Below are 88,713 nucleotides of genomic sequence, written 5' to 3' on the forward strand. Positions count from 1 at the left end.
CCAAACCCTCGGCTGGGACACCCCAGCCGAACGCCTCGCCCAGTTCCTCACCACCAACTGAAACGCCGTGTTGCAACGACCCCTGGAAACCACCGCCGGGGTATAAGTCCGAAAAATCCTGAAACCGCCAGGTTTCGGGATTTTCCGCGGCCGGGAGGCATCCGCCTACTTGCCGTGCTGCAGGATGTAGTCGATGAATGCGGCCCGGACCAAGGGCTCGGCGTCGCCGTAGTGGTGCCCGGTGGCCTCCCGCCACAGCGCTACCGCGTCGTCGATGGTCGCGTCCAGCGAGCCGATCCAGCCGTCCTGGGTGTCGTTGTCGCTCGCCGTGACGTGCGTGAACAGGTCCCAGAAAAACTTGATGTCGTGCCGCTGGCGGGCCAGGGCGAAGGCGCGCTCCCGGAGCTCCTCGGTGGGCAACGCGTCGAGCTGGTCCAGCGTGACATCGGTCATGGAGAAGATTTTATCGGGTGTCCCAGCGTTGTTCGACGCCCCAGTCCTGGGTGGCGCCGGTCGCGGGCCAGCTGTCGGTCCGGCTGGAGGGCGGCGACCAGGAGTCCTCGGGCTCCGGCTGCGGCGTGATGATCGACGGCGGGGTCCAGCTGTCCTCGCCGCCCACGGGCTCGGTGCGCGGCCGGCCGAAGGTCTCGACCAGGCGGGTCACCACCAGGCCGACCCCGATGGCCCCGGCGGCCAGCGCGAACGGGGAGAGGCTCCAGCCCTCGGCCGCGGTGTAGCGCAGCAACAGCGTGATCCCGGCGGCGGCGAGGACGGTGCCGAGGACCCCGCCGCGGCGGCCGAAGGCGGAGGTGCCGCCGGCCAGCGCGGCGCCGAGGGCCAGGCCGGTGTAGGCGAGGCCGTCGATCGCGGCGGCGCTGCCGGAGGCGGCGACCGTGCGGGTGTGCAGCGCGATCAGCACCCCGGCGACGGCGCACAGCAGGGCCGACCCGGCGATGGCCAGGCCGGTGAAGGCGGCCGCGCCGCCGCCGCGCCGGTCGGCCGGGTCGCGGACCGGGCGGAACCGGCCGAGGCCGCGGCGCACCGGGCGGATCAGGCCGAGGACCGCGCCGCCGACGCCGAGCGCGGCCACCCCGACGGCCCACCACAGGGCGTGGTGGTGTGGGTCGTACGCCCCGGTCGCCACCTTCTCGTCGGGCTGGGCGGCGATCCAGGCGACCAGGGCGAAGGCGACGCCGAGGCTGGCCGCCCAGCCGGGCACGTGGAAGGCGACCACCAGCACGGCGATCACCACGCCCACGCCGAGCGCGATCAGGCCGGTGATGCCGGCCGTCGTGGCCAGGCTGCGGTCGGAGTTGTTGGCGAAGAACAGCGCGGCGGCGAAGGCGATCGGGCCGGCGGCCAGGTTGACCGCGCCGGCCCGCAGGGTGAGCCCGACGGCCACGGCGACCAGGCCGAGTTCGGCGCCGGAGAGCAGCAGCGACTGCAGGTCGGCGCCGCGCAGTGCGGCCGGGCGGGCGTCGTGCAGCAGGTAGAACAGCGCGCCCGCGGCCAGCAGCAGGACCATCTCCCACAGCACGTGCACGGCCAGCCGGTCGCGGCCGGGCTCGCCGTGCTCGGGGTCGTCGAAGACGTCGCCGAGCTGCTGGGCGGTGGGCGTGGCGCGCCGGTTCAGCCCGAGGGTGGTGACGTCGCTGGACGGCGCGCCGTAAGCGGGCGAGACGGGATAGGTGCCCGGGGTGTACACGGACTGGCCGCCCAGCGTCGGTGCGTCCTCGGGGCGGAAGTCGGGCTCCTCCCGGAACCCTGGTTCGCCGCGGAACCGCGAGTCGTCGTAGGCCATGGCGCGCGCCTCCTGCCAACGGACGGATACGCGTCGCACAGTAACCGCGGATTGTGACCTGCGACAGACCCCGGCGCGCTCTTTGTATCTTCCTTGCGACAGCTTCCCAGCACGCTGCGTGAAGGCGGTCAGGCGATCTGGTCGTCCGGCGCCCGGTCCGCCCCGTCCTGGCGGTTCTGCCTGGGCAGATCCTTGTCCCGGCCGTTCGGCGGGACCCGGCAGGCGCGCTCCAGCCAGAGCGCGGCGGCGATGAGCACGATCGAGCCGGCCACGCCGAGGAGGGCCTGGGGCAGGTTCTCGGAAACCTTGGCCAGCACGCCACGCTGCGTGAGCAGCCAGGTGGAAAGGCCGACGTACATCCCGCCGAACAGGGCGGCGACCAGCGCCGAGGCCTTGCCGAGCACCGCGTACCGCGCGATGACCAGCGGCTGGAGCGGGCCGGCGCCCTCCTTGCGCAGGATGCGGTTGCGGGTGGAGTACGCCTCGATGCCCTCGAAGATGGCGAGGCCGATGAGCGTCAGCGGCGGCAGCCAGGGAAGCGTCGGCAGGCTGTTCCAGAAGTTGCTGATCACGATCCAGGCCAGCGCGGTGGTGGCGAGCGCCGCGACGACCAGCGTGGCCGGGCTGGTCGGCTCCATGCGGTTCTTCTGGCCGTTCGGGCCGTTCGGTCCGCTCGTGCGGGGGTCTTCAGGTGACGGCGTGGCCATCGCTTCGGCTCCAGATCACGAATCGAGGTGGACGTCAACTCTTGGGCGCAGGTCGGCGAGGTCACCGACGACCTGCTCCGTTCGGAGCAGGTCGTTGACCCAGCCATGGCCCGGTAGCTGGGCGTACGGCTGAATGTCGAGCCACGGCCGGAGCACGAACGCCCGCAGGTGGGCGCGCGGGTGCGGCAGCGTCAAGTCCGGATCGTCGGAGGTCACCGGCTCCCCGTCGTCGGTCCAAACGGCAATCACATCAACGTCAAGGGTACGCGGGCCGAAGCGGCGCGCAGGGTCACGCACGCGGCCGGCCGCCTCCTCCAGCCGCCGGGCGACCGCCAGCCAGTCCGCGGCCGCGGCCCCCGGATCGCGTGCCAGCAGCACCGCGTTGAGGTAGTGCGGCTGGTCGGCATCGCCCCAGGGTGGGGTCTCGTAGACCCCTGAGACGACCAGCAAGGCGGCGCCGAGCCCGGCCACCGCGCCGCGCAGGTGCGCCTCCCGGTCCCCGAGGTTGCTGCCCAGGGACAGCACCGCCACGGTCACGCCCGCTCCCGGCGGATCACCACGGCGACGTCGGCGAAGTCCAGCGGGATCGGGGCCTGCGGCTTGTGCACGCTCACGGTGGCCGCCGCCACCCGGCCGTCGGCGAGGCAGACGTCGGCCAGGCGCGCGGCGAGCGTCTCGATGAGGTTCACCGGCTCGCCGGCCACCACCGCGGCCAGCCCCTGCGCCAGTTCGCCGTAGTGCACCGTGTCGGCGACGTCGTCGGAGGCCGCGGCCGGGCGCAGGTCGAGTTCGAGCACCACGTCGATCACGAAGTCCTGGCCGTCGCGGCGCTCGAAGTCGAACACCCCGTGGTGGCCGCGGACCCGAAGCCCCCGCAGCTCGATCCGATCCGATCCCGAGATCATTTCGCCGCCTTCGTCGCCTGCCACACCTTGATCGCATCCACGTTGCCACGGACCTCGTGCACGCGCACACCCCAGGCGCCGGCGGCGACGGAGAGCACGGTCGTGGCGATGGTCGCGGCCTCCCGCTCGGCGGTCGGGCGGTCGTGGCCGTCCGCGTCGGCCAGCAGCCGGCCCAGGTGGGACTTGCGGCTGGAGCCGACCAGCACCGGGTGCCCGAGGCCGATCAGGTCGGGCAGGTGGGCGGCCAGCCGCCAGGTGTGCTCCGGCTTCTTGGCGAAGCCCAGGCCCGGGTCGAGGATGAGCCGGTCGGGGGCCACGCCGGCGGCGACGGCCGCGTCGACCCGCTCCAGCAGCTCGGCCGCGACCTCCTTGACCACGTCCTCGTAGACGGCCAGGTCGGCCATCCGGCGGGAGTGGCCGCGCCAGTGCATGAGCACCCAGGGACAGCCGGCGTCGGCCACCACCCGGGCCATGTCGGGATCGGCGAGCCCGCCGGAGACGTCGTTGACCAGCTCGACGCCGGCCTCCAGCGCGGCAGCGGCGACGGCGGCGCGGGTCGTGTCGATGCTCATCGACACGCCCTCGGCGGCCAGCGCCCGGATCACCGGCAGCACCCGGGCCAGCTCGATCGGCGCGTCGACCCGGTCCGCCCCCGGCCGGGTGCTCTCCCCGCCCACGTCGATGACGTCGGCGCCCTCGTCGCGCATCTGCCGCGCGTGCTCCACGGCCGCGTCCAGGTCCGCGTAGCGACCGCCGTCGGAGAAGCTGTCCGGGGTCACGTTGAGCACGCCCATCACCACCGGCGTGGGACGTCGCAAGAGCATCACTTGAATGAAGGTACTCAACTCAACGGAGCCACCCGGGGGCGACCTGCGAGAACCGGACGTACGGCGCGCCGGGGCACCTCAGACGTCACACTGTGCACACTGAGCACGGACCGGTCAGCTTGTTGGAAAGGGGGCTGCACCCGTACTCTCTGCAAGTGAACGTTATTCGGACCGTTAAACCCGACAATGGGCATTTAGCAGGGCAAACACCCGGATAAGGTTCCGCCGGAGGGCGACACAGCAGCCGCGGTGATACCGCGGGGTCGTCTTTTCGGCGAGGCTTAACGCGCGACGTGCACCTTGCCCGTCGCGCCTCCGGGGAGGTCTGATGATGTTGGTGGAGATCGGCCAGGCGGTGTGGGGCTCTGCCGCACGCGCCGTGGATGCGATCGCCCTCGCCCCCACGCCGGCGCCCGAGCCGAAAACGATCAACACCGACGCCGTCCTGAACTTCTTCACGACCAAGATCGTGCCGATCCTGCTCGCGGCCCTCGGAGTTATCTTCATCGGCCGGGCCAGCAAGGGCGAGGTTTCGCGCGTTCTCACGAGTTCGGCGATCGCGATCATCGGTCTGGCGTTCGTGGCCGGCGCGGCGTCGTTGTTCTTCTTCGGTGACTCGCTGGTCAACCTCATCTTCAAGTAGGCCGACCTCCCATGCGCCTGCGCACTGACGACGACATCTACCGGGCCCGCCTGGTCTACCTCGGGCCGCCCGGGTACACGCTGCCCATCCAGCTGCCGTACGCGCAGTACGGGGTGTTCGCGCTGATGGTGCCGCTATTCATGTTCATCCGTTACCTGATCACGCTGCACGTCGACTACTTCCCCGCCTACGAGATCGCCCTCGCGATCGTGGCGACGTCGCTGATCTTCCGTTACGTCGACCCGGATCGACCTGCCCGCATGGTGGTCCGCACCGCCCTGACCGACTGGCGGCACACCCGCGAGCCCAGCACGGAGCTGCGCGACGCCCGGCTGGTCGCCTCCAAGGTGCGGATCCGCCCGGAACTCACCGGTGATCTCGCATGACCACTCCCCCGCCCCGCAAGACTGGGGGCTATCAGGACCGGCCGGACATCGACGACGACGCTGCGCAGTCAACCGACTACGATGGCGGGCTGCGGGCGGCCGCCGAGGGGGGCCGGGTCGCGATGTTCCGCGGCACCGGACCCAACCCGATGCCCGGCGCGGCCGCCGGCAGGCCGACGCCCGACGTCGACTCGCCCTTTCTCGGGCTGTTCGACGACCCGCCAGTCGATCGGCTCCGGTCGCTGGAGCCCGGGGCCGGCGAGCGGGCCGAGCACACCCGGCCGATCTCCGGCGTCCCGATCTCGGCGGCGCCCTCGTCCGGCGCGCCGCGGGCACCCGAGGACCTGCGGGTCTCGAAGCGGGGCGGGACGCGCGGCGGCGAGCCGGCGCGCGCCAACGGGGACCGGCTGAGCGGCCGGCCCGCGCTGAGCGACCGCCCGGCCCGGCCGGCCGAGCGCCCCGCCGATCAGGTCGGGGAGCGCCTCTGGGAACGGACCGGCGAGCGCCCCGGGTTCCCGGCCGGACGGCCCGGCCTGCTCGCCGATCGGCCCGGCGACCGAACCGGGGAGCGTCCTGGACTGCCCGGCGAACGAACCGGGGAACGGACCGGGGAGCGTCCCGGACTGCCCGGCGGGCGGCCCGGCGAGCGCCCTTCCGGGCAAGGTGGGCGGCCCGGGATGGGCGGCTCCGGCGGTACACCTAGGAAAAACGCCTCGGCGGTGAGCACGGCTCCGGCTCCACCGGCCCGGCGCACGCCGCCCGAGCGCGGGGTGCCCGTGCAGCAGCCGCCCCGCCCGCCGCGTATGACACCGCCGCCGCAACGGGGCAGGAAGACGCCGCTGGACCGCACGCCGAAGCCGAAGCACAAGGACCGCAGCGCCGCGATCGACCTGGCGATCACCGAGATCGCCGGGCACCTGACGTTCACGCCGAACACGGTGACCGCGTGGTACTGGCTGCCCGAGGTGCGGTGGGCCTTCCGGCCCGACGCCGAGCGGGAGGCGCTGCTGTCGGCGATCTCGGAGCAGTACGCCGGCCTGGCCGGCTTCCGGCTGCACCTCCGGCGCACCACCCGGCCGTTCCCGGCCGACCAGTGGGCGCGCGTGGTCGACGCCAACACCCCGCGGCCACTGCCCTCAGCCGGGGGCCCGTCGTGGGCCGATCACCTGGTCGCCGCCCAGAAGCACCTGCTCTCCAGCAACCATGCGGAGGGTCAGACGTACCTCGGCATCGCCTTCGCGCGGCGCACCCTGGGCGACACGTTCACCGAGCGCATCGGCGCACTCTTCCGGCGCGGCGTGGCCGACGCCGAGCGCCGCCGGATGGCCCGCACCGTGGAGCAGTTCGACGAGGTGCTGGGCGCGTTCGGCATGCGCGGGCGGCGGGTCACCTCCTTCGAGCTGGAGTGGCTGCTCTACCGCTCGGTGGCGCTGGGCATGTCGCCGCCGTCGAGCATCGCCACCCTCGAGGGCGGCTGGAGCGCCGGCGACCTCCTCGCGCTGACCGAGTCCGTCGAGCGGTACCGCACGCCGTACGGGTCGACCGTGAAGCTGGTCAACCGGGTCACCGGCGAGGAGCGCCACGTCGCCGTCCTGACCGTCGGGCGCATGGAGCCGCTGGAGATCCCCGAGCGGCACGAGCCCTGGCTGCACTTCCACGAGCGCCTGCCGTGGCCGATGGAGCTGTCGTCGCGGATCGACATCCTGGGCCCGGGCGACTCCTTCCGCAACCTGGAGCACCGGCTGCGCCTGATCCGCTCCCAGCAGGCCGACTACAGCGAGCACGGCATCGACGCGCCGCCCGAGCTGGAGCGGCTGGCCAAGCGCGCGCTGACCATCGGCGACGAGATCAGCACCGGCCTGCCCGTCGACTCGTCCCGCGCGCACGGCTGGCACCGCGTCGCGATCAGCGGGCGCACCCGCGAAGAGTGCCTCGAGCGGGCGCGCAGGGTCACGCAGATGTACTCCCGCGAGATGCGCGTTGCGCTGCAGCACCCGAAAAACCAGGACTGGCTGGCGCGCGAGTTCATCCCCGGCGAGCCGCTGGCCAACACCGGCTACGTGCGCCGCATGCCCGTCAAGCTCTTCGCCGCCGCCCTCCCCCAGGCCGCCTCCACCGTCGGCGACCGGCGCGGCGACCTGATCGGCCGCACCGCGGGCACCTCCCGCCGCCCCGTCTTCCTTGACCTGCACTTCCCGATGGAGGTGCGGGAACGCTCGGGCCTGGCGGTCTTCGTGGCCGAGCCCGGCGGTGGCAAGTCGACCCTCATGGGCGCCCTGGGCTATCTGGCCACGCGGCGCGGGGTACAGGTGACGCTCCTCGATCCTTCCGGACCCCTGGCGCGCCTGTGCCAAATGCCGGAGCTGGCGCCGTTCTCCCGCGTGCTGAACCTGACCGGCTCGGAGCAGGGCACGCTGGCCCCCTACTCGCTCATCCCGACCCCGCAGCGAGGCCACTACGCCCCCGGCCCGGCCGGCGACCGCGAGTTCGAGATCTCGATCTCCAACGCGCGCGCCGAGCGCCGGATGCTCGTGCAGGACATCTGCATGATGCTCGTACCACCCCAGGTGGCCCGCGAGGCCTCGACCGCCACGCTCCTTCGCCACGCCGTCCGCCAGGTGCCGGCCGAGGAGTCCTCAACCCTCGAGGACGTCATCCGCGCGCTGCGCGACACGGGCGACCACGAGGCCGCCGAGCTGGGCAACCTCCTGCTCGACACCGCCGAGATGCCCCTCGCCATGCTCTTCTTCGGCTCCCCGCCCCCCGGCCTCCTAGGCGCCGACGCCGCCCTGACCGTGATCACCATGGCCGGCCTCCGCCTCCCCGACCTCAAGATCGAGCGCGAGTACTGGTCGGCCGAGGAATCCCTCGCCCTCCCCATGCTCCACACCGCCCACCGCCTCGCCGTGCGCCGCTGCTACGGCGGCGACATGAGCGCCCGCAAGCTCGTCGGCCTGGACGAGGCCCACTTCATGGAGGGCTGGCGCTCGGGCCGCTCGTTCCTGGTCCGCCTAGCCCGCGACTCCCGCAAGTGGAACCTGGCCGCCCTGGTCGCGTCGCAGAACCCGAAGGACATCCTCGGCCTGGACGTGCAGAACCTCGTCTCCACCGTCTTCGTGGGCCGCATCGCCGAGGACGCCGAGATCGCCGCCGAGGCCCTGCGCCTCCTGCGGGTCCCCACGGACGTCGGCTACGAGCAGACGCTGGCCGCCCTCTCCCAGGTCGACACGAGCTCGTCGTCGCGCCTGGGCTTCCGCGAGTTCGTGATGCGCGACGTGGACGGCCGGGTGCAGAAGGTCCGGGTGGACGTCTCGTACGTGTCGGAGCTGCTGCGGTACCTGGACACGACGCCGGGCACGCCCCCCTCCTCGACCGCTATCGGCGGCGAGGTTGTGGACATCCACGACGACGACCCGGAGGACGATCGGTGAGACGCCTACCCGTGTACGTGGCCGTGGTCCTCGTCACGGCCATGGCCACCCTGTTCGGGGCCCCCGCCACACTCGCCACGGCCTCCCCGGCATACGCCCCGACCGACAAGCTTTGCACCGTCGAGGAGTGGCGCAACCCACTCAACTTCGATCGGTGCGCAGCCGGCCTGAAGAGTGACATTGCGAGCCGCGCGAGTTGCCTCGATGCGCCCACCCCCGATGCCCCCGACTCCGGAATGGCCGGCTGGTTCGCTCAGCGTTTGCCTTCGTCCAAGCAAAACGGCATCCAAGGCCGCTACAGCCAATACGGTTACGCCGGCTACGATTTCAACACCTACGACCTTAAGTGCGCGTCCATAGTAACGAACCCTAGTGCCGAATTCGAAAACACCGTCGCAAACGGCGAATTCCTCCTGGCAACGTCGATCGTCGGCGCCTCGGACGCGCTGCGCGAGCGCGCGTGGGACCCATCGTATATGTGGGGCTGGGCCGATCCGCTGGTCGAAAAGGCAACGCGCGCAATTTATGACAAGGTGTTCACCCCATTCGGTGCGGTGACCCTCGCAATCGTCGGACTTTACCTTCTCTGGCGATCACGACAATCCGACCTGTCCAATGCGATGACAACTGCCGGATGGGCCGTTTTCGTCATGATTCTGATGAGCGCGCTAGCAGCCTGGCCAACCTGGTCGGCCCACCTTGCCGACCAGACGCTCACGTCGAGTCTCGGCGTAATCCACGATGCCGTCGGCCCGCCCGACGAGTCCAAGGACGGAACGTGCATAATCGACGTCGACTCGTGCAAGGACCATCGACCGCCGGCCGTACGCGCCAGCGACACCGTCGTGGACGGACTATTGTATCGAAACTGGCTCCGGGGAACTCTCGGTACCGCCGACAGTGAGACTGCTAAGAAATACGGCCCGGCACTGTACGACGCAAGATCATTCACATGGGATGAAATCGAACAGATCCGCTCCGACGAGCAGCATACCCGCGAGGAGAACGAACGTCGCGCGGCCGCCGGAGGTAACGAACCGCCGCTCGAGTCGGTCGTCCGGAGCAAGAAGACCCAGGAGAAGAGCGACCGCTGGAAGGAGATCGCCGAGCGAATCAAGACCGAAGACCCAGAAGCGTACGAGCATCTGCAGGGCACCAAGGGCATGGACCGCATCGGCGCTGGCTTCCTGGCAATCCTCTCGGCACTATTCTTCGCACTGTTCGACATCACCGCTTCGGTGCTGGTAATTCTCGGCTTCCTGATCTTCAGATGGGCCGTCATCGCGGCACCGATGCTAGGCACCGTGGGTATTCTCCGACCGGCTAATGCCGGTCTGCGCCGCTTGGGCAACGCCGTCATTGCGGCTGTCTTCAACATCATTATCTTCGGCGCAGGGTCGGCGATCTACCTTTTGGCGGTCTCGTTGATCCTGTCAACCGCTGCGCTGGCTGCCTGGTTGCAGGTGGTACTCATCTGGCTAACCGGAGTCGTTGGGTGGTTGTTGTTGCGGCCCTATCGGCGGATTACACAGTTGGGCGGCAAGGACTCGACCCGAGCGCTCACGTCGGCCGGGAGTTGGCATCGCCTCTTCCTACGGGATGTGCGGGCGGCTGCGGCCCTCAAGGTTGTCGAGGCCGGGGGCACCAAGGAGCCTGGGTCGCAGCGCGGCGGTGGGGAGTTGCAGACCTCACAACGGCCAGAGGCACGTAGCGAGGACACCGCTTCGGCCAGTAGCGGGGCGGGGGTGCCCGTGGAACGGCCGGAGACCGGTGGGAATCGACGCGGAGGGCAGCAGGGTTCTCGGCGGCGGGAATCGACATGGGAGGAGCCCGATCTGCCGGCGGAAAACGTACCGTCGTATTCGCTCTATCGGCCCGACTCGGATCGGTCCACGGCCGCGCCGGAAGGCGCTCGGCGGCCCGAGTCGGCGAGCCTGCCGGGGTAGGCGGCGATGCGGACGGTCCTGCGGCTGCTCGGGACGCGGTACGGCATCGCGTTGATTCTGGTTGTCATTGTGCTCATATTCGTCGCGCTGGGGCGTACGGTGCTCGACAACGGGAGCGGTCGCGCGGCCAACGATGCGGTCGGGCCGACTGTGGCGCCGGTGCCAACGTCGGCGGATCCGTACTCCTCTCTAGGAGATGACGGGGTCGACGAGCCGGTCGCGGCGACGCCGTCGCTGAGCAAGGGTGGGGCGGACGAGGCCACCGTGGCTACGCAATTTGCCGAGGCATGGCTGCGCAAGCCGGGGGTCACTGGGGATCAGTGGCGGGCCGCGCTCAAGCTCAACGCCTCGACAGACCTGATGGCCTCGCTCGCCGACACCGATCCCACCGACGTGCCGACGGCGAGGATCACGGGGCCGGTGCAGCTGGAGGCCAACGGGGCCACAACCATGGCCAAGATCCCGGCGGAGGGTGGGACGATCGTGCTCGGGCTGCAGGTCGCGGGTGGACGATGGCAGGTCACCTCGCTGAGCTGGGAGACGGCGTGAGCGACGTCGGGGAAGACGAGGATTTCGCGGTACCGAAGCGGAGAAGATTCATCCGTTCAGCCCTGCTGGCGGCAGTGTGCACGCTGCTGTTGCTCGTGTGCTGCACAGGCGGGATCGTGGCGTTCTTCTTCGACGCGGCGCGCAACACGCAGACCTACGACGCCGGATGCGGCAACGGGCAGCTCGTCGATGCCGCCGCCAAGATGCCGAGCCACCACGAGCTTTCCGAGGAGCAAGTCCGCAACGCCGCGATCATCGTGCGAGTGGGGCAGGACATGAACGTGCCGCCGCGGGGGTGGGTGGTCGCCGTCGCCACCGCGATGCAGGAGTCGAGCCTGCACAACCTGCCCGACCTCGGTGCGCGTAATGACCATGACTCGCTCGGGCTGTTCCAGCAGCGGCCGAGCACAGGATGGGGCACGCCGGCACAGATCATGGATCCGCAGTACGCCTCGCGCAAGTTCTACGAGAAGCTACTGACCATCCCTGGCTGGGAGCGGATGAGCCTCACCCAGGCCGCTCAGAAGGTACAGCGCAGCGCGTACCCGGACGCGTACGCCAAACACGAGCAGCTTGCCAGCACAGTCGTCAACTCGCTGACCGGCGGCGCGGCGCGCGCGGACGGCGGGTCCACGAAGCTGCAATGTGTCAACGGGGACCAGGTCGCGGCGTCGGGCTGGACGGCACCAGTCAACGGCGAGGTCGGCTCCGGCTTCCGCACCGCCTCGCGACCCACGCATCAGGGGGTCGATCTGATCGTCGACCGTGGCACGTTGATCCGCGCCGCCGCCGCGGGCATCGTAGTAAAGGCCCGCTGCCAGGCCCACCTCGCCAACGGTACCGATTGGGGTTGCTGGCGCGACGGATCACCGTCGGTGCTCGGGTGCGGGTGGTACGTCGAAATCCAGCACGCAAATGGCATTCTCACGCGGTACTGCCACATGGTAAAGCAGCCGAGCGTCGTCGTGGGCCAGCACGTCGCCCCAGGCCAGGAGATTGGGTTCTCCGGCACGACCGGACACTCTTCTGGCCCACACCTGCACTTCGAGATCCATATCAACAGCGACCCAAGCAACAAAGGCGCGATCGACCCAGTGCCCTTCATGCAGCGGATGGGGGTTCCCTTGGGAAACAAGCCGTGACCGACCTGCCCGGCGAGGCAGACTTTCCCGACTGGCATCTATTCGCCGACGGTACCGCGCGGACGCCGGACGGCATCGAGCTGGTACCTGCTTCCATGCTGCGCGACCTACGCGGCCGTCGCGCCGTGGTCGGCGTCCCCGGCCTTGGTTGGCGGGCCGATCTACGCATCGACGACACGGTTGTCCAGGCGAGCCGCACGTATGTGCCGACCCTGTCGGAGCAGGAGTGGTACCGCGCGGAGTCCGAGCAAACCGAAGTGTTCGCGCCACTGGTCCCCCTTGAACGGGTGTGGGTCGAGCGCGTCTCCAGCACGGTCACAGCTTCCGCCGGCCTGACGCTCGTTTCACTCGACGCCCCGCCCGCGCGGTCCCCGCGCCCGGCACACGACGTCAAGACCATCACGGGTCTGCGGGTCGTGCGTGTCCCCGGGCCTGATGACAAGACGGGCCGCGATCAGCGCGACCTGCGCGCGGTCACAGAGGCATACAACAGCGCCGAGGGCGACATCTGCATCCGCGTGTGCCGAGAGCTGGACTGGTACCGCTGGGCGTGGAGCGGCCAGCCCCCGAAGACCCTTGAGGTCCCCATCCACCTCCTCTGGGTGGAATGACCATCACTGCAGCCGATGGGCGCCACAGACTCGCCAGCCGTCCTCGCGCACCAAATCGAACTGCCAATGTTGTTTGACATATTCCGAGGCGTTCTGTGGCCCGGCGGTCATGACCAGGTCGGTCTCGATCTCTACCTTATCGTCAGACGTCGACCGGAAGTCGTACGTAGAGGCATTCACCTTGATCTTGTGACCCGAATCGCTCTCTTTCGCCGCCAACTGATTGACAAAATCGTCGAACTCTCGCAGGTTCGGGGATCTGCAGATCAGCAGCTGCAGGCGCTCGGGCGCGCCACCGTTGAGACGCGAATCGAGGTACTCCTCAAGCGTCCCGCCCGGCGTCCTCCTATCGGGCGTGGTGGCGTTGTCGTAGTAGACATAGCCGACTCCGAGTCCGCCGAGGCATACGAAGGCTGCTATGCCGACCAAGGTCCACAGGATTGTGCGGCGAGTGGCTCTACGCTGCTTCGGGATGGGCCCCGGGGGTGAATCGGTTCGAGGGCTGCCGATAGGAATACCGCGGTCGAGGACCTCGCCCTCGAGGACCTCGTCGTTGGCCTGCCGCGAGCGGGGAATCGGCTGTCCCTGATCCACCTGCGGGTCGTTCGGCTTCGATGGGTCCACGCTCCAGAGGCTAGCCGCCCCGCGCCCATGCGGTACAGCACCGCGCCGAGGGGGGTGGAGGGAGGGCGGTTACCTGCGGGAATGCGCGAGCTGGCGTGCACCTGCTGACGGGATTCGCAGTCTGCGTTACCGTTCCCGCATCTGCCTTAGAAGAAACTCGGAAGGGGCACGGTGGCACGCCTGCGGGCACGGATCGAGCGAGCGGCTGCGCAGCATCGGCACACCGCTGCGCTGATCGCCGCCGCCGGGCCGATTCTCGACAAGTACTCGCCCAATGCCGCGCCCGCGGAGCAGTATGCCGAGCAGCATGACCTCGCGGCGGGGTTGCGGGCGAATGCGGCGCTGCTGGCGCCCGGGTGGCTCGGGGCGCAGTTGGATGCGTTGGCGCCGGCTACGCCGCTGGGTGGGCCGCTGCCGCCTACGTTTGTGCGGGTCGGGCAGGCGCATCCGCTTGACGACGCACGGTTTCCGATGATTGTGCCGCTGTTGCGGGCCGGGCACATCGCGATCGACGCCGATGCGCGGGACAGCCGGGTGGCGGGGCTGCTGCGCAGCCTCGTGCTGCGGTTGCTGGCCTCGTCGCCGCCGGGGTCGGTGCGGATCCGGGCCATTGACGCGGTGGTCGACGGGGCGACGTTCGGGTGGTTCGGTGGCATCGAGTCGATCATGCCGCCGCCGGCTACGGACGCCGAGGGGCTGCGGGCGGTGCTCGACGAGGGCGAGCGGTGGCTGGCCAACCGGACGGACGGGCCGGCGCCGACGTTGCTGATCGTCATCGCCTCGCTGCCGGAGCTCACCGAGGGGCGGGACCTTGCCCGTATCGCCGGGCTGGCGCACGCCGGGCCGGCCGGGCGGCTGCACCTCATCGCCGCGGGGTGGCCGCCGCCGCCGCTGACGCAGGAGACCACGCAGGCGCCGCTGCCGCACGCCACTCAGATCGCCATCCGCAACCCGCACGCTTGGGTCGGTGACCCGCCAGGGGCCACGTTCTCCGGGACCGGCACCGGGCCGAGCCGGCTCAACGCGCCCGTCTATCTCGACCCGGACCCGCCCGCCGAGCTCGTCCGGCAGGTGTGCGCGCAGCTGAGCGGGCCGTGGTCGGCGCCGCCGGCGCCCGTCGGGGAGCCGAGCCGGACCGCCTGGCTGGACTACGTCGCGGCCGGGCAACGGCTCGACGCGGTGCGCCGGGAGGTGATCGCGGTGGTCGCCGAGCACAAGACCGCGCTCAAGGCGGCCCAGGCCGACCTCTCCGCGATCCGCGGCAAGCTCGCCAACCATCAGGCGTACCTCAACGAGGTCGTCGGCGAGGCCGGCGGCCGGCCACTCGAGCTCGTCCCGTCGTGGCAGGAGATCCAGGCGGCGCACGCGGCGCTGACGGGCGGGCCACAGGCGGTCGACCCGCGCCGGGGCGCGCCGATGGCACCACCCCCGCCGCCCTCGGCCCTCGGCGGGCCGTCGGGCGCCTGGCCCCAGCTCCAGCGGGCCACCACGGTCCCGGTCAGCTCCCCACCCTGGCCCCCGACGAGCGCCCCACCGGCCATGCCGGGCACGCCCACCGCCATGCCCGGGACTCCGGCCGCGGCCATGCCGGGAACGCCGGCCGTCGCGGGCGCGCCGCGGATGCCCGTGGCCGGGGCAGGAAGCCCGCCGGCGCCGGCCCCGCCCGGTATGGCGACCAGGGGGATGCCGACCGGCGGGTACCCGGTCGTCGTGCCGCGCAGCGCGCCGCCCGGGATGCACAACACCGGGTCGATCCCCCGCGTGCCGATCAGTGGTGTGCCCATCTCGGGCGCGACGGGTGTGGTCGGCACGGGGGCCATCAGCCCGCTGAGCCCCCCCGTGCCGAACTCGATACCCGGCCGGGTGTCCCGGGCCCTCCGCATCGCCGCCGCCGGTCTGAAGCAGTCTGAGGCGGCCCTGGCCGCGCCCGGGCGGCAGGCGGCCTCCAACCGGCGCGTCTGGGTCAACGCCGGGATCTACTTCGCCTTCGCGCTGCTGGCCTCGATCGTGCAGATCCCGACGCTGCTGGCGGCCGACAGCACCGGGGTCGGGCTGCTGGCGCTGCCCTGTGCCCTGGTGCTGCCGGCCATGTCGTTCGGCCTCGGCTGGCTCACGATCGGCGCGATGGCCCGCAAGTCGACCTCGCGGACCCCGGTCCTCGGACTGGTGATCAGCGTCTTGCCGCTGATCCCGGTGCTCGTGTTCGGCCGATGGCTGTTCTTCTGAGACGATCCGCCGGGAACCGGTACGTCCCGCGCTAAACGGGACGTACCGGATACATTAGCCGTGCAAAATCAGGGACATCGCCTCTGCGCGGGACTTGGCGTCGTCGCGGAGCAGGCCGCGCACCGCGGACGTGATGGTCCGCGAGCCGCCCTTCTGGATGCCCCGCATCGACATGCACATGTGCTCGCACTCGATGACCACGATGACGCCCCGCGGCCCCAGCTGCGCCATCAGCAGGTCGGCGATCTGCGAGGTGAGCCGCTCCTGCACCTGCGGGCGCCGCGCGTAGACCTCGACCAGGCGGGCCAGCTTCGACAGGCCGGTGATCCGCCCGTCGTTGCCCGGGATGTACCCGATATGCGCCACCCCGTGGAACGGCAGGAGGTGGTGCTCGCACATGGACAGGACCTCGATGTCGCGCACGAGGACGAGCTCCTCGTGGTCGGCCTCGAACGAGGTCGACAGCACCTGGGCCGGGTCGACCCGCAGCCCGGCGAACAGCTCAGCGTAGGCGCGGGCGACCCGGGCCGGGGTCTTGCGCAGCCCGTCGCGGTCCGGATCCTCGCCGACGGCGATGAGGATCTCGCGGACCGCGTCCTCGATGCGCTTGAGGTCGACGTTGCGCTCGACCTCGACGCCGCCCAGCTTGCCACTCACCAGTCGGGCGGCGACGTGGTCAAGCTCCCGGTCAGCAGCAGCAAGCCCGGCACCGAAGTCGGTGTCGGGCTCGGTGCTGCTGATCTCGCTCAGCGGGGACCGTCCGGGGTATCGCCGCCACTGGAGATCCGCACGTGGTCGTCACCGGTGAGGCCCACCGGCTGGGCGACCTCGGCGCCGTTGGCGCCCACCTCGGGCACCGCGCGCCGGCGGCGGCCGTTGCCGCTGTAGGGGGCCATCGGCGGGCGCTTGACGACGCGGGCGCAGATGCGCGCCATGTCGGCCTGCGAGATGGTCTCCTTCTCCATCAGCTCCTCGACGATGTTGTCGAGGACGTCGCGGTACTCAACCAGGATCTCCCAGGCCTCGTCGTGCGCGATCTCGATGAGCGCGCGCATCTCGGCGTCGATCTCGGACGCGACCTTCTCGGAGTAGTCGCGCTCGTGGCCCATCGTGCGGCCGAGGAAGGGCTCGCCGTCCCCGGTCCCGTACTTCACCGCGCCGAGCTTCGAGCTCATGCCGTACTCCGTGATCATCGAGCGGGCGAGCGCCGTCGCCTTCTCGATGTCGTTGCCGGCGCCGGTGGTCGGCTCGTGGAAGACCAGCTCCTCGGCGGCCCGGCCACCCAGCGCGTAGGCGAGGGTGTCGATCATCTCGGAGCGCGTCTGGGTGTACTTGTCCTCGGTCGGCAGCACCAGCGTGTGCCCGAGCGAACGGCCGCGCGACAGGATGGTCACCTTGTGCACCGGCGCTGAGTGGGGCAGCGCCCAGGCGACGAGCGCGTGACCGCCCTCGTGGTATGCGGTGACCTTCTTCTCGTGCTCGCTCATCACGCGCGTGCGCCGCTCCGGGCCGGCGATGACCCGGTCGATGGCCTCTTCGAGGTAGTCGTTGGTGATCGCCCGCTTGTCGTTGCGGGCCGCCAGCAGGGCCGACTCGTTGATGACGTTGGCCAGGTCGGCGCCGGTGAAGCCGGGCGTGCGCCGGGCCACCGAGTCGAGGTCGACGTCGGGCGTGAACGGCTTGCCCTTGGCGTGCACCCGCAGGATGGCCTTGCGGCCCTCCATGTCGGGCCGGTCGACGGCGATCTGCCGGTCGAAGCGGCCGGGGCGCAGCAGGGCCGGGTCGAGGATGTCGGGCCGGTTGGTCGCCGCGATGAGGATCACGCCGCCCTTGGTGTCGAAGCCGTCCATCTCGACCAGCAGCTGGTTGAGGGTCTGCTCGCGCTCGTCGTGCCCGCCGCCCATGCCGGCGCCGCGGTGACGGCCGACGGCGTCGATCTCGTCGACGAAGACGATCGCCGGGGCGTTGGACTTGGCCTGCTCGAACAGGTCGCGGACGCGGGAGGCGCCGACGCCGACGAACATCTCGACGAAGTCCGAACCGGAGATCGAGTAGAACGGCACACCGGCCTCGCCGGCGACCGCGCGGGCCAGCAGCGTCTTACCGGTTCCGGGCGGCCCGTACAGCAGCACGCCCTTCGGGATCTTCGCCCCCAGCGCCTGGTACTTCGCCGGCGCCTGCAGGAAGTCCTTGATCTCGTGCAGCTCCTCGACGGCCTCGTCAGACCCGGCCACATCGGCGAACGTCGTCTTCGGGGTGTCCTTGGAGATCAGCTTCGCCTTGGACTTGCCGAAGTTGAGCACCCGCGACCCGCCGCCCTGCATCTGCGACATGAACAGCAGCAGCAGTACAACCAGCACCGCAATGGGCAGCAGGTTGATCAGGAGGCTGATGAAGATGTTGTCCTGGGTGACGTTGACGTTGAACTCGCCGACCTTGTTCTGCGACTTGAGCGTGCTGAGCTCGTTCTGCAGCTCATCCGCGCTCTGCGACGAGAACTGACCCTGGATCTTGTTCGTGTCCGTGCCCTTGACCTTGATCTTGTGATCGAGGTCGAGGTTGAGGGTCTGCTCCTTGTCCTGGATCACGGCCCTCTTGGCATGCCCTCCGCGCAGCTCGTCGAGCACCGTCGAGGTGTCCGCCTTGGTGTAGCTGGGGCCGGACGTGAAGAAGGAACTGAGCAAGATCGCACCGATGATCACCAGAAGGATCCAGATCACCGGCCGGCGGAACAAACGGGTACGTTCCATGTTGTCGTCGGGCACACGCGGCGCCCGGCCCCTCCATCCGTAAGGCCGTCAACCGCGCCGGACCCACTTTCCGACGCGGTGCCGAAAGCGCCGCCATGGTTGGGCTCAGTTGACGCTCGCGACCATTTGACGGTACACCGTGGCACCGACAGACGCGGATCGGCGTCGGCCGGGGAGGACGTGCTCTCAGCAGACTCTCAGCTAACCGCAGGTCAGCCGCGGCCGTACACCGATGGCTTCAACACGCCGACAAATGGCAGGTCACGGTAGCGCTCCCCGTAGTCGAGACCGTAACCGACAACGAACTCGCTGGGGATGTCAAATCCCACATATCGCACCGGAATGCTGACCTTGAGCGCGTCGGGCTTGCGCAGCAGCGCCACCACGTCCACCCGGGCCGCCGAGCGGCTCTCCAGGTACTTGAGCAGCCACGACAGCGTCAGCCCGGAGTCGACGATGTCCTCGACCACGACCACGTGCCGCCCGGCGATGTCCCGGTCCAGGTCCTTCAGGATGCGCACGACGCCCGAGGAGGTCGTCCCCTGCCCGTACGACGAGACGGCCATGAACTCCAGCTCCACCGGCGGCCCGACCCGCCCGAGCGCCCGCGCGAAGTCGGCCATGAACATGACCGCCCCCTTGAGCACCCCGACCAGCAGGATCGACTCTGCGTCGGCGTGATCGGCGGCCACCTGCTTGGCCAGCTCCGCCGTCTTGTCGCGGATCTGCTCCTCGCTGACGATGACGTGGTCGATGTCGGACGAATGCCAGGTGGTGCCGTCGGCCATGCGACAAGCCTGCACCATCGGCCGCCCCGGATCGACCCGGGGGTCGGCGAGTGAGGGCTATTTAATAGCCGGCCGCCATCGCGTCGACCCGCGGCCGCGACCCGGCCACGTAGCTGGCCGCGGTCCGCCGGATGGCCCGCCCCGCCCCGAACACCTCGGGCGACTCCGCCACCCGGACCCGGTGCCCCCGCCAGCCCCGGCTCGACCTGCACGTCCAGCCCCTCGTCGACCGTGGCCAGCGCCGGCCGGCCACCACCGCGACCGGCTGGCTGGTGGCCACGGCGCCGTTGGGGAAAAGCTCCGAAGAGCCCTGGATGTCGTACCGCATCAGCCCCCACATTCACCGCCGGGCCAACAGCACCCTCCCGGCCCGCGCCACCGATACGCCGCCGGGCAGCGCCACCGCGCCTTGCCCGTGCCAGCTCACTACCAACGCATCGAGCGCCGCAACGTGCCGGTGCGAGAGCGCTCCGCCCGGCGCCCCCAGCCGCAGCGCCCAGGCGTGCAGCACGCGGGTCCGCACCGGCTCGGCCAGCCGCGCCAGCTCCCCCACCACCAGCGCCCCCTCTCCCGCGCCGCCGGCCGAGACGACGCCGGCGCCGCCGCTCGGTCCGACGTGCTCGAGGGCCTTCTCCAGGGCCTCCGTGGCCAGCTCGTCCAGGTACGCGGAGTCCGCTGCGATCAGCCGCGCCGTCCGCGCCAGGTTGTCCACGACGCCAGCGCCGAGCGCCTCGACCAGGGGCCGGACCCTCGACCTGGCGTACGCGGGGTCCGTATTGTGCGGGTCCTCCCACACCGGCAGCCCGTCCGCGAGGCAGGCGGCCCGCGTCTCGGCCCGGCCGACGTCGAGCAGCGGCCGCAGGAACGGGATCCCCCGCCGCACCAGCCGCCCGCGCATCCCCGCCAGCCCACGCGGCCCGGCGCCTCGAGCCAGCGCCAGGAATACCGTCTCGGCCTGGTCGTCCCGGGTGTGCCCGAGCAGCACGGCCACCGCCCCGTGCTCGATCGCCGCCGCCTCCAGCGCCGCGTACCGCGCCTCCCGCGCCGCCGCCTCCGGCCCGCCGCCGATCCCGACCCGCACGGTCCGCACGTCCACGGGATCGAACCCCTGCCCGCGCGCCCACTCGGCCAGCCGCGCCGCCCGCTCGTCCGACCCGGCCTGCAGCCCGTGGTCCACGGTCACCAGCCCGCAACGAACTCCGAGCCGCCGCGTAACGAACCGCGCCGCCACGGCAAGCGCCAACGAGTCAGCCCCGCCCGAGCAGGCGACCAGCACCGTCTCCCCGGCCACGACCCCCGCACCGCACTCCCCTGCACGGCCCCCGCCCGCAACGCGCCCGGCCGCGCGACCTTCGGCCGAAACGCGCTCGGCCACACGACCCTCGCCCGCAAAACGCTCGGTCACACGACCGTCGGTCGCATCGTGCTCGGCCACGCGAGCCTCAGCCGCAACGCGCTCGACCACACGGCTGTTGGCCGCATCGCGCTCGGTCACACGGTCGTCGGCCGCATCATGCTCGGACGCCGGCCTAGTCCCGTGCGCGATGTCGGCGGGATCGTCCGGTCGCCCGGTCAAGCCCCCAGAACGCACGTCGCTCAGGCTGCGACGCACCGCGTTGCGCACCGCGGCCACCGCCGGCGCGAGGGCCGCCATCGGTCAGGTGCCGGCGGTCTTAGCGACGCTTGCGCCGCCAGCCTCATCGCCGTCCGCCTTGGCGACAGACCCGCCGACAGCCTCCTTGGCCTCAGAGCCGTCTTCGTCCGAGCCTTCCTCGACCGCGTCGTCCGCGGCCGCGCTGCCGGTCGAAGCGTCCTCCGCCGCCGCACCGCTGTCGTCCACCGAGCCGGGCGCCGCAGTGGCGTCCGTGGCTGCGCTGCCCGACCGGGCGCTTTCTGCTACCGCGGTGCCGGTGGCCTCGGACGGGTCGAAGGCGTCGTACGGCTCGGGGGCCGCAGGCGGGGCCGATTCAGTGTCGGCGGGGTCCTCGATCTCGGCCGGGGTCGACTCCTCGGCGGGGACGGGCTTGTGCAGTGCCGAATCCGGAGCCGGAATCGCCGTCAGCTCCTCCGCGGCCAGGCCGGCCACCTCGGTCGACTCCGCGATGCCCGCCTCGGCGAGGGCGGCGTCGGCCGGCTCGGGCACGGTCGGAACCGGGGCCGGCGGCTCCTCGGTGGCGGGGGCCCAAGCGTCGGTCAGCGGGGTGATCGGTTGCGGGGCGGGATGGGTCGACGGGACGGCGGCCGGGCGGTTCAGCGCGCTGGCGCCGAGGACGCGGACGATCCAGGCTTCCGGGTCGCCGAGCTCGTCGAGGCGCGGAATGGTCAGCGGGGACTGCCAGATCTTGTTGAAGCTCTCCATGCCGACGCGGTCGACGACGGCGTGGACGAACTTGCGGCCCTCCGCATACTGCCGGAGCTTGACGTCGATGCCGAGCAGCTTGCGCACGACGCGTTCCATCGGGTTGCCGGCCTCGCGGCGGCGGTTGAACTTGCCGCGGATCTCCTCGACGGAGGGGATGACCTCGGGGCCCACGCCGTCCATCACGAACTCGGCGTGGCCCTCCAGGACGGTCATCAGCGCGGTCAGGCGGTCGAGCACCGCCTTCTGGCCGGGCGTCTGGACCAGGTCGAGGACGGAGACGCGGCTGTTCGGGTCGCGGACCACGTCGGCCAGCGCGCCGATGCCACGCCGCACGCGCTCGGCGAGCTGGTCCTGGTTGAGCTGGGAGGCGTCCACGAAGGCGCCGACCTCACCCAGGAAGTGCCCCCGCATCCACGGCACGGCGGTGAACTGCACCCGGTGGGTCACCTCGTGCAGGCACACCCACAGGCGGAAGTCGCGGGAGTCGGCGCCCAGCTTGCGCTCGGCCTCGACGATGTTCGGCGCGACGAGCAGCAGCTGACCGGGGTCGGCGGAGAACACCTCGTACTGCCCCAGGACCTTGCCGGACAGGTAGGCCAGCACGGTGCCGGCCTGCACGCCGGTCAGGCGGGAGCCGATGGCCCCGACGATGGCGCCGGGGGCCTTGCCGCCCGCGAGCCGCTCGGCCAGCGGCTGGATGACCTGCCGGAGGCCCTCGATGTTGGTGGCGGCCCAGTCGCGACGGTCGACGACGCGGACCGGCGGGCCCTGGATCATGGCCTTCAGGCCGGTGAACTCGGTGACGTGTCCGGCCGCTTCGTCGGCCAGCTCACGCAGGTCGGTGACCGCCTCAGCGGCCTCCTCGTAGGACACGGCGGGGCCGCTCTTGCCCAACGCCGCGGCGGTCGCTGCGGCCAGATCCCAATCGACGAACTGCGCCATGAATCAACCGTACCCGGGTGCGGCCATCGTCGCGGCGGGTGTAAACCCTGAGTACACCCTGATCGACGGCGCGTGACGGCAACCTCGCTCAGCGGCAACCACAGGCGGCGAGAGCTGCGGCAACCCTGTCAAGGGCGATGACCGCCTGTGGGCCGTTGGTGGTCTGGTCGGCCATGAACGCGAACGCCAGGGTCCGCCCGTCGGCATCGACGACGATGCCCGAGAGCGAATTGACGCCGGTGAGCGTGCCGGTCTTCGCGCGCACCAGGCCGGCCGCGGACGAGCCCTCGGCCGCCTTGAGGTAGCGGGTGGCGAGGGTGCCGGAGTAGGCGGCGACGGGCAGGCCACTGAAGATCGCGTGCAGGTCGCCGCGGTCGGTCCGGGCGGCCATCGCCAGGATGCCCGTCAGCAGCGCGGGCGAGAGGCGGTCGCTGCGCGAGAAGCCGCTGCCGTCGACCAGGCCGTAGCCGGTGACCGGCAGCCCGAGGCCCTCCAGTACCTCCTTCATGGCCGTGGCCGCCCCGTCGAACGACGCCGGCTGGTTCTTGGCCAGGGCCACCTGACGCGCCAACTCGTCGGCGAGCACGTTGTCGCTCTCCTGCAGCATGAACTCGACGATCCGGGCCAGCGGTGCCGACTCGACCTTGCCCAGCTCGTTCGCACCGGCCGGGGCCGTGCCGGCGGCCACGGCACCGGCGGGCAACCCGAGGGCCTTCGCGAAGGCCTGCGCGGCCTGCACATCCGGCTGGGCGTACCGGTCGGAGTACTTCGTCGCCTTCGTCCGCCCGCCCTCGGTCATCAGCGGGGTGATCACGGCGCCGGAGCCGCCGGTGGTCGCGTCCGGGTCCCACCCCGGCCCGACGCCGGACCCGCTGAACAACGAGACGTCGTAGATGACCTTGGTCGGCGCCGTGCCTCCCAGCGCCTGTTTGACCTGCTTCGCGAGGTCGTCGATGCGGGCGGCCCCCGGGTAGTACGGCGTGGGGAACACCGACAGCGTCGGATCGCCGCCGCCGATGAGCACCACCTCGCCCGGCTGGGCGCCGGCTACCACGCGGGTCGGGATGCGGTACGCCGGGCCGCGCGTGGCCAGCACCGCCGCTGCGGTCACGATCTTGGTGGTCGACGCCGGCGTCATCGCGGCGTCCTGCTCCGACGAGAAGATCGACTGTCCGGTGGTGACGTCCACCACCGACGCCGTGATGTGCGGGCCGAGCGCCTGCACGGACAGCAGCGGGGTGAGCACGGCGGACAGGCCCGCCTGCGACGGCATGGGCGCCTGGCCGTCCATGGCGGCGAGGACCGGCGGAGGTACCGGTAACGTCGTGCCCGCGCGCCAGCTCGCCTTCTGCGCGCCGGTCAGCCCGAAGGCACTGATCACGCCGTCGCCCGCGAACACAGACACCGACGCCACTGCTACCGCCACGCCCAGTGCGACGAGGGAGCCGATGAGACCAGCCCGACCGCCACGTTGTGGTGTTTCCCTCGGCACCTGACCCTCCCCGTTACACCGCACTGTCCCATACGCGAGACTAATGGTCGGCGCAGCGGTGCGAGGGTGAGGAGTCGTCAGATGGACTTCGACGTCACGGTCGAAATCCCCAAGGGTCAGCGCAACAAATACGAGGTTGACCACGCCACGGGCAGAATCCGTCTGGACCGGACGCTGTTCACCTCCACGCAGTACCCGGCCGATTACGGATATATCGAGGGCACGCTCGGGCAGGACGAAGACCCGCTCGACGCGCTCGTCCTCGTGCAGTCGCCCACGTTCCCGGGCTGCCTGATCCGCTCCCGCGCGATCGGCATGTTCCGGATGACGGACGAGAAGGGCGGCGACGACAAGGTCCTGTGCGTGCCCGCCGACGACCCCCGCCTGGAGCACCTGCGGGACATCCACCACCTCGGCGAGTTCGACCGGCTGGAGATCCAGCACTTCTTCGAGGTCTACAAGGACCTCGAGCCGGGCAAGAGCGTCGAGGGCGCCACCTGGGTGGGCCGCGTCGAGGCGGAGGCGGAGATCGCGGAGTCGCGGCGGCGCTACCAGGAGGCGATCGCGGCCGGGACGTACCACGACCCGGGCGTCGCCCCGAACGCGCACTCGATCGAATAGTCACGAACGTCAACGAGCGCTCGCCTTTCGGCGGGCGCTCGTTCGTTTTTCCACGCCCTTCGTCGGGCGTCTTTACCCCTTGGGCGAATTCTTTGCCCCCGGAGGTGAAGTCTTTGGCTCCTCGGGTGAAGTCCTTGGCCCCTTGGGTCAAGTCTTTGGCCTTACGTGAAGTCCTGCCCTTAGGTGAACAGGCCGTACAAGCCCAGCACCGCGCACGCCAGGGGCACCACCGCGACCACGCACAACGTGTCGAGCAGATCCGCCGCCCGGCCCACGTACGGCGACGCCGGCCGCACCGCCGCCCGGGCGCCGGCGATCGCGACGATCAGCGCGACCAGCGGTACCGCCGCGGCAACAATGCGAACGTCGACGGGTGCGAACAGGGCAAGCAGCACGAAACCGCCGGCGCCGGCGACGATCAGCGGCAGCCGCTGGCGCACGGTCAGGAAGGTCCGCGCCCGCAGCATCAGCGCCGCGCTGGCCACCGCGACCAATACCGCGCCGGAGACGTCGCCGGACCGGGCGAGCACCAGCGCCGCGCCGGCCCCGACCACCGCGAAGCCGAACAGCATGCCGGTCAGCATCTCGTCGGTGCGCGCCACGGCGGCGAAGATCCGCGACCGGTCGGCCGCCGAGGCCAGCCCGCGCCCGCTGGACGCGAGGTCGCCGGGCAGCGCCACGATCGGCATCGGCAGCTTGCCGAGGCGGATGGCCAGCAGCGGCACCCCGGCCACCCCGGCCACCAGCACGGCGAGGAGCACCGCCGCGGCGGCGGCCGGGCGCGTTACGGTGGCGAACAGGCCCCCGAGTGCGCCGAGCACCCCGACGGTCACCCCGGCGACGAACAGCCTGAGCAGGTGCGCGACGCCCACCGCGGCGACCAGCGCGGCCAGCAGGAGCGCGACCGCGGCGAGCAGCGTGCGCCCGGCCGGCGTGGCGGGCTCGGGGGTGGCCAGCCAGCCGCCGGCCGCGGCGAAGGGCAGCGCGAAGGCGGCGAGGCTCGCACCGACCAGGGCGTCGCCGTAGGCCCGCGAGGCGGTGATGCCGACGAGGACCAGCCCGACGGCGACGGCCGCCGCGGCCGGCGCCACGCCGGCCCGCAGGATCGACACGAGCGCCACCAGGAGGCCCGCGCCGGCCACGCCCAGCGCGGTGACCCTGGTCGCGGCCGGGCTCCACGGCACGCCCTGCCGGCGAGCGCCCGCGGCGATCGCCTCGACCACGTCGTCGTACTCCAGCTCGGGCCAGCCGGCCCGCGCGGGCACCAGGTGCAGGACCGCACCGTCGTGGATGCCCTGGCCGGCCAGCCCGGTGGCCGCCGACAGCGTCGTGCCGTCGGCGCGGCGCAGCAGCCAGCCACCGTGCCGCTCGCCGTCGTCGGCGAGGCCGGTGCCCGCGTGCTGCAGGAGCTCCGGAAGGAGTTCAGCCAGCGGTACCGCATCAGGCACCGCGACATCGACGCGCCGTTGAGGAGCGTTGATCGTGATGCGGGCCAATCCGGCCGGGGCTGCGGACATGGGGATACAGGTACCACGGGTGCGGAACTTGCGCCGCCCCGTGCCGCCGCCTGCTTCAGACAGTGACGAACTCGACACGAAGCATCGATCGGGGTCACAAAATGTCGTACCCGCGGCCTAGAGTCCCCGACGTGAGCACGGTCGTCGTCAAGAGGTCACCACGCCGCCCCGCACCGGAAATCCCGAGCGGGGAGCTCGTCGTGGAGGCGCCCCCGGAGGTGCCGCAGGCGCCGGCCTCACGCTGGCAGCAGATGGTCCAGGTGGTGCCGATGCTGACCGGCACGATCGCGACCGCGCTGCTGTTCGCCGGGCGCGAAGGAGGCACGTATTCCTACGTCATCGGCGCCATCTTCGGCTTCTCGACGCTGGGCATGCTGCTCACTTCGGCCGGCACCGGCGCGCCGAAGAAGGCCGAGATGATGACGGCCCGGCGCGAATACCTGCGCCACCTGGCCACGCTGCGCCGCCGGGTCCGGGACACGGCCGCCAAGCAACGCACCGGCCTGCACTACCGCCACCCCGATCCGCACTCGCTGTGGTCGTCGGTGGACAGCTTCCGGCTCTGGGAGCGGCGCCCGACCGACGGCGACTTCGCCATCGTGCGGGTCGCCGTCGGGCCGCAGACCCTGGCCACGCCGCTGATCCCGCCGATGACCAGGCCGCTCGAGGACCTGGAGCCGATGACCGCCGCGGCGCTGAGGCGTTTCCTGGACGCGTATTCCGTGGTGCCCGACCTCCCCGTGGCGATCTCGATGCGCAGCTTCGCGCGGATTCACCTGCGGGCGAGTCGCGGTCCCGGCGCGCGGGCGGGGGCGTCCGCCGGCCTGGCCGGGCAGCACGACCCGGCGCGGGCGCTCGCCCGGGCCATGCTCGCCCAGCTCGCGGTGTTCCACGCCCCCGACGACCTGCTGATCGCGGTGTGCGTCGCGCCCGAGCGGCTGGAGTGGTGGGACTGGGCGAAGTGGCTACCGCACGCGCTGCATCCCACCAAGACCGACGCGGTCGGCCCCGTCCGGCTCATCGCCGACACCGCCCCGGAGCTCGAGCGGCGCCTCGACGACCTGCTGCGCAGCCGCGGCCGGTTCGACGCCGACCAGGTCCGGGGCCCGTCCGCCACGCCGCACCTGGTCGTCGTCCTCGACGGCGGCGACCTGTCCGGCAGCGCCCACCTGGGCACCGACGGCGGGATCGACGGGGTGACGCTGATCGACCTCGACCGGGAGCCGCCACGGCTGCTGGACCGCTCCGCGATCGTTCTCGACGCGACCGGCGGCCGGCTCGCCACGATCTCCGCCGACAGCGACATCGCCGAGCCCGACCCGCCGATCGGCATCGCCGACGCGCTCGACCTGGCCGAGGCCGAGGCCATCGCGCGGCGGCTCGCCCCGCTGCGGCTGGCCGTGACCGCGGGGGCCGAGCAGCAGGCCGGCGACGCCCGCGAGCCCGGCGCCGACCTCGACTTCCCGACCCTGCTCGGCATCGGCGACCCGGAGACGCTGGACATCGCCCGGGCCTGGGCGCCCCGGCCGCACCGCGACCGGCTGCGCGTCGGGATCGGCGTCGGGCAGCAGGGCCAGCCGGTCGAGCTCGACCTGAAGGAGTCCGCCGAGGACGGGATGGGGCCGCACGGCCTGCTCATCGGGGCGACCGGCTCCGGCAAGTCGGAGCTGCTGCGCACGCTGGTGCTCGGGCTCGCCGCGACGCACTCGTCCGAGACGCTCAACTTCGTCCTCATCGACTACAAGGGCGGCGCGACCTTCGCCCGGATGGACCGGCTGCCGCACGTGGCCGCGTTCATCTCCAACCTGCGCACGGAGCTGCTGCTGGTCGACCGGATGACCGATGCGATCACCGGCGAGGTGATCCGCCGGCAGGAGGTCCTGCGCCGCTCCGGCGACTACGACTCGGTCCGCGACTACGAGCGGGCCCGGGCCGGTGGGGCGCCGCTCGCGCCGCTGCCGAGCCTGCTGATCGTGTGCGACGAGTTCAGCGAGCTACTCGAGGCCAAGCCGGACTTCATCGACCTGTTCGTGCAGATCGGGCGGGTCGGCCGGTCGCTGGGCATGCACCTGCTGCTCGCCTCGCAACGCCTGGAGGAGGGGCGGCTGCGCGGGTTGGATACGCACCTGTCGTACCGCATCGGCCTGCGCACCTTCACCTCGCTCGAGTCGCGGACCGTGCTGGGCGTGCCGGACGCGTACGAGCTGCCCAAGAAGCCGGGCGGGCACGGCATCCTCAAGTCCGGCACCGAGCCGCTGACCCGGTTCAAGGGCGCCTACGTCGGCGGGCTCTGGCGGCGGACCGGGCCGGCGGCGACGGTGTCGGGCGGGGGCGGGCGGCCGCAGGTGATGCGGTACGGCACGCGGCACATGCCGCTGCCGCCTGCGCCCGTGCCCGAGGCCGAGTCGGCGGAGGCCCCCGAGGGCGAGAGCCTGCTCGACATCGTGGTGGAGCGGCTGGCCGGGCGGGGCGTGCCGGCGCACCAGGTGTGGCTGCCGCCGCTGGCCGCCTCGGCGCCGCTGGACGACCTGCTCGGGCCGGTCATGGTCGACCGGGCCCGGGGCCTGACGGTGACCAACCCGCAGCTGCACGGCGCCCTGCACGTGCCGCTGGCGCTCATCGACAACCCGATCGAGCAACGGCGCGACGCGCTGTGGTTCCGTCTCGACGGCGCTCAAGGACACGTGGCGGTGGTCGGCGGCCCGCGCAGCGGCAAGTCCGTCGCGCTGCGCACGCTGGTCACCGCGCTGGCGCTCACCCACACGCCGGCGGAGGTCCAGGTGTACTGCCTCGACTTCGGCGGCGGCCAGCTCGCCGGCCTGCGCGAACTGCCCCACGTCGGCGGGGTGGCCGGGCGGCTCGACACCACCCTCGTGCGGCGCACCGTGGGCGAGGTCGCCTCCCTGCTGGCCGCCCGCGAGCAGCAGTTCTCGGCGAGCGGCATCGACAGCATGGCCACCTACCGGCGGCGCCGGGCGGCCGGCGGGAGCACCGACGACGGCTGGGGCGACGTGTTCCTGGTCATCGACGGCTGGCCGACGGTGCGCAAGGACTACGAGGAGCTGGAGCCCGTCCTGCTCGACATTGCGGCGCGCGGGTTGTCGTATGGCGTCCATATGGTCGTCTCGGCCTCGCGCTGGATGGACTTCCGGGCCAACTTCCGCGACCTGTTCGGCGCGCGGGTCGAGCTGCGCCTCGGCGACGCGACCGACACGCTGGCCACACGCAAGGCGGCGGCCGGTGTGCCGAACGAGACGCCCGGGCGAGGCATCACGGCGGAGGGCCTGCATCTGCTCGTGGTCCAGCCGCAGCTGACCGGCGGCGAGCCGGGCGAGCTGGTGAAGTCGATCGCCACGGCGTGGACCGGGGCGCCGGCCCGGCCGGTCCGGATGCTGCCCGCCTCCGTGCCGTTCTCGGCCATCGCCGACGACGCCGACCCGGCGAACCGGTTCGCGCTGCCGATCGGTATCGCGGAGGCCAACCTCGGGCCGATCCGGGTCGACTTCAGCAGCGAGCCGCACTTCATGGCCTTCGGCGAGGCGGAGTCGGGCAAGTCGACGCTCCTGCGGGTGCTGGCCACGATGATCAGCACGCGGTTCACGCCCCAGGAGGCGCGCATCGTGCTCATCGACCACCGGCGGAGCCTGCTGGGCACGGTGCGCTCGGAGCACCTGATCGGGTACGGCACCGGCACGCAGCAAACCGAGGACCTCATGGCCTCGGTGGCCGACTACATGGAGCGCCGGCTGCCGGGCCCGGACGTCACCGAGGACCAGCTGCGCAACCGCAGCTGGTGGACCGGCCCGCACTGCTTCGTCCTCGTCGACGACTACGACCTCATCCCGACCAGCTCGGGCAACCCGCTCTCGCCGCTGCTCCCCTACCTGGCCCAGGCCCGCGACATCGGCCTGCACCTGATCCTGGCCCGCCGCAGCGGCGGCGCCGGCCGCGCCGTCTACGAGCCGGTCATCCAGCGGCTGAAGGAGCTCGCCTCCCCGGGCGTGATCATGTCCGGCGACCGCGAGGATGGGGCCGTGCTGGGCGACATCAGGTTCGGGCCGCTGCCGCCGGGTCGTGGCCGCCTCGTCACGAGAAAGGAAAACGGCACCCTGATCCAGATCGCCAACCTGCCGCCGACCTGACCCCTCGGCGGGGCGGCCGCCGGCCCGGGCGGCCGCTCCGCTGAGCGCTCCTTGGAGTCGCCGCGGGTCTTGTCCTGGCGCCGCGGCTCCTCGCTCAGCGTCGGGGCGGCGGCCAGGTGGAAGGGTCGACTGGCCGAGGCCAGCCAGCCGACGAGCAGCGGCCCGGGCGGCATTGCGCGCTGGACCGCAGGCCGGGACCGGAGCGCGCCGCGCTGGCGCAAGGCTCGCGCAAAGCGCCATGGGGAACCCGCGCAGGAGCACAGCCGCGCAGAGCCGTGACGAGACGCGCACTGGGTGGGCCGGCGGGCCAACGTCCGCGGCGAGAAGACCGGCCGGCAGCCAGGTTCGGCGTCGGGACGCTGCTGGCGGAGGAGGTGCGCGGAGGTCGAGCCTGGCGGGATGATCACCCGTCGCTGACCCGTGGATGGGGCGGCGCGGGCGGGGCGTAGGTGTCGGGGGCGCGGCGGCGACCTACCGCCGTCGCCACCTTTCGGCGAGGTCTGGCTACCGGCCTGACAGATCGGGGCAACACGGTCCAGAATGGGGCCATCGCGCCTACCTCGATCGTCCGCGCCGCTGGCCGCCTCCTCGCATTGGGGCTGTCGGCGGCGCTTGGCTGTGCGGTGGCGACCGGGGTCGAGGTCGGCCCGGCGGTGGCCGATCAGGTGCGCGGGGAGCAGTGGCAGCTGTCGGCGCTCGATGTGCGCAACGCCTGGAAGGTCTCCACCGGCAAGGGGGTGACCGTCGCCGTCATCGACAGCGGGGTGGACGCCTCGCACCCCGATCTCGTCGGGCAGGTGCTGCCCGGGATCGACCTCGTGGAGCCGGGCTCGAACAACGGCGGGAAGGTCGATCCGGTCGGGCACGGCACGACGGTGGCGAGCCTGATCGCGGGGAGCGGCCGGGACAGGTCGGGGGTCGAGGGGATCGCGCCGGGGGCGAAAATCCTGCCGATCCGGGTGCTGGACAAGGCCAACAAGTACGACGATCCGGGGGTCGTGGCGCAGGCGGTGCTGTGGGCCGTGGACCACGGGGCCGGGGTGATCAACCTGTCGCTCGGCGGGGCGCTGCGCAGCGAGGAGATCGCGGAGTCGCTCGCGTACGCGGCGGCGCACGATGTCGTGGTCGTGGCCTGCACCGGCAACATCGCCACCGATCCGGCCACGCATCGGGTCTGGTACCCGGCGCGGGAGCCGGGGGTGATCGCGGTGGCCGGGCTGGGGACGTCGCGCGGCGGCGGGGAGGAGACGCTCTGGTCCGGGTCGCTCACCGGGCCCGAGACCGTGCTGACCGCGCCGGCGGTGAACCTGACCGGGGCGAAGCCGGGCGGCGGGTACTGGCAGGTGCAGGGGACCAGCTTCGCGGCGCCGCTGGTGGCGGGGGCGGCGTCGCTGGTCCGGGCGCGGTTCCCGCGGATGAGCGCGGCCAACGTGATCAACCGGCTGATCTGGACGGCGAAGGACCTCGGGCCCGAGGGGCGGGACGACCGGTTCGGGTACGGCGAGGTGGACCCCGTCGCGGCGCTGCGCGGCACCGTGGCCGAGGTGGAGACGAACCCGCTGGCCGAGGCCGGACCGGCGGAGGCGGGGGTCGGGCCGGAGCGCTCCGACGGGCCGTTGGCACAGCACGGGGGCGCGGCGCCGTTGCCGGCGACCTCAGCGTCCGAGTTTCACGCCGAGCGGACGGCCGAGGAGCAGACGCGCACGAGCGCGGTCGCCGGGCTCACCGCCATGCTGCTGATCCTGCTGGGTGGAGCGGCCGGCGTACTGCTGCATCAGCGACGAAGGGAAAGACGGCCCCAGCCGTAAGGCCGGGTCAGGCGCACTTGCCCGTCGGGGTCGGGTCCGTGTGGGTCTTGCCGGCGTCGCCGACCACCTCGGCCTCGTCCGCCGTCACCGCGAAGCCGGTCTGCTCGTCGTCGGCCGCGGCGGCGAAGATGACGCCCAGCACCGTGCCGTCCGGGGACATCAGCGGGCCGCCGGAGTTGCCGGAGCGGACGAGGGCGCGGATCGTGTAGATCTCGCGGGTGACCTTGCCGTCGTCGTAGATGTCCGGGCCCGTGATGTTGCGGTGGTCGCGGATGCGGGCCGACTGGGCGTCGTACGGGCCGTCGAGCGGGTAACCCAGCACGATCGCGTCGGCGTTCGACTCGGACTTCTTCGAAGCGAACTGCATGATCGGGACGTTGAGGTTCTTCACGTACAGCACGGCGATGTCGCGCTGCGGGTCGTACGCCACCACGGTCGCCGGCAGCGGGCGCGACGAGCCGTCGACCAGCACGCTGACCGTCTTGGTGCCGGCGACCACGTGGGCGTTGGTCATGACCCGGTTCTGGGCGTAGACGAAGCCCGAGCCCTCGATGCGCCGGGAGCAGCTCGGGGCCTGGCCGAGGACCTTGACGACCGACTTCTTGGCGTTCTTGACCAGCTCGGAGCCGGCCAGCTGCGGGTCGGGCGGGGAGACCTCCCGGACCCGGGTCGGGGCCAGCCCGTCGAAGACGTTGGGGAAGCCGCGGGTGTCCACGGTGTCGCGGAGGGCCGCCGACAGCTTGTCGGCCTGGGACGGCATGACGTTGTCGACGCCGTTGAGGATGATCGAGTTGCTGACCGCGCGGGCCAGCCAGGGCAGCGACGAGGCGCTCAGCGGGGCGGCGACGAGCCACACCACCAGCAGCACTGCCACGACGGACACGACCGCGCCGCCCGCGTTGTCGATGGCCTGGGCATTGCGGTTGACGATCGCGTTGCGCAGCCGGTTGCCGACGAAGCTGGCCAGCGCCTGGCCGGCGACGGCGAGGCCGAAGACGGCGGAGAGCGAGACGACCACCTTGGCGGGGTCGGAGGTGAAGAAGTTGTCGGCCAGCAGCGGGCCGAGCTGCAGGCCCAGCAGCGCGCCGCCGAAGAAGCCGACGAATGACAGCAGACCAACGAGGAACCCCTGGCGATAGCCGTTGATGGCGAACATCACCATGAGGAGCAATAGGACGATATCGATCACGCTGCCAGACACGCAATCAGCGTACGGGGGCGGCACCAGATGCCGGCAATTCCTCGACCCGGCCGGTCGGCCATTCCGTCGCCCATCCGCCCAGTTCCAGCAGCGTGGAGAGCACGCCTGCGGTGAAGCCCCACACCAGCATGTCGTGTATCCGAAACGCCGGGCCGATCCATCCGTTCGGGTGGCGTATGTGTAAGCGGTGGGCGGGGTCGACCAGTTCGCGGATGGGCAGGCGCTCGACCCGGGCCACCTCGCGGGGGTCGGCCGGCCCGACCGGATGTGGCGCACGCCACCAGGCGAGCACCGGCGTGACCAGGAAGTTGCTCACCGGAATCCACAGCGTGGGCAGCGTGGTGACGACCTCGACCGTGCTCGGGTCCAGGCCGACCTCCTCCTCCGCCTCGCGCAGCGCGCAGGCGACCGTGTCGGCGTCGCCCGCATCGATCGCGCCGCCGGGGAAGGCGGGCTGGCCGGCGTGGTTGCGCATCGTGGCGGCCCGCTGCAGGATCAGGATATCCGGGCCGGTCGCGGGGTCCTCGCCGAAAAGCACGAGCACGGCACTGCGCCGCTTGCCCTCCTCGTCCGGGGTCGGCAGCCGCGTGAAGTCGGCCGCCTCGGCCGACCGGAGCCTGGTCAGCAGGGGCTGGAGCCACTCCGGCACTTCGCTCACAGCGACACCCCCAGGTACCGGCCGGTCAGCTCCTTCAGACGCGCCTCGGTCAGCGCCTCGCCCTGGTAGGCGTACGCGATCCGGCCACCCTCCGTCACGAACAGCGTCGCCGGCAGCGCGGTCAGGCCCTTCGACACCAGCGGGCTCACCGCGATGGCCAGCTGCTGCCCCTGGTCCTCCAGCATCGGGAAGGTCAGCTTCTTGTCGTCGATCACGGACTGCGCCTGGTCGTGGCGATTCTTCGTGACCACCCCGACGACCCGCACCCGCCCGGCGCCGTCGGTGGCGAAGCGCTGCAGCGCCGGCAGCTCCTCCATGCACGGCCGGCAGTACGAGGCCCACAGGTTGACCACGGTCGGGCGGTCGCCGAGCGCGGCCAGGTCCGTGAACCGGCCGCCGGAGAAGCACGGCAACGCCATTGCCGGAAGAGCAGGACCGGATTCGGTACCGCGAGCAGCCGGCGACGCCGACGGCACCACGCGCTCGAGGCAGGCCGGGCCGGCCGAGGGCGAGGCGGACGGCTGGGCGTCGGCCTCGCAGGCGGCCAGTGACGCGAGCAGCGCGGCGGCTACGAGGGAGAGCAGGAGCCGCCTCACGTCAACACCGAGCCGACTGTTCGCGGCCCCTCCGCTTCGCCCCGACCACTCACGTCCCCACCCCCGCTGCACTCCAGACCGCTCACGTCGCTACCTCCGCTGCGCTCCGGCACCGACGTGCGTCAACACTGAACCGATTGTTCGCGGCCCCTCCGCTGCGCTCCGGACCGCTCACAGGACCAGCTCCGCCAGTTCCGCCGCCCGCGGCCCCTTGAGCAGCTTGATCGCCTCTTCGACGCCGGTCGGCCCCAGGCCGTACGACGGACAATCCCTCCGCAGCGTGCACGCCCCGCACGCGGGCTTGCGGGCGTGGCATACGCGGCGGCCGTGGAAGATCACGCGGTGCGAGAGCATGGTCCAGTCGCGCGGGGCGAAGAGCGCGGCGATGGCGAACTCGATCTTCACCGGGTCTTCCTCGGCGGTCCATCGCCAGCGGCGCGTGAGCCGCTGGAAGTGGGTGTCGACGGTGATCCCGGGCACATCGAAGGCATTGCCGAGGATGACGTTGGCGGTCTTGCGGCCGATCCCGGGCAGCGCGACGAGCTCGGCGAGCGTGCCGGGCACCTCGCCGTCGTGCCGCTCGACCAGGGCCTGGCCGAGGCGGATCAGCGAGTCGCTCTTGTTGCGGAAGAACCCGGTCGGCCTGATGAGCTCCTGCATCTCCAGCGGGTCGGCCGCGGCGTAGGCGGCGGCGTCCGGGTAGCGTGCGAACAGCTTCGGCGTCACCTGGTTGACCCGCTCGTCGGTGCACTGGGCGGAGAGGATCGTAGCCACCGCCAGCTCGAGCGGGCTGGTGAAGTCCAGCTCGCAGTGCGCGTCGGGGTGGATCAGCGCGAGGGCGCGGCCCATCCGCCGCGCCCGCCGCTTCAACGCCAACGCGGTCTCGGTCACGCAACGACAATACGTCGCCCGCGATCGAGGCCCCGATCGAGCGACCATCGGCCGTCGCCTCCGGGTTGAGCCGATCAGCCGGTCGGCGGCGTGATGGTGCCGTCCGCGGCGATCTTCGCACCGGTGGTCGGGAAGTCCTGCTTGCTGAGGTCGGACACGAACGGGATGGCCTGCTTCTTGGGGTCGGGCTTGGGCAGGCCGGGCGCGACCATGTAGGTGGCGGTCAGCGATCCGCCCTTCCAGGTGCCGTCGGCCAGCAGCCGGACCTTGAGCACGCCGCCGATGCCGACCGTGCCGTTGTAGCTCAGCGCCCGGTAGCCGCCGAAGTTGCCCAGGCTGTAGGCGATGAGCCGGCCCTTGTAGAACTCCATCGCCCGCATGACGTGCGGGCCGTGCCCGATGACCAGGTCGGCGCCGGCGTCGACGACCCGGTGCCCGAAGGCGATCGGGTCGCAGCGGTTCTCGCCCAGGAACATCTCGGTGCCGGGCTTCACGTGGGTCTTGTCCGAGCCCTCGGCGCCCTGGTGGACCTGGACCACGACGAGGTCGGCCTTGGTCGCCGCCTCCTTGATGATCTTCTCCGCGCCGTCGAGGTCGGAGCAGAGGTTCGACCAGGTGTAGGAGGCGAACCCGACCACGGCGATCTTCACGCCCTTGGCCTCGCCGACGGAGATCATGCCGGGCCAGCCGGTGTACTTGATCCCCGCGCCGTCCAGCGTCTTCTGCGAGTTCTTGTAGCCCTGCTCGCCGAAGTCGTAGGCGTGGTTGTTCGCCATGTTCATCATCATGAAGCCGGCGTCCTTGAGGTTCTGCACGAACGCGGGCGGCGTGCGGAACGCGAAGCAGGTCTTGCCGACGGTGTCGGCCGAGCACTTGCCGACGCCGGTGTCGTCGGTCAGCACCTGCTCGAGGTTGCCCATCTGGAAGTCGGCGACGAGGTACTCCTTGACGGGGTCGAAGAACCCCTTGCCGTTGTTCGGCGGCAGCCCGCCCGGGGCCATGCCCATGACGATGTCGCCGGTCGCGCTGAGCGTGATGCCGTCGGCCGGGCCGCCGGCCGCGCCGCCCTGCGGCTGGGCCGAGTCGGCGGGCGCGGAACTGCCGCCGCCACCGGCCGCCTGCTGCGTGGTGCTCTGCCCGGGGGACGGCTTGTCGTCGCCGCCGAGGAAGGTGGCCGCGCCCGCGGTGCCGGCGCCGATGACGACCGCGGCGACCGCGCCCACGATGATCGCCGTGCGGCGGCCGCCGCCCGGGCGCTGCGGCGGGGGGTCGCCGGGCAGGGGCAGCTTGCGCCGGCCGGCGCGCTCGTCCGGCTCGTAGGCGCGGGCGGAGTACAGGTCCTCGGGACGGGTCGCGCGGGGGTACGGCTCGCCGCGGGACGGGCCCGGGATCGGCTCGCGGCCGCCGCCGTAGAGCGGGCCGGTGGCCGGCGGGGCGCCGTACACGCCGCCGGTGCGCTCCTCGCGGGGGTCTCGACCCGCCGCAAACCCGTCGAAACCTCCCGTGCTCGGGCCGTAACCGCCGGCGGGCCCCGTCGGTTGATCGGATGGGGAGCCCGCTGGGACGCCGCGCCCGGTCCGGTCGTCGCGCCACTCGGGCCCGTCCGGCTGGCGAGAGGGTCCGCCGTACACCGTCATGTGATTCCCCACTCCAGCACTCAGCGATGTCCGACGCGAAGATATCGCACCCCGGCGAGGGGCGGACCGCCCTTGTGCGCGACAGCCCCGCCGCAGGTCGGCGAGTAGCATGAGCATGCTCCCACCGTCCCAAACGCGACCCCGTATGCATAAACTGACGTTCGCGCGGTCGCTTGCAAGCGGACGACGCGCCGACGGAGTAGAGGTGGACGCGATGGACGAGGTACTGACGCGCAGCGGCATCTTCCAAGGGGTCGAGGCCGAGGCGGCGGAATCCCTCGCCAAGGAGATGGAGACGATCGACGTCCGCAAGGGCGAGGTCGTGTTCAGCGAGGGCGAGCCCGGCGACAGTCTGTACATCGTGCTGTCCGGCAAGATCAAGGTCGGGCGCCGCGCGGCCGACGGCCGGCAGAACCTGATCGCGGTCATGGGCCCGAGCGACATGGTCGGCGAGCTGTCCCTGTTCGACCCCGGCCCGCGCACGGCGACGGCCACCGCGGTGCTGGACACCCGGCTGGCCCGGCTGCGCAAGCAGGCCCTCCGCCCCTGGCTGACCAACCGGCCGGAGATCGCCGAGCAGCTGCTGCGGGTGCTGGCCCGGCGGCTGCGCCGCACCAACGACGCGCTGGCCGACCTCATCTTCACCGACGTGCCTGGCCGGGTGGCCAAGACGCTGCTGCAGATGGCGGGGCGCTTCGGCACCCGCGACGGCGGCGTGCTGCGGGTCAACCACGACCTCACGCAGGAGGAGATGGCCCAGCTCGTGGGCGCCTCGCGGGAGACGGTGAACAAGGCGCTGGCCGACTTCGCCTCGCGCGGCTGGCTGCGGCTGGACGGCAAGAGCGTGATCATCATGGACCCGGAGCGCCTGGCCCGCCGCGCGCGCGTCTGATCCACAGCAGCACCGCCCGACACCCCTGAGCCGCCCCCGCAAAGGGCGGCTTTGTGTTTGTGTACTCGAAAAACAATCAGGCTTGACTGTTTGTTTTTCGAGGTACACCCTGGACCCATGACCGCACAGCAGGAGCGAAGCCGCGTCACCCAGCGGCGCCTGCTGGAGGCCACCGTCGAGTGCCTCTACGAGTTCGGCTGGTCCGGCGCCACCACCACGGTCATCGCCGAGCGGGCCGGCGTGTCGCGGGGCGCCCAGCTGCACCACTACCCCACCCGGACCGCCCTCGTGCTCGCCGCCGTCCAGCACCTCGCCGAGCGCCGCGCCGAGGAGATCCGCACCGAGGCCACGGCGCTGACCGGCGACCGCGCCGAGCGGGTCGACCGCGTCGTCGAGCTGCTCGCCTCGGCGTTCACCGGCCCGCTGTACGTCGCCGCGCTCGAGGTCTGGGTGGCCGCGCGCACCGACGCCGAGCTGCGCGACGCCCTCGTGCCGATCGAGGCCCGGGTCGGCCGCGAGATGCACCGGCTCGCCGTCGAGCTGCTCGGCGCCGACGAGTCCCGGCCCGGCGTGCGGGAGGCGGTCCAGGCCACCCTCGACCTGCTGCGCGGCCTCGGCGTCGCGAACCTGCTCACCGACGACTCACCGCGGCGCGCCCAGCTGCTCGCGGCCTGGAAACAGCAGCTGGAGAAGATCCTCTAGGAGGGGCGATGGTGCTGCTCGACGACGTGCTGCGGGACCTGGAGGCGGAGTCCGAGGCGCTCGACCGGCTGGTCAGCGGGCTGAGCCCGGACCGGTGGAGCCGCCCGACGCCCGCGCCCGGCTGGAGCGTCGCGCACCAGATCGCCCACCTGCACTGGACCGACGGGATGGCCACGCTGGCCAACGCCGACCCGGCCGGCTTCATCGCGCGGCTGACCGAGACGCTCCAGGACCCGGAGACGCTCGTCGACCGGGCCGCCGCGGCCGGCGTGGCCCCGCCCGACGAGATGCTCTCCCGCTGGCGGGCCGGGCGGGCCGCCCTCGTCGCGGCGCTGACCGCGGTGCCGGCCGGCGAGCAGCGCCCCTGGTTCGGCACCGCGATGTCGCCGGTGTCCGCCGCCACCGCCCGGATCATGGAGACCTGGGCGCACGGGCGCGACATCGCCGAGACGTTCCCCGGCGACGAGCGGACGCGCGAGCACCTGCGCCCGACCGAGCGGCTGCGGCACGTGGCCCACATCGGCTTCCGCACGATCGGCTATGCCTTCGAGAGCCACGGCCGGCCGGCCCCGGCGGCGCCCTTCCGGGTCGAGCTGGACGCCCCCGACGGGTCGGTGTGGACCTTCGGCCCCGGGCACGCACCCAACCGCGTGCGCGGTCCGGCCCTGGACTTCTGCCTGCTGGTCACCCAGCGCCGGCACCCGGCCGACCTGGCGCTGCAGGCCGCGGGCGACGACGCGGCGGCGTGGCTGGGCCTCGCCCAGGCGTTCGCCGGCCCGCCCGGCGCCGGCCGCGAGCCGAGGGCGGCGGCGCGATGAGCGTCCTGCGCATCGGCAACGCGTCGGGCTTCTACGGCGACCGGGCCACGGCCTGGCGCGAAATGCTCGACGGCGGCGAGCTCGACGTCCTCACCGGCGACTACCTGGCCGAGCTCACGATGCTCATCCTCGGCCGTGACCGCCTCAAGGACCCGCAGACCGGCTACGCCAAGACCTTCCTGCGCCAGTTGGAGTCCGTCCTCGGTACCGCGCTGGAGCGCCGCGTCAGCCTGGTGACCAACGCCGGCGGGCTCAACCCTGCGGGGCTGGCCGAGGCGATCCGCCGGCTGGCCGCCCGGCTCGGCCTCGACGCCGCCGTCGCCCACGTGGAGGGCGACGACGTCACCGCCCGGGCCGCCGAGTTCGGCCTGCGACAGGCGTTGACCGCCAACGCGTACCTCGGCGCCTTCGGCATCGCCGAGTGCCTCACCGCCGGCGCGGACGTCGTGGTCACCGGCCGGGTCACCGACGCCTCGCTGGTCGTCGGCCCCGGCATCGCCCGCTTCGGCTGGACCCGGGCCGACCTCGACGCGCTGGCCGGCGCCACGGTCGCGGGTCACGTGCTCGAGTGCGGCGCGCAGGCCACCGGCGGCAACTTCGCGTTCTTCACCGAGCTGGCTGACGGCGGGCGCCGCCCCGGCTTCCCGATCGCCGAGCTGCACGCCGACGGCAGCGCGGTGATCACCAAGCACCCAGGCACCGGCGGGGCCGTCACGGTCGAGACGGTGACCGCGCAGCTGCTGTACGAGATCGCCGCGCCGGCCTACCCCGGCCCGGACGTCGTCGCCGACTTCGCGAGCATCCGGCTGACCCCCGACGGGCCCGACCGGGTGCGCATCGACGGGGTGCGCGGCGGGCCGCCGCCGGACACGCTGAAGGTCGGCGTGAACGCGCTCGGCGGCTTCCACAACGCGATGACGTTCGTGCTGTGCGGGCTGGACATCGAGGCCAAGGCGGCCCTGGTGCGGGCCCAGCTGGAGGACGCGCTCGGCCCGGACGGCCTGGAGTTCGCGCTGGCCCGCACCGACCACCCGGACGCGGCCGAGGAGGCGGCGGCCAGCGCGCTGCTCACGGTGCACGTGCGCGACGGCGACGCCAAGCGGGCCGGCCGCACGTTCTCCCAGGCCGCCGTCGAGCTGGCGCTGGCCTCCTACCCGGGCCTGGCGCTGACCGCCCCACCCGGCGACGCCACGCCGTTCGGGATCTTCACCTCCCATGCGGTACCCCAGGGCTCCGTCCCCCACGTGGCCGTGCTCCCGGACGGCACCCGCCGCCCGGTAGATGCCCCTCGACCCCAGAAAACGGCGACAAGCCCGAACAATCGGGATGCGCCGATATCCGGGTTTTCCGGGCAAACCGTAAGAGCCCCGCTCGGCCGGCTGTTCGGGGCACGATCCGGCGATAAGGGCGGGGACGCCAACATCGGGGTCTGGGCCCGCGACGAGCGCGCATATGCGTGGCTGAGGGCCGAACTCACCACCGAGCGGCTCAAGCAGCTGCTCCCCGAGGCCGCGCCGCTCGATGTCGCACGATACGAACTGCCCAACATCAGGGCCGTCAACTTCGTGATCCACGCGATCCTGGGTGCGGGAGTCGCGGCCAGCACCCGCTTCGACCCGCAGGGCAAGGCGCTGGGCGAGTGGCTGCGCTCCCGAGTGGTGGACCTGCCCGAGGAGCTCCTCGCATGAGCGGTCCGGAGCGAAGCGGAGGGGCCGCGAACAATGAACGCAGCTTTGGCTCAGGCCGGCGCCGCAGCGTTGCGGAGGTGACGGCATGAGCGGTCCAGAGCGAAGCGCAGGGGCCCGGGCGTACGTCCGGCAGGTCGCCGTCCGTGTCGCAAGCGGCGAGCGGCTCGTTACGGAGGTGGCGATGGCGAAGAACACCGCGGTCGCGGCGTGCGACCACGTCGTCAACGAGGGCTCGATGGGGCTTCGCTCTGATCGGCCCAGACCGGGCAACGCTCGCATTCTGGGCATCGGCGGCGGCACCACGGAGATCATGAACGAGATCATCGCGAAGCAGTTGGGGGTCTGAGGCATGCCGGTGTTGACGAGCAACCTCGCCCCGCACGGGACTGCCTACTTGGAGAACCGCCAGGCGATGCTCGAGCGGCTGACCGAGCTGGATTCGGCGTTACGGCAGGCACGCGGCGGCGGGGGCGAGAAGTACATCACCCGCCACCACGCCCGCGGCAAGCTGCTGCCCCGCGAGCGCATCGAGCTGCTGGTCGACCGCGACTCGCCGTTCCTGGAGCTGTGCCCAGTGGCCGCCTGGGGCACCGACTACCCGGTCGGGGCCAGCATGGTGACCGGCATCGGCATCGTCGAGGGCGTGCCCTGCGTGATCGTGGCCAACGACCCGACGGTGCGCGGCGGGGCGGTCAATCCCTTCACGTTGAAGAAGACCCAGCGGGCCGCGCAGGTCGCCCGGGAGAACCGGCTGCCGCTGGTCAACCTGGTCGAGTCGGGCGGGGCCGACCTGCCCCAGCAGGCGGAGATCTTCATCCCGGGCGGCGCGGCGTTCCGGGACCTGACCCGGCTCTCGGCGGCGGCCATCCCGACGGTCGCGGTGGTGTTCGGCAACGCCACCGCCGGCGGCGCCTACGTCCCCGGCATGTCCGACTACACGATCTTCGTGCGCGACCGGGCCAAGGTGTTCCTGGCCGGCCCGCCGCTGGTGAAGATGGCGACCGGCGAGACGGTGGACGACGAGACGCTCGGCGGCGCGGCGATGCACGCCACCCGCTCGGGCCTGGCCGACTTCGTCGCCGAGGACGAGCGCGACGCCCTGCGGCTGGCCCGCGGCTGCATCCGCAACTTCGCCGCCCCGGTCGGGCGCCGCTACGGCAGCGAGCCCAAGTTCGACGCGGACGACCTGCTCGGCATCCCCAGCGCGGACCTGCGGGTGCCGTTCGACCCGCGGGAGATCCTGGCCCGCATCCTCGACGGCAGCGAGTTCGACGAGTTCAAGCCGGCCTACGGGCCCGCGCTGTGCACCGGCTGGGGCGAGATCCACGGCCACCGCGTCGGCGTGCTGGCCAACGCCCGGGGCGTGCTGTTCTCGGCCGAGGCGCAGAAGGCGGCCCAGTTCATCCAGCTGGCCAACGGCACCGGCACCCCGCTGGTCTTCCTGCAGAACACCACCGGCTACATGGTCGGCAGCGAGTACGAGCAGGGCGGGATCATCAAGCACGGCGCCCTGATGATCAACGCGGTGGCCAACTCGCGGGTGCCGCACCTGACGGTCAACATCGGCGCCTCCTACGGCGCCGGCAACTACGGGATGTGCGGCCGGGCCTTCGAGCCGCGGTTCCTGTTCACCTGGCCCAACGCGAAGTCGGCCGTGATGGGGCCACAGCAGCTGGCCGGCGTGCTGTCCATCGTGGCCCGGCAGGCGGCCGAGGCCAAGGGGCAGGTGTACGACGAGGAGCAGGACCGCACGATGCGGTTCATGGTCGAGCACAAGGTCGAGCAGGAGTCGGCGGCGCTGTTCCTCTCCGGCCGCCTGTACGACGACGGCGTGATCGACCCGCGCGACACCCGCACGGTGCTGGGCATGTGCCTGGCGCTGGTCGGCACCGGCGAGCACGCCCAGTTCGGCGTCTTCCGGCACTAGCTCTGGCGACAATCGGCCGTTGCGGCACGAGGGGGATTTGGCACTGTGATCAGAAGGCTGCTGGTAGCCAACCGCGGGGAGATCGCCCGCCGGGTGTTCGCCACCTGCCGGGCGATGGGGATCGAGACGGTCGCCGTCTACTCCGACGCCGACGCCGACTCCCCGCACGTCGCCGAGGCGGACTACGCCGTGCACCTGCCCGGCAATACGCCGGCGGCGACGTACCTGCGCGGCGACCTGCTGATCCAGGCCGCCCGCAAGTGCGGCGCGGACGCCGTACACCCGGGATATGGCTTCCTCTCGGAGAACGCCGAGTTCGCCCGGGCGGTCATCGACGCGGGCCTGACCTGGGTCGGGCCGTCACCGAAGGCGATCGCCGTCATGGGCTCGAAGCTGGAGGCCAAGGCGCTGCTGGCCGAGGCCGGGGTGCCGATGCTGCCGACGGCCGTCGACCCGGACGAGGTCGACACCTTCCCCGTGCTGGTCAAGGCGTCGGCGGGGGGCGGCGGCCGCGGCATGCGGATCGTGCGCGACCGCGAGTCGCTGGCCGAGGCGGTGGCCTCCGCGCGGCGCGAGGCGTCGGCGGCGTTCGGCGACGGCACGGTGTTCTGCGAGCGGTACGTCGAACGCGCCCGCCACGTCGAGGTCCAGATCATGGCCGACACGCACGGCAACGTGGTCCCCCTCGGCGAGCGCGAGTGCTCGATCCAGCGCCGGCACCAGAAGATCCTCGAGGAGACCCCGTCCCCGGCGGTCGACGGCACGCTGCGCGAGAAGCTGTGCCAGGCGGCAATCGCGGCCGCCCGGGCGGTCGGCTACGTCGGCGCCGGCACGGTGGAGTTCCTGCTCGCGCCGACCGGCGAGTTCTTCTTCCTGGAGATGAACACCCGCCTGCAGGTCGAGCACCCGGTCACCGAGTGCGTGATCGGCGTGGACATGGTCCGGCTGCAGCTGGTGGTGGCCGAGGGCGGCCCGCTGCCCTTCCAGGGCCCGCCGCCGCTGCGCGGCCACGCGATCGAGGTCCGGCTGTACGCCGAGGACCCCGCCTACGCCTGGATGCCCTCCACCGGCACGCTGCACCGCTTCGACCTCCCCGGCGTCGCCCACACGTTCGGCCCGCTGCCGGCCCCGGGCCTGCGCCTGGACTCCGGCGTGGTCGACGGCTCGGTCGTCGGCGTGCACTACGACCCGATGCTCGCCAAGCTCGTCGCCTGGGCGCCGACCCGGGCCGAGGCCACCCGGATGCTCGGCGGGGCCCTGGCCCGGGCCCGCATCCACGGCGTGACCACCAACCGCGACCTGCTGGTGCGGGTGCTGCGGCACTCGGCGTTCCTGTCCGGCGGCACCGACACCGGCTTCCTGGACCGCCACCCTGAGGTCTTCGCCCCGCTGCTGTCCTCGGTCGACGCGGTGCGCCTGTCGTGCCTGGCCGCGGCGCTCGCCGGGGCGGCCCGCCGGGCCAAGACCGCCCTGCTGCCCGGCCTGCCGTCGGGCTGGCGCAACGTCCCCAGCGCCCTGCAGACCGTCGTCTACGAGAGCCCGACCGGCACCATCGAGGTCGGCTACCGCCTGGACCGGGCCAACGACCTGGCCGCCTGGGCGGTGCGCCGCATCGACCCCGAGGACATCGGCCTGCCCGGCGCCGGCCTCGACCCGGCCGGCGCCCCCGACCACCCGCCGGCGGCGATCCTCTCCGCCACCGGCGAGCGGGTCGTGCTCGACGTCGGCGGCGTGCGACTGCAGTTCGCCGTGCACGAGGTCGACGGCGTGTCGTTCGTGGACAGCGCCGAGGGCTCGGTGACCCTGACCGAGCTTCCGCGCTACCCGCTGCCGGCCGCCGAACAGCCCGAGGGCTCCCTCATCGCCCCGCTGCCGGGCGCGGTCGGCCGGGTGCTGGTCGTCCCCGGCCAGCGGGTCACCGCCGGCGACCTGCTGCTCACGGTGGAGGCGATGAAGCTCGAGCACCCCGTGCACGCCCCCACCGACGGCGTCATCAGCGACCTGCGGGTCGCGGCCGGCTCGCAGGTCGAGTCCGGCGCGCTGCTGGCGGTGCTATCCCCTCACTAGGAGTTTCGTTGAACTTCGACTACACCCCTCAACAGCAGGACCTCCGCGACGCCGTCGCCAAGCTCGGCAAGCGCTACGGCCACGAGTACTTCGTGCGCAAGGCCAAGGCCGGCGAGCACTCCGACGAGCTGTGGCAGGAGGCCGCCCGCCTGGGCTACCTGGGCGTGAGCGTCCCCGAGCAGTACAACGGCGGTGGCGGCGGCATCACCGAGCTGGCGATCGTCTGCGAGGAACTGGCCGCCGCCGGCACGCCGCTGCTGCTGCTCGTCGTCTCCCCCGCCATCGCCGCCACGATCGTCGCCAAGCACGGCACCGAGGAGCAGCGCCGGACGATGCTGCCCGGCTTCGCCGACGGCACCCTGAAGGTCTGCTTCGCCATCACCGAGCCGGACGCGGGCTCCAACTTCCACAAGCTGACGACGGTCGCCCGCCCCTTCGCGGGCGGCTACACGCTGACCGGCCGCAAGGTGTACATCTCCGGCGTCGACGAATGCTCCAAGATCATGATCGTCGCCCGCCTGGAGGACGAGCGCACCGGCAAGCTCAAGCCCGCCCTGTTCGCGGTCCCGGCCGACGCCCCCGGCCTGACCGCCACGAAGCTGGACATGGAGATCGTCAGCCCCGAGAACCAGTTCCAGCTGTACCTCGACGACGTCCGCGTCCCGTCGGATGCCCTCATCGGCGAGGATCCGGAGGCGGGCCTGCCGGCGCTCTTCTCCGGCCTCAACCCGGAGCGCATCACGGTGGCCGCGATGGCCTGCGGCACCGCCCGCTACGCCCTGGAGCGCGCCTCCACCTACACCGCGACCCGCGCGGTCTGGGGCCGGCCGATCGGCACCCACCAGGGCGTGGCCCACCCGCTGGCCCACGCCCACATCCAGGTCGAGCTGGCCCGCCTGATGGTCGCCAAGGCGGCGGCCCTCTACGACGCCGGCCGCGACCTGGAGGCCGGCGTGGCCGCGAACATGGCCAAGTACGCCGCCGCCGAGGCCGCCGCCCTGGCCGTGGACACGGCCATCCAGTCGCTGGGCGGCAACGGCATGACCACGGAGTACGGCGTCGCCACCCTGCTGGGCGCCGTCCGCGCCGGCCGCATCGCCCCCGTCTCCCGCGAGATGATCCTGAACTTCGTCTCCCAGCACCTCATGGGCCAGGAGAAGTCCTACTGACGAGTGACCGCCCCTTGTACGGCACGAACGGCGCGCGGCCGGGCAGCGCGCCAGGACAAGCCCTACTGACGACGGCGCCGGCGCCGGCCGCGAGGTTGCGCGGCCGGGTCGCGCTGTCGCCGTCGGCGAGTGTCCGCCCGCCCAGCGCGGCCCCGCAGCGCTCCGCTCCGCCGGATGCGCCGCCGGTGCCGCCCCGGCGCGGGGGTGGGCGCCGCGCTGTCGCCGTCGCGAGTGTCCGCCCGCCCAGCGCGCCCTCCAGCGCTCCGGTCCACCGGATGCGCCACCGGTGCCGCCCCGGTGCGGAGGTGGGCGCCGCGCTGCTCACCCCGACGGCCCTGGCCCTGCTCACCGAGCTGTTCCCGGACCCGAAGGAGCGCGGCGCGGCGGTCGGCGCTACCTGTGCAGTTGGTCGCCGGTCAGGGAGTCCTTGCCCTGGCCGGCCAGGCAGCGGTACGTCGTCGGGCCCGCCTGCTGCTCGGCCAGGCTCGGTAGCAGCACCTCGGTCCGCCAGGTCACCGCGCTGATGTTGACCGCGACCAGGGTGCCAACGCTGCACACCGAGCGCACCACCGGGTCGCGCTGGTCGGCGACGTGGCTGCCGGCGGGCAGGTCGCCGTAGGCGAAGACCTCCCACGTGTGGACGCCGGCGCAGTCCACCCGGGCGGGCTTCGAGTCGTAGCACTCCGCGACCGTGGAGCACTGCGCCCGGGTGTCGACGGCCGGGGTCGGGCCGCAGGTCGAGCGGGGCGGAGCGGCGATCGCCGACGCGGACGGGGCCGGGCCGGGCGAGTTGCCGCCGAACCCGTACGCAATCGCGACGCCCACCAGCGCCGCCACCGCCACCAGGCCGCCGGCCACGCCGATCCACAGGGCCCGCCGGCTCCCCCCACCCGCCCTGCCCGGGGTCAGGAAGGGATCGACGGGCGGCGCGAGCGGCACCTCACCGGACGCAACGCCCACGCCAGAAGCGAAGAAAGACCCGCCAGAACCGAGGCCACCGAAGCCAGGGCCGCCGAAGCCAGGGGCGGGGCCGGGGCCGGAGCCGGAGCCGCCGAAGCCGGGGATTAAAGGATCAGGGGCGCCGAAGCCCGGGACACCGAAGCCCGGGACACCGGAGCCGGGGGCGCCGGAGCCGGGGGCGCCGGAGCCGGGGGCGCCGGAGCCGGGGGCGCCGGAGCCGGGGGCGCCGGAGCCGGGGGCGCCGGAGCCGGGGATCAAGGGGTTGGTCGGCGGTTCCTCGGGGCCGGCCTGGTGCGGGACGGTCTGCTCCAGGTCGCGCGGAAGGCCCCCCATGAACGGCGAGTCCAGCAGCCGATCGGCCGGCGGGGGCGGCGGCGGAGGGGGCAGCGGCGGCGACGTATACACCGGCTCGAGCGGCGGCGAGCCCACCGGCGACACGATGACCTGCGGCGCCGGGTCCATGCGCAGCGCGGTCAGGGCGTCGCGCAGCTGCAGCGCGGTCGGGCGGGCGGACTCGTCGTTGGACATGCCCGCGCGCAGGATGGCCATGAGCTCGTCGGGGCAGCCCGGGACGTCGGGGATGTGCTCGTTGAACATGTCGACCAGGGACAGCAGGCTGGGCATCTGGTCCTGGCGCCAGCGGGGCGGGCGGCCGCGCAGCATGGCGTAGAGGGTGGCGCACAGCGCGTAGACGTCCGCGGCCGGGGCGGGCGGGGCGTGGCGGAACGTCTCGGGCGGGGCATAGGCGGGGGTCAGCACGTCCAGGGTGATCGAGACGTCGCGCCACTCGGCCAGGATGGCCAGGCCGAAGTCGGCCAGGGCGGGCTCGCCGAAGCGGCTGAAGAGGATGTTGGCGGGTTTGACGTCGCGGTGTAGTACACCCAGGGAATGCGCGTCGGCGAGGGCGTCGGCGATCTTGAAGCCGACCTCGCGGACCTCCTCGGGGCTCAGCGGGGCGGAGCGGATGCGCTCAGCATAGGAGCCGTCGCAGAGTTCCATGATCAGGTATGGGTGGCCGTCGCCGGTGACGCCGGCGTCGAACAGGTCGACGACGTGCGGGTGGCTGGACATGCGGCCGGCCGCGCGGGCCTCGCGCAGGAAGCGGCGGCGGTCGCGCTCGGTCTCGAGCGTGCGGTTCTCCACCTTGACGGCCACATCGCGGCCGACCGACTCCTGCTCGGCCCGGTAGACGGTGGCGTATCCGCCGCGCGCCAGCACGGAGAACCCGACCAGTCCGGGCACCGTGGGCAGTGGAGGCGATGCGGTCACGGCATAGACGATACGGCCGGGGTCTGACAATTCTTCGTCACGCATCGGCCACAGCCGCAATTCACGGCTCGACGACCGCCCCGACGGAGGCGTTGGCGGCGAGGGCCTCCTGCAGTACCGCCGCCGCATAATCGCGACCGCGCACGTCCTCCCCCGGGGAGATCTGCGCCTGCCGGGCCCAGTCCAGGGCCTCGGCGTTGCGCCCGGCGGCCAGCAGGGCGGAGGCGTAGGCGGCCACCGCCTGGCGCCGGGAGAAGATCACCGAGGGGGCGGGGCGGTCGGCGGCGACGCAGCCCAGCATCTCCAGCGCCGCCGGCAGGTCGCCCTGGGCCAGCCGGGCCAGGCCGAACAGCACCCGCGGGCCGACCTTGGCCGGCTCCAGCACGTCGTGGGTCTCCACCACCTGCAGCACCGCGCGGGCGTCGACCTCGGCGGCCTCCGGGTCGCCCCGGTCGAGGCTCACGAACCCGCGAATGGTGCGGGACATGCCCAGCAGCAGCGGGTGGCCGGTCTTCTCGCCGTACTCGGTGGCGTCGGAGAGCAGGTCGTAGGCGTGCGCCGGCTCGCCCAGCTCGCGCGCGACGACGCCCCGCACGACCAGCGCCAGGCCGCGGCCCCAGTCGTCGCCGGCCGCGGCGAACTCGCGGTACGCCCGGCGGGCCTCGCGGTCGGCCTCGGCCAGGTCGCCGCTCTCGGCCGCGGCGAATGCCTCGACCGCGCGCAGCGTGCCGACCGCCCACGCGTCGCCGACCCGCTCGCCGAAGGGCAGAAACGCCTTGGCCAGCCGCCGGGCCTCGCCGAGCCGCCCGGCCAGCAGCCGCACGAACGCGGTGGTGCCGCGCAGCCAGGCCCGCCCGACCGGGTCGCCGAGCTCGGCGAAGCGGCGGGCGGCCCGCCCGAGCGCCGCGTCGGCCCCGGCGAAGTCGCCGCGGGTGGTGGTGACCCAGGCCAGGTGCTGCAGCGACCAGGCCTGGGCGCGCCGGTCGCCCGCGGTGACGGCGACCTGGAACGACTCGGCGAACCGGCCGCCGGCCTCGGCCAGGCGCCCCTCGAGGAAGTCGGCCATGCCGAGGCGGCGCATGGCGTCGCCGCGCTCGTAGGTCAGCCGGGCCGCCGTCGCCGCCTCCAGCGCCTCGCTCAGCGTCTGGTAGCTGCGCCGGTGATCGCCCATCGCGCGATAGGCCCGCCCGGCCACGAGCAGCGCGCCGACCCGGACGGCGGCGTCGTCGCCCGCATTGGCGGTGATCTTCTCGGCGTACCCCAGCGCCTCCGACCCCCGCCCCAGCTGGAGCAGCGCCCGGGCGTGGACCAGCCGGTCGGCCGCCGGCAGCGTCCCGCCCCCGAGCGCGGCGGCCCGGTCGGCGGCCTGCGCGGCCTGCGCGGGCTCGCCCCCGGTCAGCGCGGCCCGGGCGGTGCGGCTCAGCGCCTGCACGCCCAGCGGCGCGGCCGAGCGGGCCAGGGAGTCCGGCCGCAGCCCGACCACGTCGGCGAGCCGGCCGGCCCGCTCGGCGTGCTCGGCGATGAACGCGTCGGCGGCGCCGAGGCCCATGTTGAGCCCGGTGACGTTGCCCGTGCCGCCGGCGGCGAGGTAGGCGTTGACCGCCGCCCCGGCCCACCGCGACAGCGCGGCGTGCCGCTCGGCGAGGTCGGCCTTGCCGATGCCCGCGTACGCGGCCTCGCGCAGCAGCGGCGTGGCGAAGGCGAACCCGCCCCGCCCGCGGCGCAGCATGCGGCGCTGCAGCAGCTCCTCGACGGCCCGCTCCAGCTCGACCGCGGCCACGACCGCGGGCCGGGCCGGCTGGCCGGGCGGGTTGAAGCGCAGCGCCTCCAGCGCCCGGGCCGGCACGGTGTCGCCGATGACGGCGGCGTCGCGCAGCACCGCCCGGGTGTCGGCCGGCAGCGCGTCGATGCGGGCGGCCAGCACGGCGGCGAGGTCGCGGGAGAGCAGCCGGCCGCCGAGCGAGCCGGGGGCGAGCCGCCAGCCGGGCGGGTCGGTGCCGGCCACGGTGGTCAGCGCGCCGCGCTCCTGCAGCAGCGTGACCAGCTCGGCCAGGTAGAACGGGTTGCCCTGGGCGGTGGCCAGCAGCCGGTCCTCGTCGGGCGGGGCCACGCGGCCGCCGCTGAGGTACGCGGTGAGCAGCCGGGCCGCGTCCGCGCCCCGCAGCGGCGGGATCGGCACCACCTCGGCGTCGGCGATGCGGGTCAGCACGCCGGCCGAGCGCACCAGCTCGGGCCGGCCGAGCAGCACGATGAGCACGGGGCCGGAGAGGCCCTCGATGGTGGCGCCGAGGGCGTCGAGGGTCTCGGCGGTGGCGTCGTGCAGGTCGTCGACGATCACGACCAGCGGCGTCTCCGCGGCCAGGCCGGACAGCAGCTCGGCGACGGCGTTGGGCACGGCGTCCAGGTCGAGCTCGTCGGGCTTGCCGCCGGGCGCGACCCAGGAGGTGTCGCCGACGTCCTCGCTGTACCCGATCAGGGTGAGCAGCAGGTCGCTGGCGAAGCGCGGCGGCTCCGGGCGACCTCGAGCGGCCCGGGCCAGGCGCTGGGCCAGCCGGCGCAGCCGCTCCTCGACCGCCTCGCGGGTCAGCACGGCGTCGGGTGGCAGGCCGATCGCGGCGCGGACCAGGTCGGCGAGGGGGGCGAGCCGGCGCCGCTCGCCGAACGCGGCGCAGTGCACCGACAGCACGCGGGCGCCGCCGCCGGGGGCGAACCCGGCGCTCGGGGCGTACCCGGCGCCGCCCAGGTAGCCGGCCGCGAACCGCTCGATCTCGCCGGCCAGCCGGGTCTTGCCCAGGCCCGCCTCGCCGGTGAAGACCAGCACGCGCGGCTCCTGCCGGTCGGCGATCTCGGCGAGGCGGCCGGAGACCCGGCCGAGCTCGGCCTCGCGCCCGACGAACGGCGCCTCGTCGCCCAGGCCGGAGCGGGTGCCCGGGGCGTCGAGCAGGCCCAGCAGCTCGAACGCGTCGACCGGCTCCCGCTTGCCCTTCAGCCGCAGCGGCCGCAGCGCCCGCCAGGACGCGAGCCGCCGGGTGGACGAGGAGGTGCGGTCGCCCGCGTACACCGCGCCGATGGCGGCCGCGTCGGCCAGCCGGGCGGCGGTGTTGACGGTGTCGCCGATGACCGTGTACTCGATGCCGGCCTGCACGCCGGCCACCACCGGCCCGGTGTTGAGCCCGATGCGCAGGCCCAGCGGGGCGCCGCCGCCGCGCTCGTCGTCGAGCACCCGGCGCACCGCCCGCTGCATCGACAGCGCGGCCCGCACCGCCCGCTCGGCGTCGTCCTCGTGCGCCACCGGCGCGCCGAAGACGGCCATGATCCCGTCGCCGGTCAGCTTGTCGACGTGCCCGCCGAACGTCTTCACCGCGCCGGCCAGGGCGGCCAGCACCCGGTCGGTGACCGCGCCGACCCGCTCCGGGTCGAGGTCCTCCGACCAGGCGGTGAAGTCGGACAGGTCACCGAACAGGACGGTGACGATCCGCCGCTCGGCCGCGGGCAGGGTGGCGGCCGCCGGCAGCGCGGAGCCGCAGTGGTGGCAGAACCGCGCACCGGGAACGGCCACGGTCCCGCACACCGAACACGTCACGCCGTCACCTCCACTGCGGTCCGGTGCCGCCGGGGCGACCCGGCCGTGGTTCCCGGTGCCCGGCCCCTCCGCAACGCTTCGGACCGGTCACGTTGCATCCAACCCGCCAACGGGTGGGTGTGATTCCCGTCGCAGGAAATCGAGCTGCGCACGCACGCTGAGCTCGGCGGCCGGCCACAGCATGCGGTCGACGTCGGCGTACACCCGGGCCACGACCTCGGCGGCGTCGGTCGCCCCGGCGGCCACGGCCGCCCGCACCTGCCCCAGCCGGGCCTCGCGGTGCGCGCGGTAGAACCGGGCGGCCACGCCGATGTCGCCGAGCGCCGGACCGTGCCCCGGCAGCGCCGGGCGCCCGTCGAGGGCGGCGAGGCGGCCCAGGCTCTCCAGATAGTCGCCGAGGTCCCCGTCTGGCCAGGCCACGACGGTGGTGCCCCGGCCGAGGACGGTGTCCCCGGTCAGGACGATTTCCTCGCCGCGGTACCGCACCAGGAAACACACGGAGTCCTTGGTGTGCCCGGGCGTGGCGATGGGCTCGACGGTGACCCCGCCGGCCTCCAGCCACTCGCCCACGGGCGGGTGGTACACCGGCGCCCCGGTCAGCTCGGCCAGCCGCGGCACGCCGTCGGTGTGATCGGGGTGACCGTGCGTGAGGACGATGGCGGCGACGGACCCATGGCCGGCGACCGCGCGCAGGTGGCCCTCGTCGAGCGGCCCGGGATCGACGACGATCAAGCCCTGACCGGGCGCTTGCAGCAGCCATGTGTTGGTGCCGTCCAGCGTCATCGGTCCCGGGTTGGGCGCGCGGACGAGCGTCACCCAGTCGGGCAACGCGGCGAGCACCTCGGCGGCGGGGGTGGTGATGTGGCTTACCACACGGGAATCGTACGGCGGGCCGCTTCCCCGGACACGTCACCCGACCGGCCAGTGACAAACCCGATCCGGCCGTTCCGGGCCGCCACTCAGCGTAATGACCGGCGCCGCAACTACGCCTTTGCGATATATCGGTAGTCGATCGCCAGGTGCCGGGCGGCGGCACTCGCGCGCCGCTCGCCCGGCTCGAACTCAGGCGAGCTCGAGAATCGCTTCGATCTCGACCGGGGCGTTCAGCGGCAGCGCCGAGACCCCTACCGCGCTGCGCGCGTGCTTGCCCGCCTCCCCGAACACCTCGCCGAAGAGCTCGCTGGCCCCGTTGACCACGGCGGGCTGGCCGGTGAAGCCCGGCGCCGACGCCACGAACCCCACGATCTTCACCGCCTTCGCCACTCGGCCGAGGCCGACGAGCGCCTCCACGGCGGCGAGCACGTTGACGGCCGAGCGGCGGGCCAGCTCCTTGGCCTCCTCCGGCGAGACGTCCGCGCCGACCAGCCCGGTGGCCAGCAGGGCGCCGTCGACGATCGGCAGCTGGCCGGAGACGTACACGTGGTTGCCCGTCTGCACCGCCGGCACGTACGCGGCCACCGGCGGCACGACGGGCGGGATCTGCAGGCCCAGCTCGGCCAGGCGTGCGTAGACGTCGGCCATCTCAGCCGGCCTTCGGGCGCTTGAAGTACGCGACGAGGTTCTCCGGGTTGGGGCCGGGCACGATCGCCACCAGTTCCCAGCCCTCCTCGCCGAAGTTGTCGAGGATCGCCTTGGTGTTATGAACCAGCAGCGGCGCGGTCAGATACTCCCATTTCTGCATGTGGGGACACTATCGTCGCGCTGCGGGGCGGCGTCGGGCACAGCCTGATATCGGGGTACCCCATGGCTCGCCCACGGCCGCTACTGTGAGCACCCGTCGCGTGTGTCGCACAGAGGTGGGAGAAATGACGCAACCGCCCCAGTACCCGGGCCAGCCGGAGTACCAAGGCCAACCCGGCCAGCCGGGGCAGGGCTGGCCGCCCGCTCAGCCGTCGATGCCACCCATCCCCGACCCGTACACCGCGCCGGTCCAGCCGACCTCGGGCCAGCCCTTCCCGGGCCAACCCTTCCCGAACCAGCCCTATCCCGGCCAGCCCGACTACGGGCAGCCTACCGGGCAGTTGCCGCCGACGGGCGCCTTCGGCCAGCCGACCGGGCCGTTCCCGGCGCCGACGGGGCAGTTCCCGACCGGGCCGGTGCCGCAGCCGGGGATGGCCCCGCCGTTCTCCGGGCCGCCGGCGCCGGTGTCGGGCATGCCGGTGTCGGGTTATCCGATGTACCCCCCGCAGCCTCCGGTGAAGAAGAAGCGCGGCCTGATGATCACCCTCATCGTGCTGGGCGTGGTGCTGGTGCTCTGCGGTGGCGGCGGCGCGGCCGCGTGGTTCGTCGTGCAGAACAACCAGGGCACCGGGGCGTCCACGCCGGTCGAGGCGGTCAACGGGTTCCTCACCGCGGTGTACAAGAACAACGACGCCGACGCGGCGCTGAAGTACGTGTGCTCGTCGTCACGCGACAAGGACAAGCTGAACGCCCGGGTCAACGACATCCGCAAGTTCAACGGGGCGCTGAGCAGCCCGACGTACACCTGGCCGGCGCCGACGGTCGAGAAGCAGGACAAGGACCAGGCCACCCTGGTCGTCGACGTCAAGGTGACGACGAGCGACGAGAAGGTCGCTGAGATGAAGTACAAGTACATCGCCACCCAGCGCAAGGGCTGGTGGGTGTGCGAGATCACCGCAGCGTGATCCTCGCGCCGACCAGGTAGCGTCGAGGGCGTGACGGCACGCGAGTCTTCGGACGGGCGGGGCGGCTACGGCTGGCCCGCCCGTCTGCATGTGGTCACCGGCAAGGGCGGCACTGGCAAGACGACGGTGGCCGCGGCCCTGGCGCTCGCCCTGGCCCGCGACGGCCGGCGGACCCTGCTCATCGAGGTCGAGGCCCGGCAGGGCATCGCGCAGCTCTTCGACCGCGATCCACTGCCCTACCAGGAGGTGCGCATCGCCACCGCGCGCGGCGGCGGGGAGGTGCGGGCGCTGGCGGTGGACGTCGAGGAGGCGCTGCTGGAGTACCTCGAGATGTTCTACCGCCTGGGCGTGGCCGGACGGGCCCTGCGCAAGATGGGCGCGGTCGACTTCGCCACCACGGTCGCGCCGGGGCTGCGCGACGTGCTGCTCACCGGCAAGATCAAGGAGGCGGTCACCCGGACGGTGGACGGCCGCCGGGTCTACGACGCCGTGGTGCTCGACGCGCCGCCGACCGGGCGGGTGGGCCGGTTCCTCAACGTGACCGCCGAGACCGCGCGGCTGGCCAAGGTCGGGCCGATCAAGACGCAGAGCGAGGGCGTCGCGGCCATCCTGCGCTCGCCGATGACCGCGGTGCACGTCGTCACACTGCTCGAGGAGATGCCGGTCCAGGAGACGACCGACGCGATCGACGAGCTGACCCGGCTGGGCATCCCGATCGGCACGGTCATCGTCAACGCCACCCGGCCGCCCGTGCTGGCCGGGGTCAAGCTCACCCAGGCCGACCTGCGCCGGGGCCTCGCCGCGGCCGGGGTGCCGGCCGACAAGGACCTGCTGGCCGGGCTGGTGGGCGAGGGGCGGGCGTACCAGACCCGGGTGGCCGCCGAGGCGTCGCTGCGCGCCGAGTTGCAGGGGCTCGGCCGGCCGGTGGTCGAGCTGCCGGTGGTGCCCGAAGGTGTGACGGCCGCCGCCCTCGAGTCGCTCGGTGATCTGCTCCTCACGTCTGCTTGAGGATGCTCGCAGCGGATACGCTCGCAGAGTGCCTTCCACTGCCGAGCCGCGCTCGCCCCAGCTCGAGCTGGATGCGATCCTCGCCGACCGGGCGATTCGCATCGTGGTCTGCTGCGGCTCCGGCGGTGTCGGGAAGACGACGACCGCGGCCGCGCTGGCGCTGCGGGCCGCCGAGGAGCACGGCCGGCGCACGGTGGTGCTCACCATCGACCCGGCCCGGCGGCTGGCCCAGGCGCTCGGCCTGAGTGAGCTGGACAACACGCCCCGGCAGGTCAAGGGCCTGCAGCCGGAGTCGGCCGAGCTCCAAGCCATGATGCTGGACATGAAGCGGACCTTCGACGAGGTCGTGCTCGCGCACACCGACCCGAAGAAGGCCGAGGAGATCTTCGCCAACCCCTTTTACCAGGCCATGAGCTCGACGTTCTCCGGGACGCAGGAGTACATGGCGATGGAGAAGCTGGGGCAGCTGCGGGCCCGCGACGAGTGGGACCTGATCGTGGTCGACACTCCGCCGTCGCGCTCGGCGCTGGACTTCCTCGACGCGCCGGCCCGGCTGTCGCGGTTCCTCGACGGCAAGATGCTGCGCCTGCTGCTGGCCCCGGCGCGGGCCGGCGGGCGCAGCGTGTTCAACCTGGTCTCGGCCTCGTTCGGGCTGTTCAGCCGGACCGTCACGAAGGTCCTGGGCGCCCAGCTGCTCACCGATCTGTCGGGCTTCGTCGGCGCGCTGGACTCGATGTTCGGCGGTTTCCGCGAGCGGGCCGAGCAGACGTACCGCGTGCTGCAGGCCCCCGAGACGGCGTTCCTGGTCGTCGCGGCCCCCGAGCCGGACGCCGTGCGCGAGGCGGTCTACTTCGCCGGGCGGCTGGGCGCGGACCGGATGCCGCTGGCCGGGCTGGTGCTCAACCGGGTGGTGCCGGTCGCGGCGCCGCAGCTGGCGGCCGAGGACGCGCGGGCCGCCGCGGCCCGGCTCGACGAGACCGGTGGCCACCAGGCGACCGCGGAGGTGCTGCGGGTCCACGCCGAGCTAGCTGACCAGCACGAACGGCAGGCGGCGGTCTCCGGCCGGTTCCTGCGCGCCCACCCGGGCGTGCCGGTCGTCCGCATCCCGGCGCAGCCCGCCGACGTCCATGACCTCGACGGGCTGCGCGCGATCGGTGCGACCTTCGGGTAGCCACGACCGTTCGTTACCGAACGGTCGGGACAGATACCCGACAAATATGCGCTCAGCCGGTAGGAACCAGCTCCTTGGTGGCGTCCTTCTCGTTGCGGTCCATGGCCGCTTCGAACATCTTGCGCCAGCTGGGCACCTGCGGATGACGGCGCAGCAGCGCACGGCGCTCGCGCTCGGTCATGCCACCCCAGACCCCGAACTCGATCCGGTTGTCGAGGGCGTCCGCCAGGCACTCGTACCGCACGGGACAGCTGCGGCAGATCCGCTTCGCCACGTTCTGCTCGGCACCCTGGACGAACAGAGCGTCCGGGTCGCCATTGCGACACGCGGCGATGCTGGGCCAGTCGACGACCATGCTCATATTTCCTCTTCCCCCCTTGGACTCCCCCCGGGTCCATCCGCCGTGCTTGCCCCGGCGAAAAGCGCCCAAACCACGTCCCCCCATGGCATTCGGGTGCAGTTCGCCAGATTGCCCGGCGCGACAGCAGGGTCCCCGGCCACGGGAACCCCGAGAGGAGCTTTCCGGAACATCATGCTCTGTAGTCGTCCAGTCACGCAACGTTGTTGCACCAGGTTAACCGGCCCTTTGTGATCAACCAAAGGAACGATTCGTGCTACCGCTGCGTCACTCCCGGGTGTGATTTGCCCAAAATGCCGGCACCCCCGCGCTGTCTCAAGCAGAATCGGTAGCGGGTCAACCTCACGCTCGGTGTCACGCGTCTAGGACAACGAGGGCGCCGTCCATCTGGACGCGGCCTCATGACGTCGTCCCGTAGTGTGAGGCGGTGACCTGGATGCGCAAACGCGAGCACGGCCTGCTGCCCAATGCAGCCTCTCTGCTGCTGTGTGGGCTCTTGGCAGGACTGGTGGTCGCTGCGGCCGCGTTCCCTGCGGTCGCGATGTCCGGCCTGGCCGCGAAGGCCGGCGCGGACACGTTCGAGAACCTACCGACCGACCTTTCGGTGCTGCCTTCCCCGCAGATCTCCTACATCTACGCCTCCGACGGCAAGACGCTGCTGGCGATGATGTACGACGAGAACCGCAGGGATGTGAAGATCGACGACGTCGCCCAGGTCATGCAGGACGCGATCGTCGCCGCCGAGGACAACCGGTTCTACGAGCACCACGGCGTCGACCCGAAGGGCGTCGCGCGCGCGTTCGTGGCCAACCAGAATGCCGGCGGGCAGACCGAGCAGGGCGCCTCGACGCTCACGATGCAGTACGTGCGCCAGGCGATCTCCTACTCGGCCCAGACGCCGCAGGAAGTCGTCGACGCCACCGACAAGACCCCGACGCGCAAGCTGAAGGAGATGAAGTACGCGATCGACCTCGAGAAGAAGCTGTCCAAGAAGGACATTCTCGAGCGGTACCTCAACATCGCGGCCTTCGGTCACGGCGCCTACGGCATCTACGCCGCGTCGCACGTCTACTTCGACAAGGACCCCAAGGACCTGACGCTGCCCGAGGCCGCGCTCGTCGCCGGCCTGGTGAAGGCGCCGGGCACCAACGACCCGGCCACGGCCACGGGCCTGCCGGCGGCGCTGGACCGGCAGAAGTACGTGCTCAAGCAGATGGTGTCGATGAAGTACATCGACCAGGCCGCCGCCGACGCGGCGGCCAAGGAGAAGCTCACCATCGTCGGCAAGCGCACCCCGGAGGGCTGCGAGTCGATCCAGCGCCCGGAGCTGGGCGCCGGCTTCTACTGCGACTACCTACGCCGCTGGTGGATTGACCAGAAGGTGTTCGGCGAGGACCAGTACCAGCGGGCCAACCGGCTGCGGGCCGGCGGCTACACGGTCGTCACCTCGCTGGACGTGCAGACCCAGGCGGCGGCGTTCAAGTACGCCCAGGACCAGCCGTACGTCGACAAGTACCAGCAGGTCAGGATGGGCCAGTCCAACGCGCTCATGCTGGCCGCGGTCCAGCCGGGCACCGGCCGGGTCACCGCACTGGCCACCAACCGGGTCTTCAGCAACGACGAGAGCCAGAACGGGCCGAACACCAACCCGGACAAGAAGGGCCAGAAGGGAAACTACCCGCGGACCACGGTGCCGATCATCACCGGCGACACCGACATCCCGGGCTACCAGGCCGGTTCCGCGTTCAAGATGTTCACCGCCGTGGCCGCACTCGAGGCCGGGTACCCACTGGCGTACACGATCCAGACCGAGAAGCAGTACGTCTCGAACTTCCCGATCGAGGCGAAGAGCCCGGCGGCCTGCAACGGCCCGCACTACTGCCCGAAGAACTCGGGCGGCCAGTCCGGTCCCTACAACATGTGGACCGGCTTCGGCTCCTCGATCAACACGTTCTTCGTGCCGCTGGAGGAGCGGGTCGGCGTCGACCACGTCGTCGACGTTGCCAAGCGCATGGGCATCCAGTTCAACGCCTCGCTGGACGCGCAGCACGCGGCCAACCCGAAGACGTGGGGCGCCTTCACGCTGGGCGTCAGCGCGACCACGCCGCTGCAGCTGAGCAACGCCTACGCCACCCTGGCCGCCGACGGCCTCTACTGCGAGCCGACCCCGATCCTCGAGGTCAAGGACATCAACGGCAAGAAGGTCGACGGCCTCGACCCGAAGTGCAAGCAGAACATCGACCCCGAGGTGGCCCGGGCGGCCGTCGACATGGCCCGCTGCCCGGTCGGCGACCAGTCCGCGACCGGCAAGTGCGCCGGCGCCACCGCCGGCTACGCGCGCAACTTCGTGAAGCGGCCGATCGCCGGTAAGACCGGCACCACCGACTCGGAGAAGAGCGCCACCTTCACCGTCATGACCAAGCAGCTCGCGGTCTCGGCGTTCCTCACCGACCCGGACTGGCCGGAGACGAACAAGGACATGAAGCACCCGCCGGTCAACTACGCCGCGCTGGGCACCCTGCGCGACGGCCTGGAGGGGCAGCCGGTCGTGAACTTCACGCCGCCGACCAAGGACAAGTCGCAGGGCAAGCTGGTCGACATCCCGTCGGTGAAGTGCCTCTCGGTCGACCAGGCCCGCTCGAAGATCAAGTCCGCCGGCTTCACGGTCTCGGTCTCCAGCCAGCAGGTCGCCTCGCAGTGCCCGCCGGGCACGGTCGACCGCACCGACCCGGCCGGCTCCACGGTCAAGAACAGCACCGTCCAGCTGATCGTGAGCAAGGGGCCGGGGGCGCAGGCGCCGCCGTACCAGGGCGGCAATGGCAACGGCCATGGGAACGGCAACGGCAACGGCCGCCCGAACGGCGTGGCGCCGTTCGGCAACGGCACCGACCCGAACAACTGCCCGATCCCCTGGATCTGTTAGCACCCCGAACGCGAAACGGCGGGCGTCCCGGCATCCGGGGCGCCCGCCGTTTCGTTCGGGTCGGTGCCGCGAACCGGTCAGCCCGCAGTGAGCTGCGCCTTGACGATCGCGGCGACGCGCCCGCCCTCGGCCCGGCCGGCGACCGCGGCCTGCGCGGCCTTCATCGCCTGCCCCATGCTGCCGGGACCGCTGAACCCGCCGGCGGCCAGCGCGTCCCGCACGATGCCGGCGAGCTCGTCGTCGGAGAGCTGCTTCGGGAGGTACCCCGAAATGACCTCCTCCTCGGCGCGCTCCTTCGCGGCCTGGGCCTCCCGGCCCGCGCCGGCGAACGCGTCGGCCGCCTCTCGGCGCTTCTTGGCCTCCTTGGTGAGAACCGCGAGGATCTCGTCGTCGGAGAGCTCACGAGCGGACTTCCCGGCGACCTCCGCGTTACGCACCGCGGCGATCGCCATCCGCAGGGTCGACGTCACGAGCTCGTCCCGAGCCTTCATGGCGTCGCGCAGGTCGGACTCCAGGCGTGCCTTCAACATGAGCAAAGTCTATCCGTTCGATCTTGCCGAAATTCGTTTGTAAAGCCTGCGCGAATCCCGGTTGCAGCAGCGCCGGTACCCTGAGCACATGCGCTCGAAGACGATCCTGCGACTCGCGGCCGGCACCGTCGCCGCGGGCGCCGCCACCTTTGCCTACGCCTCGCTCGTCGAGCGCAACATGTTCACGCTGCGCCGCTTCGACGTGCCGGTGCTCGCTCCCGACGCCGAGCCGCTGCGCATCCTGCACATCAGCGACCTGCACATGACCCCGGACCAGCACCGCAAGCAGCGCTGGGTGGCCGAGCTGGCCGGCACCGACCCCGACCTGGTCATCGTGACCGGCGACAACATGGCCCACGTGGACGCCGTCCCGGCCGTGGTGCGGGCCCTGACCCCGCTGCTGGACCGCCCGGGCGCCTTCGTCTTCGGCTCCAACGACTACCGCGGCCCGGTCTTCAAGAACCCGCTGGGGTACTTCAGCAAGCGCAAGCCCTACGTGCAGGGCGCCGTGCTGCCCGCCGAGGAGCTGCGCGACATGTTCACCGGCTCCGGCTGGGCCGACCTCAACAACGCCCGCACCACGATCAAGGCCGGCGGGCGCACCGTCGAGCTGATCGGCGTCGACGACCCGCACATCGGCCGCGACGACTACGACGTCGTGGCCGGCCCGGCCGCGGCGGACGTGGACGTGCGCATCGGCCTGACCCACTCCCCCGAGCCGCGCATCCTCGACCGCATGGCCGACGACGGCTTCGACCTGCTGCTGGCCGGCCACACCCACGGCGGTCAGGTCGCGGTGCCGTTCTACGGCGCGCTGGTGACCAACTGCGGCCTGGAGCGCAGCATGGCCAAGGGCCTGCACCGGTGGCCCTACTCGGAGGCCTACCTGCACGTGTCGGCCGGCCTGGGCACCCACCCGACCGCCCCGATCCGCTTCGCCTGCCCGCCGGAGGCGTCGATCCTGACGCTCATCCCACGATGACCGCGGAGGCGTCGGCGCGGCCGCTGCCCAAGTGGCCGCGCCGGGCCGCCTACGCGGGCGTGGCGGGGGCGGCAGGCCTGGCCGTGCTGCTGCCCACCGGGACGGCGGGGGCGGCGTGGTACCTGGCCGGCCAGGTACTCAACGTCAACGGCACCAGGGTGTACCCCGTGCGGGTGCGCGCCTACGCCGGCAACCGCCTGACGCTCACCCGCACCCCCGACACGGCCCGGTCCATCCCGCTGTCGTTCGTCTGGGCCACCGGCCACGCCCGCCTCGGCGCCGTGGTCGCCTCCGACCGGGCGACGGTCACGCGGGAGATCGAGGTCGTCGACCGGGGTTCGCTGGCGGCCGGGCTCAGGGGGTACACCTCGGGCTATGTCTTCGAAGGCGACCCCCTCGGCGCGCGCGGCCTGCCGTTCGAGGAGGTCGTCGTGCCCGGCGAACTCGGCGGCCTGCCGGCGTGGCTGGTCCCGCCCACCACGGCCACCGCCGACGACACCTGGATCATCGCCGTGCACGGCCGCGGCGCCCCGCGCGGCGAGGCCCTGCGCGCGCTGCCCACCCTGGCCGCCTCCGGCCACCGCACGCTGGTGGTGTCGTACCGCAACGACGTCGACGCCCCACCGTCGCCGGACCGCCGCTTCCACCTGGGCCACACCGAGTGGCGCGACGTACGGTCGGCGATCGACTACGCCCGGTCGTCGGGCGCGCGCGACGTGATCCTGATGGGCTGGTCCATGGGCGGCGCCGCGATCCTCAACCTGCCGCGCCACTGGGACCACGACGGCTTCCTGCGCGCCGTCGTCCTGGACTGCCCGGTGGTCGACTGGAATGCGACGCTGCGGATGAACGCCCGCCAGCTCAACGTCCCGCCGGTGTGGACCTGGACCGCCCTGCAGCTCATCTGCCGCCGCCTGGGCGTGCGGGCCGTGGACCTGGACTACCGCCCGGTGGCGGCCCGCCTGGACGTCCCCACGCTCGTCTACGTCGACCACGACGACCGCACGGTGGCCCCACAGCCGACGGTCGACTTCGCCCGCTCCGCCCCCGACCGCATCGCCTTGGTCGAAACACGTGAGGCCGGTCACTGCCGCGGCTGGAATCTCGACCCGGCGGCCTACGAACGCCGCCTGAGCACGTTCCTGCAGTCGGTGTAATCGCAGCTCAACGCCCTGCCGCCCGACACGGGGGATACCGAGTTTGCGGGGGCGCGGGCGTGGGCTACGATTACTCGGCACGCTCGGGGTATAGCGCAGCTTGGTAGCGCGCTTCGTTCGGGACGAAGAGGCCGTCGGTTCAAATCCGGCTACCCCGACTTCGTGAAGTACCAGCTCAGGGCTGGTTTCCTGGAAACAGGAAACCAGCCCTGAGTCGTCTCCGGACCCCTCTCGGGAGAAGTCACTTCCGCTCTCCACGGAGCAACTCGTCGAGGACGCGCACGGGCGAGCAGGGCCGGATCTGCCGCCGGGCGTCGAGGGCCGCCGCCCAGAGATCCGCCAAGCCGTCCGCAATGAGGCCGGCGCCGACGAACCCGACTCGCGTCGCGTCCTGCTCCTGTCTGTCTGCTGTCTACTGTGGACTTTCGTTCGGAGGCGCCAGCCGGGCCTCCAGCGCCACGCGGCACTGCGGCCACTCGGCGTCGATGATGGAGAACATCGCGGAGTCGCGGAGCAGGCCGTCCTCGCCCGGCGCCCACGACTGCGACCAGCTGCGCAGCACCCCTTCGAACCGGGCACCGACCTTCGCGATGGCGGCCCGGGACCGGGCGTTGCGGGCATCGGTCTTCAGGTCCACCCGGGCCACCTGCCACACCTCGAACGCGTGCCGGAAGAGCAGCAGTTTCGCCTCGGTGTTGATGCCGGTGCCCTGCGCGGACGCGGCCAACCAGGTGAAGCCGACCTCCACCGCGTACAGCGTGTCCGTGCCGGGCCGCACCCGCGGGTCCCAGAAGGCGGTGGCCCCGACCGCCCGGCCGGTGGCCAGGTCAATCTGCGCGTACGGGGCCATCCGGCCGGTCGCCGCGCGGGCGTGCTGGGCGTCGATGTAGGCGCGGGTCTCGGCCGCGGTCGGCACCCAGGTGTACCCGAACGAGGCGCGGTCCTGCTCCCCCGCCGCGGCGAGGTCCGCCTCGTGGTGGTGGGTGAGGGGTTCGAGGCGCACCAGGGCGCCCTCCAACACCGGACCGTCCAGTCGAAATGCCATGAGCGCGGGTTCCCTTCGTGGCGTCGCCAGTCGATCGTGACCGGCAGCCGGTCATAGCCGGCCTTGAGGAAGCTCGCGCTGATGCTCGCATCCTCGGTGGCGGTGACGCGTAGGCGGACACCGTCACGGCGGGCGTCGGCGATCACCGCCCGGGCCGCCTCGGCGAGAGCGGTGGTGAGCGGGTCGTGCAGGCCGGCGAACCGGTCCCCGATCTCCGCGGCGAGGATGACGCCGGCTTCACCGAACGCGCCGTTCGTTCCGGCGGCGGGCGCGCCGGCTGCCCGCACACGTTGCCACCCGGCCTGCGCCTGGCCTGATTACGGGCCGAAGATGGGACCTAGGAAGCACACCACCACGATCACGAGGACCGAGCCCAGGGCGACCAGCGCGACGATCGCCCGTCGTCCCGACACCGGGCGCAGCGCGGACCGCCGGGCTACGGGCGGTAGGCCCGGGACAGGCGCCGGCGGCCTCTCGACACCGGGATCGCCGGCCAGCTCGGCGAGCAGGGCGTCGGCGGCCTCGGCGGTGCCGCCTCGCTCGGCCAGCAGCGTCACGACCTCAGGGTGGCCGTGCCGGAGCAGCGCCACGAGCAAGTGCTCGGTGCCCACATGCGCGGAGCCCACCTCCCGCGCGATCACCGCGGCCGCCGCGAGCACCCGCTCGGTCGGCCCGGCCAGCGAGGCCACGTCCTTGATCGGCGCGGCGGGCTCCGGCGGCGGTACCGGCGGCACGGTCCATACCCGGACCACGTTGCCTCCGTCGTACAAGGCGAGCGCCGTGGCCAGGTCGACCGGCGTTACGTTGGCGCGTCCGGCGGCCCGGCCCAGCGCGGCGCCTTCCCGCACAACGGCGCGTGCGTCGACCGTCAGGCGCGTGTAGCTCAGGGCCGAGCCCGCCCCCTTGACGGCCCGCGGCTCCTCCGGCGGCCCTTCGGTGCCCAGCCCTCCGGCCAGCCGGGCGAGCAGCGCATCGACGGTTTCGGCCGTAGCACCCCGCGCACCGAGCCCCGCCACGACGTCCGGCGGCCCGCTCCGGACGAGCGCGGCGAGCAGGTGCTCGGTGCCGATGTGCGCGGCCGCCTCGGCCACCGCGACATGCAATGACTGCGTCAGGACCGCTCGCGCCGCCTTATCGAACCGGTGTGGGGCCTTCGGCGGCAGGCGCCCGCCTTGGGCGCCCGCGGGTTCGGCCGGCTCAGGTGGCTGCGGCGACGTCCAGATACCAGCGGTGTTGCCGACCGGCCGGGCGGCCAGCGCGGCGGCGAGATCGGCCGGGGTCATCTCCGACCGGCCGGCGGCGACGGCGTAGTGCGGTACGAGCGCCAGCATCTGCCGCGTCTCGGCAGTCAACCGTTCGAACACGAGGCACTTTTCTACCCGACCGCGCCGACCCACGGAACCTGGGCCTGATGCTGCACCATGCGCGGCGGGCGTCGCGGACCGGGCCGGGCGGCCGGCTGTGCCCCTGGCGGAGCAGGACCGGTCGCGCTCAAATCGGCGCTCCTGCACAGGGTGCGCACTCGTGCCGATGAGCGCGCACCCGATCTCGGTGCGGGTCGCTTCGTTGGGGACCTGATCGACGGACCGGCGGCGTGGGGCACCATAGGCCCATGAGCTTCGGTCTCATCGTGCTTGCTGTCGACCCGGGTGCGACCGACGTCGCGGTACGGGCTATGGCGGAGCGCTGCCGAAGCCTGCATCACCCCGAGGCGAGCTGGACGAACGCATCATCGGGTTCTACGAGAACCTCCGCGCCCGCTACCCGGATTTCCCGCCGTACGCTCAGGACTCTCCGTGGATGGACATGCCGTTGAATGTCGGCATCGACCACGTCAGCATGCATCTGAGTTTCAGCGAACGCGGCACGCCCGCGTTGCAGTTGATTGACCAACTCGCCCGCCGATACGACCTCACCATCCACGACCCCCAGGGCGACGAGGTCACGCGACCTACGGACGTACGAGCGCCGATGGATCCCGCGATCGTGGCGTTGATCGAGGAATTACGGGCGCCGGACCGTTGATCACCAGGCGACCCCGACAGGCTGGGCGCGAACGACACAAATGATCTTGGCCTACGGATTGCCGCGATGCGAGCGGTTCACTCCTCGTCGCTGTCGTAGATGTCCAGCATCAGCGGGGCGCCCACCTGCGTGAGGCGGGCCAGGAGTGGCGGTTCGATCCAGACCATGTTCCCCATGGGTTTGGCCGTTACCAGGCACGACCAGCGCACGGTGCCGCCAAGCGCTTCGAGCTGCCGGAGGGTATGAATCGCCGGCTCGATGATGTCGAGCAGCGACTCCAGATGGGCGGCCAGCTGTTCGGTCTCGCCGATGTGACTGGTCAGCTCCCACGTCGCGTGTTCGCGCCGTTTGCCGTCAGGGGACCGTTGAGAGATCGGCTCTCCCCGCTCAGCTAGGCGTGTGGGCCGAATGCCAAGCCGCCGCGTAATCTCCTCGCCAGTAATAGCCTCACTGTGAACGACGAACGACGCACGGGCTCGGGACGGCACAGCCACATCCTGACAGACGTCACAGTACCCAGCCTTCGCCGCTCACGCCGACGTCCTCATCTGCCGCGGATAACGCGCGGGCACGTCAGCGTCAGGAGGCGATCGCGTCGGCGTCGAGGTGAATGGCGAACGGGCTGCCGGACGCCAACGTCTGCCCGGCGTCGGCCGCCGCATGTCCGACGTAGCTCTCACCGTCGAGCCGCAGCAGACCGAGCGAGAGCCCGGACGACGATGGCTCGACCAGCAGGTACCAGCCGATCCGGGCGGCGGCGTACAGCGGCATCCTCACCAACCTGTCCACACCCGCGCTGTCGGGCGACACGATCTCGCCAACCAGCGCCACGTCGACCGCGTCGGTGACCATGCCCTCGTCACTACTGCAGACCACGAGGTCGGGGATGACGATCCGGCCCACCTGAAGGCGCACGTTGACCGCGCCCAGGACCAGCAGTCCGGCCTCCGCCGCACCAGGGTCGAGGGCGTTCGCGACGCGGCGGCGCAGGAGCTGGTGCCGAGCCGTCGGCACCGGAGTCACCAGCAGGCTCCCATCGATCAACTCGATCCGGTCCGAGGTCTCGCCGAGCGCGAAGTACTCCTCTTCATGCCAAGGCCCGACGTGCCCACAAACAGCGTCCATGAGCGCTCTACCTCCTAGAAATTTGGAGACGATCTTGCGAAACGCCCTCAGGGCCCGATGTGGGCCGAGCACCCGCATGTCCTGCGGCATCTTCCAGGTGCCACGGCACTCGGTGCCGCACCAGGTGCCATCCGTGTCCTTCACGGTACGAACGGCGGCGCGGGCGGGACCGATATCGACCGCCATACCCGGGGGGATGGCATCCGTCATGTGGGGTATCAGGGTGGCATGGTTGCCGAAGTTCCTCCGGGCGCCGACCTCGACGAGCTGCGCGCCGCGGTTCAGGGCTGCCACGGCTGCGGCCTCTACCGGGACACCACCCAGGCCGTGTTCGGCGAGGGGCCCGGCGACGCGCGGATCCTGGTCGTCGGGGAGCAGCCCGGGGACATCGAGGACCGGCGCGGGCACCCGTTCGTCGGGCCGTCCGGGAAGGTCCTCGACCGGGTCCTCGTGGCCGCCGGGATCGACCGGGAGGCCGTGTACCTCACCAACGCCGTCAAGCACTTCAAGCACCGCCCCGCGGCACCCGGCAAGCGGCGGCTGCACCAGACCCCCGACCGCACCGAGATCGTGGCGTGCCGGCCTTGGCTGGTGGCCGAGTTCGCGTGGATCCGGCCCAGCCGGGTGGTGGTGCTCGGGGCGACCGCGGCCCAGGCGCTGCTCGGGCCGGCCTTCCGGGTCACCCGCGAGCGCGGTGTGCCGCTGGCCTGGCCGCGGCGGGCCGAACACCCCGAGGACTTCCCCGGCGCGCCCGAGGCCGTGCTGGTCGCCACCGTCCACCCGTCGGCCGTGCTGCGCGCCGACGATCGGGAGGCCGCCTTCGAGGGCATGGTCGCGGATCTCAGGGCACTGCCCTGAGGCGTCAGAAGATCTTGCCGGGGTTGAGGATGTTGTCCGGGTCGAGGGCGGCCTTGATCGAGCGGTGTGCCTTCAGGCCCGTCGGGCCGATCTCCCGCGCCAGCCAGTCCCGCTTGAGCAGGCCCACCCCGTGCTCGCCGGTCGAGGTGCCGCCCAGGGAGAGGCCCAGCGACATGATGGCGTCGAAGACCTTCTGGCCCTGGGCCAGGCTCACCGGGTCCGAGCGGTCGATCACGATGATCGGGTGCAGGTTGCCGTCGCCGGCGTGGCCGACCGTGGCCACCACGACGCCGTGCTCGGTGGCGATGCGCTCGATTCCCTCGATCAGCTCGACCAGGCGGGTGCGCGGCACGGCCACGTCGTCGACCATGATGCCGCCGCCGAGCGGGAACAGGTGGGCGGCGAAGTGCTCCAAGGCCGGGTGGGCCAGCCGCCGGGCGGCCAGGAGGGCGTCGGCCTCGGCGGGGTCGGAGGCCACGAAGACGTCGGCCGCGCCGGCCGCGCGGCACATCGCCGAGATGCGGTCCAGGTCGTCGGGGGCCTGGCCGCCGGAGTCGACGGAGGCGATGAGCAGGGCGGCGGCGGTGGTCGGCAGGTCCATCGGGCGGTAGGCCTCGATCGCGCTCATCGCCACGCGGTCGATGAGCTCCAGCATGCTGGGCTGCATCCCGGAGCCGACGATCGCGGAGACGGCGGCGCCGGCGGCCGGGAACGTGTCGAAGACGGCGACCAGGGTGAGGGACGGCTCGGGGGCCGGGCGCAGCCGGACGGTGATCTCCGTGATCACGCCCAGGGTGCCCTCGGAGCCGACGAAGAGGCTGGTCAGGTCGTAGCCGGCGACGCCCTTGGCGGTGCGCCGGCCGCAGGTCAGGACCTCGCCGCTGGCCAGGACGACCTCCAGCCCGATGACGTGGTCGCTGGTCACGCCGTACTTCACGCAGCACATCCCGCCCGCGTCGGTCGACACGTTGCCGCCGATCGTGGACTGCTCCCAGGAGCCGGGGTCGGGCGGGTAGTAGAGGCCCTTGGCGGCGACCGCCCGGCGCAGCTGCGCGTTGACCACGCCCGGCTGGACCACGGCGATGCGGTTCTCGGCGTCGATGTCGATGATGTCGTTCATCCCGATGAGGGACAGCACGATCGCGCCCTCGATCGCGTTCGCCCCGCCGGCCAGGCCCGAGCGGGCGCCCTGCGGGATGACCGGCACCCTGTGGCGGCTCGCCGCGCGCAGGACCGCCGACACCTGGCCCGTGGTGCGCGGGCGCACGACGATGGACGGTGTGCCGTACGGCACCAGGTCCGCCTCGTCGTGCTCGTAGGAACGCAGCAGCTCCGGATCCGTGAGCACGCCGCCCTCGTGGGGCAGCGCTCCCCGCAGCTCCTCGACCAGACCCATGTTGAGATCCATACCTGGCAAGGTAGTGCGTGTGCTCTACATCGACACCCCCCGGTGGCCCGCACACGGGCGGCTCTGGGCCCATCTCGTCAGCGACGTGTCCGCGGCGGAGCTGCACGCCTTCGCGGAGCTGATCGGGGCGCCTCGGCGCGCGTTCGAGCGGGACCACTACGACGTGCCGGCCGACCGGGCGCGCGTCGCCATCTGGCTGGGGGCGCGGCTCGTCCCGTCGCGGGAGATCGTCGACCGCCTGGTTGCCGCCGGGCTGCGCCGTCCGCGCCATTTGTCCGCTTCAGATGGGCAGAAAAAGCCTGCTCAGGGGTTGTTTCGCGGCGTTAATTAGGCAACCCTTGCTTAGGTCAGGCTAAGCAAGGAGAACGATCGTGTACGTCTGCATCTGCCACCGCGTGCGCGAGTGCGAGATCCGCCGGGTCATCCAGTCCGGCGCGCACACGGAGGACGCCGTTGGGGACGAGTGCGGGGCGGGGACGGGCTGCGGCACGTGCCTGGACCGCATCGCCGACCTGATCGACATCGAGAATCGGACCGCGGTACCCGTTTTCGGCTGAAATCGGGCAGGGGTCGGCGTACCCTGCGTGCATGCAGGGGGATGCACGAGTCATCGAATTTCTCAACGAACAGCTGACCGCCGAGCTCACGGCGATCAACCAGTACTTTTTGCACGCGAAGATGCAGGAGAACTGGGGATACACCATCCTGGCCAAGCACACCAGGCACGAGTCGATCGACGAGATGAAGCACGCCGAGGTGCTCACCGATCGAATCCTGTTCCTGGAGGCCCTGCCGAACTACCAGCGGCTGTTACCGCTGCGCATCGGCGAGACCGTGCCCGAGATGTTCAAGTGCGACATGCAGGTCGAGCTCGAGGCGATCGACCGGCTGCGCCGGGGCATCGAGTACATGCGCTCGATCGGCGACGTGACCTCGGCCAACATCTTCGAGGACATCCTCGCCGACGAGGAGCAGCACGTCGACTACCTGGAGACCCAGCTCGGCCTGATCGAGAAGCTCGGCGAGGCCCTCTACCTCCAGAACGTCACGAAGCACCCAGAAGCGTCCTGATCTCCGCCTCCAGGTTCACGCGGGCACGGGCGGACCACTCCGCCCGTGCCGGTACCACCCGGTAGAGCTCCGGCAGGTCCGCCAGCTTCCGCAGAATGCCGGCCCGTCCCGGCCGGAACACCTCGTCCGGCACCGCCGCGTACTCCGCGCGCACCGCCGCCGCATACCGGTCGTACTCCGGTTTGCCGGAGGCCAGGATCGCCAGGTCGGCGTCCGCCAGCAGCCCGCCGTTGCGATCGCCCGGCGCCACCGCGTGCCCCGCGGTCAGCCGGACCAGCCGCGCCACCTCCTCGGCGCGCGCCTGGGAAAAGCCAAGAGCCTCCAGGTTTCGTACCGCGAGAGCCGCGCTGCGCTCCTCGTTGTCCTGGGCGAACACCTCGTAGACCGCGTCGTGGAACCACGCCGCCAGGCGCACCGCGTCGGCGTCGTCGGCCAGCCCCGCGTGCTCGTCGATGACGGCGAGCATCAGCGCGAGGTGGTCGAGCGTGTGGTACCGCCGATGGGGCTGCGACCAGCGCGCGAGCAGGTCCTGGCCGACAACCTCTTCGCCCGGGAAGATCCGCTGCCACGCCTCGAGCATGCTACGAGCTTAGGGGACGCACGCTCTCCACGACGTGGTCGAGGCTCAGCATGCGCCCGGCGGCCCGGTCCCGCGGGTGGGCGGCGATGAGCGGCAGCGTCCGGTCCCGCAGCGTCTGCGCGTCCGGCGGGTCGGCCAGCCGGTGCCGGGCCCGCAGCGCGTCCGCGGCGCCGATGAGCCGGGCCGCGTGCGCCGGGTCGGCCTCGACCAGCATCGCCGCCACAGCGTCCAGCGAGATGGCGAGGTCCAGCCGGTCGCCGACCTCGTGCCGGGTGACCAGCGCGGCCACCAGCAGCCGCAGCGCCTCGACCCGGTCGCCGTCGGCCCGGGCGGCCAGACCGAGCTGGTGCTGGGCCATCGCCGCGCCGAACGCGTCGCCGATCTGCCGGCTCAGCGCCAGGCTCTCGTCCAGCGCCGCCCGCGCCCCGGCCACGTCGCCGCCGAGCAGCCGCGCCTGGCCGACGCACTCCAGCGCGAGCAGGATGCCCCGGGTGTTGCCGGCCGCCCGCTCCAGCTCAAGGCACTCCCGGGCGTAACATTCGGCCGCCGCGTCGTCGCCCCGGCTCAGCGCCACCTTGCTGAGGTTGCCCAGCGACGCGGCGACGCCCTGCGGCACGTCCAGCTCGCGCCACACCTCGAGGCTCTCGCCGAAGTGCGCGGTGGCCGCGGCGTGGTCCCCGCCGCCGATCGAGGCGATGCCCAGCGCGTTGTACGCGTGCCCGACCGTGGCCCGGTCCCCCGCCGCGGTCGCCCGGCGCAGGCTCTCTGCGCCGAAGCGGTACGCCGCCTCGTGCTCGTCCTGGGTCGCGGCCAGGATCGCTGCGGCGTGCAGCAGCCGGGCCCGGATGCCGTCGTCGGGCGACTCGGCGGCGCCCGAGACGCGCTCCAGCCAGTCCCGCCCTTCGCCGATGTGCGCGCCGTTGCGCCAGTACCGCCACAGCCCCAGGCAGATCCGGGTGCGCGTCGGCATGTCGCCGTGGTCGAACGCCACCCGCACGTTCTGGTAGTCCGCCTCGATCCGGCTGGTCCACTCCACCTGGTCCGGCCCGGTCAGCCCGGCCGCCGAGTCCTCCGCGAAGGCGGCGTAGAAGCTCGCGTGCCGGTCGGCCGGGCCGGCCTCGTCGCCGAGCCGGTGGTGCGCGTAGGCGCGGATGGTGCTCAGCAGGTGGTACCGCGCGCCGCCCTCGTCGCGCACCACGAGGTGCTTGTCCACGAGCGCGGCCAGCCGCTTCTCCAGCAGGTGCAGGTCCCCGCCGGGCGAGGCGACGGCCAGCGCGGCCGGCCCGGTCCAGCCCCCGGCGAACACCGACAGCTCGGTCATGAGCCGCTGCTCCTCGGCGTCGAGCAGCACGAAGCTCCAGTCGATCGCGCCGCGCAGGGTCTGCTGGCGGGCCGGCAGGTCGCGGGGGCCGGAGCCGCCGAGCGAGTCCAGGTCGCGGTCGAGGTGCTCGGTGAGGTGGTTGAGCAGCTCGTCCGGCGTCAACCGGTCGATGCGGGCCGCCGCCAGCTCGATCGCCAGGGGCAGGCCGTCCAGCCGGCGGCACAGCGCGGCGACCGGCAGTGCGGTGTCGATGGTGATCTCGAAGTCGGCGTCGACGGCCCGCGCCCGCTGCTCGAACAGCGTCACCGCGGGCGAGTCGGCCAGCGCCGGGACCTGGTAGACCTGCTCGCCGTACAACGACAGCCGCTCCCGGCTGGTGACCAGCGCGCGCACCCCGGGCGCCGCCGCCAGCAGGTCGCTGACCAGCGCCGCGCCGTCGTCGACGACCTGCTCGAAGTTGTCGAGCACGAGCAGCTGTTCGGCCTCGGTCAGCTGGTCCAGCACCGTGTCGAACAGGTGCTGATCGGGCAGCTCGGCCACGTGCAGGGCCTGGGCCAGCGCGGCGGTGAGCAGCTCGGCGCTGTTGGCGTCGGCCAGCGGCACGAAGACGGCGCCGTCGGCGAACTCGTCGGCCACCGCGCCGGCCGCGGCCAGCGATAGCCGGGTCTTGCCGATGCCGCCGGGGCCGACCAGGGTGACCAGGCGGCCGTCGCGGATCAGGCCGGCCACCCGGGCGGTCTCCCGGTCGCGGCCGACGAGCTTGGTCATCGGCACCGGCAGCCGGCTGCGCCGCCGCTTGGGCGCGACCGGCTTTACCCCCCAGGTGCCGTCCCCGGCCGCGATCAGCTCGCCCGCCGACCGCATCCGCTGCAGCTCGGCCTCGGCCCGCGCGGGGAGCCCGCCGGAACGCTCCACCAGCCGGTCGATGAGAGCCTGGTTGGGCTCGCCGGTCAGCGCGATGCGCAGCCAGATCCGCACCGTGGCCGGCGACCACGGGGTGAGCTCGATGACGGTCTGCGGCCCCGCAGGGCGGGGCGCGTCGTCGCGCAGGTCGGTGCTCGCGTAGACGATGGCCGCGGCGTCGCCGAGCTCGGGCAGGGGGTCGTCGACGTCGGCGAGCAGGATTACCGATTTGTCGGGGTTTCCCGCGGTACCGCCGGAAATCTCGGTTTTGAAGCCCCGCAACCGGGCGATCTGGGCCACCTCGCGCAGGAACCGGGTGTGCCCGGCGCCCTTGGGCCCGGCGACACGCAGCGCGCCGCGCAGGCCGGCCGCGACCCGGGTGATGAACTCCTGCGTGGCGGAGAGCGCCGCGTCGCGCTCCCACAGCCGGGACGAACCGGCCGCCGCGTCGGCCTCGATGTCGTCCCCGACCGCCTGGCCCCGCCCACGCCGCTTGGCCAGGTAGTTGCGCCGGTCCGCGGCCGCGATGAGCGTCTCGGCGTCGGACCCGTCGGCGGGGCTGGTCGCCACGCCCATGCTGATCGACAGGTGCAGCGGCGGGGTGCCCTCGAACACCCGGGCCTTCACCTCGTCGGTGAGCCGGATGGCCAGGCGCAGCGCCTCGTCGGCCGCGGTGTCGGGCAGCAGCAGCACGAACTCGTCGCCGCCGTAGCGGAACAGCGCGTCGTCGGCCCGGATGAGGCCCTGGATGCGCTCGGCGAGCTGGCGCAGCAGCGCGTCGCCGCGCAGGTGGCCGAAGGCGTCGTTGACCGTCTTGAAGTGATCGACGTCGAACAGCAGCAGGCTGCAGCCGCTCACATCGCGCAGGGCAGCGTCGAGGGCGGCCCGTGGATGGGCGCCGGTGACTGGATCCAGTGTCACCGGTGCCGGTCCGCCCTGCAGGTTCATCGCCAGCTTGATCGGCCTATTCGGGTCGCCGCTGAGATGTTCGGGCGCAAATGACGCATCGGGCGACGGGCATCGGGCGATCGGTGTCCGGCGGTCGGTCTGCTTCAGGCCCTGTTCGTCCGTTTACGTCGGCGGAAGGTGCCGATCAGGAAGGACTCCGGCGCGTTTGGGGAGCGGGCGCCGCTCAGACGATCGCGCGGTCGACCTGGAAGCCGCGCACGTCGGGGGCGCCCAGCCGGGCCGCGTCCGCGGTCAGGTCGTCGGGCATCCGCTGCGACTCCTGCTCGGCGGCCACCCGGGCCAGGTAGTGGTCCACCTCGCGGGCCCGGGTCGCGGCGTCCCAGCCCAGCACGTCGCCCATCACCTTCGACGCGTCGGCGGCCGAGGCCGTGCCGCGGTGGTCGGTCTCGAACGAGATGCGGGTGCGCCGGGTGAGCACGTCCTCCAGGTGCAGCGCGCCCTCGGCCAGGGCGGCGTAGGCGACCTCGGCGGCCAGGTACTCCGGCGCCCCCTCGATCGGCCGGCGCAGCGCCGGGTCGAGGGTCAGCACCTCGAAGGCGAGCGAGCCGTAGCGCTCCAGCAGGTGCTCCAGCACCCCGACCGGGATCCCGTGCCGGCGGGCCAGATCCGCCCGGTTGGTCCACAGTGGATGGTAGCCGTCCGCGCCCAGCAGGGGCAGGTCCGCGGTGCGCGAGGCCGGCACCAGGCCGCCGTGCCGGCGCAGGCCGCCCAGCCGGTGTGCCACCCGGTCGATCACGTCGGCCGCCATGACCCGGTAGGTGGTGTACTTGCCGCCGGCGATGAGCAACAGGCCCAGCATCGGCTCGACGACCGCGTGCGTGCGCGACAGCGCCGAGGTCTGCTCGTCGCGGCTGTGCGGCTGGCGCTGCCGGGCCTCGCGGGACAGCAGCGGGCGCAGGCCGGCGTAGACGCCCTCGATGTCGGTGGTGCCGAGCGGGCGGTCGAGCACGGCGTTGACCTGGCCGAGCAGGTAGGAGATGTCGGTCGCCGAGGCCGCGGGGTGGCCGCGGTCGAGGTTCCAGTCGGTGTCGGTGGTGCCGATGATCCAGTGGCCGCCCCACGGGATGACGAAGAGCACCGACGTCGGGGTGCGCAGGATGAGGCCCGCCTCGCCGGTGATGGCGGAGCGCGGCACCACCAGGTGCACGCCCTTGCTGGCCCGCACCTGCAGGCCGGACGACTCGCGCGGCCCGGCGCCGGACAGCATGCCGGCGATGTCCTCCATCCACACCCCCGTGGCCGCGACCACGGTGCGCGCGTGGACCTCGAACTCCTCGCGGGTCTCCAGGTCGCGCACGGTCACGCCGGTGACCTCGCGGGCGTCGCGCAGCAGGCCCACCGCCCGGGCGCTGGGCACGACCACGGCGCCGAGGCTGGCGGCGGTGCGGGCCAGCGTGGCCACCAGGCGGGCGTCGTCGACCTGGCCGTCGTAGTACTGGATGGCGCCGCTGATCGCGTCCTCGCGCAGCGACGGGAAGCGCCGGTGGGCCTCGGCGCGGGACAGGTGCCGGTGCAGCGGCATGCCGCGCGGGGACGAGCGGCGCAGCCGGGCCGTGGCCGCGAAGGCGTCGTAGAGCCCGACGCCGGTGCCGTAGTAGGCGCGCTGCCAGGCCCGCTGCGCCAGGCCGGGGAAGCCGCGGTGGGAGGGCAGCGGGACGAGGATGGGCACGGGACGCACCAGGTGCGGGGCCAGCCGGGTGGCGAGCAGCCCCCGCTCCTGCAGCGCCTCGGCCACCAGTCCGAACTCGAACTGTTCGAGATAGCGCAGGCCGCCGTGGATGAGCTTCGACGAGCGGCTCGATGTGCCGGAGGCCAGGTCGCGGGCCTCAACCAGGGCCACCGACAGCCCGCGGGAGGCGGCATCCACCGCGGCGCCGGCGCCGGTCACGCCGCCGCCGATGATCAGGACGTCGAATCGCTCGCGGCGCAACCGGGCCACGTCGCCGGCCCGGCGGGCGGGCGACAGGCGGGACGCCTCGAATCGGGACGTGGAGGGTTCACGGCGCACTACTACACCGTAGCCTCGCCCGTCACGCGGCTGGTGTGAGATGCACGGCTGGGGGAATCCCACAGACGTGTCCATCACCGAACGCATCGTCCGCGCACCCGTCGACCGGGTGTACTCCGTGCTGTCCGACGGGTGGTCGTACGCCGACTGGGTGGTCGGCACGGCCCACGTCCACGACGTCGACGCCGCCTGGCCCGCACCGGGCGCGCGACTGCACCACAAGGCCGGCCCCTGGCCGCTCTCGATCCACGACGGCAGCGAGTCGCTGGCCTGCGAGCCGGGCCGGATGCTGCTGCTGAAGGTGCACGTGTGGCCGCTCGGGGCGGGGCACGCGAAGTTCACCCTGGACCCGCTGGACGAACAGGCGACCCGGGTGACGCTGCAGGAGCAGTTCACGGAGGGGCCGCTGCTGGGCGTGCGCAACAAGGTCGGGGACGCGGTCCTGCACTTCCGCAACGCGGAGGTGCTGCAGCGGCTGGCCGATCTGGCGGAGCATCGCTGACGTTCTTGGCGGCAGGCCTCCCAGTCCCGCTCCGATCGACCCGGACCAGGCACTGACCTGGTCACGAGGACCGGAGTCATCGGCTTTGTCACGATAAGTCGGGCGCTGGCGCGCCACGACTTATCGGATTTATACCCCGCCAGGGTTTTTGTCCCAATATTGCCCGCTTCACTCTAGCTGGGGTAGATGCGTCGCATTGCGGCGGCGATGGCGGCCCGGTAGGCGTCGCCGAGCACCGGGCGGTGCCGGGCGAGTGCCGCCCGCGCCGCGTTGGCGCCGGCCGCGCCGTGCACGCCGCCGCCCGGGTGGGCGCTGGAGCTGGCCAGGTACAGCCGGTCGATCGGCGTGTCGGCCCGCCCGAGCCCCGGCGTGGGCCGCCACACGACCTGCTGGTACGCCCCGGCGGTGCCCCCGTTGATCGCCCCGTCGATCAGCGAGGGATTCTCGGCCTGCAGCTGCGCGGGGCCGGCCACGTACCGGCCGAGCACGAGGTCGTCGAAGCCGGGCGCGTGCCGCCGCAGCACGCCGGTGACCCGCTCCACGTGCGCGGCCGCCTGCTCCGCGGTGACGCCGCGGGGCAGATGGGTGTACGCCCACAGCGACTCGGTCCCGCCCGGCGACCGCGTCGCATCCGCCGTCGTCATCTGCCCCACCAGCAGGAACGGCTCCTCCGGCGGGCGCCCCGTCGACAGGTCGGCCGCGTAGCGCAGCGGATCGGCGCCGAGGTGGATCGTGCCCGCCCCGGCCACCTCCGGCGCGATCCACGGCACCGGCCCGGACAGCGCGAAGTCGATCTTCAGGGTCGGGTTGTCCCAGCGGAAGCCGGCCAGGTCGGCCAGCAGCTGGCCGGGCAGATGCCGGGGCTCGACGAGGTCCTGGTACAGCGGGGGCGCCGGCACGTCGGCGACGACCGCCCGGCGGGCCCGGAAGAGCCGTCCGTCCGCGCAGCGCACGCCCAGCGCCCGGCCGCCGCCCACGACCACCCGCTCCACCGGCGCCCGCAGGTGCACGGCCCCGCCGAAGCGGCGCAGAAGGGCGTCGGTGAGCTGCTGCGCGCCGCCGACGGGGACCGGGAAGCCGTACTGCTGGGCCAGCATCGCCAGCAGCCAGCCGAAGGCGCCACCGGCCGCGTCGTCGGGCGCCAGGTCGGTGTGCAGCGCCAGACCGTTGAGTAGCATCCGGGCGCCCTCGCCCTCGAAGAGCTCCTCGCCGAGAACCCGGGCCGGCACCAGGAAGCGCCGGCCCAGCCGCAGCGCGCCGCCCAGGCCGGCGCCCGCGGCGAGGCGGGCCCCGGCGCGGATCGGGGGGAACGGGGTGAGCAGCGCCTCGAGGAGGTCGGGGGCGAGGCGGCGCCACTCGGAGTACCAATGGCGCCAGGCCTTTCCGTCCCCGGGTGCGAAGCGCTCCAGCGACTCGGCGGTGAGTTCGAGCTCGCGGCTGATGACCGCGGCGCGGCCGTCGGGGAAGAGGTGCGCCACCACCTCGGGGGCGTGGGTCCAGCGCAGCCCGTGTGCCTCCAGGTCCAGCGCGAGCAGCGGCGGCGAGCCCGCCGCCAGCGGGTAGAACGCGCTGCACAGGTCGTTGACGAAGCCGGGCACGGTCACCTCGGCCGAGCGCACGCCGCCGCCCGGGTGCCCGGTGGCCTCCAGCACCACCACGTCCCAGCCGGCGTCGGCCAGCATGTTCGCGGCGACCAGCCCGTTGGGCCCGGCGCCGATGACGACCGCGTCGACCGTTTCCGTCATGCCCCTCGGTCTCCTTCTCTTGACGCCCCGACTTGTCATACCCCCCGCGTAAAGTCCCGACCATGGATCCCGGGTTCCCGATCTCGCGCCGCGCTCGGGGCTGGGCGCTGGCGCTGACGATCCTGCTCGGGCTCTGGACCGTCGCCGTGGTCGTGCTGCCCAACGCGGTGGTGTGGCTGATCGGCGACACGCTCGTCATCGAGGGCCTCACCATGCCACGGGTGGTCTGGGTGCTGGTGGCCCTGTTCACCTTCCTGCTGGCCGGCGTGCCCGCGCTGCTGCTGGCCCAGCTGTCGCCGGTGCCGTTCGCCCGCACCGCCGGGCGGCAGTGGCTGCTCGCCTCCGGCTTCGGGGCCCTGCTCGGCCTGGCCCGGCTCATCCCGACGACCTTCCACGAGCTGTATCTGGCCGTCCTCGCCGCACTGGCCGCCATCGCCGCCGCGGTGCACATGAGCATCAAGGGCCGGCTGGGGCCGCGCGCCGCCCCGGACCGCTGGATGTTCTGGCTCTCCCTCGCCGCCGGCCTGCTGCTCCTGCTGCCCTGGCTGTGGGTGGGCGCGCTCGGCGGTGCCTTCGAGAGCGTGCTGGCACTGATGGCCGCGCTGGCGGTGAGCTGGCTCGCCACCCGTCCGGTGCTGGCCCTGACCGCCCGGGCCGCCACCGACCACAGCGGCTGGGCCGCGGCCGCGCTGGCCGGCCTGCTCGCGGGCGTCGGGCTGACCTCGCTGGCGGCCGGCGTCGGCGAGCCGGCCGTGCAGCTGCTGGCCCTGCTGTGCGTGCCGCCGGTGGCCTTCGCCCTGGCCGCCCTGCGGCACAAGGGCGAGCCGTCGGTGGTCGCGCTGCTCACCCCCGTGCTCTTCGGCCCGCTCGCGCTGGTCGACCCCGACGAGACCTCGCTCATCCTCGGCCTACGCGACGGCCTCTTCTGGGGCGGCGTCGGCGCGGCCGCCTCCGGGTTGCTGGCCCTGCTGGCGGCGATCGCGGTGCTGGTGGCGTTCCGCCGGGCCCGCTGGCGGCCGGGGCTGGCCGCGGCTTTGGCCGCCGTGATCGCCGTGGCCGGGGCGGCCGTCTACGTCACGCTCGGCCAGCCCGGGTTCAGCGGCGAGCGGCTCTTCGTGGTCATGCGCGAGCAGGCCGACCTCTCCGGCATGGCCGCCATCCCCAACCACACCGAGCGGGTCCGGCAGACCTACGAGCGCCTGGTCGCCACGGCCGAGCGCAGCCAGGCCTCGCTGCGGGCCTCGCTGCGCTCCAAGGGCCTGTCCTACACACCGTTCTACCTGGTCAACGGCATCGAGGTGGACGCCGGCCCGATCGCCCGGGAGTGGCTGGCCGGCCGCGCCGACGTGGCCCACGTGCTGCTCAACCCGCACCTGCGCCCGCTGCCGGCGACCGAGTCCCCGATGCGCGGCACGGCCGCCGCCCCGACCTCGCCGCCGTGGAACCTCACCCTGATCAAGGCGGACCAGGTCTGGGCGCGGTATTCCACCGGCAAGGGCATCGTCGTGGGCAGCTCCGACTCCGGCGTCGACGCCAACCACCCGGCCCTGCGCGCCAACTTCCGCGGCGGCGAGGACTCCTGGCTCGACCCCTACGGCCCCGACCGCACCCCGACCGACGGCAACGGCCACGGCACGCACACCATGGCCACCGCGGTCGGCGCCGGCGTCGGCGTGGCCCCCGGCGCCCAGTGGATGGCCTGCGAGAACCTCCCGCGCAACCTGGGCAGCATGGCCAACTACGTGACCTGCCTGCAGTTCATGCTGGCGCCGTATCCGGCGGGCGCCGACCCGTGGCACGCCGGCCGCCCCGACCGCGCCCCGCAGGTCCTGACCAACTCGTGGGGCTGCCCGTCCGTCGAGGGCTGCGACCTGTATTCCATGCGCCCCGCCATCGACGCGTTCGCCGCCGCCGGCATCTTCTTCGTCGCCGCCGCCGGCAACACGGGCCCGCGCTGCCGCTCCATCACCGACCCGCCGGCCAACTACGCCGCCACCCTGACCGTTGGCGCCGTCGACCGCAACGCCCACGTCGCCGAGTTCTCCAGCCGCGGCCCCACCCCGGACGGGCTGACCAAGCCCGACGTCCTGGCCCCGGGCGAGAACGTCCTGTCCGCCCTCCCCGGCGGCGGCTACGACTACCTGAGCGGCACGTCGATGGCCACTCCTCACGTGGCCGGCGTGGTCGCCCTCATGTGGTCGGCCAACCCGGCCCTGATCGGCGACATCGCCCGCACCCGCGCCATCCTGGCCGAGACCGCCACCCCTGCCACCGCGACGGGCAAGGCCTGCGCCACCCCCGCCGACACGACGGGCGCCGGCCTGGTCGACGCCTTGGCCGCCGTCCAGGCCGCCGTCGCCCTCCACTCCCCCTAGGGCCTGCCGCCTCGTTCGCCGGCCGACGGCCTGCGAAGATCGAGGCGTTGACGGGCATCGTTTGGAAAAACTGACGCTCGGGAATGTCAGGCTCATGGCTCTCACCAGAACGCGCCGGCGCACCGCCTCTCATGTGGGCGCCGTCGTGGCTTTCGTCCTTGTGCTGATCTTCGGCAGTCCGATCTTCGTGGACTGGGTGAACGACAACACGCGGCCCGACACCGCGGGTGGGCTGTTCCTTCGCACGCTGGCCTGGCCGGCGTGGACCTTCGACTCGCAGGCTCCGGTGCGCGACGTGCTGGCGCAGGATCTCAAGGCGATCCTGTTCATCATCTTCGTGGCGGTGTTCCTGGCGTTGATGGCCGGGGCCGAGCTCTCGCGGGCCCGGGGCACGCTGGCCGACTTCTTCAGCGGCTGGGGTGCGGTGATCTTCGCCGCCGCGCTCGCCGGGTTCATCACCGCGTTCCTGTCGGCGCACACGGGCCTCTACTACGCGCTGCTGTGGGCACTGACCGGCGCGCAGTACGGCCTGATCACCGGCTGGATCATCGCGCTGGCCCAGATGGGCACGCGCCGGCCGTAAGGCGCGCGGCGCACCAAGGCGCCCCTAGCCGCATGTTGCGCGTAGCACTCGCATGGCGTTGTCCCACGCGAGCTTGCGCAGGTCCCCGTCGGACCAGCCGCGGGCCGAGAGCTCGTCGAGCAGCGCCGGGTACGACGAGACGTCCGGCAGGCCGTCGGGAACGACCTCGGTGCCGTCGTAGTCGCCGCCCAGCCCGACGGCGTCGACGCCGGCCACCTCGCGGACGTGCTCGACGTGGTCGGCGACGTCGCGCACCGAGGTGGGCGGGCACGGGTTGGCGCCGATCCAGGCCTGGCGGGCGCGCAGGAAGTCAGGGCTGTCCCACGGCAGGGCGATCGCGTCCTCGGCCCGGGCCAGCTCGTCGCCCCAGGCCCGGCACTCGTCGGTCAGGAAGAACGGCACGAAGGTCACCATCACCACGCCCTCGGTGTCGCGGACCCGCAGCAGCACGTCGTCGGGGACGTTGCGCGGGTGGTCGCACAGCGCGCGGGCGCTGGAGTGGGAGAAGAACGCCGGCGCGGTGGTGATGTCGAGGACGGCGTGCATGGTGGCGTCGGCGACGTGGGCGAGGTCGGCGAGCATGCCGAGGCGGTTGAGCTCGCGGACGACCTCTTCGCCGAAGGGGGTCAGGCCGCCGTGGGCCGGCTCGTCGGTCGCGCTGTCGGCCCAGGCGGTGTTGTGGGAGTGGGTCAGCGTGAGGTACCGGATCCCGAGCTTGTGGAGCGAGCGCAGCACGACGAGCGAATTGTCGAGGCAGTGCCCGCCCTCGGCCCCGAGCAGCGAGGCGATGCGACCGTCGGCGCGCGCCTGCTCGACCTCGGTGGCGTTCGTGGCCAGGGCCAGGCTTCCGGGGTACCGCGCGATGATCCTCCGCACCAGCTCGACCTGCTCGACGACCTGGATCGCGGCCTGGGGCTCGGGGCGGTCGTTGGGCACGTACACGCTCCAGAACTGGGCCCCGACGCCGCCGCGACGCAATCGCGGAAGGTCGGTGTGCAGCCCGGTGCCGCCGAGTTCGGCGGCGAGGTCGAGCCGGCCCGCCGGATCGCGCACCCGCAGCCGCCAGGGCAGGTCGTTGTGCCCGTCGAACACGTCCATGCGCAGACCCTACGGCCTCCGATATGCGCGTTTTGCCCCAGACGTGCGAACCATCCTCATATGGTGGGGCAGAAGTGCCGACTACGTCGAGGTGTGGTCGACACGAGGGGGAGCCGTGGGCAACCAGCAGACCTCGATGCACCAGAAGCGCGGCAACCAGCCGGACATCTGATCCGGCGGTACCGCAATCGAACGACGTCGGCGCCCGTGGCAAGACGGGGGATCACAGGCACCGGCGGCACGTGTGCGGGGCAGGCGCGTGGCGAACCCACGCCCTGCCCCGCATGCGTTTCTAGAGGGTCTTGGTGTAGATCCAGAAGATGCGCTCGAGGCGGGCGGCGACGGCCTTGGAGTAGAAGCCGATCGGGCCGGCCCAGCCGATCTGCGCGGTGGCGTGCCCGTCGGCGCGCTGGTCGGCGAGGCAGCGGCGCAGGAGCACCCGGCCGACGCCCAGACCCTCGGCGGCCGGGGCGGTGCCCATCGGGCCGAACCAGCTGGGGCGGTTGGCGCCGTACGCCGCGAAGCCCAGGATCTCGCCGTCGCGCACGGCCACGTAACAGCCGGCGCCCTTGCGGTCCAGGGACTGCCCGACCTCCCACGCCCAGCCGTCGCCCCAGATGGCGCGGACCCAGTCGGGCGCGTCGGCGCCGGCGGCGAGGACTTTGACCCCGGCGGACTCCAGGCGCGCCTCGTCGCCGGCGGCCTCGGTGCTGGGGCGGGCCAGGTCGGCGGTCATGTTCCAGGCGGTGTCCGTGAGGTGGTACCCCGCGCGCCGGGCCAGGCAGACCGCCGGCGTGTAGCGCACGTCGATCCCCGGCCACGCGTAGCAGGGCGGGTTGCCGCCGAGCCGGACCCGATCCGCGCCGAGGCCGGCCAGCCGCTCCTCGGCGGCGCGCAGCAGGGCCGAGCCCACGCCGCGGCGGCGGGCCTCGGGGGCGACGGCGAGCAGTTCCACGTGGCCGAGGCCCGGATCGGCGTCGTTGATGGAGGCGAAGACCACGCCGGCCCCGTCTGCGTCGGCCAGGCGCACCACGGGGCGCCCGGCCGGCGGCGCGGCGAGGCGGGCCGCCAGCACCTCGGCCTCGGCCGCGTCCTCGGGCAGGTCCAGCGCCTGGGCCAGCACGCCCGTCGCGAGCGCGAGATCCTCGAGATCCACGATCATTTGGTAAACATATCTAACTGTTCGGGGCGGCTGACCTGCTTGTCGCGGGGATGTGAGGAAAACGAAACACCCTCGTCCTGGGCGTGGACGCGGATTCACCCGGGCCCGCGCCAGCGGCGGCGAGCGCCGGATTACGACAAGTCGGAGAGAAGCCGTGAGGCACCCCGCATCGCGCATTGAGCGGCGACGGAAAGCGGTGAGTTCGGACATTCCGCCTGTCGGGGTATAAATCCGATAAGTCGCGGCGCGAAGCGCCCGACTTATCGATTCAGCGTCCGCGCGCAGGAACATCGCCGTGGCACACCCGGCATATCGGCTCAGCAGCCGCACTCACCGCCCCGCACAGCAACAGCGGCCGTAGCACGCCCCGCCGGCCGACTCACCAGCCGCGACCGCCGGCCCGGAGTCGGCTCAGCAGGCGCGGGCGCCGGGCCGGGGTCGGCTCAGCAGGCGCGGGCGCCGGGCTTGGGCGGGCTGGGCGGTGACAGCAAAGGGCGGGTCGGCCCGGAGGCCGACCCGCCCGAAGCGTGGGACTGGACTCAGAAGTCCATGTCGCCGCCGCCACCCGGGGCGGCCGGGGCCTTCTCCTTCTCCGGCTTGTCCGCCACCACGGCCTCCGTGGTGAGGAACAGGGCCGCGATGGAGGCGGCGTTCTGCAGCGCCGACCGGGTCACCTTGGCCGGGTCGATGATGCCCTCGGCCAGCAGGTTGACGTACTCGCCGGTCGCCGCGTTGAGGCCGTGGCCGGCCTCCAGGTTGCGGACGCGCTCGACCACGACGCCGCCCTCGAGGCCGGCGTTCACGGCGATCTGCCGCAGCGGGGCGTCGAGCGCGACGCGCACGATCTGCGCGCCGGTGGCCTCGTCGCCGGCCAGCTCCAGCTTGTCGAACGCGGTCTTGCCGGCCTGCACCAGGGCCACGCCACCACCGGGGACGATGCCCTCTTCGACGGCCGCCTTCGCGTTGCGCACGGCGTCCTCGATGCGGTGCTTGCGCTCCTTGAGCTCGACCTCGGTGGCCGCACCGACCTTGATGACCGCAACGCCGCCGGCCAGCTTGGCCAGGCGCTCCTGCAGCTTCTCGCGGTCGTAGTCCGAGTCGCTCTTCTCGATCTCGGCGCGGATCTGCGAGACCCGGCCGTTGATCGAGTCGGCGTCGCCAGAGCCGTCGACGATGGTCGTCTCGTCCTTGGTCACGACCACCTTGCGGGCGCGGCCGAGGAGGGACAGGTCGGCGTTCTCCAGCTTGAGGCCGACGGTCTCGCTGATGACCTGACCGCCGGTCAGGATCGCGATGTCGGTCAGCATCGCCTTGCGGCGGTCGCCGAAGCCGGGGGCCTTGACGGCAACCGACTTGAAGGTGCCGCGGATCTTGTTCACCACGAGGGTCGCCAGGGCCTCGGCCTCGACGTCCTCGGAGATGATCGCGAGCGGCTTGCCCGACTGCATGACCTTCTCCAGCACCGGGAGGAGGTCCTTCACCGCGGAGATCTTCGACTCGACGATGAGGATGTAGGGGTCGTCGAGGACGGCCTCCATCCGGTCGGTGTCGGTCACGAAGTACGGCGAGATGTAGCCCTTGTCGAAGCGCATGCCCTCGGTGAGCTCGAGCTCGAGGCCGAAGGTGTTGCTCTCCTCGACGGTGATGACGCCTTCCTTGCCGACCTTGTCCATCGCCTCGGCGATGATCTCGCCGACCGTGGAGTCACCGGCGGAGATGGAGGCGGTGGAGGCGATCTGCTCCTTGGTCTCCACGTCCTTGGCCAGGTTGGCCAGCTCGTCGGCGACGGAGGAGACCGCCGCCTCGATGCCGCGCTTCAGGGCCATCGGGTTCGCGCCGGCGGCGACGTTGCGGAGGCCCTCGCGGACCAGCGCCTGCGCCAGCACGGTCGCCGTCGTCGTGCCGTCACCGGCAACGTCGTCGGTCTTCTTCGCGACTTCCTTGACCAGCTCGGCGCCGATCTTCTCGTATGGGTCCTCGAGCTCGATCTCCTTGGCGATGCTCACACCATCGTTGGTGATGGTGGGCGCGCCCCACTTCTTCTCGAGGACGACGTTGCGACCCTTGGGGCCCAGCGTCACCTTGACGGCGTCGGCGAGGGTGTTCATGCCCCGCTCGAGACCGCGGCGCGCCTCTTCGTCGAACGCGATAATCTTGGCCATTCGGCGTTGTCCTCCTGGACACTCACGATTCGCCTCGACCCACGCGGGGTCGGCGGCTCACCGCCTGGTTTCGCACCCTGCGAGGACCCAGCGGGATCCCCGGCGGTCGGGCCGGATGAGCCCGCGACGACCAGCCTCCCGGCGGTTGCCCACCGGAGGACTGCACCGTCCCGACCATTGGCACTCGCCTGACGCGAGTGCCAAGTCCTTGTTTAGCACTCTGGCCAGTCGAGTGCAAGCAAACCAGGGGTGACGGGCAAGGTGGGGGGCAAGATCAACCCTAGCGGCCGAGGACCCGCCATCGGCACAAAACGCCCCAAAGTCCAAAAAGAGGCCCGGAAATAGACGCAGGGCACCGTTCCTCATCTATGAGGACGGTGCCCCGGTGTGGGCGAATGCGGACTTTGATCAGGCGAGAAGGCGCACCTGCTCCGCCTGCGGGCCCTTCTGCCCCTGCGCGATCTCGAACTCCACGCGCTGTCCGTCTTCCAGCGACTTGTAGCCGTCCATCTGAATCGCGGAGAAGTGGACGAACACGTCCTGTCCCCCGTCGACCGCGATGAAGCCATAGCCCTTCTCGCTGTTGAACCACTTGACGCTGCCCTGTGCCACGGTGCACTTCCTCTACTTCGGTCCTGCTGCGTCACTCGACTGGCTGTGGGGACCAGCCCCCGGGTCTTCGACCACAGCCGCCGGTTCCGGGGGTGGCTCCGGCGAAGGAACGACGACCGAACCGCACGGTACAGGAGTTACCCCTGCCCCGACAGGCCCAAATCGGACAGCAAGGTCACGAATCAAGCAGTTCGAAAAGGTCGCCGAGCATGCCTTCTCTTGCATGGTCAGACATCGCCCGGCGACTACGTGTTAGTAAGTAACAGGGTTAGACGTGACGGCGTGACTGAACTACCCGGAAGCGTCCCGTCACGTACGCCCCATCGGTCAGCGCGGCATTGGCGGCAGGATTGGCGCCACTGGCGTGGAAGTCCGAAAACGCGGCCGACTGGTTCACGAAGACCCCGCCGGTAAGGTTGACTGACAAATGCACACCAGCAACTAGTGCGGCCTCTTCCATGGCGTCCAGGACCTCCTCCGAGGTCGAATACACCGAAGCGGTCAATGCGCCCTTCTTGCCGACGGTGTCGGCGAAGATCCGCAAACTGCCCGCCGTGGAATCGGTTCCAACAACGAAGGAAATGGGCCCGAACCACTCCGTGCCGTAGGTCTGCGCGTCGTCGGCGCCGAGCTTGCGGATGAGCGGGGTGCGCACCGTCGCGCCGGCGTAGGTGGGGTGCGAAACGTCTGAGGATTCCAGCACCGAATCGCCGAGCGTGGCCGCCTTCTCCAGCCGCTGCAGCACGCCGTCGTTGACGATCGCGCCGGTGAGCTCCACGCCCTTGGCCGCGTCCGCGGTGAGTTTCGCGACCGAGCCCGCGATGCCCTGGGCCACCTCGTCGAGGCTCTTGTGCCCCTCGTCGGTGGCGATGCCGGCCGCCGGGACGAGGATGTTCTGTGGGGTGGTGCACATCTGCCCGGAGTACAGCACCAGCGAGAACCCGATGTTGCGGCACATCCCGGCGAAGTCGTCGGTGGAGTCGATCACGATCGTGTTGACGCCGGCCTTCTCGGTGTAGACGACGGCCTGGCGGGCGTGGGCCTCCAGCCAGTCGCCGAACTCGGTCGAGCCGGTGAAGTCGATGATGCGCACCTCGGGGCGCAGGGCCAGCGTCTTGGCCAGCCCCTCGCCGGGCGCCTCGGCGGCCAGCAGCACGAGGTTGGGATCGAAGCCGGCGTCGGCCAGCACCTCCCGGGCGATCCTGACGGTGATCGCGAGGGGCAGCACGGCCCGCGGGTGCGGCTTGACGATCACGGGGTTGCCGGCGACCAGGGACGCGAACAGGCCGGGGTAGGAGTTCCAGGTCGGGAACGTGTTGCAGCCGACGACCAGGGCGGCCCCCCGCGGTACGACATGGAAGCTCTTCGACATGTGCAGCGTCTGCCCCTTGCCGGCCGGCTTCTCCCAGTCGGCGGTGGCCGGCGTGCGGGTCATCTCCCGGTAGGCGTAGGCGACCGCCTCCAGCGCCCGGTCCAGGGCGTGCGGCCCGCCGGCCTGGAAGGCCATGACGAAGGCCTGGCCGGTGGTCGCGTGCACGGCGTTGGCCAGCTCGAACACGCGCTTGTGCAGCCGGTCGAGGATCTCCAGGGCGACCCCGGCGCGGGTCTGCGGGCCGGCCGCCCGCCACGCCGGCATGCCCCCGGCGAGCGCGGCGAAGGCGGCATCGAGATCCAGGTGGGGGTACCGCACGTCGAGCGCGACGCCGAACGGCGAGCTCTCGGTCGACACCCAGCCGGCGATGCCGGGCTGCTCCTTCAGGGGGAAATCGGCGCCCAGGTACGCGCGGAACGCGGCCTCGCCCTCGGCGGCGGCGTGCTCGCCGTAGATGCGGGGGCTGGGCGACTCGGGGTAGTTGGACCAGTACGCACGCTCGGCGATCGCGGTCAGCGCCCGCTCCAGCGTGTCGGCGTGGCTGGCGAACATGGGGTGTGAGTTCTCCATGCCGCAATCCTGCCATCGCCGGCCTCGGGCAACCGGGCGAAGTTATAGCGGGGCCGCCGACCCCTAGGGCCCGTTTCATAACTGGGGTGGGAGCGAGGCGGAGTCCAGATTTCGTCTGGTGGTGGCCCGCGGGAGCCAGGCTACCGGTGTTGTAACCGGGCTTCCGC

The 88,713-nt window shown here is 72.3% G+C and carries 70 protein-coding genes, 1 tRNA gene and 4 pseudogenes; 34 read left to right on the forward strand and 41 right to left on the reverse strand.

Features of this window, described 5'->3' with window-relative positions:
• Nucleotides 1–165: 165 nt before the first annotated feature.
• From AB0M46_RS20620 to folP, 6 genes are all read right to left on the reverse strand, one after another.
• On the reverse strand, nucleotides 166–453 hold the full coding sequence (locus AB0M46_RS20620; protein WP_363338186.1) for a hypothetical protein: 288 nt from the start codon (nucleotides 451–453) through the stop codon (nucleotides 166–168).
• Nucleotides 454–463: 10 nt separating this feature from the next.
• Nucleotides 464–1,801 (reverse strand): ABC transporter permease, encoded by a 1,338-nt coding sequence (locus tag AB0M46_RS20625; RefSeq protein ID WP_363338188.1) that lies wholly within the window; start codon nucleotides 1,799–1,801, stop codon nucleotides 464–466.
• A gap of 128 nt (nucleotides 1,802–1,929) precedes the next feature.
• A complete protein-coding gene (locus AB0M46_RS20630; protein WP_363338190.1) occupies nucleotides 1,930–2,439 on the reverse strand; it encodes a DUF3180 domain-containing protein in 510 nt (169 codons plus the stop codon).
• A gap of 84 nt (nucleotides 2,440–2,523) precedes the next feature.
• The gene (gene folK, locus AB0M46_RS20635) at nucleotides 2,524–3,045 is read right to left on the reverse strand and encodes a 2-amino-4-hydroxy-6-hydroxymethyldihydropteridine diphosphokinase (protein WP_363338192.1); all 522 of its coding nucleotides are present in this window, start codon (nucleotides 3,043–3,045) and stop codon (nucleotides 2,524–2,526) included.
• Complete coding sequence (gene folB / locus AB0M46_RS20640; protein WP_363338194.1) at nucleotides 3,042–3,413, reverse strand: dihydroneopterin aldolase; 372 nt, start codon at nucleotides 3,411–3,413, stop codon at nucleotides 3,042–3,044. The genes folK and folB overlap by 4 nt, the downstream gene beginning before the upstream one ends.
• Nucleotides 3,410–4,237 (reverse strand): dihydropteroate synthase, encoded by an 828-nt coding sequence (gene folP / locus AB0M46_RS20645; RefSeq protein ID WP_363338196.1) that lies wholly within the window; start codon nucleotides 4,235–4,237, stop codon nucleotides 3,410–3,412. Before folP ends, folB begins: the two co-directional genes overlap by 4 nt.
• 331 nt (nucleotides 4,238–4,568) lie before the next feature.
• On the opposite strand from folP, the gene AB0M46_RS20650 reads away from it, so the two are divergent.
• From AB0M46_RS20650 to AB0M46_RS20680, 7 genes are all read left to right on the forward strand, one after another.
• Nucleotides 4,569–4,883 carry a hypothetical protein gene (locus AB0M46_RS20650; protein ID WP_363338198.1) on the forward strand — a complete coding sequence of 105 codons (315 nt, stop codon included), beginning with the start codon at nucleotides 4,569–4,571 and terminating at the stop codon, nucleotides 4,881–4,883.
• An 11-nt stretch (nucleotides 4,884–4,894) separates the two neighbouring features.
• Nucleotides 4,895–5,269, forward strand: coding sequence for a hypothetical protein (locus AB0M46_RS20655; protein ID WP_363338200.1), 375 nt, complete (start codon nucleotides 4,895–4,897; stop codon nucleotides 5,267–5,269).
• 122 nt (nucleotides 5,270–5,391) lie between these two features.
• Nucleotides 5,392–8,700: an ATP-binding protein gene (locus tag AB0M46_RS20660; RefSeq protein WP_363338304.1), complete on the forward strand. Its 3,309-nt coding sequence runs from the start codon at nucleotides 5,392–5,394 to the stop codon at nucleotides 8,698–8,700.
• Between the two features lie 41 nt (nucleotides 8,701–8,741).
• On the forward strand, nucleotides 8,742–10,646 hold the full coding sequence (locus AB0M46_RS20665) for a DMT family transporter (protein WP_363338306.1): 1,905 nt from the start codon (nucleotides 8,742–8,744) through the stop codon (nucleotides 10,644–10,646).
• A 6-nt stretch (nucleotides 10,647–10,652) separates the two neighbouring features.
• Entirely contained in the window at nucleotides 10,653–11,195 is a 543-nt protein-coding gene (locus AB0M46_RS20670) for a hypothetical protein (protein WP_363338202.1), read from the forward strand.
• Entirely contained in the window at nucleotides 11,192–12,337 is a 1,146-nt protein-coding gene (locus AB0M46_RS20675; protein WP_363338204.1) for a M23 family metallopeptidase, read from the forward strand. Before AB0M46_RS20670 ends, AB0M46_RS20675 begins: the two co-directional genes overlap by 4 nt.
• 74 nt (nucleotides 12,338–12,411) lie before the next feature.
• On the forward strand, nucleotides 12,412–12,948 hold the full coding sequence (locus AB0M46_RS20680) for a hypothetical protein (protein WP_363338308.1): 537 nt from the start codon (nucleotides 12,412–12,414) through the stop codon (nucleotides 12,946–12,948).
• A 3-nt stretch (nucleotides 12,949–12,951) separates the two neighbouring features.
• Here AB0M46_RS20680 and AB0M46_RS20685 read toward each other — a convergent pair whose 3' ends face one another.
• Complete coding sequence (locus AB0M46_RS20685) at nucleotides 12,952–13,572, reverse strand: hypothetical protein (RefSeq protein WP_363338206.1); 621 nt, start codon at nucleotides 13,570–13,572, stop codon at nucleotides 12,952–12,954.
• A gap of 171 nt (nucleotides 13,573–13,743) precedes the next feature.
• Between AB0M46_RS20685 and AB0M46_RS20690 the strand changes: the two genes are divergently transcribed.
• The gene (locus AB0M46_RS20690) at nucleotides 13,744–15,798 is read left to right on the forward strand and encodes a hypothetical protein (protein WP_363338208.1); all 2,055 of its coding nucleotides are present in this window, start codon (nucleotides 13,744–13,746) and stop codon (nucleotides 15,796–15,798) included.
• A gap of 54 nt (nucleotides 15,799–15,852) precedes the next feature.
• On the opposite strand, the gene folE is transcribed toward AB0M46_RS20690, so the two are convergent.
• From folE to dacB, 7 genes and pseudogenes are all read right to left on the reverse strand, one after another.
• On the reverse strand, nucleotides 15,853–16,458 hold the full coding sequence (gene folE, locus AB0M46_RS20695; RefSeq protein WP_363338310.1) for a GTP cyclohydrolase I FolE: 606 nt from the start codon (nucleotides 16,456–16,458) through the stop codon (nucleotides 15,853–15,855).
• Nucleotides 16,459–16,544: 86 nt separating this feature from the next.
• A complete protein-coding gene (ftsH, locus tag AB0M46_RS20700; RefSeq protein ID WP_363338210.1) occupies nucleotides 16,545–18,548 on the reverse strand; it encodes an ATP-dependent zinc metalloprotease FtsH in 2,004 nt (667 codons plus the stop codon).
• Between the two features lie 212 nt (nucleotides 18,549–18,760).
• Nucleotides 18,761–19,336 carry a hypoxanthine phosphoribosyltransferase gene (hpt, locus tag AB0M46_RS20705; RefSeq protein ID WP_363338212.1) on the reverse strand — a complete coding sequence of 192 codons (576 nt, stop codon included), beginning with the start codon at nucleotides 19,334–19,336 and terminating at the stop codon, nucleotides 18,761–18,763.
• Nucleotides 19,337–19,397: 61 nt separating this feature from the next.
• Nucleotides 19,398–19,664, reverse strand: coding sequence for a hypothetical protein (locus AB0M46_RS20710; protein WP_363338214.1), 267 nt, complete (start codon nucleotides 19,662–19,664; stop codon nucleotides 19,398–19,400).
• Nucleotides 19,665–19,676: 12 nt separating this feature from the next.
• On the reverse strand, nucleotides 19,677–20,627 hold the full coding sequence (gene tilS / locus AB0M46_RS20715; RefSeq protein WP_363338216.1) for a tRNA lysidine(34) synthetase TilS: 951 nt from the start codon (nucleotides 20,625–20,627) through the stop codon (nucleotides 19,677–19,679).
• Between the two features lie 978 nt (nucleotides 20,628–21,605).
• Nucleotides 21,606–22,640, reverse strand: a pseudogene (locus AB0M46_RS20720) (zinc-dependent metalloprotease); the annotation flags it as partial.
• A gap of 88 nt (nucleotides 22,641–22,728) precedes the next feature.
• Complete coding sequence (dacB, locus tag AB0M46_RS20725) at nucleotides 22,729–24,045, reverse strand: D-alanyl-D-alanine carboxypeptidase/D-alanyl-D-alanine-endopeptidase (RefSeq protein WP_363338218.1); 1,317 nt, start codon at nucleotides 24,043–24,045, stop codon at nucleotides 22,729–22,731.
• Between the two features lie 168 nt (nucleotides 24,046–24,213).
• On the opposite strand from dacB, the gene AB0M46_RS20730 reads away from it, so the two are divergent.
• On the forward strand, nucleotides 24,214–24,753 hold the full coding sequence (locus tag AB0M46_RS20730; RefSeq protein WP_363338220.1) for an inorganic diphosphatase: 540 nt from the start codon (nucleotides 24,214–24,216) through the stop codon (nucleotides 24,751–24,753).
• Nucleotides 24,754–24,932: 179 nt separating this feature from the next.
• Here AB0M46_RS20730 and eccD read toward each other — a convergent pair whose 3' ends face one another.
• A complete protein-coding gene (gene eccD, locus AB0M46_RS20735) occupies nucleotides 24,933–26,270 on the reverse strand; it encodes a type VII secretion integral membrane protein EccD (protein ID WP_363338222.1) in 1,338 nt (445 codons plus the stop codon).
• 131 nt (nucleotides 26,271–26,401) lie between these two features.
• Between eccD and eccCa the strand changes: the two genes are divergently transcribed.
• Entirely contained in the window at nucleotides 26,402–30,412 is a 4,011-nt protein-coding gene (eccCa, locus tag AB0M46_RS20740; protein WP_363338223.1) for a type VII secretion protein EccCa, read from the forward strand.
• A gap of 599 nt (nucleotides 30,413–31,011) precedes the next feature.
• A complete protein-coding gene (gene mycP, locus AB0M46_RS20745) occupies nucleotides 31,012–32,220 on the forward strand; it encodes a type VII secretion-associated serine protease mycosin (RefSeq protein ID WP_363338312.1) in 1,209 nt (402 codons plus the stop codon).
• A 7-nt stretch (nucleotides 32,221–32,227) separates the two neighbouring features.
• Here the strand turns inward: mycP and AB0M46_RS20750 are convergent, their stop codons facing one another.
• The 5 genes from AB0M46_RS20750 to AB0M46_RS20770 form a co-directional block, all read right to left on the reverse strand.
• Entirely contained in the window at nucleotides 32,228–33,421 is a 1,194-nt protein-coding gene (locus AB0M46_RS20750; RefSeq protein WP_363338224.1) for a MarP family serine protease, read from the reverse strand.
• 4 nt (nucleotides 33,422–33,425) lie between these two features.
• The gene (locus AB0M46_RS20755; RefSeq protein WP_363338226.1) at nucleotides 33,426–34,079 is read right to left on the reverse strand and encodes a CoA pyrophosphatase; all 654 of its coding nucleotides are present in this window, start codon (nucleotides 34,077–34,079) and stop codon (nucleotides 33,426–33,428) included.
• Complete coding sequence (locus AB0M46_RS20760; protein WP_363338228.1) at nucleotides 34,076–34,675, reverse strand: TlpA disulfide reductase family protein; 600 nt, start codon at nucleotides 34,673–34,675, stop codon at nucleotides 34,076–34,078. The genes AB0M46_RS20755 and AB0M46_RS20760 overlap by 4 nt, the downstream gene beginning before the upstream one ends.
• Nucleotides 34,676–34,846: 171 nt before the next feature.
• Nucleotides 34,847–35,524, reverse strand: coding sequence for an endonuclease III (gene nth, locus AB0M46_RS20765; protein WP_363338314.1), 678 nt, complete (start codon nucleotides 35,522–35,524; stop codon nucleotides 34,847–34,849).
• Nucleotides 35,525–35,640: 116 nt separating this feature from the next.
• The gene (locus AB0M46_RS20770) at nucleotides 35,641–37,011 is read right to left on the reverse strand and encodes a CapA family protein (RefSeq protein WP_363338230.1); all 1,371 of its coding nucleotides are present in this window, start codon (nucleotides 37,009–37,011) and stop codon (nucleotides 35,641–35,643) included.
• A gap of 406 nt (nucleotides 37,012–37,417) precedes the next feature.
• On the opposite strand from AB0M46_RS20770, the gene AB0M46_RS20775 reads away from it, so the two are divergent.
• From AB0M46_RS20775 to AB0M46_RS20810, 8 genes and pseudogenes are all read left to right on the forward strand, one after another.
• Nucleotides 37,418–38,095 carry a Crp/Fnr family transcriptional regulator gene (locus tag AB0M46_RS20775; RefSeq protein ID WP_363338232.1) on the forward strand — a complete coding sequence of 226 codons (678 nt, stop codon included), beginning with the start codon at nucleotides 37,418–37,420 and terminating at the stop codon, nucleotides 38,093–38,095.
• Nucleotides 38,096–38,212: 117 nt separating this feature from the next.
• Complete coding sequence (locus tag AB0M46_RS20780) at nucleotides 38,213–38,797, forward strand: TetR/AcrR family transcriptional regulator (RefSeq protein WP_363338234.1); 585 nt, start codon at nucleotides 38,213–38,215, stop codon at nucleotides 38,795–38,797.
• An 8-nt stretch (nucleotides 38,798–38,805) separates the two neighbouring features.
• Complete coding sequence (locus AB0M46_RS20785; protein WP_363338236.1) at nucleotides 38,806–39,615, forward strand: TIGR03084 family metal-binding protein; 810 nt, start codon at nucleotides 38,806–38,808, stop codon at nucleotides 39,613–39,615.
• On the forward strand, nucleotides 39,612–41,303 hold the full coding sequence (locus tag AB0M46_RS20790; protein WP_363338238.1) for an acyclic terpene utilization AtuA family protein: 1,692 nt from the start codon (nucleotides 39,612–39,614) through the stop codon (nucleotides 41,301–41,303). The genes AB0M46_RS20785 and AB0M46_RS20790 overlap by 4 nt, the downstream gene beginning before the upstream one ends.
• A gap of 100 nt (nucleotides 41,304–41,403) precedes the next feature.
• Nucleotides 41,404–41,649 (forward strand): annotated as a pseudogene (locus AB0M46_RS20795) (acyl-CoA dehydrogenase family protein); the annotation flags it as partial.
• A 3-nt stretch (nucleotides 41,650–41,652) separates the two neighbouring features.
• Entirely contained in the window at nucleotides 41,653–43,230 is a 1,578-nt protein-coding gene (locus AB0M46_RS20800) for a carboxyl transferase domain-containing protein (RefSeq protein WP_363338240.1), read from the forward strand.
• 45 nt (nucleotides 43,231–43,275) lie between these two features.
• The gene (locus tag AB0M46_RS20805; RefSeq protein WP_363338242.1) at nucleotides 43,276–45,297 is read left to right on the forward strand and encodes a biotin carboxylase N-terminal domain-containing protein; all 2,022 of its coding nucleotides are present in this window, start codon (nucleotides 43,276–43,278) and stop codon (nucleotides 45,295–45,297) included.
• Nucleotides 45,298–45,305: 8 nt separating this feature from the next.
• The gene (locus AB0M46_RS20810; protein ID WP_363338244.1) at nucleotides 45,306–46,466 is read left to right on the forward strand and encodes an acyl-CoA dehydrogenase family protein; all 1,161 of its coding nucleotides are present in this window, start codon (nucleotides 45,306–45,308) and stop codon (nucleotides 46,464–46,466) included.
• A 1,434-nt stretch (nucleotides 46,467–47,900) separates the two neighbouring features.
• On the opposite strand, the pseudogene AB0M46_RS20815 reads toward AB0M46_RS20810, so the two are convergent.
• The 5 genes and pseudogenes from AB0M46_RS20815 to AB0M46_RS20835 all read right to left on the reverse strand — a co-directional run.
• Nucleotides 47,901–48,740: pseudogene (locus tag AB0M46_RS20815) on the reverse strand (serine/threonine-protein kinase); the annotation flags it as partial.
• 49 nt (nucleotides 48,741–48,789) lie between these two features.
• Nucleotides 48,790–52,278: pseudogene (locus AB0M46_RS20820) on the reverse strand (adenylate/guanylate cyclase domain-containing protein); the annotation flags it as partial.
• Nucleotides 52,279–52,365: 87 nt separating this feature from the next.
• Nucleotides 52,366–53,151, reverse strand: a complete 786-nt coding sequence (locus AB0M46_RS20825) for an MBL fold metallo-hydrolase (protein WP_363338246.1) — start codon at nucleotides 53,149–53,151, stop codon at nucleotides 52,366–52,368.
• A 189-nt stretch (nucleotides 53,152–53,340) separates the two neighbouring features.
• Nucleotides 53,341–53,799, reverse strand: coding sequence for a RidA family protein (locus AB0M46_RS20830; RefSeq protein WP_363338247.1), 459 nt, complete (start codon nucleotides 53,797–53,799; stop codon nucleotides 53,341–53,343).
• Between the two features lies 1 nt (nucleotide 53,800).
• A complete protein-coding gene (locus AB0M46_RS20835; protein WP_344618215.1) occupies nucleotides 53,801–53,959 on the reverse strand; it encodes a hypothetical protein in 159 nt (52 codons plus the stop codon).
• Nucleotides 53,960–54,083: 124 nt separating this feature from the next.
• Between AB0M46_RS20835 and AB0M46_RS20840 the strand changes: the two genes are divergently transcribed.
• The 3 genes from AB0M46_RS20840 to AB0M46_RS20850 are packed head-to-tail and all read left to right on the forward strand — an operon-like array spanning nucleotide 54,084 to nucleotide 57,102.
• A complete protein-coding gene (locus tag AB0M46_RS20840) occupies nucleotides 54,084–54,923 on the forward strand; it encodes a hypothetical protein (RefSeq protein WP_363338249.1) in 840 nt (279 codons plus the stop codon).
• A 30-nt stretch (nucleotides 54,924–54,953) separates the two neighbouring features.
• Nucleotides 54,954–55,931 carry an ArsA-related P-loop ATPase gene (locus AB0M46_RS20845; protein WP_363338250.1) on the forward strand — a complete coding sequence of 326 codons (978 nt, stop codon included), beginning with the start codon at nucleotides 54,954–54,956 and terminating at the stop codon, nucleotides 55,929–55,931.
• 28 nt (nucleotides 55,932–55,959) lie between these two features.
• Nucleotides 55,960–57,102 carry an ArsA-related P-loop ATPase gene (locus AB0M46_RS20850; protein WP_363338252.1) on the forward strand — a complete coding sequence of 381 codons (1,143 nt, stop codon included), beginning with the start codon at nucleotides 55,960–55,962 and terminating at the stop codon, nucleotides 57,100–57,102.
• Nucleotides 57,103–57,154: 52 nt separating this feature from the next.
• Here AB0M46_RS20850 and AB0M46_RS20855 read toward each other — a convergent pair whose 3' ends face one another.
• Entirely contained in the window at nucleotides 57,155–57,463 is a 309-nt protein-coding gene (locus AB0M46_RS20855; RefSeq protein WP_344515926.1) for a WhiB family transcriptional regulator, read from the reverse strand.
• A 433-nt stretch (nucleotides 57,464–57,896) separates the two neighbouring features.
• On the opposite strand from AB0M46_RS20855, the gene AB0M46_RS20860 reads away from it, so the two are divergent.
• Nucleotides 57,897–60,383, forward strand: coding sequence for a transglycosylase domain-containing protein (locus AB0M46_RS20860; protein ID WP_363338316.1), 2,487 nt, complete (start codon nucleotides 57,897–57,899; stop codon nucleotides 60,381–60,383).
• A 77-nt stretch (nucleotides 60,384–60,460) separates the two neighbouring features.
• Here the strand turns inward: AB0M46_RS20860 and AB0M46_RS20865 are convergent, their stop codons facing one another.
• Nucleotides 60,461–60,919: a GatB/YqeY domain-containing protein gene (locus AB0M46_RS20865; protein ID WP_363338254.1), complete on the reverse strand. Its 459-nt coding sequence runs from the start codon at nucleotides 60,917–60,919 to the stop codon at nucleotides 60,461–60,463.
• Nucleotides 60,920–61,001: 82 nt separating this feature from the next.
• Here AB0M46_RS20865 and AB0M46_RS20870 point away from each other — a divergent pair, with 82 nt between their 5' ends.
• The 3 genes from AB0M46_RS20870 (at nucleotide 61,002) to AB0M46_RS20880 (ending at nucleotide 63,210) form a co-directional block, all read left to right on the forward strand.
• Nucleotides 61,002–61,895: a metallophosphoesterase gene (locus tag AB0M46_RS20870; RefSeq protein WP_363338256.1), complete on the forward strand. Its 894-nt coding sequence runs from the start codon at nucleotides 61,002–61,004 to the stop codon at nucleotides 61,893–61,895.
• Entirely contained in the window at nucleotides 61,892–63,052 is a 1,161-nt protein-coding gene (locus tag AB0M46_RS20875; protein ID WP_363338258.1) for a hypothetical protein, read from the forward strand. Before AB0M46_RS20870 ends, AB0M46_RS20875 begins: the two co-directional genes overlap by 4 nt.
• An 84-nt stretch (nucleotides 63,053–63,136) precedes the next feature.
• A tRNA-Pro gene (locus AB0M46_RS20880) sits at nucleotides 63,137–63,210 on the forward strand.
• A 254-nt stretch (nucleotides 63,211–63,464) separates the two neighbouring features.
• On the opposite strand, the gene AB0M46_RS20885 is transcribed toward AB0M46_RS20880, so the two are convergent.
• Together AB0M46_RS20885 and AB0M46_RS20890 are read right to left on the reverse strand one after the other, a co-directional pair.
• The gene (locus AB0M46_RS20885) at nucleotides 63,465–64,097 is read right to left on the reverse strand and encodes a GNAT family protein (RefSeq protein ID WP_363338260.1); all 633 of its coding nucleotides are present in this window, start codon (nucleotides 64,095–64,097) and stop codon (nucleotides 63,465–63,467) included.
• A gap of 317 nt (nucleotides 64,098–64,414) precedes the next feature.
• Nucleotides 64,415–65,461 carry a Clp protease N-terminal domain-containing protein gene (locus tag AB0M46_RS20890; protein ID WP_363338262.1) on the reverse strand — a complete coding sequence of 349 codons (1,047 nt, stop codon included), beginning with the start codon at nucleotides 65,459–65,461 and terminating at the stop codon, nucleotides 64,415–64,417.
• 436 nt (nucleotides 65,462–65,897) lie between these two features.
• Here AB0M46_RS20890 and AB0M46_RS20895 point away from each other — a divergent pair, with 436 nt between their 5' ends.
• Complete coding sequence (locus AB0M46_RS20895; RefSeq protein ID WP_363338264.1) at nucleotides 65,898–66,122, forward strand: hypothetical protein; 225 nt, start codon at nucleotides 65,898–65,900, stop codon at nucleotides 66,120–66,122.
• A gap of 77 nt (nucleotides 66,123–66,199) precedes the next feature.
• Here the strand turns inward: AB0M46_RS20895 and AB0M46_RS20900 are convergent, their stop codons facing one another.
• Complete coding sequence (locus tag AB0M46_RS20900) at nucleotides 66,200–66,610, reverse strand: DUF4279 domain-containing protein (RefSeq protein ID WP_363338266.1); 411 nt, start codon at nucleotides 66,608–66,610, stop codon at nucleotides 66,200–66,202.
• Nucleotides 66,611–66,701: 91 nt separating this feature from the next.
• Nucleotides 66,702–67,391, reverse strand: a complete 690-nt coding sequence (locus AB0M46_RS20905; protein WP_363338268.1) for a Uma2 family endonuclease — start codon at nucleotides 67,389–67,391, stop codon at nucleotides 66,702–66,704.
• Nucleotides 67,392–67,475: 84 nt separating this feature from the next.
• Here AB0M46_RS20905 and AB0M46_RS20910 point away from each other — a divergent pair, with 84 nt between their 5' ends.
• Nucleotides 67,476–68,105: a UdgX family uracil-DNA binding protein gene (locus AB0M46_RS20910; RefSeq protein WP_363338270.1), complete on the forward strand. Its 630-nt coding sequence runs from the start codon at nucleotides 67,476–67,478 to the stop codon at nucleotides 68,103–68,105.
• 4 nt (nucleotides 68,106–68,109) lie between these two features.
• Here the strand turns inward: AB0M46_RS20910 and AB0M46_RS20915 are convergent, their stop codons facing one another.
• Entirely contained in the window at nucleotides 68,110–69,513 is a 1,404-nt protein-coding gene (locus tag AB0M46_RS20915; protein ID WP_363338272.1) for an FAD-linked oxidase C-terminal domain-containing protein, read from the reverse strand.
• A 19-nt stretch (nucleotides 69,514–69,532) separates the two neighbouring features.
• Between AB0M46_RS20915 and AB0M46_RS20920 the strand changes: the two genes are divergently transcribed.
• Genes AB0M46_RS20920 through bfr form a run of 3 tightly spaced genes read left to right on the forward strand, consistent with a single transcriptional unit; the run spans nucleotide 69,533 to nucleotide 70,584 of the window.
• Complete coding sequence (locus AB0M46_RS20920; protein ID WP_363338274.1) at nucleotides 69,533–69,844, forward strand: DUF4031 domain-containing protein; 312 nt, start codon at nucleotides 69,533–69,535, stop codon at nucleotides 69,842–69,844.
• A gap of 40 nt (nucleotides 69,845–69,884) precedes the next feature.
• A complete protein-coding gene (locus tag AB0M46_RS20925; protein ID WP_363338276.1) occupies nucleotides 69,885–70,070 on the forward strand; it encodes a (2Fe-2S)-binding protein in 186 nt (61 codons plus the stop codon).
• A 31-nt stretch (nucleotides 70,071–70,101) separates the two neighbouring features.
• A complete protein-coding gene (bfr, locus tag AB0M46_RS20930) occupies nucleotides 70,102–70,584 on the forward strand; it encodes a bacterioferritin (RefSeq protein ID WP_363338278.1) in 483 nt (160 codons plus the stop codon).
• Here bfr and AB0M46_RS20935 read toward each other — a convergent pair.
• The 3 genes from AB0M46_RS20935 to AB0M46_RS20945 form a co-directional block, all read right to left on the reverse strand.
• Nucleotides 70,559–71,164, reverse strand: coding sequence for a metal-dependent phosphohydrolase (locus AB0M46_RS20935; protein WP_363338280.1), 606 nt, complete (start codon nucleotides 71,162–71,164; stop codon nucleotides 70,559–70,561). The two genes, bfr and AB0M46_RS20935, sit on opposite strands and share 26 nt — an antisense overlap.
• Before the next feature lies 1 nt (nucleotide 71,165).
• Nucleotides 71,166–74,309, reverse strand: coding sequence for a diguanylate cyclase (locus tag AB0M46_RS20940; RefSeq protein ID WP_363338282.1), 3,144 nt, complete (start codon nucleotides 74,307–74,309; stop codon nucleotides 71,166–71,168).
• A gap of 211 nt (nucleotides 74,310–74,520) precedes the next feature.
• Nucleotides 74,521–76,440, reverse strand: a complete 1,920-nt coding sequence (locus AB0M46_RS20945) for a glycerol-3-phosphate dehydrogenase/oxidase (protein ID WP_363338284.1) — start codon at nucleotides 76,438–76,440, stop codon at nucleotides 74,521–74,523.
• On the opposite strand from AB0M46_RS20945, the gene AB0M46_RS20950 reads away from it, so the two are divergent.
• A complete protein-coding gene (locus AB0M46_RS20950) occupies nucleotides 76,433–76,867 on the forward strand; it encodes an SRPBCC family protein (protein ID WP_363338286.1) in 435 nt (144 codons plus the stop codon). The two genes, AB0M46_RS20945 and AB0M46_RS20950, sit on opposite strands and share 8 nt — an antisense overlap.
• A gap of 173 nt (nucleotides 76,868–77,040) precedes the next feature.
• On the opposite strand, the gene AB0M46_RS20955 is transcribed toward AB0M46_RS20950, so the two are convergent.
• On the reverse strand, nucleotides 77,041–78,612 hold the full coding sequence (locus AB0M46_RS20955; RefSeq protein ID WP_363338288.1) for an NAD(P)/FAD-dependent oxidoreductase: 1,572 nt from the start codon (nucleotides 78,610–78,612) through the stop codon (nucleotides 77,041–77,043).
• A gap of 62 nt (nucleotides 78,613–78,674) precedes the next feature.
• On the opposite strand from AB0M46_RS20955, the gene AB0M46_RS20960 reads away from it, so the two are divergent.
• Together AB0M46_RS20960 and AB0M46_RS20965 are read left to right on the forward strand one after the other, a co-directional pair.
• Nucleotides 78,675–80,987 carry a S8 family serine peptidase gene (locus AB0M46_RS20960; RefSeq protein ID WP_363338290.1) on the forward strand — a complete coding sequence of 771 codons (2,313 nt, stop codon included), beginning with the start codon at nucleotides 78,675–78,677 and terminating at the stop codon, nucleotides 80,985–80,987.
• A 145-nt stretch (nucleotides 80,988–81,132) separates the two neighbouring features.
• Complete coding sequence (locus AB0M46_RS20965; protein ID WP_363338292.1) at nucleotides 81,133–81,570, forward strand: hypothetical protein; 438 nt, start codon at nucleotides 81,133–81,135, stop codon at nucleotides 81,568–81,570.
• 24 nt (nucleotides 81,571–81,594) lie between these two features.
• On the opposite strand, the gene AB0M46_RS20970 is transcribed toward AB0M46_RS20965, so the two are convergent.
• From AB0M46_RS20970 to paaN, 5 genes are all read right to left on the reverse strand, one after another.
• On the reverse strand, nucleotides 81,595–82,668 hold the full coding sequence (locus AB0M46_RS20970; RefSeq protein WP_363338294.1) for a dipeptidase: 1,074 nt from the start codon (nucleotides 82,666–82,668) through the stop codon (nucleotides 81,595–81,597).
• Between the two features lie 292 nt (nucleotides 82,669–82,960).
• On the reverse strand, nucleotides 82,961–83,830 hold the full coding sequence (locus tag AB0M46_RS20975) for a GNAT family N-acetyltransferase (protein ID WP_363338296.1): 870 nt from the start codon (nucleotides 83,828–83,830) through the stop codon (nucleotides 82,961–82,963).
• Nucleotides 83,831–84,369: 539 nt separating this feature from the next.
• On the reverse strand, nucleotides 84,370–85,992 hold the full coding sequence (groL, locus tag AB0M46_RS20980; RefSeq protein ID WP_363338298.1) for a chaperonin GroEL: 1,623 nt from the start codon (nucleotides 85,990–85,992) through the stop codon (nucleotides 84,370–84,372).
• Nucleotides 85,993–86,400: 408 nt separating this feature from the next.
• Nucleotides 86,401–86,604 carry a cold-shock protein gene (locus AB0M46_RS20985; protein ID WP_363338300.1) on the reverse strand — a complete coding sequence of 68 codons (204 nt, stop codon included), beginning with the start codon at nucleotides 86,602–86,604 and terminating at the stop codon, nucleotides 86,401–86,403.
• Nucleotides 86,605–86,872: 268 nt separating this feature from the next.
• Nucleotides 86,873–88,546 carry a phenylacetic acid degradation protein PaaN gene (gene paaN, locus AB0M46_RS20990; protein WP_363338302.1) on the reverse strand — a complete coding sequence of 558 codons (1,674 nt, stop codon included), beginning with the start codon at nucleotides 88,544–88,546 and terminating at the stop codon, nucleotides 86,873–86,875.
• Nucleotides 88,547–88,713 lie beyond the last annotated feature (167 nt).

The sequence above is a fragment of the Dactylosporangium sp. NPDC051485 genome (genome assembly GCF_040682015.1).
Taxonomy (GTDB): domain Bacteria; phylum Actinomycetota; class Actinomycetes; order Mycobacteriales; family Micromonosporaceae; genus Dactylosporangium.

Coding starts and splice junctions, on each gene's coding strand:
- AB0M46_RS20620 (WP_363338186.1), bottom strand. CDS start 453: ATGACCGATGTCACGCTGGACCAGCTCGACGCGTTGCCCACCGAGGAG.
- AB0M46_RS20625 (WP_363338188.1), bottom strand. CDS start 1,801: ATGGCCTACGACGACTCGCGGTTCCGCGGCGAACCAGGGTTCCGGGAG.
- AB0M46_RS20630 (WP_363338190.1), bottom strand. CDS start 2,439: ATGGAGCCGACCAGCCCGGCCACGCTGGTCGTCGCGGCGCTCGCCACC.
- folB (WP_363338194.1), bottom strand. CDS start 3,413: ATGATCTCGGGATCGGATCGGATCGAGCTGCGGGGGCTTCGGGTCCGC.
- folP (WP_363338196.1), bottom strand. CDS start 4,237: ATGCTCTTGCGACGTCCCACGCCGGTGGTGATGGGCGTGCTCAACGTG.
- AB0M46_RS20650 (WP_363338198.1), top strand. CDS start 4,569: ATGATGTTGGTGGAGATCGGCCAGGCGGTGTGGGGCTCTGCCGCACGC.
- AB0M46_RS20655 (WP_363338200.1), top strand. CDS start 4,895: ATGCGCCTGCGCACTGACGACGACATCTACCGGGCCCGCCTGGTCTAC.
- AB0M46_RS20660 (WP_363338304.1), top strand. CDS start 5,392: ATGTTCCGCGGCACCGGACCCAACCCGATGCCCGGCGCGGCCGCCGGC.
- AB0M46_RS20665 (WP_363338306.1), top strand. CDS start 8,742: ATGGCCACCCTGTTCGGGGCCCCCGCCACACTCGCCACGGCCTCCCCG.
- AB0M46_RS20670 (WP_363338202.1), top strand. CDS start 10,653: ATGCGGACGGTCCTGCGGCTGCTCGGGACGCGGTACGGCATCGCGTTG.
- ftsH (WP_363338210.1), bottom strand. CDS start 18,548: ATGGAACGTACCCGTTTGTTCCGCCGGCCGGTGATCTGGATCCTTCTG.
- hpt (WP_363338212.1), bottom strand. CDS start 19,336: ATGGCCGACGGCACCACCTGGCATTCGTCCGACATCGACCACGTCATC.
- AB0M46_RS20710 (WP_363338214.1), bottom strand. CDS start 19,664: ATGCGGTACGACATCCAGGGCTCTTCGGAGCTTTTCCCCAACGGCGCC.
- AB0M46_RS20730 (WP_363338220.1), top strand. CDS start 24,214: ATGGACTTCGACGTCACGGTCGAAATCCCCAAGGGTCAGCGCAACAAA.
- eccD (WP_363338222.1), bottom strand. CDS start 26,270: ATGTCCGCAGCCCCGGCCGGATTGGCCCGCATCACGATCAACGCTCCT.
- nth (WP_363338314.1), bottom strand. CDS start 35,524: ATGGGCCGCGCCCTCGCGCTGATCCACCCCGACGCGCACTGCGAGCTG.
- AB0M46_RS20775 (WP_363338232.1), top strand. CDS start 37,418: ATGGACGAGGTACTGACGCGCAGCGGCATCTTCCAAGGGGTCGAGGCC.
- AB0M46_RS20780 (WP_363338234.1), top strand. CDS start 38,213: ATGACCGCACAGCAGGAGCGAAGCCGCGTCACCCAGCGGCGCCTGCTG.
- AB0M46_RS20785 (WP_363338236.1), top strand. CDS start 38,806: ATGGTGCTGCTCGACGACGTGCTGCGGGACCTGGAGGCGGAGTCCGAG.
- AB0M46_RS20790 (WP_363338238.1), top strand. CDS start 39,612: ATGAGCGTCCTGCGCATCGGCAACGCGTCGGGCTTCTACGGCGACCGG.
- AB0M46_RS20800 (WP_363338240.1), top strand. CDS start 41,653: ATGCCGGTGTTGACGAGCAACCTCGCCCCGCACGGGACTGCCTACTTG.
- AB0M46_RS20830 (WP_363338247.1), bottom strand. CDS start 53,799: ATGGCCGACGTCTACGCACGCCTGGCCGAGCTGGGCCTGCAGATCCCG.
- AB0M46_RS20835 (WP_344618215.1), bottom strand. CDS start 53,959: ATGCAGAAATGGGAGTATCTGACCGCGCCGCTGCTGGTTCATAACACC.
- AB0M46_RS20840 (WP_363338249.1), top strand. CDS start 54,084: ATGACGCAACCGCCCCAGTACCCGGGCCAGCCGGAGTACCAAGGCCAA.
- AB0M46_RS20855 (WP_344515926.1), bottom strand. CDS start 57,463: ATGAGCATGGTCGTCGACTGGCCCAGCATCGCCGCGTGTCGCAATGGC.
- AB0M46_RS20860 (WP_363338316.1), top strand. CDS start 57,897: ATGCGCAAACGCGAGCACGGCCTGCTGCCCAATGCAGCCTCTCTGCTG.
- AB0M46_RS20870 (WP_363338256.1), top strand. CDS start 61,002: ATGCGCTCGAAGACGATCCTGCGACTCGCGGCCGGCACCGTCGCCGCG.
- AB0M46_RS20875 (WP_363338258.1), top strand. CDS start 61,892: ATGACCGCGGAGGCGTCGGCGCGGCCGCTGCCCAAGTGGCCGCGCCGG.
- AB0M46_RS20885 (WP_363338260.1), bottom strand. CDS start 64,097: ATGGCATTTCGACTGGACGGTCCGGTGTTGGAGGGCGCCCTGGTGCGC.
- AB0M46_RS20895 (WP_363338264.1), top strand. CDS start 65,898: ATGGACATGCCGTTGAATGTCGGCATCGACCACGTCAGCATGCATCTG.
- AB0M46_RS20910 (WP_363338270.1), top strand. CDS start 67,476: ATGGTTGCCGAAGTTCCTCCGGGCGCCGACCTCGACGAGCTGCGCGCC.
- AB0M46_RS20915 (WP_363338272.1), bottom strand. CDS start 69,513: ATGGATCTCAACATGGGTCTGGTCGAGGAGCTGCGGGGAGCGCTGCCC.
- bfr (WP_363338278.1), top strand. CDS start 70,102: ATGCAGGGGGATGCACGAGTCATCGAATTTCTCAACGAACAGCTGACC.
- AB0M46_RS20935 (WP_363338280.1), bottom strand. CDS start 71,164: ATGCTCGAGGCGTGGCAGCGGATCTTCCCGGGCGAAGAGGTTGTCGGC.
- AB0M46_RS20945 (WP_363338284.1), bottom strand. CDS start 76,440: ATGGACACGTCTGTGGGATTCCCCCAGCCGTGCATCTCACACCAGCCG.
- AB0M46_RS20955 (WP_363338288.1), bottom strand. CDS start 78,612: ATGACGGAAACGGTCGACGCGGTCGTCATCGGCGCCGGGCCCAACGGG.
- AB0M46_RS20960 (WP_363338290.1), top strand. CDS start 78,675: ATGGATCCCGGGTTCCCGATCTCGCGCCGCGCTCGGGGCTGGGCGCTG.
- AB0M46_RS20970 (WP_363338294.1), bottom strand. CDS start 82,668: ATGGACGTGTTCGACGGGCACAACGACCTGCCCTGGCGGCTGCGGGTG.
- AB0M46_RS20975 (WP_363338296.1), bottom strand. CDS start 83,830: ATGATCGTGGATCTCGAGGATCTCGCGCTCGCGACGGGCGTGCTGGCC.
- groL (WP_363338298.1), bottom strand. CDS start 85,992: ATGGCCAAGATTATCGCGTTCGACGAAGAGGCGCGCCGCGGTCTCGAG.
- paaN (WP_363338302.1), bottom strand. CDS start 88,546: ATGGAGAACTCACACCCCATGTTCGCCAGCCACGCCGACACGCTGGAG.